Raw genomic sequence first — 113017 nt, 5'->3', positions numbered from 1 at the left:
TCTTTGTCATCTACCTCGTTGAAAAGTCGCCCTTTTGCCACCTTCAAGGTTGATTGCATCGAAAAATAATCAGCAGTGGAGGCAGTGAGGTTGACGCGCTCTTCTTTTTTCGGACCCTTCAAATCAATCGTACTGGAGTTGGAAGGCACGATGTATTCGATGGCAGGACTAATCCTGCCGAGCACCTCTGTATCTTCCACGGTCATATCTTCTGCGGCTATCTCTTCTTTTGTCTCCCAATTGATGAAGACGCTAAACGTGTTTTGCCCGAACTTTTCCATCTCTTCATTGATGGCTTTCTGTCCACCTTCACCGAGTGCCGTGACGACAATGACGGAGGTAATCCCGATGATGATCCCGAGCATGGTCAAGATCGAGCGCATTTTGTTCGCCCAAATACCCTCCACGGCGGTGTTAAAGCTTTCCATAAAATTCATGTGACAATCACCTCGTCAGACGGCTTGGAGAATATCCGCTCCGTAACCTTTTCATCGCGAATGATCACGCCATCCTTGAAAGTCACAATCCGCTCAGCGTGCTGGGCGATATCCAATTCGTGGGTAACGAGAATGATCGTAACGCCCTGCGCATGCAGCTCCTGAAACATGGCCATGATTTCGACCCCGGAGCGGCTGTCCAGATTTCCCGTTGGTTCGTCTGCCAGCAGGATCGCTGGTTTATTGACCAGTGCTCTGGCAATCGCCACACGCTGTTTTTGACCACCGGATAGTTGGGTTGGCTTATGATCCATACGTTCAGCCAGTCCCACTCGCTTGAGTGCTTCTGTAGCCCGTTTGCGCCGTTCTGAGCGACTGACATTGGCGTACATCATCGGCAGCTCTACATTGTGCAAGGAGGTAGAGCGGGCGAGCAGATTAAACGATTGGAATACAAAGCCGATCTTTTGGTTGCGAACAACGGCGAGCTCGGTATCTTTCAGGCTGCTGACCTCAATGCCATCTAACATGTACGAACCTGAATCTGGACGATCCAGACAGCCCAGCATGTTCATGAACGTCGATTTCCCTGATCCTGATGGCCCCATGATGGCAACGAATTCGCCTTGTTCCACCAGCAGGGAGACACCTTTTAAGATGGGCAGTACGGTATCACCCGTCTTGTATGCTTTCGTCAAGCCTTCTACATGAAGCATCGTCGGCTGACCTCCTTCTTTACGTGTTACATGCCCATTGATGCGCCGCCGCCACTCATCGGCATGACTGGTGCTCCTTCAGTCAGGGATTCGACAGGGCCTAGAATCACTTGCTCATCACCGTTCAGTCCGGACTTGACGTGAGTGAACAACTCATTTTCCATACCGGTTTCGACCTTCTGCTTTTTCGCAACACCATTAGCAGATACCCAGACAAAGGTGCTGCCGTCAGCATCTTGCTGTACAGCTTCGATTGGGACTTGCAAGGCATTATCGATTTTTTCGACGGAGATGTTGATGTCCACATGGAAGCCAGGTTTCAAAGTAGAGAGATCTCCAGATGGCTTGAGGGTGACTTTGACGCGTGTTTTTTCACCTTGCCCCGACTTGGTGGCAGTAGTGGTCGCGGTTGGAGAGATGCGAGTTACTTCCGCATTCAGCTTTTTCTTTCCGAGTGTCACGCCTTCAATCGTGGCAGATTGACCGATTTTGAGCTTGTTGACATCGGATTCGTTGATATCTGCTTCAATCAACAGATTGTTCAGATTGGCAAGGGTCAAGATTTCCGTTCCCTTGTTGACGTATTGACCGTTATCAGCTGCAACGCCAACGACGGTTCCATCCATAGGTGCTACAACGACGCTTTGGACACGTTCTTTATTCAGCTGTGCTTTTTCTACGTTCAGCTTGTTGATTTGGGCTTGCTGAGCGGCAATGTCTTCCTTGCGTGGTCCCTTTTGCTTGAGAGCGAGCTGTTGCTTGGCGACATTCAGCGTAGATAGAGCGCTATCCATTTGTGATTTCACCTTGTCCAGCTCTTGCTGGGTAGAAGCGCCAGAAGTGAATAATTGATTCATCCGATCATATTCTCGCTTTGCCGCGTCGTATTCGCGCTGGGCTTGGGAGACACGTTCTTGGTCTTGTGCGACTTCTTCCGGCTCGTTGCCGATTTGTGCCTTGGCGAGGTTGGCTTTGGCCAATTCCATTTGCGCTTCCAGCTCGAGAATTTTGCTATCGACATCGGATGTGTCGATTTTCGCAATCACTTGCCCCTTTTTCACCTTATCGCCTTCCTTGAGAACAAACTCCCGTAAGGTTCCGGTGACGTTGGCGTACTGTTTAAGCTTGTCTTCTACGGTGACGAGCCCTGATGTCAAAACCTTGTTTTCCAAAGCCGATTTCGTTGGTGCGCCGATGTTGACAGGCATTCCCATAGCTTGTTGCGATCCCATCATGGAAAAAGCAACGCCCCCGATGCCCAGGAGGACTACGACGGAACCGATGATCCACCATCGTTTTTTCATGTTCATTCTCCTTGCTTTGGTAAGAACCATATTATTTCATTGCTCGAAAGGGTTTTACGGTAGTGCTGGAAAAAGGTAACATGATATGCCGAATGTTCACATTTTGGACATAATTAAATGTATTTTGATCCGTTTTATCGGGAAGTTCTTTGCCGCCAATTGCCGTGATATCATAGATAAAGATGAGATGACGTTCCTCGGAGGGGAGCTATGAACAAACCGATTCGCTTTGATTACGCCAACGCTCGAGCCTTTGTCAAACAGCATGAGTGGGAGCAGCTTTCTCCAGCGATCGAGATTGCGCATCAAATGCTTCATTCAAGGACTGGACCCGGAAAGGATTATCTTGGTTGGGTCGATTGGCCGGAACAATACGACCGGGACGAGTATGAGCGAATTCGCCAAGCGTCAGCACGGATTCAGTCAGATTCAGATGTGCTTCTGGTGATTGGCATCGGAGGATCGTATCTAGGGGCAAAAGCGGTGCTTGACATTTTAGGCCACAGCTTCTACAATTTGCTGCCGAAGTCCAAGCGACGTTTTCCAGAGATTTATTTTGTGGGCAACAATATTAGTCCGATTTATATCTCTCATCTGATGGACGTAGTAGAAGGAAAAAATGTGTCCGTCAACGTCATCTCAAAATCGGGCACGACGACTGAGCCCGCTATCGCGTTTCGACTTTTTCGGGAATGGCTGGAAAAGAAATACGGACGTGAAGAGGCCAAAAAACGAATTTACATTACGACGGATAAACAGCGAGGAGCCCTGAAAAAGCTGGCGGATGATGAGGGATATGAGTGCTTTGTCATTCCAGATGATATTGGTGGGCGATATTCAGTCCTGACCGCGGTTGGATTGTTGCCGATCGCTGTAAGCGGGGCGAACATGGATGCGCTCATGCAAGGGGCCAAGGATGCACGCGAACGCTACATGGTCATGGATTTGCGTGACAATCCGTGTTATCAGTATGCGGCCATTCGTAATGCACTCTATCGAAAAGGCAAGACGGTGGAGCTGTTGGTCAGCTATGAACCGCAGTTTCGCTACTTTGCGGAGTGGTGGAAGCAGCTCTTCGGGGAATCGGAAGGCAAGGACGGCAAAGGAATTTTTCCGGCTTCAGCCGAGTTTTCAACGGACTTGCATTCGTTGGGTCAATACATACAGGACGGCATGAGGCATTTGTTTGAGACCGTTCTGTCTGTGACGAAGCCCGCTGTGGATTTGACTGTCCAGGAGGATCCCGCTGACGTCGATGGATTGAATTTTTTGACTGGCAAACGAATGGGGTATGTCAATAAAAAGGCTTTCGAGGGAACGGTGCTGGCCCATGTGGACGGCGGCGTACCGAATCTGCTTGTGGAAATACCGGAGGCGACAGCTTACTATCTTGGCGGACTGATTTACTTTTTTGAAAAGGCATGCGGAATCAGCGGCTATTTGCTAGGCGTCAATCCGTTTGATCAGCCAGGGGTGGAGGCGTACAAAACCAATATGTTTGCCTTGCTGGGTAAACCGGGCTACGAGCGGCAGAAAGCGGAACTGGAGGCTAGATTGCGCGAGAATAAGACGTATTTGACCGTTGAGGAGACCGCCGCCTATTTGGAGCTTCCCGAGACGTTTATTATGGAAAAAATTAAGCAGGGGCGCATCCGTGCAGTCCATGACGGCAATGAGTACATTATCAACAAAGAGCAATTCAATCATCATCTGGAGGAAATTCGCAAGCTCCGGGAATTCGAGGATGCCGCGCGTCATGAACCGATTCCGGAGAGCTACGATGTGAAGGATGAGGATTAACCAGCGGACGTGCTTGTCAGATGGTTGCAAACAGGACTATACTTACAAAGGAATATCATAATGAACAAGCAACTTGGGGAGTCCTTCATGCGGGGCTGAGAGGATGGGAGCAACCGACCATCGACCCATTGCACCTGATCCGGATCATGCCGGCGCAGGGATACGGTTGCCGGCAGACAGCGCTTTTCGCTTGATTGTTACCTATGCGTATGTAGCCCACCCTTTCCTGCTATTGGAATGGGTGGGCTTTTTGTTATGGCGCGGACATGTGGCTGTAGTGGAGAGAAGAATATTTCCAGTCTAGGCTCCAGGCTCCGTCCTGCTGGGGGCTGGGGCTGCCCGCTCCGAAGGGATTCGCGGGGAAACGCAAAAGTGGTAGCCGCTTCGTAGCCCGGGCACGTTGCGTTTCTGTTGCCCGCGAATCCCTTCTCCGCTCGGTAGGTCTCCACAAGTCGCTACGTCTGGAAATATTCTTCTCTGGCGTAACTGAGGGCATTCTTCGTAATTTTTAGAGCTTAATAATATCGGAAAACACGGAAAGTTCGTAGAGGAAACAGGAGAAATAAGCGAAGATCTTAGGGACACCGACCGAGATGGAATGCAAAAAGCGAAACACGCTCTTAAGCGTCCACCTCTGAAACACATCCTGAAGAGACCACTTTGGACGCGGTTTCGCTTTTTGCATGGAGTCGTGCAGAGGGTCCCGCAGGGGGTGGCCCTAGAAGCTGAGCGTTTTCTCCTGTTTCCTCCACGCCACAACAGCAACGTACAAGTCGTTTTTAGTCAACATGGTGAGGAGAGAGAAAAAGATGAGTGATTGTCTGGTAGTGGGTGGAGGAATTATCGGATTGAGCTTGGCATACGAGCTGTCGCGGCGTGGGGTGAGCGTTACCCTCGTCGAGCAGGGTGAATGGGGAGGGCAGGCGTCTTCGGCTGCTGCAGGAATGCTTGCTCCATTGAAAGAATTCACAGCACCTGGACCGATGCTTGATTTGGGCATGGAGTCACTCGCGCTATACCCGGAATGGGCAGCAGAGCTGGAAGAATTGACTGGCGGAGATGTACAGCTAAGCCTGGAGGGATTGCTGACCGTCGCGTTAAATGAGGAAGAAGTCCAACAGCTTGCAGACAAGTACCGTTGGCAAAAAGAAGCGGGCCATGCTGTACACTGGCTCTCGAATACAGCACAAGTGAAAGAGATAGAGCCGCTTCTGACCGATCAAGTGCAAGCGGCCATCTATTCGCCGTACGAAGGACACATCAACAATCGAATGCTTCTTCGCGCCTTGGCAACTGCTTGCCAATTGCAAGGAGTGAAGCTGCTATCTGGCTGCGTGGTGAGCGGCATTGCGGTAAAAGGCGGAAAAGTAATCGGGATCGAGACCTCTTCAGGGTCACTACGTGCCGCACAGACCGTGATTGCCTCGGGAGCGTGGGTTGGAATGATGCTGGAGATGCTTGGTATTTCCGTGCCGATTCGCCCTGTTCGTGGACAGATTGCGGCCGTTTCGTCCGTGGGCATTCCATTGCGAACGGTGATTTTCGGAACGACAGGCTACATCACCCCGAAAAAGGATGGAAAAATTGTCATTGGTGCGACTGAGGATGAGAGTGGCTTCCAGCGAGATGTTACAATGGCAGGTTTGGCGAGTATCCTGCAAGGGACCATGCCGTATGTTCCTGCGCTTCACTCCGCTTCCTTTCTGGAGGCTTGGGGTGGACTTCGACCTGCGACACAAGATGGCAAGCCGCTATTGGGCCCCGTTCCTGGCTGGGAAGGACTGTCGATAGCAGGTGGACATTTTCGCAATGGCATCTTGCTTTCTCCTGTCTCTGCAAAATCGATGGCGGACTTTGTGGAAAAAGGGGAGACGGAGCGCCTCTTGCCATTTTTACCTGCCCGCTTTCTGTAAATTGGGCTAGTCTGGCCTAGAATCCGGTAACCTCCCCATGGGCACTTGTATATGGTAATAAAGAAACACCAGAAGGGGAGGAGTTTCCATGCAGTCTGATTCTGAAAAAAACCTGTATCAGGCTGACATTCAATTTGTCAGCCTGTTAAAGGATATGCGAGAAAATGTGCACAGCATCTGCAAGGAGCACGTGGAGAAAAAAGTGCGCATCGAAGCGATTGACGGGCAAGTGTTTGAAGGCGTCATTGTCGATTATGATGATCAGAACGTATACGTAGAAGTTGTGGACCAGGATGCGGAGGAAGAAGAAGTTTTCGATGAGTATGATTATGAGAACTATGATGGCTACAATCCTTATCAAGTAATGGAAGTGGCCAATCGGCAGCCGTACGGAGGATGGGGGCAATATCCTGATTATTACTTTCAGTATGTGAGCTATAATCCGTATGCAGGTTATCCTCCCTATGGCGATCTCAGTCCTTATGGAGGCAATCCATACTATCCGCAGGTAAGTCCCTACGGTGATGGGTACAATCCATACGGTCAGGTCAGCCCTTTCGGCAGTTCCAACAACTCACGGGTTAGCCCGTATAGCAGCAGCAATCGTCCCGCCCCCCAAGTCAGCCCGTATAGCAGCAGTAATCGCCCCGCTCCCCAAGTCAGTCCGTATAGCGAGCAAAATCCGCAGGTAAGTCCTTACGGGCAAAATCTATCGCCATTTCCACCATTCCCGCCGTATCCGCCATTTTTTTGTCCGCCACCACCACCCCCACCGCCATATGTTTTGCCAAGAGTTCAAGGGAGAAGACGTAAAAGATGCCGGAACGGACGTAAAATCATTCCATTGGCGCTCTTTACACTCCTGACAATTGTCTTGATTTAATGGTGGGGAACTTACAAGCCTCTCAAGGCCATCACGGCTTAGGAGGCTTGCTGCTTTTTGTAGAAGTGAGAGTACAACTTCGCCTTTTGTCACACACTACGAACAAAACGGTGGACGTTTCTCACAAAATAAATAAAGGCAGGGATTCACGATGCAACACATAAACAGCAGTTTGCCAGGCACGCGGGCGACATTCGGTTATTTTCGTGAAGCGCTTCAACCGCATTTTACATTATCCAACTGGGATTATGAGCAAGGGTACTTCGACCGGGCGCTGGATGACAAAAACACGGTCTTTTTGCGCTTGCCTGTAAAAGTATTGCAAGGCGAGCTTGATAGCCCAGATGCATGGTTGGAAATCGGGCGGCCGTTTGTGATCCGACATGTGTACCAGACTGGGGTAGAGGAAGATATCGGCTACACGGAGGCGCTCGCTTCGGGTTTGATGAATCAGTTTCAAGAGCCGGTAGACAAGGACGCACAGATTGATTCGAGATGGATTCGAAAAGCAGAAGCGGTTGTCAAAGAGCTGGAGAATCGCCTCGCGTGAGACAGGCCGTTGATAGGCCTGTTTTTTTCTTGTTTATGGCAGGGAAAATATAGGTGGCTAAAGAATGGTAGCACATGGAAAAAGCGAGGTGGAAATATGGCCTGGTACCATACAGTGGCGAAATGGTATTGGAAAATCCGCAAGCCTCTCACCTTGGGTGTTCGTGTCATTGTAACGGATAAAGAAAAGGGAGTTTTGTTAATCCGGCATACTTATGTCCATGGCTGGTATTTGCCGGGAGGGGGAGTGGAGCGAGGAGAGTCGTTTGGGGATGCTGCTCGCAGAGAGCTGTGGGAGGAGTGCGGAATACGAGCGGACGGACTTACCCTCTGCCATCTTTTTTACAGTGAGCGGGAAGGGAAACGAGATCATATTGCCTTGTATCATGTCGACCTTACAACTGGCCAAGAATTGCATAAGGATGACAAAGAAGTAGCGGAAATGCGCTTTTTCGCTTGGGATGAGCTTCCTCGGGAAATATCACCAGCTACGAAGAGGCGTTTATCTCAATTTCGCAACCAGTCTTTTCAGAGTGACCGCTGGTGACAAGTGGGATTTTATGCAAGTCGATTTTTCCTATGGTATAGTGAAGACAAACAACAGAGCGTACATGACCGCTTGTAAGGATAAGTGAGGGCAGACCAGCATGAAGATTGCGACTGTACTGCGAAATGACGATTATACACGAGAAGTAGAACAAGCATTAAAAGAAAAGCTGCATGCAGCAAATAGCCCGTTTACTTTTGTGAAGGGACCCGGTGAGCAACCGGATATGGTGTTGTCCATCGGGGGAGACGGGACACTTTTGGAAGCCGTCCATCAATACGGGATCGAGCCGTCTTATGTGGGCATTCATACGGGACATCTCGGCTTCTATGCGGACTGGCGTCCCGAGGAGCTGGACGAATTCGTTGAGCGTTTGATACACGAAGAGCCTCTTATCGCGGAATACCCGACTGTCCAATGCAGGATCAGTACAAGAGATGGAAAGCAGTACGAAAAGTGGGCGTTGAATGAAATGGTTTTGCGTAACGCGAATTTGTCTACCTTGGTGACATGCGTCTATATAAATGGCGATGAGCTGGAGACGTTTCGCGGTGACGGCTTGATCGTTTCGTCACCATCAGGAAGTACAGCCTACAACAAGGCGGTGGATGGAGCGATTGTCCATCCGTCCATTGAGGCGATTCAGTTGTCCGAGATTGCTTCGATCAATAACCAAGCGTATCGGACGATCAACAGCTCGCTCGTATTGCCGAAGCATCATGAAGTAGAGCTGATCGTCATGAATCCCGAGATTATGATCGGCTTGGATCGCGAGCAGGCAGTGTGGAAAGATGTGTGTTCCATTCGTTGTAGAGTGGGACCCGACAAAGTGAAATTCGCTCGCTACAAGCGACTGACGTTTTGGGGGCGGGTTCGCAATTCGTTTATATCCGGATAGGAAAGCGTTGGGGAGGGGAACCGAATGAAAAAAGTAGGAACACTACAGACCATTTTCCGTCATCCTGTCAAAGGAATGCGAGGGGAAGAGCTTGCATTAAGTACAGTCGATGAATTTGGCTTGTATGGAGACCGTGCCTATTATTTTTGGGACAATACTCGTCAAGGCAAGTATCTCAGTGCGGATGTTGTGCCCGCTCTTATCGGATATCATGCCAGCATGAGCGAAGGGACAGGAAAAGAAGCGTACCCGCCGATTCGGATTGAAGCCCGGGATGGCAGTGTACATACGTGGGATGATGCTTTATTTGCCCATGTCGCGGAGACGGTGAAGCGCTCCATTACGCCTATGATTAGTAGTCCGCAAAAAGGTGGCGTGAACTGGGAAGACCACATTCTGCTGGTCACGGATGCATCTCTCAGAGAGATCGCGCGGCAGATTGGGGCAGAACAGGTAGATCCACGACGCTTTCGAGGGAATTTGGTCGTTGTCCTGGAGGATGATGAGCCGTTCGCGGAAGACAAATGGCTGGGCAAACAGATCAAAATCAATGATGTGACCTTGCAAGTCAACAAGCACTGCGAGCGCTGTGTATATGTCAATATCGATCCAGAAACCTTGGCGATGACTCCTGCCGTATTGAAGGCATGCGTCAAGCGTCACAATAATCACTTCGGCGTTTATGCTTCGGTTGTCAAGACAGGCAGTGTATCGCAAGGCGATGACGTTTTCTTAGTAGAGATGGAGAGTGACGGGGAATGATTGCTAGCCCTTTGGAAAAGGTTCGCAGCTACGTACAACGCTATGATTCGAGTATCGAGCCGATTTTGTTTGAACAGCCGTTGCCTACGTCCGAAGTGGCTGCACAGGCATTAGGTGTCGAGATCGGCCAAATTGCAAAGTCGATCTTGTTTCGGGTGGATGAGCAGTTCGCCTTGTTCGTGGCAGCAGGAGATGTACGCGTCCATCCCAAGCAAGTGAAGGCAGCGTTTGGACAAGGAAAGCCAAAGATGGCTACGCCGGAAGAAGTAGAAAAAATGACAGGTTTCCGTGTCGGAGCGGTTTGTCCATTTGCTTTGCAGGAAGAAGTGCCTGTCTATGTAGATCGGTCCTTGAAACGCTTTTCTGTGGTTTATACGGCGGCTGGTATCGCAGAATCACTTTTGCCAGTCTCTTATGAGGCTTTGTTGGAAATGACAGGGGCAAAGGAAATCGATGCGGCTTCTGCTGAAGGGAGCGCATCATGAAAAAAATTGCAGTCTCCATCGCAGCAGTAGCCATTGTCGTAGTCGCTGGTCTTGCCATCCTCGGAATGTCTAACCAAACGACTGCAATTGAAAACAGCATCTCCCATTCTGCTTCCTCGTTTAAAGAGATGTCAACAGACACGTACCTGAGTCATTACAACAAAATCAAAGAAGATTTAGCTGTGAAAGGAATTCATACCCTTCCTTTTCAGCTTGAGCGAGACCAGCAGACGACTTACTACCGCTTTTATTATCCAAAACAAGAAAACGCTGCAAGCGAAAAAGCGATATGGGTTAGCGTCATGCTGAGCGGTGATCAAAAAACAATAGACGGTATCATGTATGAAGGGGTTTTTGATGTTCATACAGTGAAGGCGATGATCCAAGCTACTGGACTTGCCTGGACTCCGGAGCTGGATCAGTTCATTGCGGTTACGAACATTGCAAAAACGCCAAAAGAAATGGTTGCTTCCGATGTGAAAGTAACGATTGAAGGAACGCCAGCACAGATAAAAGTAATGGTTGACCCCGTGAAGTTAGAAGCTCCCAAAAAATTATAATGCTGAAAAGGAAAAAGTGGTTGGCAGAGGTTATGGCTGCGCAACCACTTTTCGTTTTTTATTGTCGTTTAGCTGGAAGGAGAGGACTCTCGTTTCTGAACGATTTGGAATAGCTTTACGTAAAGAACGGCACTCAAAAGGGAGCAGAACAGGATAAACCCAAAAACGCCAATCGGTATGATCCACTCCGAAAGAATGACGGTCACGGGAGCGAGGAAGCGGCCAAGTGAGTACTGCAGGTTAGCCGCACCCATGTACTGTCCGCGTGCATGTTCTGGTGCGTATTTGCTGACGAAGCTCTGCTCAACCGGAGTTCTCATCACTTCCCCTACGGTAAAGACGACCACGCATCCGAACAACAGCCAGGCATTCGTCGTGAATCCCACCAAAAACATGCCCATGCCAAATAGCAGGGAGGACAAGAGGAAGACATTCCGGTCGCTCCAGTTCTCAAACCATTTGGTAACAGGCAAAGCGCACAGAACAAAAAGAAGGCCGCTTATTCCCAGCATCCATCCGAAAATCTCCGTACTGCTAAGCGAGAGTGACCAGGCATTCCACGAAAGCAGCGTCTGTGCTGGGACGAATTCTTTTACATAGACTGCCAAAAATAGATCGAGCTGCACGATTGCGATCGTAATCAGCATGCCTGCGAAAATATAGATCGCAAAAGCTTTGTCGCGTAATATGACTGTATAGCTCTGCCATTGCTCCTTCATAACGGAAGGGAAATGGATAGAGGCGACAGAGCTTTTAACGGACTGTGGCAGTGTCTCTCTCACATTGAACCAGATCGCAATCGAATACAAAAAAGTGACAAGCGCACAAGTCCACAGCAGCTCACTGCGGTATTGAAAGAAAAAGATAGCACCCAGAGCGGGTCCCAAAACAGCGCCAATGTTCATGGCTGTAACAAAGGTAGCGAAGACTCTCCGTCTGTTTTTTTCGGAGGTGAGATCAGCGACCATGGCAGAACTCGCCGGGCTGTATAGCGCTTTACCAAGCCCGATTCCTATAAACGCAAGATAATCGATCCAAGAAGAGAGGGAGAAGGCAAACAGGACAAACATGCCTGCCTGCAAAAACGCTCCTGACAGCATGACATATCGACGACCAAATCGATCAGCCAAATAGCCGCCAAAAAGATTGCCGATCATACTCATAATCGGTGGTACTGCCATGAGTAACCCGGCAACATTTTTGCCAAAGGTATCACTAAAGTGGAGGGTAAGGAAGGGAAAGTACATCCAAAATAATAAGTTGAAAAGGGTCTCGCCGATCAATCTGGTCTTTAGATTCAGATCCCATGACAGCCATTGCACAGCAGGGCTACCTCCTGTTTTTGATTCCCTGGCCAGGTATACCTACTTTAGTGCAAATTTTCAAAAAGATATAGACTTATAATCATCCGTCGGTTACACTAATATCATAAGGGCTAAGGGATTAGACCCTGGCTTAAGATGTGCCACTTTTAGGGATTCGCTTCTTACAAAAACAAATAAGCCGACACTTCCTTATGGAAAGGGGTGTCGGCTTTTCGTATGTTTTACTTGACCATCCATTGATAAAAATGAACATCGTGCCATTCTCCGAACTTGAATCCCACCTCTTGAAACTTCCCTGCCAATGTAAAACTGAATTTCTCGTGCAGCTTCACGCTGGCGTCATTGCCGCCTACGATTCCGCTCACGATCGTATGGTATTCGAGTTGTCTGGCGCGCTCCAGAATCGCACTCATCAAGGCAGTGCCGATACCTTTCCCGCTTTTATCGGGGGCGATATAAATAGACAGTTCCGTTGATTTTTGATAGGCGGGCTTCTCGCGGAAAACGGACAGACTGCAATATCCGATCACTTTCCCTTCGGATTCGGCGACGATGATCGGATGTCTGCCACCGTGTTTGTGAAACCACACTTCGCGCTGGGCCAAGGTCTGTGGCTCCAAGTCAAAGGTAGCAACCAGATTTTCCACCGCGTAGTTGTAAATAGCGAGCATAGCGGGCAGGTCACTCAGAACTGCGTCTCGGATCTGTAGCATGATATTCTCTCCTCAAGTTGGTTGGTAGGACTTGTTAAACGATTCGCATTAATTCTAGCGTACGGCTTCGTAAACCTGCCGCAGGTGTGTATAGCCTTGGGATTGTGCTTTAATCAAATACTTCGCCCAGAGTGTACCAGCGGCAACAGCGTCACAGTAAGCGTGATGCCTGCGTGAGATCGGGATGTCGTGGGCCGCACAGAGGGCGTCCAGCGAGCCGTTGCCAATCGGATTGCTCAACAATCGGATGAGCAGCATCGTATCCAGCATGCGATGGGTAAACGGACGCCGGCTCGTTTTCCAAAGCCCAGATCGCAAAAATTCACGCTCATGGCGAGAGTGATGGGCAACGAGCGGACGATCTCCAACGAATTGAAAAAAACGGGACAAAGCTTCTACTAGCTCGGGAGCATCGGCAACCATATCATCGGTAATCCCGGTGAGAGAGCGGATGTGTGGAGGAATCGCCCGTCCTGGATTGACCAACGTATAAAAAGAATCGCCGAGGAGGAGGTGCTCTCCTCTCATGGCGACGGCTCCCATCGATATAATCGCGTCTCCGTGGTCGGGATAAAAACCGGTCGTTTCCAGATCGACGACAACAACCTTCAGATCGTGTAGAGGAATATCGGCACTGGAATCGACTGGTTTATTCGCTTTGGAGATGGAGCGCAGATAGGCAATGTGTTGTTTGTCATCTGCAATACCCGGAACGTCGCGGTTCATATGCCAAATTCGACCGAATAAGTCCCATTTTGCCACGCAATCTCCTCCTATCCCCCGAAAACGGAGGGGAGCTTTTCGGTCATTTTTTGCAGGCGGATCGCCAGCTTCATCGACTGTCGCACCATCGCTTGGGTGTCAGGAGAAAGCTCCCCTAATTTGATATAGCTATTGCTTGTGTATTGCCCATCTTCCCAATGGAGGGGGGCGATCAGTCGCAAACCTTGAATTTGCCGGAAGTATGCGGCTACCTCGTCACAAAAGCTTTTGCTCCAGACGCCTTTTTCACCGAGTAGATCCAAGCGTTCCAAAGTAGAACTGGCAAAGATTCCATGCGCCAAGGCAAAATGCCGTACGCAATTCACCAGTGGCAAATAAATGCCATACTTCACATTGATGGCACCGCGGAATCGTCCATGGACCTCAGGTAAAACTCTGCCAAAGATTCCGAGCGGCACCCGATAATGCAACGTATTGCTCACTAGTCGATTCAGCAAGAAGACATTCCCTGCAAGCAATTGACGGAAACGATCATGGACGGGAGTAAAAATGGCCGATTCCCCCCATAAGACACGCACATCACTTGCGAGCAGTAAATAACGGGCGTTCTCCCATATGGGGTGAGAGACCCATCTGTCTATTTGGTCCAGCCATTGCTCGGTGCTACCTCGCCATTTTGGTGAGAGGCAAGTCACATTCCCTTGGCAGGGAGGATAACCAGCCACTTCCAAGCCTGCAACGATCGTCGCCCCCAGCAATTGAAAGTAGCCATGTATCTTCTCTTTTTCCTGTTCGCCCAGATGATTTGGCATTTGATAGACGAGACCGTTATCTTGATCGCTGATGAGTGCTTGCTCTGATCGACCGCCACTGCCGAATTGCAGAAAGGCAAAGGGAACTGGAGGGGTACCCAAGCCTCTTTTGGCAAGGTCGTTCACAGCGAGGAGCACCCCTTGTCGGATGAGATTGTCGTGAATCAGATTGACGACGATGGAAAAGGGGGCTAATTCCCCTGCGCGATTTAATGGACGCAACACAGAAGGGTCCAACAATTCTCGTCGCAATAAGGCAAGCTCGTCAAAGGAGTCAACATTCCGTATTTTTTCCACTTGTTCAGGTGAGAGAGTGAGAGGCGCTGCTTTGGGTAGCTGCAGCCGGTCGTACGCGTTCAGGCTGGAGCAGTTCGGGATAGCCGTATCCCCCGTGTTCGCTAAGGTCAAGACCAACCACCTCTTCCTCTTCAGTGACTCGCAGGCCAATGGTTACTTTTAATACATACAAAATGATGAAGGCTACCACGAAGACGTAGAGCGCGGAGCCAGCCAACCCCAACGCCTGAACCCCTAACTGATGCAGGCCACCGCCATAAAACAGCCCAGGACCGCCTACGCCGACCTTTTCAGCAAGCTCTGGGGTAGCGAATAAGCCAGTGGACAACGTTCCCCATATACCAGCCACCCCATGCACGGAAAAAGCGAAGACAGGATCATCAATCCCCATGCGGTCAAACCAAATGGATGTATAAAATGTGAGAATACCTGACACAGCACCAATCACGACAGCTGCCCACGGATCGACAAAGGCGCAAGATGCTGTAATCGCGACGAGAGCAGCGAGGACGCCGTTGAGCATGCTTGGAATATCTGCTTTTCCCATGACGATCCAGGAGATAGCAAGAGCGGCGACAGCACCCGCTGCGGTAGCGAGATTGGTAGTGACGGCAATATAGCCGAAAAATCCAGATGTGCTGCCTAATGTAGAGCCGGCGTTGAACCCGAACCAGCCGATCCAAAGAAACAGGACACCTAAGACAGAGTAGACTTGGTTGTGACCAGGAATCAGATTGGAACTGCCGTCGCGATTGTATTTTCCAATACGGGGCTTCAAAAGGATAGTGGCGACGAGTGCGACGATGGCCCCTTGGAGATGGACAACCGTAGAACCAGCGAAGTCTTGCATCCCGAGCTGCGCCAACCAACCGCCGCCCCATACCCAGTGACCGACGACAGGATAGATGAGGACAGTAAACAGTACGCTGAAAATAAAATAAATGGATAGCTTGGCGCGTTCAGCAAAACCGCCCCAGGCGATCGCGAGTGAAACGGCTGCAAAAGCGAGCTGAAAGAGGAAGAGGATCGAGATAGGGACAGTTGCAGCGGAAAAAGCGGAGAAAGCTTCTTTTTGCATGCCGTCAAAAAAGAATCCGGAAAGTCCGATGAAAGAGTTCCCGTCTCCAAACGTCAGACCAAAGCCAAAGGCCCAGAAGGCAATCGAGCAGATGCCGAAGGTTAGGACTGTTTTTCCTGCGACGTGACCAGCGTTTTTCATGCGAGTAGAACCAGCTTCCAGCAGGGCGAATCCAACCTGCATGAGAATGACCAGAATGGCCGAGACCATGACCCATGTGGCGTCAATGGCAGACGAGAGACTTGCGACAGTAGGTTCCATCCATCCACCTCTTTTCTGTGTCATATAACCTGACACTATTTTTATTTATGTCAGATTATATGACATGAAAAAATCGGTTGCAATTGTTTTTTTGCAAATAATGAGAAAACACCAATCCTTCCGTCTTAAACGGAGGAGGATTGGTGTTGTTCGGCTGGTGCTCGTTTTTCAATCAGGAGGCCTGTGAAGCTCATGGCAGCGAGGAATAGTCCACTGACGAGGAAAAGCTGCTCGACGGGCCATTTGCCCAGCCAGATGGCACCGAGGCTGCTGGACAATGTGCAAAAGAAGGTGAACATGAGCATGTTGATCGCAAAAATTTTGCCTGTGCTGCTGCTGGATGCTTTGATTTGAATAGCAGTCACGGTCGGGATACCAATGAGCGGTCCCCCGATCCCTGCCACGGCTGCTCCGAGGAAAGCAATCCAGTGAGCGGTGCCTCCTGTCGTTAGCAACAGGAATCCGACTGCCTGAAACACCCATCCAACCAAAATCACAAATAAATACCGGGTGTAGAACGAGCGAGCCATGTACAGGCTTCCCAGCAAGTTCCCGATGCCGTAGAAGCCCAACAAGACAGCTAATGTACTTCCGTTACCTTGCTGCATGCGTTCTGCCATAAACGGAAAGCCCACCGTGTAAGTAACCTGCCAGACGAGAAAGCCCATATTGCTAAAAAGAAGAATCAAGAACAAAGCGCGATTTTGTTTAAGCTCCCGTAAACCAGAGGCAATATCCCGGGCGTACTGACTGGGTGTCATTTTCGTAGTAGATCCTTGTTGTTGATCAGTCAACGAAATACGAATGGCATAAAGGAACAAGACGGAAATCAAATAGCTGCCTGCGTTCACAAAAAACAAAGTAGACAGCGGCATGATCGAAGCGACCAGTCCAATTGACATAGGCGCAATAATCCGAATCGTTCGGAAAGTCGTATCCAAGATGGCATTTGCTCGCCCTAGCTGCTCTTGGGGAACCGCTGATTTGAGGGCAACGGTTCGTGCTGGCTGAAACAGACTAGAGAACAACCCCAACAAGAATTGGGCTGCCAGAAAAAAAGCAAACTCTTCCACACCTATGTAGACCATGATGCCTACCGTGATCGCGACTAGAATTCGCGCAACATCTGCACCCACCATAAGCATGCGTGGGCTGTACCGGTCAGCCATGACCCCGCCGACGAGGTAAAACATGAGACCCGCCACCATTTCCGGGATTGCGAGCAGGCTCAACACCGTACCCGATTTGGTTGCTTGGAGCAAATACCAGAGTAAAGCGAAGCTGTAGCAATGATCTCCGATGCTTGCGGTCATTTGTGCAAGCCAGAGCTTGAGGAACGAACTATTTTTCCATAAAGATGGGGATGAATCCACGTTGACCCTCTCCGTCCTGCTGACTTCGATAAAATGAATTTGACCATAGCGTAGCAAGGCGAAGAGGGAATGTAAAGGACTCATGCTTGTGCGGTTACATTTAATTTACCAGTCCTCCAAACAAAGAGAAAATAAGCGATAAGAAACGTAAAGGAGGCGAAGGTGCTGACCCCCGCGAAACCAAAATTAGAATACAAACTGCCTGCGAAAGAAGAGGCAATGAATGTCCCTATGTACATGCAAGCGTTGGCCAAGCTCGATATGGTACCGCGCGAGGTGTCGGACAATGATTGCAAGTAACCCATCAGGACAGGCACGAGTACACCGCCAAAGCAGTACATGAAGAAGAGGACAACCTGCAAAAAGCCGACTCCCGGTATGTAAGGCAAAACAAGATAGAGCAGGGCGCTGCCCAGAAACCCAACGGTCAAAATCGTACTTCTCTTCCAACGCTCGAGTAACCAACCGCTGAGTAAGCTGCCAACGGTGTTGCCAAGCCCGATAACTAAAGTGATCAAGCCAATTTCGGTAACGGATTGCTGATATTGATCGGAAAGCCATACACCATAGAATGAAAAGACTGCATAGACACCCGTCATGAAAACGAAATAGCCGATAAAGCTGCGTGAAGCTTGTGGCAGTCGCAACAGATCCTTGTAACGTGCAAAAATAGCCACTCGGGCGTTGTTTGTTCCAAACCCGGCTATGGAGGTAGGTGGCAATAAATCAGGAAGTTTTCGGATAATGAGTACAAAAGCTCCGAGAGAAGTAATTCCTACAGCCAAAAAAGGAAACGACCAATGATAAGCTGACAGAAAACTGCCTATAGGGACACCGATCACTTGGGAAACGGAAAGACCAGCCATGACAACTCCCATTGCTTTTCCGATACGTGCAGGGGGAAACAAAACAGGAATGGCAGCCCACACTTGAGGTCCGATAAAGGCAGAACAGATCCCGGCAAGGAAGCGAAAGAAAAGCATCGCGGTGAAGCTAGGTGCAAAGGCACATGCAATTGTGGAAAGTGCAAATCCAAGCATACCGACTGCCATCACATGTTTCCTATTTCGATTATCAGATAGCGGACCAGCGACTAAAGCGGCCAAAGCAAATCCGAGAGCATAAGTTCCGATCAGCCAGGCTGCCTGGCTCGTGGATACGTGATATAACTCTCGCAAGGTTGGCAGCAGTGGGCTAATGATAAATGTGTTCGTGCCAATCAAAAACATGGTGAAGAAAAAGATCATCAAAAATAGGCGCTCCATTATGAAAACTCTCCTCTTTGTTTTATAGTCCTATAGTTAAATAACTTTTGAACTACTGAGCAAAAAAAGGATACCAATCACAAGGTATCTAAAAAGCCAGGCAGTATATGATCAAATGTCTCTTTATAGATGCGCATGTACCGTGTTTGCCCCTCCTTTCTGACTTTGATCAGTCCTGCCTCTCGAAGTGTCTTGAAATGATAGGAGGCATTGGACTTGGAAGTATCGCAGGTCAAGCCCACTTCTGTACAACTCAGCTCGTTGCCGGAATGATATAAGGCTTTTAAAATGGCTAGCCTTGTCTCATCTGCCAACGCTTTAAAAATTTTGATTCGCTTTTCGGTTAGTTCAAGTTGTTCAATATTCATAAAACTATCTTACTAAGGAAACTCTATTCAGGCAACCATTTCATTTTTTTATTTTTGATTCTTCCTATTTTCGTTGTTGTATTGATGCTGATGGGAAGATCCTTGGTTGTTTTCTGTATGCGTATCATCCGCAACCGTACTGCTGGTCAGCCCTGCTACAGCTAATCCTTTTTGATTCAGGTTTTTGGCGCTTTTGAATTTGGACATATTACTACCCCCTGTTTGTTAATGGATGCTTCCTTAAGATGCGTTGTTTCGAAGGGGAGTAGTCATCCTCATTTTCCTAGATGGCAGTTGAGGTATACTAAATAAAAATGGTGCGCCAGGGAGGATGGGAGCGGATGGCAGGGTGTGTCATGATCGTGGAGGGGAAGACAGACAAGGAACGCTTGCTTCGAGTGCTGGCTGAGCCTGTTACGATTCTTTGTACATACGGTTCCTACAGTTTGGAAAAAGGAGAGAAATTGCTTGCCCAAACGGAAGCAGCAGATGCAGATGAGGTATACCTATTTACGGATGAAGATGACAGTGGGAAAAAATTGCGAACGCATTTAGGTGAAGATTTTCCTGATGCGATCCATCTGCATACGCCGAAAATATACAGAGAGGTTGCCGACACGCCTCTTTCGGTACTGGCAGAAATTTTGGAGCGAGCAGGCTTTGCGGTTATTGTGCCTCATCCTGATCTTGGAGAGCAGTAAGGGGATAAAACACCGTTTCATCGGCTATAACAGTAGTAAATGGAATGGTGGAGGTGCGAGGCAATTGCGTAGTTTGATGACGTTTTTTAATCGAATGAACATTATGCTGTGGCTGGTAGGTATCTTTGCTGCTCATGCTGCGCTTTATCTGGTGCTGGGAACGGCAACGTGGCTGGCTACCTCACTTTTGGCAACAGCGTTCTACGGCGTAATTTTATTGGTAGGCAAATTAATTGCCAGCCGTTATCCAGACAAGGAAGAAAGCAGATGAAAGCCGGCGAGCAAGCAGCCGGCTTTTTTCACACTACCAGCCCAAGAGCTGCATGAGTAAAATGAACCCACCCAATACCCAGACGTAGATAGCGAAGCCCTTCATCGACCCTGTACTGATGATCGTAAGCATCCAGCGAATAGCTACATATCCAGCTAGTCCGGCAAACATGGTGCCCACGAGCATCGGGATCAATAAAGCTGTTTCAAGCGGTGTTTCTACGAGCTTGGCTGTTTGCAAGACACAAGCACCCAGAATCGCAGGCAAGGATATTAAAAACGAAAAACGTGCAGCGTCTGCACGGTCGATTCCTCGCAGGAGAGCACCGGCAATTGTCAGTCCTGAGCGGGAAATAGCAGGCAGGATGGCAGCACCTTGCAGTGTCCCGATGATGAGTGCGTCCGTGTAGTTGATTTCCTCGAATTTTCGATTGCCACGGCGCATGGACTCCACCGCCCAGAGGATGGCGCCTGTCGCAAGAAATTCCCACCCAATCGTAATGCCCGTCTGGGAGATTTCTTCAAAATAATCTTCAAAGGCGAGTCCGATCACAGCCGTAGGGATGGTGCCTACGACCAATAGCTTTGTCAGTTTGCTCATCGGATTCATCATAATATAACGAACCTGTGGCCAAAAGACGATAACAACAGCGATCAGCGTACCGAAATGGAGCATCGTGTCAAATACAAGTCCGACCTCCTGCATGCCAAACACTTTGCGAAACAGGACGAGATGACCCGTGCTGGATATCGGTAAAAATTCAGTCAAGCCTTGTACAATGCCGAGAAAAATATGTTCAAGCAACAACAGCATAGGCAAGAGTCACTCCAGTCTTGAAAAAGTAGGGCCAAGCCAGTCTTACTGTCATATGTATGTTCGTGAATGGAAGACTTGCCTATTTCGTTGGGCATCGTTATTTTGTTAGAAAAAAGTTGTGGTATTTTCTCGCGGGGGATGGGTATATTTAGTGTGCACAAAGGTAGAGAGCGAGGAAAAAATACATATGTACAAAAGACAACAGCGTGAAAAACGTGAAAAGCGTGAGCCCCAAATCATTCAGAACGGCAATTTGGCGGCAGGAATGACGCTTACCATGACGGTAGCGCGTAAAACGGAAATCGGCTATTTTTTAAGCGATGGCAATGATGAAGTGTTTCTCCATGCCAATGAAGCGCATGAGCGTTTACATATCGATGATGAGGTAGAAGTGTTTTTGTACCATGATCACGAAAACCGACTGGCTGCGACCATGGACATGCCTCATGTCGGCATGGGTGAATACGGCTGGCTGGAAGTAGTGGACATTTCTCCGCGCATGGGTGTATTTCTGGACAACGGCATTAACAAGGATCTGCTCTTGTTTATCGATGACCTGCCGAAGCATAGCGATGAATGGCCGCGCCCCAAGGATCAAATGCTGGTAGCGCTGAAGCAAGACAAGCTCGGCAGACTCTTGGCAAAGCCGGTCACTGAAAACGAAATCGTCAAGATCGCAGCAATGGCAGATGAGAGTATGAAAAACAAGTCTGTCGAAGGCACGGTCTACAAAGTGATTCAAGCAGGTGCATTCCTGTTGACGGAGGACGAGCATATCCTTTTCATTCATCGTGATGAAATGGTAGGGCGTCTGCGCCTCGGACAAACTGTGCGCTGCCGCGTCAGCTTTGTGCGTGAGGATGGCCGTCTGAACGGTTCTATGAAAGAGCGCAAGGAAGTACAGTATGGCGAAGATGCGGACAAGCTGCTGCGCTATATGATCAATCGTGACGGAGCGATGCCTTATACCGATTCGACAGACGCAGATGTCATCCGAGAAAAATTCCAAATGAGCAAATCCAGCTTCAAGCGGGCACTCGGCAAGCTGATGAAGGAACGCCGCGTGGAGCAAGTAGATGGCTGGACCAAAATCATTCGAAGCGAACAAGAAGAATAAATGAAGAAAACCCTCCTGGGCAAAAGCTTCCTGACAACAGGAAACGAACGCTTGGGAGGGTTTTTTGTTTGTTTCTTACAGTGTCGTTTGTACAGATTGCTTTTGCTTCCGGGCTTTGTAATACGACAGGGCAAATACGAGTGTGATCAAAATAAAGCCGGCGATATCTGTTTCAATTCCGGGGATGACCGCGAGCACGCCACCAGCAATGGCCAGGATTCGCTCCAATACGTTTAGCTTGGACATCCAGTATCCGATCAATCCTGCGCCTACTCCGATCATCCCAAGTATAGATGTCAGCATGACCCAGATTGATTCCAGCAAGGTGGTATTAATCAGCAGCAAGGCTGGCGAGATGACGAAAATATAGGGAGCCATAAAAGCGGCGATCGATAGCCGCGTTGATTCTACGCCTGTCTGGATTGGCTTTGACTTGGCAATGCCTGAAGCAGCGAAGGCAGCAAGCGCAACTGGTGGTGTGATGTCTGCGACAATTCCGAAGTAGAAGGTAAACATGTGAGCCGCGATAGCAGGAACGCCCAATTGAATGAGCGCTGGAGCCGCGATGGTCGAAGTGATAATATAGTTCGCCGTTGTTGGCGTTCCCATTCCCAAAATAAGCGATGCGATCATAGTAAAGAACAACGTAAGCAAAAGCTGGCCGCCAGCCAGATCAATCAGACCATTTGCCAGCTTCAACCCAATCCCTGTCAACGTAATCGTACCGACAATGATTCCGGCACACGCAGTTGCGGCCACGACGCCGAGAGCCATTCTGGCACCAGAGGCAAGCGCTGCAAAAATATCAGCAACAGACATGCGGGTTTCTTTTCGGAAGGCTCCTACGACAATCGTAGAGACGATACCGATAATCGCTGCCCGCTCGGCGGAGATGTTCATCATCAAGGCTGTAATAATGATCACGATGGGGAGGAGCAAGTACATTTTTTTCAACACTTCTTTTTTGTTCGGCAGTTCTTCCTTCGAGAGTCCGCGTAATCCGAGTCGCTTCGCTTCAAAATGCGTCATAATCCAGATCCCTACGAAAAATAAAATCGCAGGAAGAATCGCTGATTTGGCGATTTCCAAGTAAGGAACACCGATGAACTCCGCCATCAAAAAGGCAGCAGCTCCCATGACAGGCGGCATGATTTGTCCCCCGGTAGAGGACGAGGCTTCCACCGCAGCGGCAAATTCGGAGCGATAGCCGAGTCGTTTCATCATCGGGATGGTAAAGGCACCAGAGGTAACGACATTGGCAACAGAGCTGCCGCTAATCGTTCCTTGCAGGGCGCTGGAAAAAACGGCTACCTTCGCCGGACCGCCGATACGTCTACCTGCAATGACCAGCGACAAATCGTTAAAATACTCACCGACGCCTGTTTTTTCGAGAAACGCACCAAACAGTACAAACAAAAAGATAAAGGTAGAGGAAACGGCGAGTGGAGTACCAAGAATCCCCTCTAGTGTGTAGTAGCTGTGTCCGATAATCCGCTCGACATCATTGCCGCGATGCTCCAAAAAGCCGGGCATATAAGGTCCCAGGTAGGTGTATAAAAGAAAAATAGTGGCGATGAGAGCGATTGGAATTCCGACGACTCGTCGTGCGGCCTCAAGGACGAGCACGACAGCAATACCGCCGACCACCATATCCAATGTTGTATAGTTGCCTGTTCGGGTCACGAGTCCTTCGTAGTCAATGACCCAATACAATGATACGAAGACTCCAAGCAGGGCGAGAATCATGTTCACGATTCCGATTTTGTGCTTGTTCCCTTTGGATGTCCCCGCATATAACAGATAGACAAGTGCTAGCCCGAAAGCCAAGTGGATCGGGCGGTGAATCTGGGGAGGCAATGTAAAGAAAAGTGTGCTGGATAACTGGTACAGGGAGAAGAGGACAAGTAGACCAAAAGAGATCCACTTCATGGGACCCGCGAGCTGGCGTGTGGCTGATTCTTTGTCGTATTGCGCGATCAGCTTATCCATCTCTTGCTGGTTCATATTCGATGCTGTACTCATCTAGTAACCTCCTAACTCGCTCAAAATGGATCGCTTTTCTGCCTGAATCGTGATGGCTTCTCCCGGCTTGTCGATCAAACTCAACGGAATATCCTGTCCAGCGAAAAGCAACGTATGATTAGCCCGTACTTGCCCGATAAATAGCCGTAGGGCAGGAAAAGAACGCTGCATATTGCGAATGTGGAATCGTCCATCGGCCAGAACCAGCTTCTCGCCAGGAGCCAATTCATTTTCCATGCCGATACCGTAGTCGTGAAAGCTCATCTCTGACAAAATAATTTGATTGTCTACAATCCGGTATTGCTCCTCGATTGTGGAGCGATGGATGGAATGAGTCCAGCGGATGCCAAAGACTGCTTCATCCTGTATGTTGGCACTCCAAACTACTTGATTTGACTGTGTATCCCGAATAACCAAAGCGGGAAACAGCGGAGTGGAGATGCCTACATAAATGACAAGGACGAGAAGTAGGAAGGAGAAAAGGCGGAACAACGTCCGCCCTCTTCCCTTTGTTACTGCCTGGATAAAAACCATCTGGCTTTACTTCACGCCTTTTTCGTCGAAGTACTTTTGGGCACCCGGGTGAACAGGGATGCTGACGCCGTTCTTCACGTTCTCCAGCTTGATTTCCTTGGCTTTGGCGTGACCGAGCTTGTCGCTGTTCTCAAAGATTGCCTTTGTTACTTTGTACACGAGGTCGTTACTGAGATCGGAGCGAATCAAAAGCATCGATTTGACGGAGACAGTTGTCACTTCTTCTGGAACGGTTTGATACGTATTGGCAGGCACGGTTGTTTTCACGTAGTAAGGGTATTTGGCGATGATTGCATCGATTTTGTCCGCGTCTATTGGAATGATTTTAACACCAGTTGTCGCTGCCAGCTCCGTGATTGCTGCGGTAGGCGTACCAGCGGTTTGGAAGGCAGCATCTAATTGTCCGTCCTGAATGGCTTTGGCGGAGTCAGCAAAGGAGAGGCGCTGGAGCTTGGTATCTTCAAAGGTCATCCCGTATGCTTCCAAAATTTGCTGGGCGTTCACTTCCGTACCGCTTCCGGGAGCTCCAACAGATACGCGCTTATCTTTCAAATCGGCAACACTTTTAATATTGCTGTCAGCAGAGACCACGATTTGGATGGTCTCATCGTAGAGAGCGCCCAATGCCTGGAAGGAATCAATTTTACCGTCTTGCTGGAACATGTTCGTTCCTTTTGACGCATACTCGGCAATGTCGTTTTGTGTAAAGGCGATGTCCGCCTTTTTATCGCGAAGGAGGCGAATGTTTTCTGCTGAAGCGCCTGTGGCTTGTGCTGTAGCAGTAATCCCAGCGTTTTTCGTAATATGGTCAGCCATGCCGCCGCCGAGTGGGAAATAAGTGCCTCCTGTACCGCCTGTTGCAATAATTAATTGGGAGGGATCGGCGCTTCCTCCTGAGTTGGAGCTGCCCCCACCTGCACCTCCTTGTGCAGAGTTCCCGCCACCTCCACATGCTGTCATGAGCGACATGGACAGAAGCAGTGTGAGCGAGAGAAGAAAATGACGCTTCTTCAAGATAATTCCCCCTAGTCTAAATGTTCTGTTTATATGGCTTTCTACGGCATTGTAAGGGGAGGTCTATAAAAAACTACAAAAATCTATAGAAAAATATAGTAAACTAGGAAATAAACGTTGACGAATTTTTTGAACAACTTCTTATGAGGAAGTGCGGGCAACATTTTATGAGAGAAACCATTTCAATCCTGCTGCTTATGCTCATTGCTGTCCCGATTGCCGGAGAGCTCAAATTTCACCCGTTTCAAGATGATTTCCGCATCAGTTTTGGTACAACGGCTTTTTTCTTTTTTTTATTGTGGCTGCGTCCTTCTTTTTTAGCAGGGATAGTAACAGGGTTAATTGTTGTTCTATTTCGAATAGTCTTGGATTTTGTGTATGGAGATGTCTTTTCGTTTCTGTCTTCTCTTCAGATGCACTTCCCCGCATTTTGTTATTATGCTACCTTTGTTTGTCTATTCTCGCTCTTTCGCGTTAATATGCTACATCATCGACCGCTTTGGGTGGGACTGTTGGGGACAGTCGCAGAAATAGCAGCGAATCTGGTAGAGCTGTCCTTCCGTGCAGTGTCCTGGGAGGGAGTCTTTCAGTTGGAGGTCGTAGGACCGATTGCCGTCATTGCGTTGATACGCAGTTTTTTTGTACTTGGTTTTTTCAATATAATTCAGCTGCGTCAGGCGAAATGGATGGAAAAGCAACAGCGTAATCGAAATGAGCAGATGTTGATACTCATTTCCAATTTGTACGAGGAATCTGTTCTTCTAAAAAAGACATTGCATCAGGTTGAGGAAATCACGCGCAACTGCTATGAGCTGTATCGCGAAATGAACGAGATGGAACAAAAGAATGGGACGGGTAAACGATACGCAAAGCGGTTGCTGTCCCTTGCCGGACAAGTACATGAAGTAAAAAAGGACAATCAACGCATATATGCAGGCCTCTCCAAGCTGATTTCTGACGAGAATGATCGAGACTACATGCCACTTGGCGAATTGATAGGGATCATTGTTCAGGGCCAACGAAAGTACGCAAGAATGTTGGAGAAGGACATTCAGTTTGAAACAAATGTGGAGGTGCCGTATCTCGCTTGCCACATTTACACGACACTCTCACTTATCAACAATCTGGTCGGCAACAGTGTCGAAGCCATTCGTGACCGGGGGATGGTATCGATCGTGGCTACGATTGACGAGAGTCGGGAGTGGATTCATTTTCGTGTAACCGATGATGGGCCAGGCATTGTGGTGAAGGACAAGGAGCTCTTGTTCATGCCTGGATTCACGACCAAATATGACGTATCGGGCAGACCATCCACGGGGATCGGACTTTCATACGTAAAGGAAGTGACAGACAGCCTCCAGGGAATGATTGATTTATCCGAGGACTCATACGGACAAACGACACAATTTTGCATTCGCCTGCCAATCGCAAGTCTGATTCAGAAAGGGTGACCTCATGCGCTACTTCATCGTGGACGATGATCCTGGGATTCGATTCATGCTCGGTCAAATGATTGAGGATGCTGATTTGGGAGAGGTATGTGGGGAAGCTGAGGACGGCTCACAGATAGACCACGATTTTTTGAATTGGAAGCAAGTAGACATCTTGTTGATTGATCTTTTGATGCCGAATCGAGATGGCATTGAAACGGTGCGCCAACTGAGGCGTTTTACAGGCAAAATTGTCATGATCTCGCAAATCGAAACGAAGGAGATGATCGCTGAGGCGTATGCGGCAGGAGTCGAATACTACGTGACCAAACCGGTGAATCGCCTGGAGGTCATCAGTGTCCTGCAAAAGGTACGGGAACGCATATTGCTCCAACAATCCATCGAGGGTATTCAGCGGTCGCTTTCCGTTTTGTCCGGCAGCATGAATGTGACGGCAGCTCCCTCAAAAGAAGCATCGTTTCCGGAAAAAGGCATCTTGTCTTCCGCACGGTTTCTCTTGACTGAATTGGGAATGATTAGCGAAAAAGGCAGCAAAGATTTGCTCGACATGATGGAGTGGCTGTATCGCTGGGAGAAGGAAAGGGATGGAGAAGTAAATCTTCCTCCTTTACGCGATATTTTTTGGGCGATTGCAGCCCTCAAGCTGGGGAAGGGAGTGAATGTCCTGATCCAAAAGGAAACGAAGGCCGCTGAGCAGCGGGTTCGCAGAGCCATTTATCAGGCATTAACCCATCTGGCTTCCCTTGGGCTGACCGATTACAGCAATCCCAAATTTGAGAGCTACGCGACCACATTCTTTGATTTTACCGAGGTGCGAAAACGCATGCTGGAACTGGAGAAGCAGAAGGAAATGACGATCTCTTCTACTCGTATCAATACTAAAAAGTTTATTTTCGTACTCTATATGGAGTCAAAAAGGCGAATTGGTGTATTTCAGGGCTGACTTTTGGAGTGGGCATCCAAATGTGATAAGATATTTCTATTGGTCATGAGCGAAGGCTTCGATGTAAGCTGGTAAAAGCTTCGGAATGTCTTTCGTTTACCATTTGTTTTGGGAGGGAAATAAGTGAGCGAACTACGTAATCCATGGCAGCTACTATACCGAGTCTATCGTCATGTGCAACCTGTTCTGGAGCGGGAGTTTGCGGCCTGGTACAAAAGAGCACAGGCGATTCCCAATCCCGAGCTGAGAAAACAGGCACAAGACAGCATGAACTCCAAAAAGTTTCACTGCCAAGGGGGATGTGTTTATGCAGCACAGGTCATCCCGCATGTAGAGACAATTGTTCCGCTGATTGTCGCCTATCAAACAATCAGCGACTACTTGGATAATCTGTGTGATCGCAGCACGTCACTAGACCCGCAAGACTTCCGTCAGCTTCACGTGTCGATGCAGGATGCATTGACACCAGGCGCGCCCTTGCGAGACTATTATTTGTACCGCGAGGATAAGGATGACGGCGGCTTTTTGGCCGGGCTGGTTCAGACCTGTCAACAGCATGTTGCACAATTGCCAGCCTATGAAAAAGTCCAGGCGAAGATACTCGAGTTTTCTTGTTTGTATAGCGATTTGCAAGTATATAAGCACATTGCTCCCCATTTGCGCGAGGATCACTTGTTGACGTGGTGGGATCAGTATAAAGAACGCTATCACGATTTGCACTGGCAAGAATTTGCGGCTGTCACAGGCTCGACCATCGGGATATTCGCTCTTTTTTGCTTGGCGACTGATCCAGATGTAGGGGAAGAGCAAATACAAACGGTAAGTGAAGCTTACTTTCCGTGGCTGTGCGGGTTACATATTTTATTGGACTATTTAATTGACCTGGAAGAAGATAAAATGGGTGGAGATTTAAACTTCGTGAGCTATTACGATTCGGAACGGATAGCGACTGAACGCTTGAAGCTTTTCATAAAACAAGCAAAGGCAAGCGTTAAACGCTTGCCAAATCCTGCATTTCACCGTATGATCGTGGACGGGCTAGTCGCGTTTTATCTCGCAGATCGCAAGGTAAATCGGAGCCAGCCACACATTTATACTATCGCTAGACAACTACTGAAGCAGGCTAAGGGCTTGCCCTCTGTCCTGTTTTATGTGAACAGTTTGCTTGTACGGCGATAACGGAGAAGAGGTTAGCGCATATGCTTGCGCTTGTACGAAAAGCCAAATCCCATCAACGAGAAGGCAACAACGATACAGCCAAGGATACCGAGGGGGCTTTTTTCCCCAATGGCAATGCCAACTCCGATGAGACAGGCGGTTACCAAAAATGCCAAAGCCAGTGTTACCAATTGATAACGATTCATCGGTCTGTAACCTCCTATCTGTCAATGTTCCCATTATACCTTATTTTCCGCGAAAAGCATCCAGGTAAAGATTTCGGAAATCCCGGTAATATATTTGTGCGAAGTGGTGGAGAACGCAGATGGAAAGCATAATACAAATTAGAAAAGGGAATCGAGTGATAGAAGGTCATGTTACCTATGAAGAAGGGGACTTGATCGAAGCCGTATTTCCCGGCCCATTGGAAGTCACAGTAGGGGATCAGATCCCTTGTCTATTGACGGCTGACTATGAAACGATCAGTACGTTTGAAGCCGTGGTCGTGGCTAAAGACAAAAATCGCTTGTTTTTGTTCCACTCTCCAACAGCTGCTGAGTTTCGGGAACAGCGCAGGCGCTATCCCCGTTTCGACATGGAGGTTAAGGGCTGGATCCAGTATCCGACGCAGGAGCCAGACTCATTTTTTTCCGTCTATAGTCAAATGGTGTACTTGGTGAATTTGAGCCTGGGAGGCTTGGCATTCCGCTCAGACAAACAGATGCCTGCGGATCAGCAAATTGTCTTTTCTTTTGAATTGTATGGTCGCAATCGCCCGGATGGGGTAGTGAAAACTGACCTGGTTATCATACATGAACGAATAGAGGGTCCGAACTATTTTTATGGCTGTACGATCAAAGGAATCAATGCACGTCATTTTCACAATTTGCGCAAGTACATTTTACATCGACAAATCGAGGAACGAAGACGAGTGAATATTGAGTAGGTATTTTTGTGAATTGGTTCAATGGGGACCAATTTTTTTTTTGCCTTTTTTGGCTAGTGAGATTGGAGGGGCTGGAGGGGAGGGAAGAAGCGGCTTCAGTCAACCATTTGAAAAGGCATAAAAGAGGATGAAATGGCAAAAAAACTAAATAGACTTCATGACGAATGAAGCAAAAGCTCTAAAAGCTGGACATCCGCCTCAGCTTCGGCAACTGCTGGAGGGCATCCAAACCGATTTTTTACGCAGTGAAAAAGGAGCATAAGCGTGCACTAGCGAAACTTTTTCTAGCATGCTTCCTGATTCTTATTGGACAAATCGCGCAGGGAGGAAAACGTGAGATGTGGAAAAAATGGATGGTGTGTGTGCTTACCTTGATCTTGAGTATGCCGGTTGTGGCTTGCGAAGCGAATCCTGCAACAGAATCGCAGCCAGCTCAACAGACTCTTCCCTATCGGATGGAGGTATTGGCTGATCAATTGGATGTGCCTTGGGCCATAGACATAGCCTCGGATGGTCGAATCTTTTTTACAGAGCGACCAGGAAGAGTGCGAGTAATTCAATCAGGCAAGCTACTGCCAAAGCCACTCATCTCATTCCCTGCCCCGTTCATAAGCGAGGGAGAAGGTGGGCTGTTGGGCCTTGTGCTCGATCCCGATTTTGCGAATAATCACTACTTGTACGTTTACCATACATACAGAGAGGGAGACGCCACTTTCAATCGTGTTCTGCGACTGCGGGAAGCAAACAACGCAGCACAGATTGACAAGGTGCTTCTCGACAAAATCCCGGGAAGCTCGATCCACAACGGAGGTCGGATCAAAATCGGTCCGGATCAGCGTCTCTATATCACGACAGGCGATGCGCATGAGCCGATGGTTGCCCAAGATCGGGCAAGTCTCGCCGGAAAAATTTTGCGCGTCAATCTGGATGGAACCATTCCTGCCGACAATCCTTTTTCAGGCTCACCTGTTTACAGTTATGGACATCGCAATCCGCAAGGCATCGCATGGTATCCGGATACAGCGATACTCTATAGCTCGGAACACGGCCAGACTGCACACGATGAGATCAATCGGATCGAGCCGGGCGCCAATTACGGCTGGCCGGTCATTTCAGGTGAACAGCAAAAAGAGGGGATGAAATCCCCCCTCCTGCAAAGCGGTGATGCGACATGGGCTCCTTCTGGCATGACGTTTGTATCCAAAGGGCCGTGGAAAGGACAACTGCTCGTAGCGAACCTCAGGGGTAAGCAGCTTCAGAAAATTAGCTTAGACGTTACTCAACCAGATACGGTGTTGGAGGCTGTTACTCTGTTCCAAGATGAGTTTGGGCGACTGCGCGATGTGGTCGAAGGAAAAGACGGCACACTCTATTTGTTGACCAACAACCGCGATGGTCGTGGAAATCCGCGGGAAGGGGACGATAAAATTATCCGACTCGTTCCGATCCAATCATAGCGGTAGCAACAGCCACGTCTTTTGTTCGATTCCCCCAAATCCATCGTTGTAGGAGGACAGCGGCTCCGCCAATCAAAGCGATTAACATTCCGACCCATAGAAAAGCGGTATTTGGACCCCAAATGGTCATGATGACGCCACCGAGCAACGGAGCAATAATGAAAGTGGCACTCGTCATTGAATCGATAATTCCCCTTACGCGGCCCAGTGCTTGCGGAGGGCTTTCTTTTTGTACCAAATAATTGGCGCCGACCGAAGTCAGGCCTGTTCCGACTCCAGCCAATATAGCGGGAATCAGAAGCCAATACATGCCATCAGCCGGCTGGAAAAATCCAATCCATGAAAAGCTAATTCCGATGAGCAAAACGCCACCGCCCAGCACCCACCCGTAAGAACGAATCTCTTTTAAACGATGGAGCCAGGTGACGGTGACAAGTGCCCCTAATCCAATGACACTGACCGTAACCCCGAGCATTTCCGGATTGTCGGGCAGCTTTTCGCGGAAAATCACGGGAAGCTGTGTATCCGCCAACTGAATCGCCAACGAGGTAATGGTTGCGAAGATCGTGCTGAACAACAGGATACGGTTTTTCAAAAAGATGCGCCAGCCCTCTTGCCATGCTTGACGGTAAGGGATAGGTTGCTCTTCTGCGGATGTACGAGACAACGTATTCTCCACTTTGCGAATCGTGAACAGAAATCCAGTAGAGAGAAGGAAGGTCGAAGCATTAATCATCAGACAAATGGCGGGGGCAAAAATCGCCGCTACCAATCCTCCGGCAAGTGGACCGATTAATTTCCCCATCTGGAATACGGCTCCATTCAAAGCAGAGGCTTGTAACAATTGATTCTCGGGTACGATTTGACGTGTCAAGGTCTGTTGCGCCGGATCATTGAAGACAGAAGCACCTGAACGCAAGGCAATGACCACCAGGAACCAAAATGGATTCGGCATGGCAAGTAGGAGCAGAGTGAGAGCAGCCTGTATGATATTCATGGTCATGATCATTCGTACCTTGTTCACGCGGTCTGCAAGTACTCCGGCAAACTGCCCGAGCAAAATGCTTGGAGCTGCATAGGCAACGGGCAGGAGGGCCATCGTCATCGAATCAACCTTCCACACAAACCCCAAGAGGATGGATACCGCAATAAAATCAAACCAATCGCCAAGCGTAGATAGTCCGTACGAGATGAACAGGGTGCGAAACGTTCTATTTTCTTTTAACAAAAAAATCCCTCCATCGATCTGTTAACTCGATGATAAAAGGGATTTGTCAGAGGAATATCAGATAGTTAATGAGATGATGGCCCGAATCTTTTTCTGCAAGTAGTCAAACCGATACTCTTCGGATAATTCCATCCAGATTTTTTGGTATTTACGTTCCCATTCTGCGTCGTAGCCGAAGTCTTTCAAGAACAACAAGATCTTTTGTGCGCCATAAATGAGATGGGGGACGAACTTGGTGCTTCGTAAGACCTCCAGACCTTCATCGACCAAGCGGCGCGCCTTGGCAAGCTCCTGTCGATGGTACAGACAAAGACCGCGCGCAATGGTAAAGCTGCCGAGTTCACGCTGCATAGGGAGTTCTTGCAAGATCTTTTCAGAACGTTGAATAACTTTCTCAGCTTCGTCAACCTCTCCCATGAGCAGATACAAGAGGGTTTCTTCCGCTTGAAAAAAGAGTTGAAAGCCAGGTGAATTGACTCGCGCAACAACCTCCCTGGCAGGAAGCAGCTGTTTTTTGGCTCGCTCCCATTCTTTGGCCTGGGCGTAGACACTGATTGCGGTGATCTGCATCTCATCCTGATAATTTTCAGGCATACTTTTCGCGTTTTTCAGAGCCCATTGTAAAATTTCTACTGTTTTTTGCGAGTCAATTTCTGTCATATGGTATAGATGGAACAAATAAAACAGCTTTTTGGAAATGGGAGTGTTATCCTCGACGAACCAGCCGAAGTCACCGGCAACAAACCGCAAATAGGTAGCATAAAAAGAGTCCATCTGGAAGCCAAGCACTTGCTGATTCGCATAGAGCGTCTGCAAAGCGGCCCCCATACCCATGCCGTGGTAGGTGGTTAGCATCTTCTGGATGTTCTCGGAGAAATCACTGTGTAATGCGGATGGACTAGGCGATTGCTGCTCTTTTAGCGTAAGCCGGTAGCCGACTCCTCGGACCGTATCAATCTTGAGCAGATGAGACCACTTTTGCAGTTTTTTTCGCAAGCGATAAATGTGATCGTCGACAGTACGGTCAGTAGGCTCTTCCAACGGCCAAACGCGATCCAGCAAATCACTCCTTGAAAAGGCCCGGTTTTTCCATGTGTACAGAAATTGAAACAAGGCGTACTCCTTCGGCAAAAGGACAATCGTTTCCCCAGCATAATGGATTTGATACGTATGATCTGACCATGTTATCAATCCCATTTGAAAGACTCCTCGTTAATATTGAACTTCTTCATTTTATTGTAAAGGGTGCCACGAGATACGCCGAGCAGCTCAGCTGCTGCTTTTTTGTTCCCGTACGTACGCTCCAACGCTGCCAGAATGCGCTCTTTCTCGTTCGCAGGTGGAGGAGGGTTTGATGGAATTGATGAACGTATGATTGACGTCGGGGTCGGGGTCGGCTGTGCATACGTTCCCCCCATCGGAGTCAGCATAGAGACGTGTGCGGGTTCTGCGTGACTGCGAATGACAGACGGCAGATGCTCGGGCAAGATAACACCGTTTTCTTGCAGGATCGACAGACGTTCAATGACGTTGCGAAGCTGTCGGATGTTTCCCGGCCAACTGTACTCGAACAACGCCTGCATGACTTCGGGGGAGATGCGTGGTACAGAGTGGTCATGGGCCACCGAATACTCATGAATGAAAATTTGTACGAGCTCTGGCAAATCCTCACGTCGTTCGCGCAGTGGAGGGATCTCCAGAGAAAAGACGTTCAGCCGATAATACAAGTCCTCGCGAAAACGACCGTCTGCAACCATTTGCTCCAGCTGTCTGTTTGTCGCCGCTACGATCCGTGTATTGACGGTGATCGGCTCTGTTCCGCCTACACGGTAAAACTGTCGTTCCTGTAAGGCACGTAGCAGCTTGACCTGCAATTCTAGCGGCAGTTCTCCTATTTCATCGAGGAAAAGCGTACCGCCATGCGCCAGCTCCAGCTTGCCAGGCTTGCCCTTTTTCTCGGCTCCGGTAAAAGCACCACCCTGATAACCAAACAGCTCACTTTCGAACAGAGCAGCAGGAATGGCACCGCAGTTGATCGCAATAAAGGGCTTGTCATGTCGGCGACTTGCCTGATGAATCGCTTTGGCAAACAGCTCTTTTCCGACGCCGCTTTCTCCATAAATCAGCACAGTGGCATCTGTCTGCGCCACTTTTTTTGCGGAACCAATAGCGGATTGGATCGAGGCCGAATGCCCCTTGATCGCGTAAAAAGGATCGTCTGCTGCCTGAAACCGGCTCATCTCTTGCTGCAAATTGTGGAGATGGGCCGTCGTATGCGCTAATTCTTCATTGAGACGAACCAGCTCGGTAATATCCTGTTCGATGGAAATCGCGCCGATAATCTCGCCCTCACGGCGAATCGGTGCCGCATTAATGAGTACATGACTGTCTGGACGAGGAATGTGATAGACACGTTGAACAGATGTCCCTTGACGCAGTGCATCGAGCAGGCGGATCGATTCACTGGCGAAGTGCTCATCGAGCGAAGTTCCGACGACTTGTTCGCGATCGATTTCATAAATCGTTTCTGCTGCCCGATTCCAGTGTTGGACGACATTGCGGGAGTCCACGATGGTGACAGCCTCACTCATCGTATCCATCAAGGTACTGAGCAGGGCAGACTGGTTTTGGGTTAACACGACAAAGGCAGTCATGAGCTGGTATGGCTCGACCATTCCCGTCGGAGTCCCTTGTTCATCCACGATGACGAGTGTCGGCAGATCGGAAACGCCTGGGCCAACGAGAATGTAGCTGATGGATTGTTCGAGCGTGGTTGTAGGAGAGACGATAACGACTTTGCCTCTTCGTTCTTTATCTACCCATTCACCTACAGTTTCACCTGTGCGTATTTTGACAATATCAGGTGGAATCGGAATCGCAAAGGAAGAGAGCGTACTGTCCAGCGAAAATAACGGTTTCAAATCGTCACCTCTTATCCAAACTAACAGGAAAAGGGATCGTCCCTGTTGTACATCTAATCAAAAGTGTACAAGAATAAACACGTAATGTACATATGTGTTGAATGTGTCGGATAGACATCACGATAGCGCTTACGAGAATAAGTTGGCACGATTCATGCTAATAGAAGTGGACAGAGTACGTTGAGGAGGAGACAGTCAACGATGGAACAAGCTATGAAGGATTTCTTTCTATTTTTATCCAAAAACAAAACCTTAAACTCTGCCGCGAAAAAGTGGGGTCTGCGCTTTGGAGCGAGCCGCTTTGTATCTGGTCAAACCATTGCGGAGGCAATCAATGCTGTACGCAAGCTGAACCAGCAAGGTCTCGTGTGCACACTGGATCATCTGGGCGAATTCGTGTTTAGCGTGGAGGAAGCAAACGAGTCTGCTGACTATTGCATCAAAACGCTGGAAGCGATCCACCAATCCGGTGTCGATTGCAATCTTTCGTTGAAAATGACTTCTCTCGGTCTGGATATTAGCCGCGAGCTTTGCATGGACAACATGAGACGCATTTTGGATTCGGCCAAGAAAAACGGAAACATTTTCGTTCGTATCGACATGGAGGACTACGCACATAATCATGTGACCATGGAGATTCTGAATGAATTGCTGCAAGAGTACAACAACGTAGGAACCGTTATTCAGGCGTATCTCTACAAAGCATCGGATGATATCGATAGCCTGAAGGACAAAAAAGTGAATTTCCGCCTCGTAAAAGGAGCTTACAAGGAGTCTCCTGAAGTCGCTTACCCAAACAAGCCAGATGTAGATGAGAACTACAAAAAAATCATCAAGCAGCATCTGTTGAACGGCGGGTACGCTGCTGTGGCAACTCATGATGACAACATTATTGATTTTGTGAAAAAGCTGGAAAAGGAACACAATATCCCGCGTACACAGTTTGAATTCCAAATGTTGTATGGTATTCGCACGCAGTCCCAAATTGATTTGGCTCGTGAAGGCTATAAAATGCGTGTTTATGTACCTTATGGAAACGACTGGTACGGTTATTTCATGCGCCGTTTGGCAGAAAGTCCGGCAAACGTAAAATTTGTTCTCAAAGGGATGTTTACGAAATAAGTTTTGCGAAGTATACTTGACACCTTCGGAGATTCTCCGGAGGTTTTTATTTTATCTGGAAAGGTGAGAGTCTTGTGAATTGTTCGATTATTTCGCTTACTCCTCCATATTCTTTTGACCGGCTGCTTCGGCGTCTTGAGACACATCCAGATACGCAGTTACGTGTGAATAAAGAAAAAAATAGCCTACAGCGCGTCTATCGTATCGGCTTACGGCCTGTGCTAGTCAGTATGCAATTTATAGGCAGCTTGGAAGAGCCTGCACTACGCTACGAGACACAGGTGATTTTGCCCAAAACAGACCAGCAGCTGCTAGAAAAAATGATCCGCCGTACTTTTAGTGCCGATTTGGATCTATCTGTTATTTACGAGCAGATGAGGGAAGAAAAGGAGCTCGCCATCTTGACTGAACGGTTTCGCGGTCTTCGTCTTATGCTGGATGCCGATTTGTTTCAATGTATGGTCAAGACGATCATCGGGCAGCAGATCAATCTGACCTTTGCAGCCAATTTGAGCGAGAGGCTTGTTACACGAGCAGGCGACCCAGTAGAAAACTCAAACGGCGAAGGCATCATGGCTTTTCCGACGCCTGACGCGGTAGCGAGATTGACTGTGGAGGATTTGCGTTCTCTGCAATTTAGTCAGCGAAAAGCAGAGTATATCATCGATTTCGCCCGCGCCATTGTGAATGAAACGGTAGATTTGGAAAGACTATGGACAATGGAGGATGAGGAAATCATTACTTATCTCACTTCGCTGCGAGGAATTGGACGATGGACAGTAGAGTGCCTACTCATGTTTGGGATGGGGCGTCCAGACTTGTTGCCTGCTGCTGACATCGGTTTGCGAAATGGAATTGTTCACCTTTATGGGATGAAAACGAAGCCAAATGAAAACGACATTCGCAAGCTGGGGGAAAAGTGGGCTCCATGGCGCAGTATCTATTGTCTGTACGTATGGGAAGCAGTGGGGGCGATCAAGAGAAAAGAGGTATTTGACCTGTAAAAACTTTCATTTTTAACAAAAGTTCAATAATTTTAAAAAATTAAAGGTTGAATAGTAAGTTAATTTTAAGTTATACTGATGAAAATTTTATTTTATTAAATAATATTGAGAGGATTCATATGAAAGAACTTTCCACGAAAGAAACAATTACAATTGGTTTGATGCTGTTTGCCCTATTCTTTGGAGCAGGGAACATGATTTTTCCGCCAGCTCTAGGACAAGCTGCAGGAGATAATGTTTGGATCGCGATGGCTGGCTTTTTGATTACTGGTGTAGGTCTGCCTTTACTTGGAATCATTGCAGTAGGCTTGGCTGGCGGTAACTTGCAAACGATGGCGTCAAGAGTCCATCCGATGTTTGCAGTCGTGTTTACGTTTATTGTTTATCTGTCGATTGGTCCATTCATGGCCATTCCGCGGACAGGTACAGTAACCTTTGAAATGGGCGTATTGCCGTTTTTGCCTGAGTCTATGAAAGGCAGTTGGGTACCGCTTTTTGTGACCACAATCGTCTATTTTGCCATCACCTTCTGGTTGAGTCTGAACCCGAGCAAGCTTGTGGATCGAATCGGTAAAATCTTGACACCTGCACTTTTGATCATCATTGGCCTGATGTATGTCAAATCACTCATTTCTCCAATGGGTGAGGTGGCACAACCAATAGGCGCCTATCAGGATACAGCATTCTTCAAAGGCTTTATCGAGGGCTATCTGACGCTGGATGCATTAGCTGCAATGGTATTTGGTCTGGTAGTAACAACGGCTGTTCAAGAAAGAGGAATCATCGATCGCAAAAAAGTGATGTGGTCTACGATTAAAGCAGGAATTCTCGCAGCTACCGGACTTGGACTTGTCTATCTTGCCCTCAGCTATTTGGGAGCGACGAGTGTATCGTTTGCGAAATCGGAAAATGGTGGACAAATTTTGACAGGAGTCGTGCATCAATTGTTCGGTCCGTTAGGCTCGCTTTTGTTGGGAGCAGCTGTTACGCTTGCTTGCCTCACCACTTCTGTCGGGCTCGTCACAGCGTGCAGTCAATTTTTCTCGAGTCGTATTCCTGGCATCTCCTACAAGAAAATGGCTGTGATCCTGAGTGTGTTCAGCGCTGCGGTAGCAAACGTAGGTTTGACGCAGCTGATTACCTTCTCTGTGCCTGTCTTGATGGCGATTTATCCGCTGGCGATCGTGCTGATGCTGCTGACGTTTTGTGATCGGATGTTCAAAGGACATCGTGCTGTTTACGTCGGCGCGATCACGGCAACGGCCTTCATCAGTTTGCTGGATGGAGCTTCCCAGCTTGGATTGTCTATCGATTCGCTGACACCATTCTTGGAACAATTGCCTCTGTACAAAGTAGGAATTGGTTGGCTGGTGCCAGCTTTTGCGGGCGCACTGTTCGGGTTGTTGTGGGCTAGCCTCACACGCAGTGTTCCGGTTGTAAGAGAAACGAAGTAATGAATGAAGAGCGGGTGGGCTTTAGGTCCACTCGCTTTTTTTATTGTTGCAAACCATTTTGTCCTGCTTTTACCAGCTGGATAGGACTTCTATCCGTCCACAACACGGGTGATCTATGTTACCATGGAAAAACGTAAATTGTCTGAACGGCATGTTTCATTATATGTCGTTTTGAAAGAAGGGAGGTTATTGGCTATGTCCACGATGAAAGTCTTGGTTGCCGATGACGATCCAAACGTACGCGAAATTATTCGCCTTTATTTTGAAAAACAACAAATCGAGCTCATCGCAGCAACAGATGGACGAGAAGCTCTTGAGATGATGGAAAAGGAACAGCCGGATGTGGTCATTCTCGATGTCATGATGCCGCAGTTGGATGGCTTTGAAGCATGCCGGGAAATCCGCAAGAAGTGGGATACACCGATTATTATGCTGACGGCAAAGGATGAGGAGTTTGACCGTGTTCTCGGCTTGGAGCTCGGAGCGGATGATTACGTGACGAAGCCGTTTAGTCCACGTGAAATCGTTGCACGTATCCGCGCGATTATGCGCAGATTGCAGCCAAAGCCAAAAGTAGAAGATGAGGCAGTGGTTCGTACCTTTGTTTTTGAGCAATTGACGATTGATCTGGATAAACGGGAAGTGATCGTTGCCGGGGAAAAAGTGAGCTTTCGCCCGAAGGAATTTGATCTGCTTGTTCAACTCGTCAAGTCGCCGGGAAGTGTATGGTCGCGGGAGCAATTGCTGGAACAAGTGTGGGGCTTTGATTATTTTGGCGATGTTCGAACGATCGATGTTCATATTAAAAAGATCAGACAGCGTTTAGATAAGCTCCCGTACGAATGTATTCAAACGGTTTGGGGGATCGGCTACAAGTTTGGGGTGGATAACTGATGCTAGGCATGTCGAAAAGTATCTACCGCAGACTGCTGGTCAGCTTTTTGGCGACCGTTTTGGTAGGGTTGGGGATTACAGGGATCGTTCTCTCCTTTTTTACGAAAGAGTATATTTACAATGCTAAAGAAGAAGAGCTTTTGCGGATGGCGAAAAAAGTGAATGCCGCTATCCATAACAGCAATGAAGTCAACAAACGGCTCTTGGACAAGCTGGCAATGCTGGACGAGTCATTTGATACCCGCATCTGGTTATTTGATACAGAAGGAAAAATTGTCGCCACTTCGATGAAGGATGAGATGCTTACGGGCAAGTCCGTGGCAGTTTCTATCGCGGATAACGTACTGAAGGGAAAAAGCGCGGTAACCGAACTACAAATCGAAGGTCTGGATGACCCGATGTTATCGGTCTCTGTCCCGTGGGGCGAGGGCGAAAACGTCTATGGTGGAATTATTTTGCACGCGCCGATTGAAGGAATTGAGAAAACCTTTGGGCAAATGCGCGAGTCGATTTTGTGGGCGACCTTGTTTGGGGTGCTTCTATCTACGATCATGGTCTCGTATTTGTCATGGTCAATCTCCCGGCCATTGCGAACCATTGAGAGAACAGCGGCAGAAATTGGTCGTGGGAATTATGCAGAGCGCGTTCAGGTCGATACGTCCGACGAGATCAGCGATTTGGCGCAAACGATCAATACGATGGCACAAAAGCTGGAGAAGGTAGAGCAGGAGCGTCATCATCTGGAGCAAGTGCGCAATGACTTTTTGGCGAATGTCTCCCATGAATTGCGTACGCCTCTCACGGCGATCCAAGGTTTTCTCGAGGCGTTGCAGGATGGCTTGGTAGAAGAAGAAGAGGCCCGACAGAAGTATTACGCTGTGATGTACACCGAAACGATGCAAGTGAATCGCTTGGTGGATGACCTGATGGACTTGATGAAGCTGGAGAACAATGAAGTAAATCTGGTCAAGTTCCCTGTAGATGTGGCAGATGTCATGAATCGGGTTGCTTTTTCCTTTCATCAAGAAGCAGAGGAAAAAGGGCTTCGTTTGGGAGTAGAGGTAGAGAACGAGCTTCCGCGAATTTATGCCGATAAAGACAGGATCGCGCAAATTCTGAAAAATCTGGTGAAGAATGCACTCAAGTTTACGGCTACAGGTGAAATTTGCATGCGTGCTTCGTTGGAAGGAGAATACGTACAGATTCAAGTGATTGATACAGGGATGGGAATTGCAGCAGATGACCTGGACCGCATCTGGGAACGCTTTTTCAAAGTGGATCGGGGACGTTCCAAGAACAATAAGGGAACAGGACTTGGACTCGCGATTGTAAAAGAGCTGGTAGAGCTGCATGATGGCAAATGCAGAGTGGATAGTACGCCTGGTAAGGGCAGTACTTTTACGATATGGCTTCCAAGGATTAAGCCGGAGAACTAAAGTATGATCCGATCAAAATGAATCCGATCAAAATGGTCATGGTCATACTTTTTTCATATTTTGATCATCGTTTTTTCCTACTTTCCTTACAGAATGGTTATCTTTGCCCGTTACGATATAGGTGTGACAGCGAGAAGGTCACGAAGCCAAGGAATGAAAGGGGAATGAACATGAACAAAAAGTGGTTCTCCATTGCCACTGTCGCATTACTCCTGTCTGGCAGCTTGGTTGCCTGCTCTAACACAACAGGAACACCTGAACCGGCGACACAACCAGAGGGCACGACAAGCGAAACCGCTCCGGGCTCCTCCACTTCTGATAGCGGACAATCGACCGATAGCTCGGTTTCGCAAGATCAGTCCACTCCGGATGCTTCAGCGAACAGCTCTGATGCATCGACGGACACAGGTTCGTCTACGGAAGCGCCTGCGACAGATGCCAAATCTGATGCAAGTACCAGCACTGGATCGCCTAGTGCTGCGGGAACCGAAAGCAGCGGTTCCACTGGTCAGCCTACAACGACTGACGCCAGCAAGAAGTAATCATTCACGAACAGGAAACACGTTCGTTTGAACTCCTCTACTTCCCTCCCGTTTTATATACCTTGATGACGGCTATAGGCCGTCTTTTTTTTGTCCAAAAAACCAGAGGCGCTAGACTGGAAATGCACTTCTCCCTTCGCAGCTTTTAAAAACCAGGGTATGTGGTATGATTATCCAAAATCATACATAGCGAGCGGGAGGGAGAAGCATGATCACGTATCCATCGTTGAAAAAGGGCGCTACGATAGGGGTAACTGCACCATCATCAGGTGTACCAGAGTATTTGCATGAATTAATCAGGCTGGCATGCAGTCGTATGGAGAGCAGGGGGTATTCCATCGTTTGCAAAGATACAGTCTGGACACAGGAAAAAGCCAAGTCAGCACCTGCCATAAACCGCGCAGCCGAATTCAATTCCCTGATGAAAGATGAAGACGTCGATATCATCATTCCTCCCTGGGGTGGCGAGTTGCTGATTGAGATTTTAGACAAGCTTGATTTTGATGCCATGCAACCCAAATGGGTGTTAGGCTATTCGGATGTGAGTGTGCTGTTGCTTGCGATGACATTAAAAACGGGGATGGCTACGGCCCATGGGACGAATCTGGTAGATTTGCGCGGAGCAGCTATGGATGAGACGACGGCTATGTGGGAAACGGTTCTGTCAACGCAAAAGGGCGAGTCGGTCTTGCAGTATTCTTCTCCGAGGTATCAAAAGGAATGGCAGCATACGGATCCTTCGCCGCATATCTTTCACCTGACGGAACCGACTGTATGGAAAACTACAGAGACTACTCCCCACGTAAATATGCAGGGACGGTTACTTGGCGGCTGTATCGATATCATTCGTCATGTGATCGGAACACCGTATGGGGACGTGCAAAGGTTTCAAAAAGAACTGATCGGGAACGAAGCAATCATCTGGTATTTGGAAAACTGTGAGCTTTCTACAACTGATCTGCGCAGATCATTGGTACAAATGAAGCTGGCTGGATGGTTCGATCATTGTGCGGGGATCATGTTTGGGCGCAGTCCAGCGAATCAGGCGGTCGACGGCTATACCGTGGAAGATGTCTATCAGGATCTGGCTGCTGAGCTGCAAGTTCCTGTCCTCTACGATGTGGATTGTGGACATATGTCGCCGCAAATCACGTTTATTAATGGCGCATTTGCTGAAGTGGAGCTGTCTTTCGAGAAAGGGAGCGTCCGGCAATATTTTCGTCCATAAGCAAAAAAACGAGGGCTTCCCAACGAATGGGAAGTCCTCGTAGCATATAAGCATTTAGCCTTGCTTCTCGTTGTGATGGGAGAGAGGATGCCCCTCCATCGATTCACGTTTGTTTTTGGCCGATTCACGTGTACGCAGAGTGGACAAGGCTACACCGAGGAAAATAAATGCGCCGCCGGCGAAAAAGCCGACACCCAAATGTTCATGTAGTAACAGCCAGCCTAAAAATGCACCGACAATGGGCTGAACAAAAAAGAACCCGGCCCCACTTCCTGCGGGCATCAGCTCAAAGCCTTTGTTCCACAAATAAAAAGCACCTGCGGTAGAAATCATCCCGATATAGAGGACGCCTGCCCAGATGTCCCAGCCAAATTGCCAGAAGACAGGCGTGACAGACAGCTCCCAAAGCATGAGCGGACTCGTAAAGATGATGCCAAACAATGCAACGTAGGTAGTGACGAGCAGGGAAGAATAGCGCTGCGTTGCCTTTTTGCTGAGAACGGTATACAATCCCCAGCTAATTGCTGCTATGAACAAAATCAGGTTGCCTGCCAGGGAAGACTGGGCGTCAGCTTGATCTGGAACACCGATGACGATGATGACACCAATCGTCGCTAACAATATACCTATTGCCTGCTTCAGATGGATGCGCTCCTTTAATAGCCAAACCGCAAAAATGGCAATAAAGGCAGGCGATGCAGAGGTAATCAATGCACCCATGTGGGCAGTAGACAGCTTGGTGCCGAGAAATTGCGCGGCGATTGAGATCGTGACCCCGACGAAGGCGATGGCCATCAGCAGAGGGTAATCTTTTTTTGCGACAATCTCCTTGCGGGCAATGGTAAATGCCCCCAGCACGACGAAAGCAATGCAAAAACGCAAAATCAATAGCGTGAACGGTGGAATCACTTCCAACACGACCTTGCTGACGACATAAACACCGCCCCAGATCGCTGCAGCAAGAGATAGGCAAACAGCCCCTAAAAACATTTGCTTCCATTGTGATTGTGACATAGCAAGTCCCTCCCGGAATAATGAATCATTTGAGCGTTATTCCGTAGCCGGGAGGCAGTAAGAGAACCGCATCCTCACCGACTAGGAGAGGAGAGCGGGCACATCATTTTCAAAAAGGCGACGGTTCATGTATTTCACCTCCTTTACTTTGCGGGGGTTAGCCACTTGGCTACCAGGAGCACCGGTTGTGTCAGACGACCGACTGGTGCCTCCACCTGACGATACTGCTCATAGCCAAGCCGCCCCCAGAAAAGAAGGGCGGGTTCATTATACGCGATGACACCGTGATGAACATGCTGACTGCCATGTTGGAGACAGAAAGCTTCTATGAGCGTCACTGCTTCCTTTCCGAAGCCCTGCTGCTGATAATTGGCATGCAGAAGCAAGAGACTAATCCAGCTTTTTGGATCAGTTTCACCGGAGAGGACGATATGAATGACTCCAATGATCGTACCTTCACGAGTAATGGCGAGCCAATGCCCGGAAGGTATGCTTATGGTGGCGTCATATTCGGCTTCCAGTTCGGCAAGACTTACTGTGCTGGTGCCGTTTCGAAGCTGATTGTACTTTGGATTACTGTTGTAGGCTGCGAGTAAATCGGTCAAGTCCTCGCGCAGCAATTCGCGAATGATGAGTCGCTCACCTGTCAGAATGAGACTCATTGAGGTCCTCCGTACTTGCGGATAAGTCCAATCTGCCCGCCGTGGTAGCCCATATGATAGATCAGTCGACCAAGTGCCTGACGGGGAGTCAGTGTGGCGATTGGTGCTTCACAGGGGATGTCCCACGCGTCTTTTGGCAGAGCAGCGAGAGAATCCACCAAGTGGTGATAGGCAGCATCTTTGAAAGCAAGCAAGGCAGACAAGTCGGTAAAGCTTCCTTCATCCTTTACAGGTCCAATTGTAGTGAGGGTGATTTCGGGTGGGATTGCTTTTCCGAAAAACATCATACAGAATCGATATTCGACTTCCGCGATATGATGAATCAAAAATCCGATGGAATTGGAGCCCGGAGCCAGCTTCCAGCCTAGCTCGGCTTCATCCAAATGGACGAGTGCATCCTGATACCGGGATCGAGCTGTTTGCAAGGTCGGCAATAGTTCTTGTTCGAACATCCAATCTTCCTTTCTGGTGTTTATTTTTATTATAGGAAAAAGATCAGGAAAGAACAGCATGATCATTCGGAATATTTTGAATGAGTGTTCACTCAGCGACTTGAATTCGTTATACTGAAGAAAAACAAGGAGTGAGAACGATGGCTCATTGCTATCATCTAACAGTTCGTTCTACTGACATTGATGTAATCGGACATGTGAACAATGCCAAGTATTTAGAGTACATGGAGTGGGCGCGTTTTGAGTGGATATGGGAACAAGGATTTACGCTGGATGAATTGAGGCGACGGGCCATCATGCCGGTAGTGGCCAATATTAACATTAACTACCGCAAAGAATTGAAAATGCGTGAAGAGGTAACGGCGATTACTACGGTGGTCAAGGTGGGTGAAAAAAGCTTCGTCATCCGCCAGGAGCTGTACAACGCTGCAGATGTATTAGTGGCGGACGCCGATGTGACAATGGTCATGATCGATGCGAATACACGCCAATCCATTTCTTTGCCAGTTGAGTTGAAAGAGGCATTGCTTGTGGAATTGCCTAAAAGCTAAAGGCATCAGGATGATTTGCGAATGAAGTCGAGGCGGAAATTATTCCATTCGAGAGCACGCAGCGCCAATGTCTCCAAGATACGCTCATGGCGATCCTGACCTTCCTTTAACTCAGCAACATCCTGCTTCAGTTCGGCAACATCTGCTTTTAACTGGTGAACATCCATAGTCAAAGCTTCCATCTTGGCATCGAATTCGTCTTGCCGATCCATTAGAGCATGAGCAACCAAACGCAACTCATTCATACCCTCTACCAAAATATCGAGTTTTTCGTTAGACATGTTTCCACCTCCTTTTTCCGTTACAATGATCATAACAAAAGACAGAGTCATATGCACAATGAAAACAGCAAGAAAAAAGGAAGGGGAAGCAACTCAGCCATGTCCAAATTTACAACAATCTTATTTGATCTCGACGACACTCTCTTCGATTTTTCAGCTTGCTGGGAGAAAGGGATGCAGCAGACGATTGCGACCCATGCCCTTACAGCAGAACTCGACCAAGCGAAATTCCTTGAGGCTCTGAGGCGCCACGGAGATGATTTGTGGCTCGATGTTATTGCCAAGCGCTACGATTTTACACAATACAGAAGGTTGCGTTTTCAGCGAGCCATGGCTGATTGTGACCGACAGATTGAAGTGGAGCAAGTCGACGATTTTCAACGCTCCTATCAAGCGGCATGTTTGGATGCAATCCAGCCAGATGGCACTGTTCAGTCTACGATCGCGAGGTTGGCAGAAGAGCATACACTGGGGATTGTCACCAATGGTCCTGTCGATATGGCATTTACCAAGCTGGAGCGGCTGGAATTGTCTGCGTATTTTCCGCGGGAGCGTGTGTTTCTCTCCGAAATTATCGGACATCATAAGCCTGATCTACGAATATATGAACATGTTCGCGAAAAGCTCGGAGTCGAGAGCAAGCAGGTGTTATTTGTCGGAGATACGTGGGAGGCAGATGTAGCAGGCGCGATGGACGCAGGCTTCTCAGCTGTCTGGATCAATCCACGAGGGAAAAAGCCTACTTCCGAGCATCAGCCACTCGCTGTCATTGAACGACTCGATCAGCTTCTGGAAATCTTGTAGAAATAAGCAGCCTATTGCCCCATAGCCGCATATTTGCAGGCTGTTTTCGGTGGCAATCAAGCTGCTTCTTTTGTTCCTAGCGTTTTGCGTACTGCTTTCTCATAAAGAGGATGAGAGAAACGAAAATCATCCCAATTAAAATCCCGATAACTCCTGGTGTAAGACTATCTCCCCAAAAGATTCTATACAGCAAAACCCCTGTCAGGATAATGGCAAACTCCAGATACTTACTGGCCATGCGAATCTTCCCCCATTTATATGAGCCTGATTATCGCTCGTATCTACTAACCTGATCTTTCATTTTTTCATGCTGACTCTTCCTGTACTTTGTGATGAAAAAGATGAGATTGAGGACGATCAGGCCAATTGTGATTGACATACTTCCGATGGTCATGCTTTTTCCTATCGAGATGTTAAAAAGCAGCATCCCGGATAGGAGCAGGACAAAAACGAGATTAAGCATCATGAGACTCTTCCCCCATAAAAATTCGTTCGAGCGAAGGGACTTCAACGTTCACGCCATAAATATCTACGCGTGCCTGAACAAGAGCACGAACGAGGGTTGCCACTTTTTGATCGTCATCGACCTGGATCAAGAGACGACCGTCTTCCCAAATCGTATTGCGCCCGAGGGACTCGATAAAGTTGCGCAGGTTTCCAGAATCGTCCGTAGCAAAAGCCGAGTGACGTACGTTCACAGATCGCCATGCCTGATGGGCAGCTTGCAACTCATCGAGAGTACCGAGTGAACTGATTTTTCCGCTTTTCATGATGGCGATCCGGGTACAGATTTTCTCGACTTCATTCAAATTGTGCGAGGTCATGAAGATCGTTTTTCCTTGTTGATGGAGCTTGCGCAGCAAATTTTGAATATGCAGGGCTGATTCGACGTCTACGCCAGAAGTAGGTTCATCAAGGAAGATGAGCTCCGGGTCTCCGACTAATGCTTGGGCAATGCCCAGCTTCTTTTTCATCCCGAAGGAAAACGTTTTGGCTTTGCGGGATGCATGCTCCTCAAGCTCAACGGCTGTCAGGATGCGCCTGCAGTCTTCCTTTGTGAGTGTGACGCCTTTTACCCGAGCGAAATAGTGCAGGTGCTCCGCAGGAGATAAATGGTCGTAGAAGGTGGAGTAATCTGGCAGTACGCCAATTCGTTTTTTCCACCCTTCTGTATGGGCATCCTCTCCAAACATGCGAATGGTGCCCGCAGTCGGAATCAGAATGCCTGTCAGCATATTGATAAAGGTCGATTTTCCAGCGCCATTTCGACCGAGGAATCCGAAAATCTCCCCGCTGTGCACAGTAAGACTGACGTCATTCACGACCGTGCGATTGCCAAAGCGCTTGTTCAACTGTATGGTCTCGATCATTGCCATTAACAATCCCTCCGTCGGAATAAGTACATAGAAGCGATCAGGAATGCTGCCGCATAGAGCCAAATGAAGCCGGTCCAAGCGCCGCCTTTTTCCATAAATGAAAAGGGTGTCAAATATTTAATCCATGGTGCTGCCGAGTGACTGGAGAAGGTGCTCCACAGCCCGAGACCTGGCAAGATCAGTGCGATCACAATTCCCAAAAACATCGAGTAGCTGGGGCGAGGTATCACGAGCGAGAGCAGCAGTGCCAGCGAGATGCAATAGATAAGCAGGGATATGCAGAGGTAAAAGGTCTTCGCGTCAAACGTTTGCACAGTGGCGAAAACTACACCAAACGTAATAATCATGCAGGTTAGCCAGAAGAACGCGACTCCGAGAAATTTCCCCAAAATAATCTGATTGCGTGAAGTCCGGGTGACGAGAAAGCGAATCGTCCTGCCCGCTAGCTCACGATTTATGACATCATGAGACAGGCTGAATACAAATAAGGGCCCGAACAGCATGATGAGTACAAAGATACCAAGCGCATGTCCCTGCGCCAGCTCATTTTGTGGGAAAAAGCTTGCTGCCTGATTGACGAGGTCAGAAACCAAGTACGAGATGCCTACGATAAAGGCAACGGTAATTAACGATTTAATGCTTTTAAACAACCGAAAAAATTCGTGCTGGCAAATAGCCCACATAGGTGAATCCGCTCCTTTCTCCTTCATCATAATAGCCAGACCTTTCCCCTACTAAAACGCTACCTTATCATTTCCTTATCTTTTTTTGTTGGCGTCATTTCTCATGGTAGAATGAATGACAGCAAGGGAGGGAACGGACATGGAGAAAGAAGCAAGAATCTTGCTGGTAGATGATGAAGAAGCAATTTTGCAGATGCTCCAAACAGTGCTGAAAAAGGAAGGCTTTGTCCAGATCGATACATGTACGACAGCAAGAGAGGCGATTCGTCTCGTGGAGGAGAAGACATACGACTTGTTGATACTGGATGTCATGCTTCCCGATAAAAATGGATTTGAGCTGTGCGGAGCAGTGCGCCAGAGAACGAAGGCACCGATCTTTTTTCTGACAGCGAAGGGCACAGATTTTGATAAATTAAGCGGATTTGCTTATGGAGCGGATGATTACATAACGAAGCCATTTCATCCACTAGAGGTCGTTGCCCGGATGAAGGCTCATCTGCGCAGAACCTTGGGGGGATCTGCTCCATCGCTGGAAGAAAAGCGCTTTGATTTTGGACGTTTTCAAGTAAATGTGGAGGCAGCCGAGTTGTTCGTGAACGGAGAGCGAGTGGACTGCCCGGCGCAAGTATTTTCATTGCTCGTCTTTTTCTGCCAGAATCCGAACCGGGTATTTACGAAAGAACAAATTTACGATCATGTATGGAAAGACGAGTATGGGATGTTTGATGAAAATACAGTCATGGTGCACATTCACAAGCTGCGTCAGCGGATAGAAGAAAATCCGGGACAGCCAACGCTTCTGCTCACAGTAAGAGGGCTGGGTTACAAGCTGGTTAGTCCGGCAAGACAGTCATGAATTTGCGGAACAAGCTGATTTTTCAATATGTCCGACAACTGTTCGGGTTTCTCCTCGTCTTGCTGCTATTTCTGATTATCGCGATGTTGGGGTTAGGCTGGCGCATTATGAACGAGCAGTTGTCCACCGATTTGTCCAGGCTGAATGCATCTGATTTGACGTTGAAGATTGATTATGAGGCGGAGCGTATTCACGTCAATCCGGAAATCGAGAAAAGTGTGGCGAGACATCAAGGCTGGTTGCAGATCATCGACAAGCACGGCAAAATTCTGTACAACTATCGGACACCTGCTGACGTTCCCAGTCAATTTGGGCCAGGAGAGTGGATTAGTTATGTTGAAGACCGTGATGCTTCACGCTATCACGTAACGCACTGGGTTATAAACCAAGCTGACGAAAATATAATCATCCTCTATGGAACACCCGCTCCAGAAAAAGAAATGATGCAGCGCCTGATCGCAGCAAAAACGGGAACAAGCAAGGAGACATGGGACGAGTTGAACAAAAGCTTTTCCCAAGAAAAGGCATGGTACTTGGTGTACGATCGTAAGGGGAAACTCATCCATCAATGGAATCACCCGAACGCTTCTGCCCAGTTAGACATGACGGAAGCTCTTCAGAACGGCGAGACAGCAAATAATGTTCCTGTCCGTATCACGAGTCGATATGACACAAAGAGCGAATTGACGTACATAGTGGGCACTCCGAATCCAACCTATCAGTCTGGTGTCCAAGAAACATCTGAGGATGCCATGGTCAAGGAAACGTTCCTTCAGATCGGTATTCTTTTGATCCTGGTCGTTCTATTCGCAGGCAGCTGGTATGCGTGGCGGGTAGGCAAGCCGCTCTTGCACATGGTGAATTGGCTAGAAAGACTAGCACAGGGCCGTTATGAGGAGCCCATCGGAAAAAAGGGGAAACCAATCGGAAGGAATTGGCGAGGGAAGGAAAAAAAGTCATTTCGTGTTTTCAAGGATGTGTTTGACGCTCTCCGGCATCTGAGTGAAACCTTGCGCTCCAACGAAAAGCTTCAGCGAGAGATCGAGCAGACGCGAGAGGAATGGATTACCGGGCTCTCCCATGATCTCAAGACACCGCTGAGCTCGATTTACGGTTATGCTACCTTTTTGGAGTCGGAACAATATGAGTGGGATAGAAAGGAAGTCAGTGAATTTGGGAAAACGATTCGGGAAAAGTCTGACTACATGAACGGGCTGATTGAGGATTTGAATTTGACCTATCGACTCAAGAACCAAGCTTTGCCGATGGTCAAACAACCTGTCCCAATCGTGGAAACCATTCGCAGAATTGTGGTGGATATGGTGAACGATCCGAGCTCGTCTTTGCATGACATCGAATTTTCGGCGAATGTCCAATCGATAACGGCCGAGGTCGATCCAATCTGGTTTCGCCGCATCATCGTCAACATTTTGACAAACGCGATCAAGTATACGCCAGCAGGTACACACGTGCTCGTAGAGGTACAGTCGATTGCAGCGGATCAGTTTGTCGTCAAAATTGCGGACAATGGTCCAGGCATGGATGAGACGACACTGGCCAATCTGTTCGAAAGATACTACCGAGGCGGGCATACAGGGGAGGATACCAGTGGAACGGGGCTGGGTATGGCGATAGCCAAGCAGCTCATTTTGGCTCACGGGGGAGAGATTACCGTGGACAGCAAGCTAGGTGGCGGAACGGTTGTCGTGATGACCTTTCCTGCGGTTATCAGCTAGTTGGTTTTTAATAAAAGCCAAGGGATTTGCGCTGTCCCTTGGCTTTTTTCTGCTATGGTCTCGAAAGGAACGTTTGTATGACTTTGCCATCCGCTAGACGCTCTTGATAGTGATTGGCTGTGTAATCGCGGATGCTGGCACGCCAAAAGCCGATGGCAGGCACGTTGTTTTCCAATTGAAAGACTTCCCAGGCACCCGGGAACAATTTGAAGATTTGATGAGAGGCCGCTTTTCCGATCCCTAGCCGACGGTAGCGTTTCATGATGAAAAATTCTGCAATGGAGTGGATGGATGGCAAATCTGGATCAGAGCTTGTGAGCATGCGGACGAGGACAAACCCGGCCAGCTTACCATTAACCTTGATAAAAAAGGGATGGCGTTCTGGTTCGACCCAATACTTCTCAAAGTAGTCATAGCCAAACAAGCCGTCGTCATCTACTTCGAAAGGCTCAAACTCAGTGAAGTCGTACGTATACAGCTCCAACAGTTGCTTGAGAGCGTGCTTCTGTTCAAAAGGGACGCGCTCTATCGAGAATGCTTGATTCACTGAGAAAACCTCCTTTTTCCATGAGATATAGGAGTATCGTACTCTATTTTTTACATTGTGGAAACATATGGTAGACACTTCTTTACAGAAGCTCACACAAGCGTTCATTTTGCTCGAGATAGTTCCAGTCAGGCTATACTAGAGTCAAACGAAAGAAATCAATACGAAGCAAGATAGCAGCCATCCGGTGATCAGCCGGGTGGCTGTTTGCGTTTGGTGGTTGGTTTCATCGTTTAACAAAACCAAAAGAAAGGGGTACAGGAATCACATGAAAAGGAAGCATCTTATTTTTTTCTTGGTTTGTTGTCTCATGTTGCAACCCGCATCGATTATTGCAAAAGAAAGAGACAATCCTTCCAAAAAGGCTTTGCCAATGGAGGCGACAGATCGGTCTATCCAGCAAATAGATCGTGAGTGGGTCCATTATCAAAATGAATGGGAGCTGCTCATGAAGCTTTCCGTCAAAAACAAGGATCTCGAACTGGCAAAAAAATTGAATCGGGAAAGAAACGAACTTCTCGCAAAATGGAAAGACAAGAGAACAGGAGGTTCACTTGAGAAATACCAAGCTGGATTGAAAACGGCACGGATGCAATTAACGAGTCCGCCTGTGAGGTCTTTTGCTGCTGCGAAAGCAATTTCTGTAGCTTCTGTCGATCTATACGAGCCGAATGATGAGGTTTCACAGGCTTCTCCGGTCAGCATTGGGAATTCAATCGAAAGTTACCTGTCGTACTCAGGCGATCAGGACTTTTATTGGTTCGAGGCCAAGAAAAATGCTCCGATAACAGTCAGCCTGCAAGTTCCTTCTGCCATGGATTATGACGTCTATGTCCTTGATGAGCTTGGGGAGGTAGTAGCAAGCAGTGCCAATGGTACAGGTGAAGAAGAAATGGCTTCGTTCCAGGCAACGGCCGGAAGCAAGTATTATCCAGTGGTGTATGGGTTTGATTTTTCTACCGACGAACCGTATCAACTACGGCTGGCAGAAGATCAGTTATATGTCTTTCAGCCATACGATGTCAGTCTCCCTGAAGGAGTCGATCAGGTCTTTCAATTAACACCGACAACCGATGGAGTCTTTCGGATTTATACAGGACCATATGGTGACGTTGGCCCGGAAAATGACACGATGATTGAGCTGTATTCCAATTCGAGTCTGACAGATTTGCTCGCAGACAACGATGATGTTTCCGACCTAACACGCTTCTCAGAGGTAACGTCACATTTGGTTGGAGGTCAACCGTATTATGTCAAACTAAGTGCTCTCAGCGGAAATCTTCACACGCGAATTCGGGCTGAGCTCGAACCGCAATCATATCCAGAACTGAAGACGAACAATCCTCTGGACGTCACGCTGGAAGGCGTATCAAGAAATGTATACAAATTTACGCCTGATGCTTCGGGATATGTAAAATTTTCCACAAGTCCTTTTGGCGAAGGGGATATGGTTGTGGATACTGTACTCGAACTCTATTCTGACGAAAATCTGACGAATCAAATTGCCACGAACGATGACAATGGAGAATCGCTGTTTTCAGAGATTCAGATGTATGTAACATCCGGTGAGACTATCTATGTTGTGCTTTGGGCATATAGTGATGATTTCTCTTTTGTGAGGCTGAATACGAGTGCTGATCCTTCAGCGAGCCCTACGATTTCAGTAGGATCTCCGGTTATTCAGGAAAACTTGCTCAATGACGGAACCATTACGGCTACACAGGTTGTTACACTTGCCAATGGAACATTTGTTCATGACATGTCTTCCGGAGTCACTGTGAATAACTTACCCGCAGGCTTAGGTCTTCAGGTTACAAGGGTAAGTGACACACAAATATTTATTGCATTTACGGGCAAGGCAATGAATCATGCGAACGTAAATGACGTATCGAACGCAACTATATCTATTGATCCCGCAAAAGTAGTCGGTGCCTCTGCCAATCTTACGAGTAATCCGTTTCGTTTTGATTTCATCGACACTGTCAGCGGAGGTTCATTCCAATATGTTTACAATAACCGGAATCAATTGACTCAAATTTATGAGAACGGGACCCTAATTATCGAGATCACCTACGATGAAAACGGGAACGTGTTAACAAAAACAAGAGTGAATTAAAGGAGGGATAACCATCATGAACTTACAAAAATGGCTAACGTCATTTGTAACAGCCGCTTTGGTCACGACCGCGATTTTTCCAAGTATGGCCTATGCGACACCAACCAATAAGTCTGTAAAGAAGGATACGAAAGAATGGGTCATTGAGAAAATCAATAACGTCCCATCTAAAAGCCCTCAGGAAACAGACGCTGCTCAAGTGCCAGTGTTGACACAAGCGGAGCTGAAGGAGCTGTCATGGGACCCGCTCTCAGTTGAGACAGTGACCGAAATGACGAAAACATTTGATCGCAAATCGATGCAGATCGCCTCTTACTTCTATCCGAAGCTGCGAAAGCTGTTGAGCAGCAAGGAAAAGGTAGAGCAAAATACATGGAACGATAAAGTGGTCCAAGATTTGCTGAAAAGTGTAACGACTAGTCAACGGGAACAATTAATGACCCACGTTCCTGACATTTTTACGTTTGAGAAAAAACAGGAAGTAGCTGAATGGAGCAAGCAGACAATGGGGCTCGCACTTGCAGCTGAAGACGTCCAATACTCAGTAGGACAAATGGCGCAGTATTACACGAAAACGTACTCGGGCAAACCCGTAGACGAGTTTTATCGTGCTGCGAATCTGGTTGAGACAGACTTGGCTTTGTCAGGGAAGAACGGAATGGATCTGGTCATTCAACGGATGTACAACCAGTTGGATAGCAAAACGAGAGAACCTGTATTGAAATACGATAGTAGAAATGAAACGTGGGAAAATCGCAGGGAAACTAAGTTGTTTAAAAACGAGTTCATTCCCTTTGCAACAGGGTGGACCTTCAATATTCCGATGTTTGAATATTATGACGAGATTACAACAGAAGAAGTCAGTCTCTTTACGGAAAATGGGGAGGAGAAAACGCAATATCGTTTAGCTGTTCGGGAGGACGAAGCGGGCAGAAGCGTATCCCGCTATGTTTTTCATCTGGAAGACGGTACGACTCTCATCCGGGAAGGGAACAAGTGGGTGAATTATCCCTATGAAGGAATCTCCTTTACCGAACAAGCAGAGGGACGAGATGTTGAATTAATTGTCAATGGATTTCGTTATACGTTTGAGCGATCTGGCAGTGAGCTGTTGGTCACAAAACGCAACCCATTTGGCGATACGATCCGATATCGAATGGATGAACAAAATGACTCTGTCGTCGAAATCGAGGATACCTATGGACGCTTTGTGGTGATGGAACGTGATACGGCAGGCGGAATTAAAAACCTGAAGCTGTACAGAGATGAAACAGATAAAGATCAGGATGAGCCAATCAAAACGGTTGACTATGATGTCGTGTACAGCAACAATACGAATCCTGAACGCAGCACATCTGCTGAGTTGGTTTCCGTTGAACAAAACAATGAAGTCGTTGCTACCTATGAGTATGAAATGAGGGAGGCAGAATTTAACCTTATTAGCGATTATACCTTCAGTCGTGATGATTCCTTTGCTTTTGAGTCGGAGGATTACTTGGATCAGGATAACGAAAATCGCAACAAAAATTTGGATTACATGCTGTTGCGATCGGTTCATTATCCGATCAATGGGTTAACGATGACCTATTACTATTCCATCTATCAGGAAAATAAAGTGGCACAAAGCCGTGGAGTTGTTCGACTTTACCAGGACGACAATATTCTGTCCTATGTCAGCTATCATCCAGTAAGTATGGTTGATTTCAGTTACATTCCGTACGGAAAGACAGAAGAAGAAGTCATGTACAGCTTGGAATACAGCATAGGGAAAACGTGGGAAATCTGGAAGAAGCCAAGAACCTGGTCGTTCCATCGATTGATCGACGCAGATGAGCGTTTCGGCGATATTGTTTCTACGATTGAATACGATTCCTTTTTACATGGAGTTGAGAAGACCTTTGAGACAGATGACAGCGGGAACCATCTAGTAAAGCGGATTCGAACCAAAACGCTGCGGAACAATCCAGATTTGCAAATCAGCGACGGTAATACAACCTACAAATACAACCCCATCCAATATACAACCTATGCCTATCAGAATAAAAAGCCAATCTATCAATTCAGTTTTATGGACGGTGTCCCCAACGAAACGGTTCGTGAGTTCTTGATGGACCCGCAAGTAGATGCTGATGGATCTTTGCAAATTGATTCTGCGACCGAAGACATTTTACCCAATTATGCAAAGATCTCAAAGTTCCGCTATAACGACTTCGGAGATATCACTGAGCATGTTGACGCCAGTGGCATTGTGACGAAATGGAGCTATGAGTTTTTTACCGTATGGGGAGAAGATCGAGCATATCGCCCTGTTGAAAAGATTACCAAAAAATCAAGTGACAACACGTTAGTACAGACGAATACGTTCTCCTTTAATGCCGATAGGCTGATTGATCAGGAAACAGAAGAACGAACCTACCCAACCAGTACAGGTGAAAGAACAGATACAGTTATCCGTAATCTGGAGTACAACACTGACGAACAGGTTTCGAAAATAGAAGAGATCACTTCTACGACTGATCCTGCGATTTCTGATAGCTATTTGGTGACAACATTTGATCAGTACGACAATTATGGACACGTGATCGAAAAGGCTATCAAGGAAGTTGATTTGGGCAATCAGACTACCGATCTTGTTTTTCACTATGAATATGTGAATGGTCTGGATTTGTTAGAGACACAAACTTTCATTGATGGCAGTACAGTTCACTACTTCTATGACAATCTGGATCGTCTTAACGAAGAAGTATTTGATCACGACGGACAGAAAAAGACAGTTGCGTATACCTTCGACGATGCTTCGCGTAAAGTGACCAAAGAAGTATTTACGAATGGAGAAGCAGACCCTTATGCATTAAAACAGGTTACGTACTATACCGTTCATGGTGATGTGGAATTACAGGAAGAAGTGAGTGACAGCGGTGCAAGATCGCTGGTTGCCAACGAGTATAGCAGAAGCTTGTTTGACGGCAGACATGTTCGTTCCACTACCCCGAATGGAATGGAAGAACGTAAGCTGGAATATGACTACTATACGGATGGCAGCCTGAAGTCTGTTACGAATTCAAAGGGAGAAACAACGACTCATTCCTATGCGAACACAGCAGTAACTGAGGACAGCTATTTGCCACAAGGAGCCGCTGTTGCCCAGCACCCGAATGGCTTGCAAACTGTTCAGTTGTTTGACCAATTCGGTTATGTACAAGTGGAGCAGGCAAAGGACCTCAGTCAAACACGACGGATCGAATATGACTATGACGGATGGGGCAGGCTCTCGGCGAAAGAAGTCTATGGCTACGATGGAGGAGTCCGTCATTGGAACTATTTGTACGATGTTTCAGGAAACCTTGTATATGTAATTGATCCACTGAATCAAGAGTATCGTTATGATTATGATCCTCAAGGTAACCTCGTCAAGGTAACGGAAAATGGCACAGAGACTAGACAGTATGCCTATAATAATCTCTCCTGGAAATTGGGAGAATCCGATGGACAGGGAAATCAGAGTGAAAGCATACGCTATCAGTTGAACGGTGAAATTGATTCTGTCACCGATAAGGCAGGAAATGTTCATCAATACAGCTACACGCCGTTTTATGAAATAGCCGAGCTGCGTGTAAGCAAAACGGATGGCACCACTGTTTATACGAGTACAAATGAGTATGATGCCATTACTCGCCAGATCATCAGACAGTCAAACAGCGATGGGCAAGAAATCGCATACAGCTATGATGCATATGGCCGCTTGAAAAACCAGACAGCATTTAACCGCAACTACACGATTGGCTACGAAAACGACGATAGTGCCATGGATTACCTGACATATCCAGATGGTACGAGAGTCAACTATTCTTACGACTATGAAGGCAGAATCAAGAGCGTCGATAGTACACTTTCCGGGTTGATCACCTATCATTACACACGCAGCTCCTCTGGTGACACGGAGACGGTTCGCTATCCGAATGGCGTAGAGGCTCGGAAAGAATACAATTCCTTTGGGGAAGCCATCACAACAGGGCATACGCAAAATGGTGCTTCCGTGTGGTCGGAACAGTTACGCTATGATGCATTTGGCAACAAAACAGAGATTCAGCAAAACGGAAAGACCTATCGCTACGAGTACGATCAGATTGATCGAATCGCTACAGAGTCGAATCCGCAGGGGGAGCGCACCTATCGTTACGACACAAGAGGCAATCGGGAACATGTGGAAGGCACCGAGCCACATACAAGAGACAGCTATACATTTACCTATGATGGATTGAACCGCTTGAAAACCTATTCGAAACAGAATGGGGACAGCGGTTCTTTTGCGTACAATCCGGATGGATTACGTGCTGTGAAGGAATCCAATGGGGATGCTACGAAATATGTTTACGTAAATGGGTATGTGATAGAAGAATTAGATCAAAACGGAAATGTGAAAGCCCGAAACATCTGGGGCAACGGCATTTTATTCCGCAAGCTCCAAAGTGGCGGGCAGCAAGGTGGCTATTACCTCGGAGACAGTCTGGGCAATGTCAAAAAGATCGTAGACAGAAACGGACAAGTACTCAACACCTACGAATACGATATTTGGGGTAACGTTGTTGCGAAGTCGGAGTCTATGGAAAATCCGTTTATGTATACGGGCGAGATTTACGACTCGGAAACAGGGTTATATTATCTACGTGCTAGGTACTATGATCCGAGTGTTGGGCGGTTTATTTCGGAGGATGCGTATAAGGGTGCGGTGGATAATCCGCTGACGCTTAACAGGTATACGTATGTGGAGAATAATCCATTGAGATACACTGATCCAAGTGGACATAGAAAAAGAGGTATAGATTTTTCGTGGTCATTTTTTACGTATCAATATGGGATTCACGATGGCACGTACGTAGATGCTTGGTTCGACGGAGATATTACAGACTCAGAATTTCTGAAAGGTGTAGGTATTAAACATTATGGCTGGAGAAGCGGGGATGATAGAAGTCGAGGGGACATAATTGGAAGCCTAAATGACTTTGATAATGATGAGAAAAATGTAGTGGAGAACTTGTTGGAAATGGGGCATGATGTAAAGCCTATTCCAAGGATAAAAGGTCAAAAAACTTACGATTTTGATGTTGATGGTGTCCCTACAGAGTTAAAAACAGCAAACCCTCAAAATGGTCTACTGAACATTAATTCAGCAAGTGACAAGATACGTGAAGGTCTACTGAAACAACAAGCACATGTTGTAATTTATGATATGAGAAAGTTGAAAAGTGATCCATCAGTCTTCAATATTTATGAGGTTATTTATGACACAGCTAGAAAAATGAAAGATCAAGTATGGGGAAAGGAAGTCCATATTTGGACTAAAGACGGGATTTACAAATTTAATTATGGTTATCCTGAAAATATGACATAGGAGATGAAAAATAAATGGCTGGAATGCAATGTAAATGTGGAAAGATACTTTCGAACACCAGTTCTCCTAATGAAGTTCAACTAAGGGTGTATTCTGATCTAGAGTATGAAGAAATTCTTGGGTTATCATCAATCAGAGATATATTTCCACCAAAAAATGATGTCTGGCGATGCAACAATTGTGAAAGAATATACGTATTTGACGAAGAAGATAATCTTGTAAAAACCTATGTATTAGAGAAAGACTAATGTTATAAACCCCAGACGAGCATATGCTTGTCTGGGGTTCTTTGTGATATTTTGCTCTTGAGGAAGAGAGAAATAGCTCCGACCCAAATGAACCGTTTTATCCCTAATAGGCAACATCACCCTTTTTGAGATTTTCTTATTAGAATCGGATTCATGCGAACCGGTCTAGGTGAAAAATGCGGAGCTAAGCGAAGGAGTGAAGGTTTCTTTTTTTGCTTGAATTATTATTCTTATTTCAATAACAGTCTATTGAACATGTAAGACCGGGAGACAACTGACAAATCACTCACAAAAACATCACAGAATAGGATGATGATGTAAAGTGGAGGTACTTGGTCAATTCTTTTCTGATGATGATATAGAGGAAATATCCGTTTTAAAAGATCTATGTAATGGAATTAGTGTAAATGGTAGTCCTTTTGTATGCTTTGAGGTACTAGATGATATTTTTCAGGAACGATATAAGCTTAGTCAACTATCAAGAGAAAAATTATTAATAATTGTAGAGCAATTACAGGGATATAATGATTTCTGGACGGATATAGAATGGTACGATAATCAGAAAATGCACGAGTTATTACCTAAGTTTTAAAAAATTATTATGCAAGAAATAGCCAGTAGATATGAACAGAATTGTTTAGAAAGAAATGATGTCAACGAGCCTGATTAATGAGTATAGGGAAATACCCAATGCGTTAAATTTAGTGACAGGTGAAATTAACTTAGAACAACAAATGATCAGGGTATCAGTAGTATAACTTGAGGTGAAAAATCCATGAGTAAATTTCAAATGCTAGCCGATGAGCGCTCTGAGGAATTTTTAGAGTTGACTGCTAATGATATGGTCGAGCTATTTCATATTATGTTAGAAGAGGCAATAGGTAGAATGAACCAGGAGTGGAGAGTCCTTTGGGGTTTTATTCATGTAAAAAGCATTCTTACAAAGAAAATTTGTACTCGTAATTACAAAAAATACCCTATAGACAGACGTTCCCCAACGCCCACTCTATAGGGTACACTTTTTTCCTTTTAATGAATCGCGTTCTTCTTAAACTGCCCACCGCGCACATCGTGAATATTGCCCACAGCCAGGAAGGCATTCGGGTCCACTTCTTCCACGATCAGCTTCAGCTTGGCTTCTTCCAAACGCGTAATAATGCAGAAAATCACTTTCTTGTCGTCTCCGGTATAGCCGCCTTCCCCATTCAAATAGGTAACGCCACGACCCAGACGAGCAACAATCGCATCTCCCAAATCCTTGTGATTGTCGCTAATAATCCATACCGCTTTCGACTCCTGGAAGCCTTCGATGGTCAGATCGATCATTTTGAATGCAATGTAATAGGCGATCAGCGAGTACATCGCGCGATCCCAACCGAATACAAATCCGGCACTGCTCAAAATGAATAAGTTCATAAACATTACGATCTCACCAACGGAGAACGGAGATTTCTTGTTAAGCAGTACAGCGACGATCTCTGTACCGTCCAGAGAGCCTCCATAGCGGAGAACGAGTCCTACGCCAATCCCTAGAAGTATGCCGCCAAAAACAGCTGCAAGCAGGGGATCATCCGTTAGCCCTTTGACAGGGTGAAGGAGTGTCGTTCCAATTGACATGATCGTAACCCCAAAGAGGGTTGAGAGTGCAAACGTTTTTCCGATTTGCTTATACCCTATAATTAAGAAGGGCAAGTTAAGCACGAAAAGGAAAACGCCAAGAGGCAACCCAGACAGATGCGAGGTAATAATCGAGATACCTACGATTCCACCGTCAATAATATTGTTCGGTACGAGAAAAATCTCGAGCGCTACCGAAAACAGGGAAGCACCAATCAGGATACCGAAGATCCTCTTGAGCAATTTTCCAATGGGTAATTTCTGATGAGCCGATTTAGCAAGTGGTTGTTCCATCGTTCCTCTCCCCATTGTGAAATTTTTTACTTACTTAGCTATTATAGCATTCATTCTTATGCGATTACTGCACAATTACACTTTTTAGTAAAAAATATTCCATTCAGACTTGTTCAGACTCATTTTTACACTTGAAATCTCGCTCGGGCGTGAAGTTGGAAGTAGCGAGTGTTCTGTATTGACTGGCTATACAGAAATTGCTATTTTCAAACTGTTAGGAAAATAGTTGGGGGGAAGCATGATGGGTTTCTTGAAAGCGGAGATAGAAGTATCATCATCTATAGAGTTGGTTTGGTGGGCATGGACACGAAAGGAACGGCTTGTGCAGTGGTTTGCTCCTGATGCAACGATTGAGCCGTACCTGGGTGGAGCGTATGAATTGTACTTCCATCCAGCCAATCGCGACCAGATGGGGACGAAAGGTTGCATCATTACCCATTTAGAACCGAAGGAGCGCCTTGGCTTTACATGGAAGGGACCGGATGAATTCGCAGATACCATGAATCACGAGGATGCTTTGACTTATGTGCTTGTCACCTTGTCTGAAGCAGAGGGGAAGACACAAGTATTGGTCGAGCATTTCGGTTGGAAAGAGGGAGAGGAGTGGGAAAAGGCTCGGAGCTGGCACGAAATGGCTTGGTCCCATGTTCTGGGGAGCTTGAAATCTGCACTTGAATCGGACAAAGGAGATCTGTGCTGTTCTCCACAGGCTGCCCATCAAGGATAGATTTTGGGGATTCGTCCGTCATGGCGTGCCAATAGACGTGATCTTTGCGCTTACCCGTTTTGATAGGAAAAGAGGAGACATGAATGACAGCATCGATACTATTGTTTATTTTGGCGGGATTGGCGGAAATCGGCGGGGGGTATTTGGTATGGCTGTGGCTAAAAGAGTCCAAGCCATACTGGTACGGTATTGTCGGGGCGCTGATTCTGGTGTTGTACGGAATTATTCCCACGCTTCAAAGCTTCCCTTCCTTCGGGCGGGTATATGCCGCCTATGGAGGGGTTTTTATCATTCTTGCGGTTTTTTGGGGATGGTTGGTGGATAAAAAGACACCCGATTTGTATGATTGGGTGGGGGCCATCATCTGCTTGGTCGGAGTAAGTGTCATCTTATGGGCGCCGCGCCAATAGCTTGAGAGTGGAGGTTGAAATGAAGAGCTTCGAGGATTTGTACTGCGAAAAGGATTCAGCGATGGAAGAAATAAAAAAATGGCAATCAGCATCAGAGCGGAAAATTACCCTTCTTCCATCTGAACAGGAGAAAGGGAAAAAACAGCTTGTTGATTTACAAGTGACGACGAGGTCAACGCTAGGTGCTGTTGCTTTTGAAACAGGTGGGATTCTGATTCACCAAGGCTGGCTAAGGATTCTAGGGTCTGGCCATCCTCATTTACCTCGTTCCATCACTTCTTGGAATCAGCAATGTGCCTTGAATCAGATGTTGCTGGTAGCAGACGATGTCATTGGGGGATTCTTTGCGATCAATGGTGGAATGTTTCCGGATTCGGTAGGCGGTATATGGTATTTCGCTCCGGACAGTCTTGCGTGGGAGGATCTTGAAATTGGCTATACCGACTTTTTGCACTGGGCAATGACCGGGGATATCCATACGTTTTATGAGACATTTTTCTGGAAGGATTGGGAGAAGGACGTTTCCAAGCTAAAAGGCGATGAAATGTTTGCAATCTATCCTTTTTTGTGGTCAAAGGAAGCTCGTGAATTAACGATGGAGGGGTGCTCCAAAAAGCCGGTACCTGCATTGGAAATTTGGGAGATGAGCAAGAAAGTTGAGTAAAGGAAAGAGCGGCCCACGAAGGACCGCTCTTTTGCTTTTAGTGTTTGGTTGCTGCAACTTCTGCCTGAGCGCTGTGATGATCCAAGTACTCATCTGGACCGATAATTCCCGCAGCACGATCTTGTTTTTCCAGTTCAAGGGCTTTCGGTACGGAGAGCCAGTAAGCAAAAGCAATCCCGATAATACCTGCGCCCAATTTACCAAGCATGACCGGCAAGATAATGTTTGGTTGGAAGTTTGCCGAGAAGGACAAGTGATCACCCAACAAGAAAGCGGAACAAACCCCGAAGGAAATGTTGATCACCTTGTCTTTTGGCGGCATGGAACGAATGAGACGGAACATCGCCAGGATGTTCGCGCTCGTTGCGAGCAAGCCTGCACTACCAGAAGGGCTCATGCCTAGCTTATTACCCAATACTTCGAGTGGCTTCGCTGCATATTTACGCAGCATGTAAACCATTGGGAACGCACCTGCGAGCATGATACCGATGTAACCAGCGGTCTCCAACGCACGGTATTGGTCGGTTGGATCGGCGATGATCGGATCGAAGCCCCATGCTCCGAAAATCTTTGTAAAGATGCCAGTAAAGTGTTGCACGATCGAGAATACGAGTACGAGCTTGATAGCTGCATCCATTGTCTTTCCGAAAATCATGAAGCCTTTAATCATCAAGTCTGGCAGGAAGCGCAGACCAGCAGCAATTGCTAATACGAAGAACAAAATTGGTGAAAGGTTCAGAAGTACCTGTCCGAAGCCAATGGCAAAAGCATAAGTGGATTCAGCATTCGTCGAGATTTCATTGCGAACCTCTGCATTTGTCAAAACCAGAATGGCACTGGAGATAAAAGCACCGATCGGAACTGTCAAAATTCCGGACATTACGCCAAGCGCCATGTATTTATGGTCGCGCTTGTCCAACATAGCAAGTCCCATTGGGATGGAGAACACGATCGTAGCACCGGCCATCAGACCGACGATCATCGCCATAATCCAACCTTCCGTGGAGGTCTTCAGGAGGTTTGCCAACTGATAGCCACCCATGTCAGATGCGAGAATCGCAGTTGCCGCAATCGCAGGATCTGCTCCAATTTTGTTGAAGATGGGTGATACCGCTTTTTCAACGAACCAAGAGATGTACGGGAGGGATGCCATAATACCGGCAGCAGGAACGAAGATGTAACCTGTTGAGTGAATCCCTTCCATGAACTCCTTACCGAGACCCTCATCGCTGTTGCGGATCGCGGCAATGGCACCAATTACTGCACATAACATGATGATGTAAATAATAACGCTTCCAATGTGCTCCATGGATATCCCACCTTTTTGCGGATGTAAACAATAAAAGCACTTAGGATCTCATTAAATAAATGAGATATACCCTAAGCGCCTTTGCTTACTTGTATGAACTTGTTTACAGGTAATGGTAATAACAGCCAACTGGAACCGCTTTCATAGCTCGCTAAAAATAAACGGAAAATACATGTCGCGTTTATTCCATATGTGTACATTCTGAATATTTTATGCTAGAAAGCGCCGTTGCTTTACTCTGCATTATAAAGAGATTATATGGGGAGGCATGGCTAATGTCAACTGCCCTTTAGGAACAAAGAACGAATTATGTGAGGAAAAAGTGCTGGAAAAAAAAGCCGCCCTTGTTATTCGCAAGGGCAGCTTTATGTGTAATTTACAGTTTTACTACGTTCTCAGCTTGTGGACCACGGTTGCCTTCAACCACGTTGAATTCTACGCGTTGGCCTTCTTCGAGGGTTTTGAAACCGTCGCCTTGGATTGCGCTGAAGTGAACGAATACATCGTTTCCGCCTTCAACTGCGATGAAGCCATAACCTTTTTCTGCGTTGAACCATTTAACTGTACCTGTTTGCATGGGTGTTACCTCCAACAAAATAAAATGAATATGTAACTTTTATTTATATAAAATAAAATTCACACATTGTAAAAGGTTCAAACATAAGTGTAAACCCTTTACAATATGTGAACGCTTTAAATAAGAATCTTTTGTTTAAGCTAATACTATCACAGACGACAGAGGAAAGCAATCGCTCAATACACGAAAGGACGGCCCGAATAGGAAATTCTGAGCCGTCCATTACAAACATGGAGCAAAATGTTACTTAGGAAAAGAACTTCACTCTCTCATCCAACGATTGGAATTGTTTTTCAGCTGGTTGAGCGGTTGGCTTGCCAAAAGGCATCTGTGCTCTCAGCTTCCATTCGCTAGGGAGCTTCCACGTTTGTTGGACTTCTTCATCGATGAGTGGATTGTAATGCTGCAAGGAAGCACCGAAGCCCTCGGTTTCCAAAGCAGTCCATACAACATACTGAAGCATTCCGGAAGATTGCTCGGACCAAATCGGGAAATTATCTTTGTACGCTTCGAATTGCTGCATGAGGTTTTGGACGACGTTTTGGTCTTCAAAGAAAAGAACAGTGCCGTAGCCGCTACCGAAGGAGTTCATTTTTTCTTCTGTGGCTCCGAAATTTTCAGCGGGAACGATTTTACGCAGCGTTTCTTTGGTAATGTTCCACAGCTTATCGTGCTCCGTACCCAAGAGGACGACAACGCGAGCGCTTTGGGAGTTGAATGCGGATGGTGTGTATTTTACTGCTTCCTGTACGATTTCTTTAATGCGTTCATCAGAGACAACATTTTCCTTGCTGATCCCATAGTACGTTCTTCTGTCTTTTACGGCTGCAATAAAATCCTTACCCACTTTGCATTCCTCCTGCAACTTGTTTTTACACTAACATGATGCATTATTAGGGAGAAGCTTATTCAATGTTTTGTTTCTTACATTTCGTAATTAAACATAAATTTCTGTGCAACTATTGTAAACATCTGGGTTTGCTAATAGCGATAAGTAAACTTTTTTTCGGTTAAAATGGGATGAGAAGGTTCGAATTAGTAAGGAGGATATTATGATTACCAAAATGGCAACGGTAGCTGTTTACGTAGAAGATCAACAACGGGCAAAGGTGTTCTGGACAGAGAAGGTTGGATTTGAAGTCAAGCAAGAGCACCCGATGGGACCAAACAGCAGTTGGCTGGAGGTAGGACCAGCAGGTGCCCAGACTGCTTTGGTACTCTATCCGAAAAGTATGATGAGCAACTGGCAGGAACAAAAAGCCTCGATCGTTTTTGAATGTACAGAAATTGAAAAGACGTACGAGACTATGCGGGCGAACGGTGTTGTTTTTCAAGGAGAACTGAACAAGATGCAGTGGGGGACCTATGCGACTTTTCAGGATGAAGACGGCAACAGCTATTTGCTAAAAGGATAAGCGAAGTGACGACCTCGGGCCAAATGCGGCTGGAGGTTTTTTTACAGGACAAATCAAACAATCGCGCGTACGAGGTAATACATATGCGTAGTAGGCAGACCGTCAGAAGTCGCATAGCGGTCAAAAATCGGCATAACACTCTCCATGTGTTGTTCGATGGCGGACGTGAGAATAGTGGGACTTTGCCCAAAGCAACGCATGCGAATGACATCGAGCGGGGCCTGAAGATACTCGGTGGCAATCACGGTCTGAATATCCACTCGCTGAAAAGCGGCTTGTCTCAGTCTCTCCTGCAGATTTTTCAAGATCAAGGTGTCTGCTGTACGTGAACCAAATAAATGAGGAAACCATTCGAATAATTCGGCGGACAACTGATCGCCCGGATGTAATCCAATGAATGAGCCTCCTCTTTTGACGACGCGTGCTATATCTGGATAGGCGGAGGTAGGTCCCTTGCGATTGTAGGCGCAATCGAACGTATCGTCATGGAAGGGGAGGGTATATTTCGTATTGGTGACAACGAAGGAGACATTTTCGGGTGTTTGCGTACGGGTCTTTTGCACAAAGTTTTCTGTCACATCCAAGCCGACGATCTCTTTGGCGGAACGGCTCCAGTGCAGTGTGAATGCGCCATGCCCGCAGCCGATGTCAAGAACGGATTGATTCGGAACGATACGACTAATTTCTTCCATAAAAAGCGACTCGCCATTCGGTTCTGTAATGGTAGAGCGCCACGGGTATACGTATTCACCCGTCATTTTGCCCAACTGTGTGTACCAGGACAAAGAGTGGGGAGCTAGCCAGTCGGGATGGGTGTTCGGATTCGGTGGATGAAGCATGATCGGTCACCTCTCATCTAACGGAAATGGACAACAGGATTCATTGTAAGTATTTCCCTGTCTTTTGACAAACTTTTTAAACGGCTTTACATAGACGAAAAGTAGCGATAACGTGGAAGGTGGAAAGCGGTTGAAAGGAGCCAGGGCAAATGATTTTGTCACAACAATATAGAAGCATTTTGGTCGTGACCTCCGTTGACGCAGAACGGGATGCAGTGATGCGCGGCCTTCAAGGAGATGAGCGATTCACTGTTATCGCTGGGGGAGTAGGGCCGGCAGCAGCCGCAGCGAGTACAGCCAGAGCACTTGCATGCGCGGACTATGATCTCGTCATTTGTGCTGGTATATGCGGTGGATTCGTGGGACAAGCAGAGATCGGGTCGCTGGTTGTCGCAACTGAGATTATTTGTGCCGATTTGGGTGCAGAAACGCCTGAGGGCTTTTGCAGTGTGGACGAGCTCGGATTTGGATCAGCTCGGGTGAGAGTTGATCAGGAGTTGGTCGAACGGCTGGCCAATTCCATGAAAGAGGCAGGCTTGGTCGCCAAAAAAGGCATCATCCTCACACTATCCACCGTGACGGGAACAGCGGAAACAGCGACGGCTTTGGCACAGCGGATGCCAGAAGCACTAGCTGAAGCGATGGAGGGGTACGGCGTTGCGACTGCTGCCGAGTCTGCTGGACGACCTGTTCTGGAAATTCGCACGGTATCGAATGCAATTGGACCGCGGGATAAATACGCTTGGCGGATAAAAGATGCGTTGGAATCTTTGGAAAAGGGAAGCTCTGTACTACGGGAGGTACTATCATGAAAATTGCATTTTCTCCATGTCCGAATGACACTTTTGTTTTTCATGCCTGGGCACATGATTTGATTCCGGGAGCGCCAAAGCTCGATATTATGTATGCAGATATCGATATTACGAATACGCTTGCTGCACAGGGAGAAGGCCCGGAAGTAATGAAAATCTCCTATGCGGCATTGCCATGGGTGATGGACAACTACTCGTTGCTCCCTTGCGGCGGTGCACTGGGCAGAGGATGCGGGCCACTCGTTTTGACGCAAGGAAATTCTGGCGAGAGCGCGAATGATCCAGCACGCCTGTCCAACAAACGGGTAGCGGTTCCGAGTGAGCGCTCCACAGCTTATCTACTGTTCCGGCTCTGGGCTGCACAAAATGTCCCGGGTGGTGTAGGGGAGATCGTCGTCATGCCGTTTCATGAGATTATGCCTGCTGTACGTGACGGCAAGATCGATGCAGGACTCGTAATCCACGAGGCTCGTTTTACGTATCAAAAATACGGGCTGTCTCTCATGACTGACTTGGGCAACTGGTGGGAGTCTGATACCAATCTGCCGATTCCACTGGGTGCCATTATTGCGAAAAAATCAATGGACATCGAGGCTCTGACCAATTGGACGCGCTCCTCTGTGGAATATGCGTGGGCGAATCCGACTGCGTCACAAGAATATGTCATGTCCCATGCCCAGGAGTTATCTTTGGAGGTAGCGCAAGCGCATATTAACTTGTACGTGAATGAATTTACGAGAAATTTGGGTAACGATGGTTATGCAGCTGTCGAGGCGTTGCTCGGTCGTGCAGCCGAGGAAGGGCTTGTACCGGCATTTGATTTGTCGACATTACGGCGCTAGCTAATTCAATAGTACGAGGGGGCAGCTAACCATGGTTGCCCCCTTTTCCTGTTCGAGGGAAGCGTTATCCAGCGTAGATCAATCCACATGCCAGCCGTTTTCCGCTATTTCCTGCCGGCTGTGAATGGAAGTCATCCGGACTTTGATGGATGATCAAGCTTCTGCCGACGACATCTGCTGCACTGATTTTGTTTGTGAAAAAAGTCATTCGTGCATAGCCGTCATTGGAAAACAGCACGGGAAAGTCGCCGACGTGGTTGCCATGTGGTTGTTGTGTAGGGTTCCAATGACTGCCTGCTGCGGTAAAAGGATCTTCCGGATTTCCTACCGTGCAGACGCCATGCTCATGCAAATGAAAACCAAATGGCCCGATTTGCTGCTGATTGCCAGTGGCTGGCTGGAAAGCGGGGAGGCCGCTGACTTCGACGAACACTTCGGTGCCGTAGGGGACATCGGTAAAAACAACGTAGCCGTGCAGGTTCGGTGCCAGTGGGCCACCCTGAATTTCGGCAAAAGATTGTCCTGTTCTCCGTCCATGTTGGGAGGACACGGCTCGCAAGTCATGTTCATATGGGTATTCATAAGGCTGATATCCATACATGTTATACACCACCTTACTTCATGAACCAGTTTGACATATTTTATGTAAGTGATGGGCGTATGGTTACTGGGCTGGGTAGGAGAACATTGACGTTGATAATTATTTTCATCTACAATCAGGTGGAATTCCCCGGCATGGGCAAAAGGGTGGGCAAAACGTGAAAAGAGTGTTGCTGATAGAAGATGAGATCAATATGGCCCGATTTATTGAACTGGAGCTGCGCTACGAATCGTTTGCGATTACAGTCGCGCATGATGGACATAAAGGACTAGAGCTCGCTTTGCAGGAAGAATGGGATGTCATATTATTGGACGTCATGCTTCCGGGGCTTGATGGTATTGCGGTTTGTCAAAAAATACGCAGCGTGAAAAAAACGCCGATAATTATGCTGACAGCCAGAGACAGTATTACGGACCGCGTCTCAGGCTTGGACAGTGGGGCCGATGATTATATTCCGAAGCCATTCGCGATTGAGGAGCTGTTGGCTCGCATACGCGTCGTGTTCCGCCGTCAGGAAGAACAGGAGAATGTCCCTCGAACCATGCTCGCGCATCGAGGGTTGGTGGTCCATATGGAGGGACGTATCGTCACCAAAAATAATCAACCTGTCGAGCTGACCAAAAGGGAGTACGATTTGCTCGTGACGTTTATGAAAAACATCAATCGAGTCCTGCCTCGCGAGGTGCTGCTCGATACTGTATGGGGTTTCGAGGCGGCTGTCGAGACCAATGTTGTCGATGTATATGTTCGGTATTTGCGCAATAAAATCGATTCCCCCAATGAGGACAGCTATATCTCGACTGTACGCGGGATTGGCTACGTGATGCGAAAATGAGAGGACCATCGAGATTTTTAAAGCTCCCGATCAAATGGAAGCTGACACTCTGGTCGTCGCTTCTGCTTTTTCTTGTATTCATTGGCTATAATAGCTTCCAATACTTTTTTGTAGAGAAGTGGATGTTTAATCAGGAAGAGCAGGTTGTGCAGCAGACAATGCGAGAATTTCTTAACTACGTATTGGAAAAAGAGCAATCTTTTGAGGGCGAGGACCTCACAGAGCTGCGCAGCTTCCTGGAGAAAATCAATCAACGAAACCAGATGATTCGTATTCTGGACGAAGAGGGTAATCCGATTGTTGTCGTATCGGAAAATTTTCAAGATATCACACTGCCACCGCTTCCGCCTGTTCAGTCGATTCGCACCCAGACCCAAGAAGTGCGTGGTGACCTGTTGATCATGAGCAGTCCGCTTACGATCTTTCAATTTAACGGGACAGTGATGATTCTGAAGAATATGAAAGAGTTTGAGCAGTTGAGTGGTGCGCTCTTTCAGGTCATGGCTATTGGATGCTTCACTGCTGTGATTATAAGCGGTCTGGGTGGCAGATTGCTCGCGAGGCAGTTGCTTCGACCCCTGCAATCGATGAATGAAACGATGAGCAACGTCCGGCAAAAAGGATTCCATGAACGTGTGCAGTTTCACGATAATCAGGATGAGATTGCGACCTTGATGAAAATGTTCAATAAAATGATGGATCAGGTGGAGCGTTCCTTTTTGCAGCAGAGACAATTCGTCGAAGATGCCTCACATGAGCTGCGGACGCCGATTGCGATTATCGAAGGGCATCTGGGAATGCTCCGGCGCTGGGGCAAAAATGATCGGGCTGTTTTGGAGGAATCCTTGCAGACATCGGTTCAAGAGCTCGCCAGATTAAAAGGACTGGTGCAGGAGCTGCTCGCTTTGACGAGAGCGGAGCATGTGGAGGTAGAAGAGGATGTCGCGCTCCATGAGCCGGATCGAGCTGTCTATCACATCGTCAAGAAATTCGCCATGATTCAGCCGACATTTACGATTGAGCAAGAACTTGCGCCTTTGGCTGGAGAAATTCTGGCCATATCGGAAGAACACTTGGAGCAAGTGCTACTGATCCTTTTGGATAATGCGGTCAAGTATTCCGGGGAGAGCAGGAGAGTCTGCGTGAGGGCCAAGGTGGAAGAAACGGTAGCCTGTATGGAAATCATCGATGAAGGAATCGGCATACCCGAGCAGGATTTGCCGTATGTCTTGGACCGGTTGTATCGGGTAGACAAAGCAAGAAGCAGCGGGGAGAGCGGGTATGGACTCGGACTTGCCATCGCCAAACGATTGCTCACGCGTTACAACGGTATCATAACGATTCAGAGTGTGGAGCAGAAAGGGACGACTGTGTCTATTTTTGTGCCGCTTCGTTCAGCGAATTTCAACCGATCCGCATCTCAAATAAAAAATTGAGGATGTTTTTTTATTTTCACAGCATTTTCTCATTTTTGTTCGATACAATAAGCCTTGTCAATTGGCAATGATATTCATTATCAATAATCAGTGCGATAGAGAGGGAGAATCAAAATGAGAAAAAAATCGATGCTGGCGGTCATGCTGAGTACGATGCTGACGATGCCTTTACTTGCTGCATGCGGAAACGGCGCGAATACTGCCCAGCCGCAAACAGAAGCGCCAAAGGCACAGGAGCCGGCTGCCACAGAGCAAGTCGTGAACGTATTTACTGCGCGTCATTATGATATTGATAGCAAATTGTTCGCTGAATTTACCAAGCAAACAGGCATCAAGGTAAATGAAGTGAAGGGCACAGCAGAAGAGCTGGTTGAGCGCTTGAAGCGTGAAGGGGAGAGCTCCGAAGCGGATTTGTTCATCACGGTTGACGGTGGAGTTCTGAACTACGCGAAGCAAAATGGCGTTCTGCAACCGATTCAATCTGCTGAAGTAGAGAAAAACGTACCGAAAGAGCTGCGTGATCCTGACAACCAATGGATCGGTATGGCTACCCGTGCGCGAGTAATCGTCTATGCGAAAGATCGCGTGAAGCCAGAGCAGCTGTCTACGTATGAAGATTTGGCTACAGATAAATGGAAAGGCAAAGTATTGGTACGCTCTTCTTCCAACCTGTACAACCAGTCACTCGTTGCTTCTTTTATAGAGCTGAATGGCGAGCAGGCTGCTTTGGATTGGGCAAAAGGTCTTGTAAACAATTTCGCGCGCAAGCCTGAAGGTGGAGATCGCGATCAGGCAAAGGCTGTCGTTGCCAAAGTCGGTGACGTTGCGATCATGAACACCTACTATGTTGGACAAATGCTGAACTCCAAAGATGCAGAGGAAGTAAAAGTCGCGCAAAACATCGGCGTTTTCTTCCCGAACCAAGAAACGACAGGCACACACTTGAACATCAGCGGTATTGGTTTGACCAAGCACGCGAAAAACAAGGACAATGCCGTGAAGTTGATTGAGTTCGTCACAGGGAAAGAGGCTCAAACGATGCTGACAAACGGAAGCTACGAGTTCCCTGTCAATGCAGAGGCTGACAAGCCTGCTCTTTTGAAAGAGTGGGGAGAATTCAAAACGCAAAAGCTCGACTTTGCCAAACTCGGTGAGTATAACAAAAAAGCGGTAGAACTGCTGAATCAAGCAGGTTGGAAATAAGCATGACGGGGACACTTTTGCGTAGAAGCCTGAGACGAAAACTGAACGGGTGGGTAACGCTGAGCGTGATAGGGGCCTTTTTGGCCCTTCTCCCGTCTCTTTATATTTTTTTTGGACTCTTTCAAAAACAGAATGAAAACTGGCAGCATATCCAAGAGTACATGCTGCTGGATTACGCGCTGCAATCGTTATGGCTCGTGCTCGGTACCGGAGCCTGTACGATCATCGTAGGTGTGACCTTGGCCTGGCTGGTCGCTACTTACGATTTTCCATTGCGTCGCTTTTTTTCATTTGCTTTCGTGCTGCCGCTGGCGATTCCTCCGTACATCGCAGCATACACGTACGGCTCCATGCTCAGCTATACGGGGAGTATCCAGACGTTTTTGCGCGATGCATTCGGATTGACGCTCGATCAACGCTACTTTGACATCATGTCGATGAAGGGCGCTATTTTTATTTTTACGTTGTTTTTGTTCCCGTACGTCTATTTGATTACGAAAACCTTTCTTGAAAAACAGAGTGCTGTGTTCATTGAAAATGCCAGATTGCTCGGAAAAAACCAAACGCATATCTTTTTTCGCATCGTCCTGCCTATGTCGCAGGCAGCCATCGTCGGTGGTGCCAGTCTTGTGGCATTTGAAGTGCTCAATGATTTTGGAGTGACGAAGCATTTTGGGATTCAGTCTTTTACAGCGGCGATTTTCAAGACGTGGTTTGGCATGTATGACGTAGAATCGGCCATTCGTTTGTCCGCCTGGCTCATGACCTTGATTATCGGGATCTTTATCGTTGAGCGACTCGTGCGTAAGCGGAAAAAATACAGTTCGCCTACGAACAGGAGCACGCCGCTTACACGCAGAAAACTGCGCGGAATCCCGATGTACGCTGCTGTAATCTTCGGATTGGTTATTGTTTCATTTTCGTTTGTGATCCCTGTTGGGCAGTTGATTGTCTGGGCGACGTGGACGTATGGGGAAGTGTTGAACGAGACCTTCTGGAAGCTCTTGAGCAATACGCTGTTCATCTCTTGTATCTCGATCACCATCTTGATGCTGCTCGCGGTAATCGTTGCGAATGTCATCCGATTCTCCCGAGGCTCGATATTTGCTGTGGCACTGACGCGCTTGATTTCCATGGGCTATTCTATTCCGGGCGCAGTCTTGTCTATTGGAGTAATGGCGGTGATGATGTCCGTAGATAAAGAACTGAGTTCCTTCTATAGCTGGCTGGGCTTGGGCGCAAACAAGCTGGTACTCAGCATGTCTTTGTTCATGCTGACGTTTGCCTACATCATCCGCTTCCTTGCAGTTGGATTCAATGCAGTCGAAGCGGGGTTTGAAAAGACGGGAAACCGCTATTCAGAAGCGGCACGTATGCTCGGGATGAGCATGACACGGACATTTTTAAAAGTGGATTTGCCTTTAATCAAAGGGGCTGTACTCACCGGTTTTATCTTGGTGTTCATGGAAATCGTGAAGGAATTGCCGCTTACCTTGCTTCTTCGTCCCTATAACTTCGAGACGCTGGCAACAAAGGCGTATCAATATGCGAGCGACGAACAAATTCACCAGGCCGCGATTCCTTCGCTCTGTATCATTGCGGTGGGAATCGTCTCCGTTATTTTCTATCACTGGTTAGGAGAGAGACAGGCAAAATGACTTTTTTTGAAGTGAAAAACCTGACGTTTGGTTATGCAAGCGGGAATGGCAGCGTCATCCGGGATTTTTGCTTGCAGATGGAGCAAGGGGAAGTTGTTGGGCTACTCGGAAATAGCGGTTGTGGAAAAAGTACATTGCTTCGCTTGATAGCCGGACTGGAGTCCCCGAAGAGCGGGCGCATCCAGATCGATGGAAAAGTGTTGGTCGATCAGGGGCAGTTTGTGGAGCCAGAGCAACGCGGGATCGGCATGATTTTTCAAGACTATGCGCTGTTTCCGCATTTGACTGTCGAGCAAAACATCTTGTTTGGTCTGCATCGATTGTCCAAAGCAGAACGTCTGGTTCGTTTGAAAGAGATGCTGGCACTCGTGCAGCTCGAAGGCTACGGCAAGCGATATCCACATGAGCTGAGCGGGGGACAGCAGCAGCGTGTCGCATTTGCGCGTGCACTGGCGCCTAGGCCGGCGATCTTGCTGATGGATGAGCCATTCAGTAATCTGGATGCCGAGCTGAAAACGAAAATACGCGATGACTTGAAGCGAATGCTGCGGGCTGCCAAGATGACGTCGATCCTGGTCACACATGACAAAGCAGATGCGGAAACGATTTGTGATCGCATCATTCGCATGACTCGCTAAGGGCAAAGTGCAGCTTTCAGCCTCTAAAGTGCATAGTCGTACCGTGTGTTGTTGTATAATGTGCGTACGACGAAATTTGCAGTGTGCGGTTTGCTGTCTTTTGGTCAGCTCCGTTCAAATAGAGGAGGATGTAACATGAAAATTGAAATTTGGTCTGATTTTGCCTGCCCGTTTTGCTATATCGGAAAGCGCCGTCTGGAAGGAGCGCTGTCTCAATTTCCGCATAAGGATCAAGTAGAGGTCGTATATCGCAGCTTCCAGCTCGACCCGCAGATGGAACGCGATACCGATATGGACATGCATGAAGTACTGGCAGCCAAGTATAGCATTCCACTCGCACAGGCGAAGGGGATGAATGACCAGGTTACCCAAATGGCAAAAGGTGTGGGTCTTGATTATCATTTTGACACGATGATCCCGACCAATACATTTGATGCGCACCGCTTGACGCACTTTGCCCACGCTCATGGAAAAATGAAGGAAATGAAGGAGCGACTGCTCAAGGCATACTTTACCGAATCACTGCATCTCGGTGACCACGAGGTGCTGGCACAGCTTGCTTCTGAGGTGGGCTTGGACAAGGAAGCGACGCTCGCCATGCTGGCAGGAGACGAATACAGAGAGCAAGTACAAGAGGACAAACAAAGAGGCAACGATTTGGGTGTCACGGGCGTACCGTTCTTTGTCATCAATAACAAATATGCAGTCTCTGGCGCGCAGCCAGGTGAAGTCTTTTTGGGAGCATTGAACCAGGTATGGGAAGAAGAAAGCGCAGCTCCTGCTCTGAAATTCGTGCAGAACGACGAGAAAAAAGATGAGCAATCCGGCGACAATTGCGCAGATGGCTCCTGCAAAATATAAGCGACGCAAAACGAATAACTCAATGCTAGACCCTTAATGCTGTAAATTGGTTATGTTGTTGGTGATACTCTTACAGCAAAATCTCAAAAGCCGATCCTCCTTAAATGAAGGGGAATCGGCTTTTCTCATCGCTTGAAATCACTGAATAACGAGATTATTTCCTAATACTGTGAACTGTTTACCAATATTAGAAGCAAATAGGGATGAAGCAGCGCTAACGCTTCCAATTTGCTTGCCAGAGCTGAAGTCATGACTTCCTTGTAGAGTAATATTCTCGAGACCAAAAAAGAAAAGTGTCAATGTGAGCATTGCCGTATTCTGCGCTTCAGTTCCCTGATGCACGGTGCGCTTCGTACTCGCGTAATTGGCTACATGGTTATTTCCCTCAAACACTTTACCACCTTCATATTGCCACCCACCAGCAGAGTCATCCACATTCGTCAGACTGAGTCGATTTAATGTCAGGTTCATATTAGTTACCTCCCGTAGTTGCCTTGTGCCTTGTTTCTACTGGTCATCATATGCCCTGGGTGCCCAAAGTTGTCGGTATAACATGCCTATTTCCATATGACTCATGATTTGTTATTAAATGGATAATTTTAATCCGCTTTCAGGTCTCACTATCTGCTCCGTTTCTTTGGTGGGCCCTAACAACTCGTTACAGTCTATTTTTGTTGGGAAAATTTTCTTTCCCCCTGAAACAAAAAGGGAACTCATTCGAATAATGGACAGAGCGAAAAATAGCTGGGGCCCCAGCATCACTATCCAAAAAGAGTGAGGAATGAACGAACCATGAATAAATGGACGAAAAGCGTATTGGCAATCATGACAGCGAGTCTGGCTGTTACGACACCCATCAGTTCTATGGCGGCAAAAGAATCGAGCGTAACGGTGCAGGGAGCGAGCAAAGGTGATGGCGCAATCGATGAGAAGCTGATCAGGAAGATCGAAAAGTCTGTTGAGAGACTCGTTCAAGTTGTGCCTTATCTAAGGAACTACCCGATCACCGAATTTGAGATGAACGCAGAAACATCCCGGATTGAAGTGAAAAAGTATCAAACGAAGGAAAAGAAAGCTCCCTTTGTGAGCATGCATGTCGATCAAAATTCAGGTGAAGTAAAATTTTTCAGCCACATCACAGGCAAAGGAGGTTTCTCTTCCACCTATCCCCTAGTGGATGCGAAGAAAAAGGCAACGGAGTTCATGCAGCAATGGTATGGCGAGGATATGGCGGACTATCAGTTGGACGAGGAAGCCTCTAATCGTAATTCTTCGATATTGTTTCGCAAAATGGTAAATGGGATTCCGTTCCGCAATGACACACTGAATTTCGCCATCAATAGCGAAGGGCAAATTCAGCATCTGGCCAAAGGCGACGGGGATGCAGATCCAGAGGAAATGGAACAGGATATCAGCAAAATTCAATTCGCTGATCCCAATAAGGTGCATCCAAAAGAAAAGGCAGAAGCGATGTTTGCATCTGCTATGAAGCCTTACTACGGACAAAGTGCAGATGGGCAAAGCTACAGGTTCTTATACACCCCTTCTTTCGAGGAAATCAATGCGAGCACCGGAGCTGAACGGTCAGCCAAACCAAATGAAAAAATCATTCAGTTCCAACCAAAAGCAAAGCAAACGATCATCAAATCAAAAGAAGAGGCAGCAGCTTTCTTGACAGCTAAGACAGGATACAATCCTACAAAAGGGCGTGCAACTTTTCAGGAAGAGAGCAATCCGAAAACCGGGGTCACCAACTATTTGTGGATGACGGAGGAGGAGGTCATCGCCAATATTTTCTTCGAAACCAAGACAGGAAAGGTCACGAATTATCAAGTATTGGATACAAAACGGAAAAGTGAAGCAGACAAAAAGCTGAACGAAGAGCAGGCGCTAAAAGCTGCCGTGGAAGCCATGTCTGAGTTCCTTCCTCTTACCGATAAAGAAATGGCCGTCACTGCGAATCGATATGAACCCGATCAAAATTTGTACAACTTTGACTTTACCGTGCTTCATCAGGGGTATCCGGTAGATGGTATGCTTCGACAGGCGCACGTAGATGCAGCTACGGGAAAAGCAACTTTACTAGATTGGAGAGTCTCTCAAACGATCAAGCTCCCGGATATCAAGAACGCTATGACAAAAGAGGAAGCAGCCAAGAAGTTTCTTAAAAAATATCCGCTGAAGCTGTATTACTCCTTAAATGAGGAAAATAAAAACATGGCCGAGCTCGTTTATATTTCTCCACTCGTTTCTAACGAAGAAATCGATGCGCTAACTGGCGAATTCTACACCTATGGAGAAGAGATAGAAACCGAGTAAGAAAGGGGGAAGCCTGTTGTCTGGGGAGTTGGCGGAACGAATTGGGGTTATTTACGAGGCTCACTATGATGACATCTACTATTTTTTGCTCTACTTTACGGGCAGACAAGAAGATGCAGAAGACATGGTGCAGGAAGTATTTTCACGACTGTTAAAAATTTTGCCGAGGTACGATGGTCGGGTCGCCATGAAGACATGGCTTTTTTCCATCGCCAAGCATGTCGCGATTGATCATTACCGCAAACAAAAGTGGCAGCGTTTGTTCTCAGACAACTGGTTGGCCCTCATGAAGTCTACGGAGGGCCTTCCAGAAGAGGAGCTTGCGACAAAAGAAGAGATGCATAGTATTCAACGGGCATTGCAACAGTTGAAGCCTGATCAGCGCATCATAGTAATTTTTCGCTATATAAAGGAGTACAGTGTCAAGGAAACAGCCGAGATTTTGGCGATTCCAGAGACAAAAGTGAGAGTGGACTGTCACAGGGGACTAAAAGCGTTGCAGAAAATACTCGGCAACGGTTGCGAGGAGAGGATTGCCAATGAGTTTGCCAGATGAAAACCACATAGTTGAATTACTGAATCACGTCAGGCAGGAGAGCAACCCACCTCGTCAAGTGTGGAAGCAGATGGGCAAGGAGAGACTCATTCGTGAGGCGTATCGAATGGAGCAAGCAGCGAAGATCAAGCGAGTTGTCGCGGGAGCAGGTTCCCTTGCAGCAGCCGTATTCATGGGTGTTTGGCTGAGCTATGATTCACCGCAGAAGCCATCTGTTGATAGGCAAACAACCATCTCACCTCCAGCCGTCATAACAGCTACGCCACCGCTTGCTACGCCTTCTCCGCCGGTGGAAAGCAAGGCTAAGCCACAGCAGGATCAGGAAGCTACCCCAAAAGCAGGCAACAAAATCGTTCAAAACCGAGCGACTACACGTGATGCTCTACAGCCGCAGTCCATAGCCGAGGAGCCTGCATCGAACCCAACAGATAGGAGTCAACCCATATCAACACGTGAGAAATCACCAATGGAAGATCAGGCAGAGGCCTATTTGCAAAAGAAGCTGGGAGCGCAGAGCAAACAGTTTGAAGTGGATTATTTTCACTCGAATTTGGCCCAGGGAGAAGTGGCTTTTCGCAAAATCATCAATGGCATCCCTCTTCAGGAGAATAGTGCGACGGTCCGTATCTCCCCAAAAACCGGGGAAATGACCTTGCTTCTTTACCCTGATCTCGAAGATAGTGGCGTAGCATCACAGCCTGCCATTCGTGAAGGGACGATCGACAAGAAGAAGGCTGCCCAACAGCTGGGGAGTACGCTTCGACTCGTTTATGCAGGAAAGAAACTACCAGAGCTTCAATATGTAGTAGCATCAGATGTTTTTGTGCAAGCGAAAACAGGCAAACTGATCAGCCAAGCGGGAGCAGAGAAAAAGTCCGTTGCTGTTTCGGGACAAGGAAAACCACTCGTGCTGAAAACTTCTGGTGAGGTGGCAAAGCTGCTTGAGCGCAAGTTGGGCATAAAGGTGGAACAAAAAGCATTCATCGGTGTAAATCCGCATGGTATTTCATATTCCTGGAACGATGGGCAGGGCAACGGCGTTTCTGTTGAGACGACAGATGACGGAGCATTTCTCGGGTATTCACGGATGGCTACAGATGAACGTAAGTACCAACGAGAAACGACCTACGAACAGGCACAAACAATGGCGATAGCCCACCTGGAGAAATTCCTCCCCGCGGATGTTCGTGAGCTGTCACTGGAAGCGTCGCAAGAGTCACCTAGCACCATTCAGTTTACCTTTGCACCGAAGGTCAACGGGATTCCCGTCATCGATCATCCTTATAAAGTGTCGGTCGAGCTGGCTAGCGGGCTTGTTACCGAGCTTACGGGCAATTTTTCGGACTTATCATGGATACAGACCGATCAGACAGCAAAAACGCTCTCCAAGGAAGAGGCACTTGATCAATTTGTGCAATATGCTCCATTGGAACTCGTGTACTTGCCCGCGGAAAAGGGGGCAGAGCCAGTACTTGCTTACCAAATCCGCCGGGATTCAGAACAGCCATGGGCAATAGAAGCCACGACAGGCAAGGTCATCAACTAAAAAGCAAGCAACTTACTTCCATGAAAAGACGCTTCATGGAGGTAAGTTGCTTTACTGATTCGAGAACGGTCGATGCGAAGCCTTTAGCTGGAAAGCAGGGGATAACTCGCGTGTACATGCTGTTTGAAGCTCTCATAGTCCGAGGCATGTATATGAGAGTCGTGGTCGCTTATACATACATGCTTCATGCAAAGGCGCTGAGCGAACCGATGGCCTGCTTCTGTGATATTGTCCATGATGATCGATTGGATGCGGCAGCCACTCTGCTCGACATGGGTCAGTACATCGAGATAATGATGCAGCATCATGCGCAAGGCAGGGCTTTTCCGATAAGAGTGATCGACAATGACACAGGACAGAAAATAATAAACTTGCTCGGGAGAAGTCGTTAAATCCTCGATATCCGCGGTTGTCATCAGGCTGTCGTTAAACGTCCCTTGCGCAATTTGCAGGTAAATATGCGGCTTGACGGGAAGCAGGTTCATAAAAGCAATGATGCGCCCATTCTCTTCGATCGCAACGACCGAATCGGGACGAAACAAATACCAATTGTAGCTCTCTTGGTACGGTGTAATAAATTCAGCATCGTAGTATTGAAGCTCGAGTTGTTCCATTTGTTTAAAATGCTCAAGCTGCAAATGCTCCATGATCTTCATAAGCCAATCCCCTTCTTTATTCCGTATGACTAGGCGACAATTCGCAGATATAGCGAATAAATCTCTGGGTTTCCTTTGCCCGCTTGAATCTGTTCGAAAATAAAGATGGTTCATTTGGTTGGTAGCGTATTCGCAAGGATTCTTTCAGCAAGGGATGCCATTCACTGGGAAGCTCATGCAGAGCCAGTTCTACAGCTTTTCTTTTCGGAATAATGCTCTCATGGATGAGCGCGTAATAGATTCGGCATAAGGTGAAAACGGCGAATTCTACCCACTCATTAAGCATGAATTTCACCATACTTTTTCCTTTCGGCGCCCAATAATCATGGACATTGTATTTCATCGTTTCCCCGACATCCAACCATTGGGTAGGGATGTGTAATGCTTCAACACTTTTCCCCATAACGGTAATGCCCTGTTGCTTGAGAATCCACCACGTCACATGATTGACATCATAGTGGCCGGATGATTTGAATGTCCCATTGTCAACGTAAGGATAAGGCTCCAGGGATGGATTGGTTTTTCCGACGTCATCCAGCTGGATATACATGCCGTCCATTCTATTAGCGAATGGGTTGGTGTTTTGCAGAGCCTGATGAATGTTCTTGAGCGTTTCTATTTCTGCATTCGTTAAGCCTCTATGCAAAAGTGTTACAAAATCAATATCGCTTCTATCTTCCTCGAAGCCAGATAGAGCAATAGAACCATACAAATACACACCGTAGATGACAGTAGGCAGTTCAGCCATAAGTCGTTGTGTATAGTCGTGTACGAAAGGTCTAATGCTTTCCGGGATTCTCGTGTCCATAAGCAAGCTCCTTTTTGAAGATCAAGATTAGCTGAACTCGCTAGGTATTTCCATCGTTTTCATACCCCAGTATAATCCATATGACAACAACTGTTAAAGAAGGCGTTTATTGTGATGGAGCAAATGCTAACAAAGGGCAAGATTTTGAAAGGGGTATAAAGGTGAGGCAATTTTCAACTGACGTTATTATTCGGAATTTTCAAAAGGAAGACTTCCCGTTACTTGGCGAACTATATCAAGCTGTTACTGCAAAAGAAAACGCGACGTTTTGGTGGGTCGGAGAAGAAGCAAATTGGTGTAATGTCTATTGTGCATTTGAAAGTGGAAAAATGATCGCGAAGGGGCAAGTCAGTATCATAAATACGATCCCTCCCGGACGTTCAGAAGAAAACAAGCATTCAATCTACGTGAATCTAAAAACGCTCCCGGAGCGAGAAGATGACGCCGAATTGCTAGAAAAGGTGTACCAGCATCTTCTTCAAAGAGCTCTGCAATTAAAAGAAACGTTGCCAGCTACGTACCAAACGATGCTATGTGTCGGCAACGATTCATCTGAAACAGAGAACAACCGATTTTTCACTCAAATGGGCTACAAGCATTTGAATAGCTTGTATCAGATGAAACGCGATTTACTGGAGCCTATTCCTGTGTTAACGCTGGACGAAGACTTTGATTTTTCATATTGGAAAATGGAGAGCTCAGGGGAAGAAAAAGATTACTTGAATGTGGAAGCCACGATCTGGCCGGATGCTCCGTTAGGACATGAACGATTGTCTGAATACAAGAGTAAAGCGCTCTGGACATCAATGGTGATTCGTTATAACAATACGATAGCTGCGGGCTTGATGGCATGGCGAGAGGAAGAAGATGGAGTAATCGAGGATGTTTTCGTACAAGAACCTTGGCGGAAGCGTGGATTTGCGAAGTTTTTACTGGCACAAGCATTGGAGTATCTAAAATCGCATGAGCTGAAATCCGCGTATCTCATGGTTGAAACGACGAATATATCAGCCTTGTCTCTATACAAATCGGTTGGATTCAAGGTAGATAAAGAAGAGATCAGGTATTATACAGAATGGAAATAAGAAAGACGAAAAAGAGGGAGCGCTAGCGAGGCTTCCCTCTTTTTTATGCAAGTTGATTCGGAATTCTCTTGCAAGAAATACATAGATAAGGTAAAACATGGGTGTATCTTAAGCCGATACAATAGAGAGGACCAAGCGTCTGAATGATAAGAAGGTGAGGATCTGCGATGAACTTTTTCAAGAAGCTATTCGGCGGTACAAACAACGGAGAAAAGTCAAAAGACGGCACTACGATTTACACATATAACGAACAAGCTGATTATGAACCCCCAGCTCCCATGGAATATGTAGAAGAAATCGTTGCCCACTTTGAAAAGGTATTTGCCGGAAGAGAAAGCAATGTTTTTCACGAAATTATTTCCGATACGATCCATATTGATGTGAATGTGATGAGCCCTACAGAAGAAGAGCCATTTTGGGTTCTGTATACGAATGGGATGAGTGATCTGCCGATGACGATCCCGGATGAAATACAGGAGCAGATGGAAGAGAATATTGAGCGAGCAGAACTGATGATATTTTTGCCGGCTTCCTGGGAACTGACACAAGAGTCGCTAGAGGATGAAAATAACTACTGGCCAATTAGACTGATGAAAATGCTGGCACGGTTTCCTCACCAGTACAATACATGGTTGGGGTACGGACATACGATACCGAATTATCAGGAATATGAACCGTATGCGGATGGCACGGGTTTAAATGGAGTCGTTCTGTTCCAGCTATCAGAAGAAATCAGTGTCATTCCCACCAAGGACGGAAACAAGATTCATGCCTATTTCTTAATTCCTCTGTATAAAGAAGAGATGGAATATAAATTGGAGCATGGTATGGATGCGCTATTGGATAAATTGTTTGAGCTGGAAGATGATGCGCTGATTTTGAATCCGAATAGAAGAAATACGTGCAAGTAAAAATATACGAATTCCCGCCCCCTTTTTACTAAAGGGGTTTTTTGTAAGATGTTAGAATAATCACACAAAAATCAGTTGGAGGCAAACGATGATTCATTTTCGAGTCGCAACAGCAAAAGACCTGAATAGAATTGTTCAAATGCTTGCGGATGATGAATTAGGCAAGACGAGAGAGCGTTACGAAACTCCACTACCAGAAAGCTACATAAAAGCGTTTGAATCCATTGACGCAGATCCCAATAACGAATTGATTGTGGCGTGCCGGGATGAGGAAATTATTGGTGTCCTACAGATTACGTTTACTCCTTATCTGACACATCAAGGTAGCTGGAGAGCGACGATTGAGGGGGTTCGGATAGCATCTACGGAAAGGGGTCAAGGAGTTGGGAGCGAGTTAATTGAATGGGCGATTGAACGGGCGAAAGAGAGGGGCTGCCATCTGTGTCAACTAACGACAGATAAACAACGAGAAGATGCGTTGCGCTTTTATGAACGCTTAGGATTTAAAGCGACGCATGAGGGGCTGAAAATGAAGCTGTCCATCGACTAACAAAAGTAGGATGGAAAAGGAAAACGGGTTCCATATACGTAATATAGAACCCGTTTTCCTCTGCTATGACCGAGCCAAGTCGCCTATTCGATTTCAATTCGATTAATATCACCAACATCCAAATTTCCAAGCTGTATGGAGAAACTTGGTTTCCCCGGACTTCTCAAAATATAGCCGCCCCAGTCCCGACCGCCGTAAGCCGTATATCCAGAGATATCTATGCCAAAAATGTCCTGAATAAGTGGCTTGGTTACAGGGATGACTTCATTTAGTGCTTTGATTTTATAGTTTTCTGCTCCATGGCTCACTTCATACACTTGACCTGTTTTTGCCCCGATCATTACTTCATATTTCTTTTGTTTATTCATGAGCAACCATTTCTCTTCACGTTCATCTGAACGTTTTTGGGCCTGGGTAAAGGAAAGATTTTTTTCATTGGATAAACGGGTCAAAGCTGTTTGCGCCATGGAGATGATCTTTTGATCGACGTCTTCTAGGTTGTAATATAATATGAAATCAGACACTTTATTTGTTGGGAGATCGACTATGACATATTGTTTGTCATCTGTCCAAAAGGAAAAATATGCTTCCTTCTCACTTTTGAAAAAACCGGTATCTTGAAAGGTAACCTGTTGCTTCGTATCCTTAAATGCTTCTTGTGCAGTCTCTACATATGTATGATAGGACTTCGGTAATTCGTTGATCGCAAACCTCGCAAAGACGGTAAGAACCTCAGTGGTACCAGGCTTAAAAGTGACGATGGCTTCTCGGGTTTCTTGATTCTTTGCCTGTACCCTATAGGAGTCTGCGTCTTTCTCAATCTCTCCAAATGAGAAGGTCTTTTGAATGCCACTCGCATCTTGTACAGCTTTTTGAGCAGCTGCAAAATACGTTTGTTCTTCAGGATTCAAGGCTGCACTGCTCGTTGATTCTGCTGGTGCAGAAAATGGTTTCATCCAGAAAAAACCGAGTAACAGGCCGCAGGTGATCAGCCCTTTTGCCATCCATCCATAATACATTTTTCGTTTGTTCACTTTTTGAAGTTTACCTCCTTCTTCTCGCACACCTTCTAATATTGCTTGGCTTCGTTCTCGGGAAAGGATTTGCTCCGGGAATTGATTCAATTCTTCCAGAATGATCTGCTCCTCACATGATCGCATCGTTCATCACCTCCGCAATCGAAACATTTCGTTTGTTTTGAATCGACTTTATCGCTCTATGCATCGTGAGATTGACCTTGGATTCGCTCCAGCCCAACACCTCTGCAGTCTCCTTGCTCGATAGTCCTTTGATCCCTCTTAGTATCAACACATCCCGATAAGAAGACTTTAATTGATTGATCATTTCGTAGAGCAAACGCTTATTTTCACTTAACATCAGCGACTCTTCCGGAGTTTTGTCGTGCGAAACGAGATGCTGCAAGAAGATTTCCGGCAACCATCTTAGTAGCTTTGTTTTGCGTCTTTCATCAATGGCTACGTTTCGTGCTATGGCAAACAGCCACGTTTTGGGATTCTCAACCTCTGTTGCCTGCATAGCTTTGAGGGCACGAATAAAGGTCTCTTGCACCAGATCGTCGATGTCTGTTCGTCCTGTATAATAGACGAGGAAACGATAAACATCTTGGCTGTATGAGTGAAACCATTGCTCAATTCGTGCGCCAGTATGATCCTCCACTGGTGTTCCACCTCCTTGTTACTGTATAGACGGAAAAGCTGCTGACAATCTTTCACTTTTATGAAAAAAATGAGACACTCTGGATAATCAGTCAGGTGTCCTTTCTCGTGTGACGATAGTAAGGATACAACTTATTACACTCCTAATTCGTTTTACCGCTCAGACAGTCGTCGGGAAGAGTATGCACATTGGATTCATGCTTTTGCCCTGGAATAAAACTCCCTGTAAACGCTCCTGGGTGATACCGCCTGAAAAGCCTATTATACCAATGGATACACGATTTACTTGAATACGTAAAAAAGATTCCTTTTTCAAGTAAACTGTCACGGTCGCTGGTTCTACCACTATGGAATTATATATACTAGTAAATATTTTAAAATTATGAAGAAGAGCGTCCCCCACGCCTTGGATAGCTGGGGAACGCTCTTTTGTTTTTATAGTTTTTATAGACGCTTTATGCGGGTAATACAATTCTAGGGATATACTAAACTCCCCAAAATGAGGAGCTTGGTCTTCTTATTTTACTTTGAACGAATCGTAAAGAGAAAATCCTGAATAGGTAAAACCAATTGGATATATAATTCCATAAGTGCTGTCTGTGAGGTTTTTATTCATGACATCTTTACCAGCACCATAATAGAAAGCTTGCCAAATGAATTTTGAGCAGTAATTCGGATTCATCACACTTAAACGATCTAGAGAAATGTAATAGTTATATACTTTACTGTAATTTTGTTTAGCCCACATTGCTGCATTTGCTGCTCCGGCATATCGATATTTATAGATTTCGATTGTTTCGCCTGATCCGTGTCTACTCATATAGGAATCGATACTGTCTGCTACTCCACCATCTGTTGCTGGAGTAACATGATATACTCTGAAATCGGAGCCTACGATTCCAACATGTCCTACAATTTTAGACGAGCTTCCTAGTGTTTTTGTTGAGTATAGTACATCTCCAACTTTCATCTCTATGTTAGTGCCTGGATACGTAGGGTTAGGTACAGCTGTAGGGGGAGTAGATGACGCACTTGCACTAAGTGGTACAACAAGAAGAATAAGAAACAAGGTAGTGAAAAAAGCGTTCTTTAGAAATTTCATCGATATAGCACCTCTAAATAGAATTTTATTGATAGAACATTCGGTGAAATGTACAATTGAGTAAATTTATGTTAGTCATGGGGTGGTTTTCTGATGAAAAAATTGTTCTATTCCATAGTTGTTCTGGGTTTGATCGTTGGTGGAGTGTATACGTACATTCAAATAAAATTAAATGATCTTGAAGCGAAAATGCACCAATATCTTGTGGTAACAAACGATTATAAAGAGTCTGATATACTCAGAGTTGAGGCTGTCTTTTCTAAAATGCCTACATATTCAGTAAATGTAGTGTTTAAAGATGAGCCTGATGTGACTTATAACTATACTTTCAGAAATGAGCTTGAGTGGATTCAACTTGGACCAAGTGATGGAGAAATTGAAGAAAACCAAGGCAAGTATAAGCACATTGACAAGAAGCGGTTAAATTGAATGGTTATGTTATTTTGGATTAAACAGTGTAAATGTACTTGTCTAATTGCTGGTTAATTTCTACAAGGAGTACCGCCAACCAAATGCTAAAATTGTACGGTAAGACCTTAGCGGTCATGAAATTAGCTATGGTGCCGCCAGCAAAACGTGGATTTACCACGTTAAAAATACCAGCGTAACTGTCACAGCCCGCAAAGTAGAGTCTGCTTTGTATGGTTATGTTCATTGTGGGTAGACTCTGACGAAACAACGAGAAAACTAGTGAAATCTAGGTCTGAATATATTCAAACAGGGCTGTTCTATCAATTCTTAGCGTACAGAAAATACGTGTTTTTCAAGGCTTTCGATACTTAGCGTACAAAATCCGCATTATGTTGGAGGACACCCTACAACTGCTTCATGCGTAAAACTTCCTTTTTCCTGCGAAAGTAACACCATTTTTCACAAATCCCCCCTCCCAAAACGATATAGTTTACCATTCAATTAGACTCGTTTACCAGACTCGTTATACTGTTTTTACCAAAAACAGAGTTTATTCCCTTTTGTTTTTTATCCTACCATATATTATGAAAAATAGCTTATTTAACTTTTTTGATAAAAAATTCATTACTCTTATTTCATTGAGGTAGTCTTAACCTTCAGCCTATAAGGGTCCGGAAATAAAAAACTGCCATCAGGAGCTGATGACAGTGAAAACATTACTTAAACAAACAAGAGTATGACAGATTTAGTAGAATAAGAGCAACTAAAAATGAACGGAATAGTAAAAGCCAACAGTTTTCATCGGTTCCCCAACTTTTGCAGTCTGTCCGAACCGTAATTCACAAGGTGAACAGGTAAATGCTCCGTTGACTCTAGGTAAAGCTTTCTGCTACTTGTTATAGCCCCATTCCAGCAGCTCCAGCATCTCAAAGGGTTTTACCAAATAATCATCTGCGTCGAGCGTCAGGCCCTTTACCTTGTCTGTCAGGCTGCCTTTCGCTGTCAAAAAAATAGTGGGCGTCCCACGAATTTGGCGGAAAACCTCATATCCATCAACCTCCGGCAGCATAATGTCCAGCACAACGAGATCCATCTCATCCAGTGCCGCTTTTCCGTCCATCACCGAAATACATCTATGTCCCACTGCTTGCAGGCTTCTTTTGATGAGCTCATTGATTGGAATCTCATCCTCGACAATTAGGATGGTAGCCACTTGGCTCACCTCTCGTAAAGCATAGCATGGGGATGTAATAGAGTTGTAAAAAATAGATAGGTCAAAAACAGCCGCAATAAAAAAGAGGGACGCAGATTAGTCGCGTCCCACTCTAGTAGCGGTCTCTAGCCCATAAAAGTGATTTGAATTTTCGTGTTAAACCGATCGGTAACGACCCAGCCTGCTGGAATCTGTTGATTATACCTAATCCATAGCTTCGCTCCCTTTGGCGCTCTTTGAATACTCGTAATTTCAAATTTATCCGTCGTACTATCTGTAATGACCCATCCTTGCGGCACGATTTGATTGTTCCGCATCCACAGTTTATCACCGTAACCTGCGCCTTGTGTATAAATCATTTGAAGAGAAGTACCACTGCTATCTATAACAGCCCATCCATCAGGAATCCGTTGGTTGTACTTGATCCAGAGTGTCGCTCGGTACGTAGCCCCAATCACGCATGTAATTTCGAATTGGGTACTAGTACTGTCGGTAATTACCCAGCCTTGTGGGACCAGTTGATTGTTCTTGATCCACATTTTCGCTCCATAAGAAGAGCTCGCTGATAAGGATTGCTTTAGTGATGCATGGGATGAAATATTTTGTTCGGACGATTTCAAAAGCGTTGGTTCGGCAGCCTGAGTAGGAAGTGTGAAAGACATCACAACGAATAAAAGACCGAGACTTGAAGCCATACTTTTTTTAAGCATAAACAAACCACCTCTCTTTTCTGTTATCCATTATTTGTAAGTTAAATCTATTTTTAAGGATCGTAAAAGGATAGCTTTGTTACTTAATCTATTTTCAAGACACTGTCACAAGCTGATGTTCTCTGCTTAACTCAGATATACCTGGTTCATTTTTCTACAGAAAAAGTATTTATCTTGTTTCCATTCCTATCCTTAGAACCAATAAGGTAAATTACTATTCCTAAACTTAAATAAACTAGTGAATCAGTTATAACTTTTAGAAAAGGAGTATTCCATTTTATAGGGGAAAATGGAACTACTATTATGGTCATTATTGATAAAAAAAGAGTTGCTACCCTTAAATATGATAATGTGTTACTTAATGCTTTTTTATCTGACTTTTCAACAAAATGACTAATAAAGTCGAACAGTACAAAGAAAAAGCCAGCTAATGAGAGGCTAAAAATATTTTTGAACTCTATGGTTATTAACCCTCCAATTTTTAAAAATCCTAAAATGATAAAACCTATACCAAAGAATTTAATGATTAATGAAAAAATATTCATATGATGCTCCTTTCTTCTTAAAATACTAAAGTTAAATAGGCATCTCATTGATTTTTTAAAAATGATTAAAGAATTCTATAATCTCTCAAAACTTATTTATAGAACACCACCTTATTAAATTTATTGCTAACTGATTTTGGTACTCCGCAAATATAACATATATTCCAATAAATTACATTTGTATTTAAACCACAAGAGGGCACTAGTCCCTCTTGCGAATAACTATCTAGTATATGTTCTTCGTGATCAACAACGGAAATGTTCTACATGTACTGATGCTGAAAGTGGACCTATACGTTAAAAAATTCTTTCGCAGTCTTGGTAGTAGCGCTGGCCACTTCTTCAGGGCTCAATCCCATGCATTGTGCGACCGCGTGCAATATATGTCTCAAATACATTGGCTCATTCCGACCATCCACAGGCTTTTCTTTCAAATCACGAGGGGTTAAAAATGGCGCGTCTGTTTCAATCATCAAACGATTCAAGGGAATTTTTCTGACAAGCTCTCGAAGATGCTTCCCGCGTCGTTCATCACAAATCCATCCCGTAATCCCGATATGGAAGTCCATCTCTAAATAGGTTTCCAATTCCTTGGAGGTTCCGGTAAAGCAGTGTACAACCCCACGATTGATATTTTGACGATGCTCTTTGAGGATCGAGACAAAATCAAGGTGAGCATCGCGTTCATGTAAAAACAACGGCAGTTGAAGTTCTGTGGCCAGGGAGATTTGTTCGATGAACCACTTTCTTTGGATATCACGCGGGGAGAAGTCGCGGTTATAATCCAGCCCGCACTCTCCAATGGCTACCACATGGGGAAGAGTTGCCAGTTCTCTCAATTTTTTGATCGTGGATTCATCACAGCTTTTTGCATCGTGAGGATGAATACCTGCCGTAGTGTACAGCTTTCCTTTGGAGCGACTCGCATATCGTGAGGCATCTATACTGTTTCTCAAGCTTGTCCCTGTCAAAATTAACGGGTATATTCCTTGTTTCTCTGCTCTCGCAACGACCTCATCGCGGTCTTGGTGAAAGGAGCGATGCATCAGGTTTACGCCTATATCGATGATCTGTGTATCCAAGAGAATCCATCCTTCCTAGTAGGAGGTTTGAGTGAGTACTGATTTTTCACTAAAATCCCTATTTTTGGTTGTTTTTCATTATAGCTGATGGAGCAGTTAGGTTCTATAGACGAAAAATCCTCCCTGCGGTGACAGAGAGGACTCGTTTCTTTCTATTCTCATGAAGGAATGGCATCCAATGCTCGCCTTACTTTTCTTGCGAAAGCCAGAGGTCTATCGACTGCTTCTATATTTACATACATCAAGCGGGGACGATCGAATAACCATTCATTATGGATGGACGAGACTTTTATGCCTTGCTTCCGAATGGTTGTAATGAACGGATTGACTTCTTTCTGCAAGAAGGCAGCTCTCCCTAAGCAAAGCGCTTTGCCCGTTTTTGGATTCAAGGATTCAAATGAAAAAGAAGAAGTTACGCGAAATCTTTTCCCCAAAATAGTCGCTTTTATTTGATTGCGATTGATGGTTGAGACACATTTTCCGCCGGCAAAACCGGATTGCCCCCTAATAATTCTGGAGAACTGCTCACAAAGCGAGACTTTTTTGGGCATTCCTCATTTCCTCCCTGTTTTTGTTTATCGTATGAAGACAGGTCCAGGATGGAAACGGATGACGGCCTATTACCCAAAGTATAAGATTTTATAGCTCAACCAAAAATCTGCTTATAAATCAAATCAGCATTCTCTTTCTTTACAAACTTTCGAACCTTGCCTTCTTTATCGATAAATGCCCAACGATAGCCCCATTGTGCATCTTCCTCTGGCGTTGGTTTGTATGCAAACACTCCTTTGTTTGAGCCTTTCCAATCAGATTCCGGTCCATATTGATTGTATTGCATCAATGCATGTTCTTTATAAACGTACTTTCTAAGAGTCTGTTCTTTATCCAAAAAGGCCCAGCGGTAACCCCATTGCGCTTCTTCCTCTGGTGTCGGTGTGTAAGAAAATACTCCTGGTGGATAAAGATTTAAATGACTTGTAGATTCACTTATCTTTGCTGCTGCTGTAGGTACTGTATAACTTACGACTCCTGTTGCTACCATTGTAGCTAGGAACATTGCGCTCATGGCTTTTTTGTTAATCATAGAAATCCTCCTTTGATAGTAAATGTAAAATATTGGACATACGTATAATATAATAGAAATAAAAGGGAATTAAAACAGATGAATCCATATTTTCGAATAAATCACACAGCTTATCCTTTAACATAGATCAGACATAAGACAGGCGTGTAAAGCAGTCGGTCAATAGCTTTAGTCCACTCCCTTTAATGATTCAATCATATTGATGTTGGATACTTTTCTTTGAAGTAGCAAGTTGGACAGAATCGTAAGCAAGTAGGCAAGAACAACAGAAACCAACAGGCTAGGAATCGTTAATTGATCCAGGATTTGTTGATGGGTACTGGACAGCGCCTTGACGATCATGGAATAAACATAACCACTTATCGGTAAAGCAACAAGAATCGCAAATGTAGTGAGTATCAGGTTTTCAAAAAAGATGAGTCGGTTTATTTTATGTTTTTGATAGCCTAATACCTTAAGGGTTGCAAGCTCGCGACTCCTTTCATAAATGTTGATGGAAGAGATCGAGTATATCGCGCCAAAAGAGAGGATGACGGCACAAACAATAAACATGATAAATACAAAATTGTTTTGTTTCAAAATATATTCAGCGGTTTTCTTTAGATCATCGCTATCTGAAATGGTTTCAACATGAGAATCTTGCTCAAAGAAGTTACGAACACTTATAAGATCTGCAGAGCTATTTGCTTCAACGAAAAGTGAGGTTGGACTGTAGTCAATGCCAAAGCTCTTTAAATAGTCTGGTGTGATATAAAACGAAGGGTTCGAATACTGCGTAGAGATATGGAAAACCTTCATGTCTACAGTTTTATTTTTATGCTCGGGTGTATCGAACGTTATTTGGATGGTATCTCCTGCAGCAATGTGATATTTGTCTGCGTAGGATTTTGGTACGAGCACACCGTTGTTTTCCAAAGTGATCCGATTATCATTTTCGTCAAAGTAATGAATGAGCGTGTTTTCTTTTTCGGTAACAACGAGAGTGGCATTATTTTTTTCATCATCTTTTATGAATTCAACAGGAAAGGTGGATAAATAATAATGATTTTTCATGCCAGAGGGGAGTTTTATCATATCCATAGATGTTCCCAGCGTATAATCGACTCGTAAATCATACCTATAGACATCTTCAATTTGGCTAGCTACTTTTTGCAACGCGGATTGAGTGCCAAAAGCGGTGATCAATAGGACCGTGCTTACAACGACACCAGTGGAGCTCGCTAAAGCTTTTTGTTTATTGAGGAAAATATTTCTCAAAATAAGTTTGTAGCTATAGGAGATATGACTCCAAATACCCGGAAATCTTTCTATCAGTAGCGTTTTCATCTTCTTTGGCGGTTTAGGACGCATAGCCTGAGCCGCACGTTCTTTTAATATGGTTCTACCACTTACGTAACACGCTAGGATTCCAAATGCACTCGAGAAAATAATGGGAGGAATAAAAGAATAGAATGAAAGGGAGTAAGTAATGCCAGGCAGAGAGTAGGCTCTTGCACTCGATGCCGTTACGAATGGGACAAATACAAGAGCGGCAATTGCACAACCGATGATGGAGCCTATGAGACCTGCCAGCACAGGGTATCCCATGTAATGAAGCATGATGTAACTGTTTTTGATACCTAAAGCCTTCATAATCCCTACTTGAGTTCTTTGAGAATCAATCATTCTCGACATGGTAAGAAACAGGATAATTGCGACAATCAAAAAGAGAACGAAAGGGATGACCATACTCATCAATTTATTATTCTGGATCGTTTCATTTATTTTCGAATAGCTGAGAGTCCGTTCTTTGCTTACTTGATTTACATAAGGAAGGTGTTTGGATTGTGCTTCAATGGATTGACCTAATTTGTCAATATCGTAGCCTTCTGTAGCATCGATCATGATTTCATTATAGGAAAGGTCACCGAAGATTTCAGAAATGGTCTCTTCGGCAATATAAGCGACTCCGAAGGTTTTATGGTCTTGTATTTCGTTCTTTTTGGCATGTTCGACATTCTCACCCAAGCCGCTAATGGTAAATGTAAAATTTTTTTCATTCGCACGAATACTGATTTCATCACCAACTTGAAAAAGATGTTCTTTCGCATAACGAGAATCCAATAATATCTCATTCTTTTTGGTCGGGATTTTGCCCTCAATCATAGCAATCGTGTTAATTTCGTTTTTGAAAGGGATGGAATGAATTTTCAAAAAAGCTTTATCACCTTCAAAGGTTTGCGTGGCATCAAAAGTATAGCGTCCTTCAATTTTATTAATGCCTTCTATTTTACTTAAAACAGCGATATCATTTTGGGAAATTTGATCGTAATATACATACAGGTCGCTTATGTTATGTTCTTGAAAATAACCTTCTGTATAAGCACTAAGATTATTGCTATAAGTTACGAGCCCCCCATAGAAAAAGGCTCCTACTGCGATAACCAAAACAAAGGCGATGAATTGCCCGATCGATTGTTTGATATCCCTTATTACTTTTAAAAATAATTTCATCATCACCACTCAATCCCTTCCACGCTTTGCTTTTCACGATTTATGGTAACGCTTTCAATCATTCCGCTTTTCACCTTAATAATTTTGTCAGCCATAGGAGCAATGGCGGAATTATGTGTGACCAATACGACGCACTTTTTTGTCTCTTTGTTCAAGTCCTGGAGAAGCTTTAAGACGGATTTACCTGTCACATAATCCAAAGCTCCGGTTGGTTCATCACAAAGTAAAAGCAAAGGATTTTTGGCAACAGCTCTTGCGATGGCAACTCTTTGTTGTTCGCCGCCAGAGAGCTGGGAAGGGAAGTTTCTCATGCGATTTTGTAATCCAACTTTATGTAAAATCTCTTTCGCATCCAGATGGTTTTTGCATACTTCCGTGGCAAATTCAACATTTTCGAGAGCGTTTAAATTCGGAATTAAGTTATAGAATTGAAAGACAAAACCGACTTTCTCACCGCGGTATTGTGTTAATTTTTTTTCGTTGAATCGGGTGATTTCTTGATCGCCAACAAATACTTGGCCTGAGGTAGCCGTATCCATACCGCCTAGCACATTCAAAATCGTACTTTTACCAGCGCCACTCGCCCCCAAAATAACGACGAACTCTCCCTCCGCTATGGAAAAATCAACACCATTGAGCGCTTTGATTGGCACTTCTCCGATTTTGTATTCTTTCGTTACTTTTTTGAATTCGATTAACGTCTTCACATACTACATCTCCTCGTATCTTATTTTCGAAAGCTTAGATACCATAATATACCAACAGGGAGTAGTTACATCCCGCAGTCGATGTATTTTGACCTCGGTCTTCAGAAGGAGTTTGTTCGCGCTTGTCAGAAAAATCGCTACACGTCCAGTATCGCCTGTAAATTCGTCTACTATTACCAATAGGAGGAATTCGACTTGCTCGCAAAAAAACGGAGCAACCTCTAAAAAGGATACTCCGTTTGAACATGACGGGGTTAACACCTCACATGTTTCCGTTTGAAACCAAGCTGCCCTTTACTTACTGCTTTTTGAATATTATCGAGAGCGTTTAGGAACTTGCTTTTTGCTTTGTCTTTTTGGACTTCTACAGGTCCTACTTCCTTTGCAATTTCGACCGCCTTATCGTGGAGTGGCAAATAGGAGGTTGCCACGGTGTAAATAAATTGGTTCATAGCGTATTTCGTTCGCTCGGGAGAATCGTGAATCGCATTTTTTACAGTTTCAAGCATACTGGCAATTTTGCTTTCGGAAAATTCACGATCGGGGCGATTCCCCAAAAGCCAGCAGTAACAACTCCAGCCAGCAGACATTCTGAGCTCTTCGCCGCTTGTGATCCATTGATCGGCAACTTCTTGGGCAATATCTGCTTCAGATAAGGTGACTGCCACCACATAATCGGACAGCATATAAAAATAAGCGGAATCCATCCAGCGATCAAAATCCGCCTTGGTCATTGCTTTTGGGTTTGCGATCACACCGGCAAAGTACATGGCGTCGTAGTTCCCGGTCGCGTAAAGCTGCTCCGCCAAGGGCTGATTGATCTTGATTTTTCTCGCCATGGGCTTCATAGCGCCTGTAGCCACGCCAAAAAGTGGTTCGTGAGCGCCATTGGATAGATAAATTTTCTTGGTTCGTTCCTTGCCGAGAGCTTCAAGCTCTTGCATGACCATCTCTAAATCCATCGTATATCCCTTCTTTCGTTGTTTTCTCGGCCAACAAACGCAAAGTATCATTAAAATGATTGACGATATGATTAGTGATTATTATAATAACCACCATAGAACTTAGAGGTTATAACAATAATCACTAAAAAGGTGCTGGTTTTCTTTGGATGAAATCTATAAAGAACTTCAGAAATTGGGATTTTCACAATATGAATGCAAAGCTTATATCGGACTCTTGAAGCAGTCTCCTATAACTGGATATGAGATTAGTAAAAGATCGGGTGTACCGCGTTCCATGATTTATGAAGTATTGGGCAAATTGTTAGATAAAGGAGCAGTTTATACGGTACCATCTGAACCTCTGACCTACTCTCCTTTGCCCGCTAAAGAATTAATCACGCGATTGCGAAATTCCTTCGAGCAATCATTTGATTATCTTGAAAAAAATCTATCTGCCTTAGAAAGTGAACAGCAAGTAGACGTGGTTCGACGCATTAGTACTGATGAACTGGTTATCACAGAAATGGTCGATATGATAAACAAAGCCCGAGAAGAACTATGGTTATCGATTTGGCAACCACAGATTTCTTTTATTAAACAGGACGTTGATAAGCGGATAAAAGAAGGTGTTCCTGTATTTTCTATGTTGTTTGGAGCACCCGATACCGAGTTAGGGGCAACCACTCATCATGATTACATGTCTCCGAAAGTAGCAGAGGAACGTATGAGTGGTCGTTTAACCATTGTCTCCAGGGACAATGAAGAAGTATTAATAGCAAATTTCGCTCCAAATACCGCTGCATGGGCTATAAAAACACAAGACCCAGCACTTGTATTAGTAGCAGTGGAGTACATCAGGCACGACATTATGTTTGCGCAATTAGTTAAGGAAGTTGGCCCCGAGAAAGCCGAAGCTGTCTGGATTAACCATCCTGACCTGTTCCACGTGGTTACAGGAAAACGGTTCAAGTAATTTGAACCGTATTTTCTTTCACTTTTTCATAGTAGTTATTACAATAACTCCCTGAATGTAAATAAGACTAAGGAGAGATAAAATGGGACTGGCAAATGACAAAATCGAAACGGTGGCAGATTCAAGAGATAACGATACTTTTCGCCAAGGTGTAAAGGATTGTGTCCCTACGCTACTCGGTTATTTAAGTATTGGATTCGCTGCTGGTGTGATCGAAAGGACAGCGGGTCTGAGTATAACTGAAATAGCCTTGATGTGTTTAATTCTTTATGCTGGCTCAGCCCAATTTATCGCTGCCGGAATGATGGCAGCAAGCAGTTCGATTACCACCATTATTATTACCATTTTCTTTGTTAATCTTCGGCATCTTTTACTTAGTGCAGCCCTGGCACCATATTTTCGGCATCTTTCTCCGCTTAGAAACATGCTAGTAGGGTCTCTACTTACCGACGAGTCGTTTGGAGTTGCGATCAACGAAGCTGCAAAAAAGAATTACATTAGCGAAAAATGGATGCACGGTCTAAATGTAACTGCTTATCTAAACTGGTGCGTAGCCAATATAGCGGGAGCATTCTTGGGACAATGGATTTCAAATCCCGAAACATTAGGTTTGGATTTTGCTTTGACAGCGATGTTTATTGGACTTCTGGTACTTTCGATGTTAAGTCGAAAGAAAATCAGACGTGATGTGGTTGTCGCGATAATCGCAGTTGTTATTGCTGTGGGAGCCAGTTCGGTATTGTCTAGCAGTATGGGAGTTATTGTTGCTACAATTTTTGCTTCAACGATAGGGATGGTGATGGAAAAATGGAAGTAAGATTGGATGTTTTTTTGATGATTGTAGGAACAGCAATTGTTACATTCATCCCAAGAGTCCTTCCTCTTATGGTACTGAGTCGTTTTCAATTGCCAGATTGGGCAACACGGTGGTTAAGCTATGTCCCCATATCTGTTATGGCTGCTCTAGTAGCGCAAGAGGTATTTAAACATGGTGAAAATATTTCTTTTTCTACAATCAATGTCGAACTTCTAGCAGCCATACCAACCTTTTACATTGCGATAAAAACACGTAGTTTATTGGTAACTGTACTCGCAGGCATTATTGCCGTGATGGCTTTACGTTTTTTGTTTCCAGCTTGATCGCTTCAAGATGTTCAAGTGATTTCCGTTTTCTTTCCTGACCATAACTGTCAGTGAAGTTGTTTTACAATTCATTTGTACATGAAGTTACAGGGAGGGAATCACTTTGAAGGAAGTGCTCATTTTTATTACGGATGGTTTTGCTGATTGGGAGGCAAGTTACGTCAGTTCAGAGTTGAACAAGCCAGGAACAGGATATCGTGTAAAGACAATCGCCATTGATCAGGAACCTAAAGTTTCGATGGGTGGTTTAACGGTCCTTCCAGATTATAGCGTAAACGAATTTAACCCGACTGAGGACATCGCCATGTTAATCATACCTGGCGGAACGGGATGGAGAGAAGAAAAGAATCAGATAGCAAAAGTAGTGGTTGAATATTGTGTGAGCAAGAATATTCCTGTCGCAGCCATCTGTGATGCTACGACTTTTTTGGGGAATCACGGATTTTTGGACAATCATAAACATACAGGCAATACGTTACCTTATTTGAAGGAAGGAGCTCCCAACTACAGAGGAGATCAACATTATGTAGAGGGTCAGTCAATCCGGGACGAGAATCTCATCACTGCGAATGGAAGCGGTGCATTGGAGTTTTCAAGGCATATTTTGGAGAGATTGGGTGTTTTGGAAGGCGAGGAATTGAATCAATGGTACGAAATATTTAAAAAGGGCTACTTTCCCTCCTAGCGGTTTGGTAGACACGATATGCCCCCATCAAATGAAAAGCCGAAGACCTGAATCGAAAAGGGTCTTCGGTTTAATAATGACAACTAATTTCCTGACATATTTATTTTTCATAATGTACTAAGCCGTAATTCATAGAAATACTGCACAATTGGATGCTTTAACTTCATCTTCTCAGCCATATTCAAAATCCTCTTTTTCCCAACTCTTCTGTCCACCAAGGCTAGAATATTCAATAGGATATCATTGCTCTCTATGCTTTCCTCTATAGAAATAGATAAAAACTGATTAGCCACAACGATAAAATTTGATTTACTTAATGTTGCCTGTGCTGACAAAAGCTCCTTTGCATATTCGGATATTTTTCTATTTCTTGCAATGACTTTTAGACGATCCTCCGGAACGTTCCCCTTGGTTTCATTTCTGACTGCTTCCATTTCTTCATTGGTGATAGGAATTTGGATTTCAGAATCATTCTTAATTTCCTGCTCCGTCTGATACCATCGGATTGAGCTAGTTATATCACTCATAGTAAGTACGTTCTTTTTATCTACGGCAATATAACAAATTCCGGATTTATCAGGTAAATAACGGTAACCCGTTGCACGGTATTCGACCCTTCCATTTAGCGCAGGACAGAGAAAGCTCTCCAGTTGTTTCTTCACTTTGCTCCAGGACATGTATCCTCCTATGTTCTCAAGGTCTTCTGTTACTCTTTTACTAACAATTATGCGTAACTTCTAGCTTATTATTGGCATAGATTGTTCCGTAAGTAGCACAAAGTAACATACCACCACAAACCTCGCTGCTCACTTGAAAGTTTATGTTGTCTTCCTATGTGTCTATGCTATCAGCTCTAATTGTATCGACAAGCTTTTTGAAATGAAAATACTTTGCTATCATATCATAACTTGATGAATTATCTTTATTTGTGCAAGGATTATATGCTTGGATGTCTTTAAAAATCGGACTTGGACTATATGGATCATGTTTCAAAGGGGGAGAACGATGTACATATATTTAGAGTTTGAAAACAAAATGGTTGATGAATTAGTAGAATTTTTAACATCAGAAACATGGAGTTTTCATGGACAGGAGAATCCTACTGAGGAGTCTATAAGAGAAAAGGTAGCCAACGGAAATTATAACGAAAACGGAAACCAAACATTTTGGATCATGGATAATCATACAAAAATTGGTTTAATAAGAGTGTTTGATTTAGAGGATCCCATATGTTTATTCGATTTGCGATTGAAAGAAAAGTTTAGAGGCAAAGGAATAGCAAAGGATGTCCTTAATTGGTTAAGTACATATGTATTCAATAAGTACACTCATATTATTAGAATCGAAGGTCATACCAGATATGATAATTTTGCGATGAGAAAAACGTTCTTTAATAGCGGATTTGTAAAAGAATCTTATAACCGTAGATCATGGAGACAAGGCGGACAATTATTTGATTCTGTTGGGTATGCAATGATACGAGAAGACTGGGAGAACAATACCAAAACAATAATAGAAGATACCTTTCCATACTAACTTAAAGGAAGCATAGGTGAAGAAGGATTCTGAAATGTAATATATGATCTTCAGTTTCCAAAACATCTAAGAAATGGTGGATGATAGAAAAATACCTTCCTGTCAAAATAAAGGAAAGGGTTTAACGAATGAAGGCGATATTAAGTCGTGTATTAGGGCGGCGTTTTCGTGGAAGTTTCAGGGAATGAATGATACAATATGAGCCAGTAATATTGCAACGGGAACGAAAAAACACGGTTCGGTTGGTAGTCCGAACGCATGGTCATAATTTTGTCCATGTCAGTAACCTTCCCCCCTCGGGATGTCCATCGTTACCCGTAATACTTTTTGAGGGGGAATATTTATGAAGCTGACTGTCTACTATGATGGTCAATTTTGGGTAGGTGTTGTAGAGGAAAATGATTTCGGTAAGTTAAAAGCAGGCAAATATTTATTTGGTTCTGAACCAAAGGATAATGAAATTCTGGAGTTCATCCAGAAAAATATTCATGAAGTCACAAACAAATTATCGCAAGAGGTGGATATTAATACCTCTTGTGACCGAAGGGTTAATCCAAAGCGTTTAGCCAGACAAGTGGCTCGCGAGCTAAGCATGAAAGGAATCTCTTCTTATGCTCAAGAGGCTTTGAAATTGGAGTATGAGAAGAGAAAAATAGAGAAAAAAGTATGCACTCGTCAGCAAAGAGACGAAATGAAGGAGCGAAAAAGAGAATTAAGACTTCAAAAAGCTAAAGCTAAGCATCGTGGTAAATAATTTGGATAGTTTTTTATGCAAGTACGTGGGCTATCACCATCTTTTTTTAGTGGTGTAGCCCCACTTCTTTTTTATATAAAAAACCCTGTTTATAAAGCTTGTTAGATGGGAGAATTTTGACATGCAGGGGCAAACGATTCCTGTAATTGTCCTTGCCTTGTTCTTCTGTAGACTGTCTCAAAGTAGGGGGTTCATCTCCTATGACTTAACTTGTGATGTAATGAAAAGATAATTTTAAGGAGGAAGAAAATGGTGAATAATCAATGTAATTTAAAATGGGCTGATTTAAGCGATCCAGTTAAAACGATAATAGAACACATTGATACTAATTGTTGTGATGAAGATTTTCAAGTTGGAACGAAGCTAAATATACCGTATTTTAAGGGGAGATTCACTCAAGAAATGGCAGATGCAATTCTCGAATATCAATATTCGACTGAAAATTTAAACGAAAATTGTTATTCTGCCGAACTGCAAGATGGTGTATTGATGATAAAGTTCGTTAAGAGTTCAGAGAGATAGTTCGTTATGTCTAATTTTATAACCAGGAGCGCCCTCATCAATCTCTAAATTTAAGTTTCCCTGCTTGAATAAAGCTATTATTTCAATTAAGTCTTGACGATCTAGCAACTTAACGTGATTTATTCCTGCCAAAGTCTCACAAGACGTAGTGAAGCTTGAAGTCCCTATTACGATAGACTTCTTAGCTTTGTAAAATCTCATGGAGGAATAAACTTCTTGAATGGCACTAATCCCAATTGGATTATTTTCAAAATAACGTTTAGCTTGGATGACGTTCCTTGTTCCAGAACGATCATTAAAAACTAGATCGGCACCGAAATCTCTACTCCCAACTGTTTTATCTAACCAGCCTAGTTGGGAAAGGATTGGATTTATACGCAACTTTGACACTTTAAGAATCTGACTCAATACAGTTGCATTTCAATATTTAGTATCGGTAGTTTTTGAGCTAATCATCGATTCAAGTTCTTGAATTATAGTCTCAGGCCATACAACCCAAGTTCCCCGTAATGAATCTGATTTATATTGTCCACCTTTATTCGTACCGGTATTTGTTAGTGTCCAAGCATTTTTAACTCTTTCCCATCCAATTTCTTGTAAGTATGAAAAAAGATCACTCGTAGAAACATGCAACAATTTTGAGAGTGCAGTTGTAGAGATGTATTTCTGATTACCCATTTTTACCTCTGAAAAACGAAACTATTTTGTAGCTAAGTAGTTCAAAATACCTTATTTCGCCAAATTATTTCCAAAACCTCCGAAAAGCGACAAAAAAGAAACCTACTATTTCAAATGAGAAAGGCTAAACTCCCATTGCATCAAGGGAATTTAGCCTTTTCTTTAACACCTATTTCAACGTCAAGAGCGTCACTGACTCCACATGCGCCGTTTCTGGATGCTTTTTACTAGTGATAATTATGAACGTCTAATCTGTATTTAGGTGCTGTTTTGAGCCTTTTGAAGTTATTTAATATTACTTTTAGGCATCTCATGCTACTCGACTGTGTGGTCAAAAATGTGGTCAAATATATTCGTTACACATGAGAAAAGAGATACCTTACTGCTAGTAAAAAACCAATACACATTGCGATTACCCACATGAATGAAAACAAAAATTTTTTCAAAAGGAGACACCTACTGACTATGTTTTATCTTTTCAATTTTTCCTTCCGCCAACGGGTAATCATGTCGTGTACTTGAGCCCCGTTTATTAACTTGATATTGAGTGGTTCAGCTATTTGTATAGCTGCCTTTGTAAAATGGCTAGTAGTTACGATCCAGGCATCATAACACCCGTAAACCTGTTTGCCGGCCTTTAAGCGAAGGACTATGTCGTTTCCTACGTTTTTTTTCCAACGTTTACACTGAACAGCTATCTTATAACCTTTCTTGTCTTGGAGAATTAAATCTACCTCGTGGTCTCCTGATCCACCGACTCTTTCAACCTGATATCCTTTGTCGCGGTAATAACTTTCCATTAAGCGTTCAAAATCAGTACCAGAAAGCGTATCAATATCGGAGGTTAGAAGTGCATCATCCGAAACGGATTCATTAAGTTTTCCAATTTTCCCGTTGTTTTGTTTTTTCTTTGGTGGCTTCGATTTTTTTGTCTTGTCCCCTAGGAAATTTCCGATGATAGTCGATATAAGGACACTTCCAAACAGGGTGCCGAAAAAGTAATACATCCCCAGATTAAAGTAAAAACCTATACTAACCGAACCAATTATCAGAATTGCATTAATCAAGGATACAAGATTGTTTACGTCTTTCTTTGACCATTTTGCCATGTTTTCTACAGACCTTTCGGTTGATGCAATAGCTGTTTAAGGTGTCACCTTGCTACGCGATCTTTTAGGATGAATTTGCATTTTGGATAGTTGGAACAGCCTGTGAACTTGCCATGTTTTCCACTTCGTTCAACCAACTTTCCATTGCAAGAAGGACACACGTTATTGCGTATTTTTTGATTTCGATTATGGTTTTCATTTTGCAGTGTCTTTACATGTTCTTTTCTCGTTGCTTTGTCCTGTAGATTGTTATTAGAAAGCTTTTTGATAATGCTGATTACGTCTGATTGTGTAAGAACAGGTTGTTTGTACTTTCTAATAGTCTTGTTAAGATTACTTAGATAAATTACCTCAGAGGAAACGGTAACTTTAAGTGTAGCCCTTCCGGTAAATGCCACGATGGGAATATAACGGGCGTTTTCAAATTCGAGTAGAAGGGCTTTAAGAGCATTTACATGACCTTTATTTTGCCAAAGAGGATTATATAGCTTCTCTTTTCGCTTATAGATTGTTTGTGTCCAATACTGGCTATTTTCAGTGCCTGTAATCCAGCCCGTATAGTTTTTTGTTTCAATGACAAAAATTCCATATTTCGATACAACAACGTGGTCAATTTGTGTAGTTTTTCCGTTGGAGTCAGGTACGAGTAAATCGTTTAGAGTATGATACTCTTCTCGATTTAGTTTATTTAGAATCATTTGGGCGGCTTTTTCACCAATAAAACCTTTTACAGTTGGTAGCTTTAATATAATGGCCAAAATAATGAGACATGCAAAGAGAATGTATATCACTTTTAGTTCCTCCTGAATAGGGGTAAGGCTGGATGATGATCCAAATTTAAATAATCAAGAAGTAATATCATCTTAGGATTTTGCTCCAGTTCTAATAAGACTGAATTCCAAATTTCAGTAACTTTTTCGGGAAAACATCATCTAAGTTTTGAATGTCAGTATCCGTTAGCTCAATTAAATTAAATCCATACTTCCGGTATATTTCCAATTTCGATTTTTTTCTCTCAGTATACTTAGGATCATTTTCAAGGCCCCAGTACTCAATGTAGACCTTTCCTACAGGGAGATAAAAATCACAGTATACATCTTCTTCAATAGGGAGTTTTCTCTCGTAGGCATGGACAATTTCCGACATGTAGAGCCAATTATCAATAAGCATCTCAGCTTTTGATCTGACAAAATGTCCATCAGCAGCTCTATGCTTAGCCTGAAATTTATCCCGAAAACTTGTAACAATTTCATTAATCGATTCTTCCTTCTCCTCAATGAATTCTCCATTGATTTGCTTAAACGTCTCGATTAGGCTTTTATTGCTTAGAATACTTTCAGGCCAGGTTACATAAGGAATGCCGGTTTTTTCATACTCTAATTGTTTTCCACCGATACTTTCACCTAATTTAGTCAATATCCACCCTTTTCTATCCCTCTCTAACCAGCCTAGTTCGGAAAGAATTGGATTAATACGCAACTTGGATACCTTAAGAATTTGACTCAATACAGTTGCGTTTACATATTTGGTTTCAGTCGTCTTACCGCCTTTCATAGACTCAAGCTCTGGAATCAGAGTGTCAGGCCAAACGACCCAAGTTCCTCTCAACGAATCTGATCTAAATTGCCCGCCTTTGTCTTTACCCGTATTTGTCAGTGTCCAAGCATTATTAACTCTTTCCATCCATCCAATATCGGTTAGATATGTAAAAAGTTCACTTGTTGAAACATTCATAAGCTTAGAGAGTGCTGTTGTAGAGATGTATTTCTGATTTCCCATCTTTACCTCCTGATTATGAGTCTATTTTAGTGTTCTTGAAATGTTGTTTGATAGAAAACGGTTCAAATTACCTTATTTCATCAAAAAACTACCAAAACCTCCATAAACGGACAAAAAAAGAAACCCGACTAGGTCAGATTTCCTCAAAATACTATCTAGTTAATATCTCTAAGTAATCTAGGGGCTAAGGAATCGATAATTCTTTTATGAGATAATTCCATAGAGACATTATGTATGTTACTAATATAGCTGTTTATTAATAATTTAAAATACTCTAAGTTCCCTTCGGATATTTCGCGCCAGAGGTTAGGTTTATATCTGACTATTATGCTTATAGAGTACAGAGTTAAAAAATGCAGGACAAAAGGATCGAAAAAACCAGGGAATAATTCACTAACTAATGTATTTTTGTAAATGGGAATAACTTGAGTAAGTCTTGAGTCTATCTTTGTTTCATAGTGTTCAAAATGACTATTGTAACGCCACTCTGTAATATAAGGCATCTTCCTAATAGTTTCCTCTGAAATAACAGATATTGAATTACCATGTAAGTGAACAGGAATACCATGAGGAAGGACATCGAATATTTGATGAAAAAGAACAGACATTTCTGTGAAATCAGGAAGTTCACAGACTCTCTCTAATAAGGTGTAAAAAGATATGGACTTTTCTTCAACATCTTTAGTAACATCTTCTGGAACTTTTTTAACTCCTTTATCTACCACATATTTTGAGATATTAACCCCTTCATACTTTTTAAATGCGTTAATAAATCCCCCGTTAGTAAGGTATATCTTTAGAGAATGAGGAAAATCTTCATTGGCATATTCATAACTTTTGGCTCCATGACCTAAAGATGTATCTTTTTCTAAAGAGGATAACGTCGCATTATTCGTTAGATCAGCCATACAAATTGCACTTAGTAATGAAAAATACCCATAATATGTTGATAATGCTCTAGAAGAAAGGCTGCCACTCTGAGCGAAATAATCAAATGCATTTCTTAAGCAAAAAGAAAGTCCTCTAGCTTTTTGCTCAATCAGTTCTTCACATACATTTAAGCTATTGAATTCAGCTTTTTTTAATAGCATTTTTTTTGCCATAAACTCACTTCTTAAATTTTTCAACATAATAGTGCCCATTTTCCTCTCCTCGTTATTTGTCATCAAGTATGCACTTGTCGTTAAGTATTAATTGGTTACATTGATTGTGACAGACTTGACTTTAGCTATAATTTCAAAATTGGAATCATGAAGTTCAATTGGTTCAAATGATGGATTATCGCTTAAAAAGATAACTCCGGAGCTAATTTTAATATACCTTCTTACTAAAAATGATGTATTAGATTCTCTAATTAGTACGATATCGCCGTTTTTTAATTCATCAGGATTTACCAAATTTAATACTGAACCAATAGGGATTCTAGGCTCCATAGAATCATCATTCATTTTTGCCCCAAAAAGAGGAGTTAATTTTAACTCCTGTTCATGTTTCGAAACATTATAATAGTCTGCATCCATATTTGGTACTTTATCTAAAGCTGCACTAATTTTATTGACCAATTCAATATCTGGAGTGTTATTTAATCCGGTTGTCACTCTCTCTAAATCTTCTCCTGTAATTAGAGTCTCGAGATTTGATATAACCTGTCGTTTTAAAGTTGAAGTTAAATCTCCTATGAAATCTTTAATAAAGGGTGGAGCTTTCTCAATATATCCTTCATATCTAAACCGTTCTACATCTCCTCCGCAAACTTTTGCGATAGCTACATTTACCTCATCAGACGCGGGTGCCTGCTTTTTAGTTTGTAGCTTACTTATATATGATCGGTTAATTTTTACTCCATAAATTGATTCACACTTATCTGCTATTTCTTGAAGTGTTAATCCTGATTTTCCGATCATTTCAATAAGAGTCTCGTAATAACCCATAAATTCAACTCCATATAATGAATAGTGTGTTTATTTTTTTATCACAATTGTTGACAAGAACATAAACAAAGTATACCATGATTTCAGAGTTACTTTTTTGTAACATTTGATTACTTATTAATCAACGGGAGGAGGGGAGTTTTTTGCGAATCCATGAGATAGATTCTTGCTTTGTTGAAATAGAAAAATACATTCAATTATTAGCGAAATCAAGAGCTATTCAAATTGGTCTTGAGAAAAAACTTTTAGAAAAAATTGCGATAGCCCGGCAAGCAACGAAGTAGCGCAGCCGATACCAGTATGCAGCGAAGCGGAGTACTGGCTTGGCCTTGATATGGAGAGGCGAGATGTGCCAGGCTGGTTTAGCGGACAAGCCCGCACTTGGCTTGACCGCTAAGCCTTGTCCTGCACACTCGCAGAGGCTCCATGTCAGGGCTGAGGCGTAGTAGCCTCTCGCCAAAGGGGCAACCCATATAACATGCCCCTCTCTAATTACAACCCAAAGGTGGTAGAAGTCTTGATACTAAAGGGTTTTGACACACTTGAATTTGGTATAAAAGTTGAAAACTATGAATCTAGCCTAAGACCTGTTTTAGATGTTTTTCAAAAATTAAAGCTGGAGGCACAAGAAACAGGGGTTGAACAGACTTTGATGCTAAACAATGTAACATTGACAGTTCACCGCACTGGAAAACGCTTCTACCCTTATAGGGTATCTTGTGATGACTTTATTGTTTTCTTTGCTGACAAGGAATTAAGTATGAATCCCCCCATTTTTGTTCATTTTTTATCGGGCTACATTTGGTCATTTGGTTTGGCAGGGGCATATAAACATTTCACTGATTGGCTTGGATTTTTAACTGATTCGGACTGCAGGAATCAAATATCACGTGTAGATGTATGCGTCGATAGTGATTCAGTTACTTTTAAGCAAATTGACAGCAAAGGGGTAATAACCAGGGCAAGAAAAAAAGAAGATTGCTTTGTTAGTGGAGAGTACACTAACGGTCGAAAGTTCAGTGGCTTCCGGGTTGGGATTGGCGGTCCATTGCTAGCGCGAATCTACAATAAAACGATGGAGATTCAAAAGTCTGGAAAGGACTGGTTCAAACAAATCTGGCTTGATCATGGATGGAATGATGACAAAGATGTCTGGCGTGTAGAATTTCAGCTGCGAAGAGAAGTGTTAAAAGAGTTCTCAATTCACACCATTGAGGAGTTGCTGGAAAAGGAGAATAATTTGTGGGCTTATCTAACCCATGAATGGTTAACGATTAGACAGCCATCATCAAATAACGTTTCTCGTTGGAAAATCAAACGGAAATGGTTAGTCATTCAAAAAGCGGACATGAAGTATGAAGCATCACCATTAACTAGAGAACTAGTTAAACAAGGTAGTTTAGAACAGCTATTTAAACCAAGGAAGAGGAATATTACTTTCAGTGGCCGCCATCGGTAATCACAATTCGATTGAGGACACAACAAAGTTATTTCAATCTTGGACTGAGATTGGTTTAGACAAAAAAAATACGTCTTTCCATGAAGAGAAAGAACGTAGAAGAAAAAAATACTTATTCAATGATTAGCTTATACAGATTTGGAGGAAAAATCAATGAGTAATAAGACTACGAACGTTGAAGAGTACCCTTTGGTATTAAATGCGACTCATATCGCTGAGATCATCGGTGTTTCCAAAAGAATTGCTTATGAAATTATGGAAAAGTCGGGTTTCCCGTTAATTCGTATAGGACGATGCAAGCGTGTTACAAGAGAAGCGTTGTTCAAGTGGTTAAATGAGCAGTACATCTAGAGGGAGTAGAACATGAAGGGATACTTTCGTAAGCGCGGCAGTCTTTGGTCTTTTACAGTGGACATTGGAAGAAAGGCAGATGGCTCTAGAAATCAGAAGACAAAAGGTGGTTTCAAAACCAAAAGAGAAGCTGAACAGGCGTGCGCTGAATTGATCACGCAATTAACTAAAGGGGATTATCTAGAACCAAGTAAAAAGACGGTACAGGAGGCTATGGAGGCATGGCTGAACACTATATTACAATCAACCTTGCGTATTTCAACTTATGATAACTACTCCAAGGCGATCGTCAAAAGAATTATTCCAGCATTGGGCAAATTGAAACTAAAAGACGTTCAAGCAGATCATATTCAATCGTTCTATCTGACTTTGATAAAAGACGGATTGTCACCCGAGTATATTCGGTATCTACATTCCATTTTAAAAAGCTTTTTTACATATCAAGTCAGATTACAGAACATTACAAAAAATGTTGTTAAACTTGCTATTCCACCGAGAATCGGACGTAAAGAACAAAAGACATGGTCAATTGAAGAAGCAGTTTGTTTTTTAGAAGTGGCAAAAGAAGATAACCAATCCTACTACATTGTCTATTTGCTTGCTTTGTATACCGGTCTAAGGAGAGGTGAGATATTATCTCTTCGATGGAGGGATTGTGATCTGGATCAGGGGAAAATTAGTGTCTGCCAAACGCTTTACTATTCCAATCAACAATTTCATTTTTTAGAGCCTAAGACAAGTCGTTCAAATCGATTGGTTTCCATTCCAGATACGGTCGTGGAGATACTAAAAGCTCATCGGCTGGAACAAGAGAAACACAAAAGAGACATGGAATGTATCTACGAAGATTACGACTTAATAGTAGCAAACGAGATTGGGAAGCCAATTAATCCTAGAAGCCTCACGGGACATTTCCGACGCACTATCCAGAAGGCTAGAGTGCCAAAGATTCGTTTTCATGATCAACGTCACACCCACGCCACGATACTTTTAAAACTGGGGGAACATGTAAAAATTGTTTCAGAACGACTTGGTCATTCAAATGCAGCCATGACGATGAATGTGTACAGTCATGTAACCAGTGATATGCAGAAAGAAGCAGCAAAGAAGTTCGATATGGCATTGATGCAGAAGAGTTCAGAAGAGGAGATGGGGAATTAAAATGAAAGAGATGTTGTTTGAGACAAGGGAAGGACATAGGCTTATCGGAATATCTGTTGAACCAACAAATGAACAAAAGGCACTAGTTATAGGAACACAAAGGCAACTTGGGATGGGGGCATTTGATGCTGTATTCATCCATAGAACAAGGTTGAACAGGGTTATAGTTTTGGGTAAAGAAGAAATTCTTCGTATTCGGCCAGTAACTGTATTTGATACAGAGTACGATCCACATTTAGGGATTGGGGAGTAACCTTAATGTGCTTTTCGTCTTCACCGAATGTGTCCTTACGTATAATCGCCATCCAGAATGAGAGTGCTGCTTGCGTATACAACTAAAGAAGGCTTCTTTATCGGGTTCCCTGCCAGGGCTATAGGCGCTGGCAGGGACGCAATAGAGTTAGGGCTATTCCGGGGAAGTGTCAGTTGAAAATACTATGTTAATAAACATTGGAGTGATAAAATTGCCGATCGACAGAAAAGAACTTTATCAAAAAAGAATACAAGATTCCGTTATTAAATTAGCTGATTATATGATGGATAATTCCACAAACGGTATTGTGGCAATGAAAGCAATAGAGTTAAGAAAAAATTGCAGATTAACGCCTCATTTATTTACTGAAGCCTCTGGAAGATTAAGAGCTATTGGGTTTCATAGTGGTGCCAAAAGTTTCACTAAAAGAGAGCTTATAGAGCGTCAAGGGGATTGTTCGTCTTATTATAAGATAAATCCCGAATGCCATCCTCTTAAGCTACGTCAAGAGGTAATAGATGCAGCACTTAAGCGTAGAGAGCGAAATAATAGAATTCGGCATTACGGAATTGAATTCGCTAATACGGAATTTAGAAAAAATTGAGATAATGTGTTTATATTGCAGCCCATGATTAATCGAAAGGATGATTGATGTTAATGACAAGAGAACAAGCAATCTTCTTCGAAACAATGGAAGATCTAGATTGTGACGGCTCATTTGAACCACTATTTTTTGCCTATCACGATTTTATTGTAGGGGTTGATCTAACTAGAGCTACTGATTTAGAAGTACATCGTCGTGCTAAAGAGTGTCTTCTACGATATAAACCGTTGTTAAATTCACCCATATGTTTTTATGACAAAAGAAGGGACATTATCGACCAATTAGATTTGGATAGTGCTGAGTGGGAGTATTTAGATTACATACGTGATGGGATGGAGATACCAGTATGAATAATAGAGAGAAGTTTATTTCGACAATATCTGAATATGGTTTTGATATTAATAAGCCTTTTGGTATTTCGTGTTCAGGAGATGAGGACGGAGTTAATTTATCTGTAATAATACAAGGTGATGACAAAAAATTCTGGAATTCAGATGCTAGGTTAGCTGCAATTACTCATTTAATAGGTGCACTCGATTATAAGCATGATTTGGACGCTGATTATGATGTTTTTCAGAAATATATGTTGGCCATTTTAGACTCCATCGGAAAGGCTATTAACTGGGCAGCACCTTATGATGAGGATCGAAATATTGAAGTAGTAAAGAAATTTATTGAGCATGCTTTGGGGTCAAATATAGTTGTTGACGCTGAACAGGAAGGACTAATCGATCAAAAAGAAGAAGATGATATTGATTTTGGAATCTAAGGAGTCTGTAAAATATTCTGTGTAAACTCTCAACCTCTAAACTACAATTAGTCTTAGAAAGGTTGGGAGATTTTTATGATGTCAAAAGAGCAGATCAAGCAGTGGATCAAAGAGAAAAACATGAAGTC

General features: G+C 45.1%; 124 protein-coding genes, 3 pseudogenes and 1 riboswitch (1 of these 128 cut by a window edge). Of the genes and pseudogenes, 68 read left to right on the top strand and 59 right to left on the bottom strand.

Annotated features, from left to right (window positions below):
- The 3 genes in view from M3630_RS23200 to M3630_RS23190 are tightly spaced (at most 26 nt apart) and all read right to left on the bottom strand, a layout consistent with a single transcriptional unit that may run on beyond the window.
- Positions 1 to 437, bottom strand: the 5' end (the start) of a protein-coding gene (locus tag M3630_RS23200) for an ABC transporter permease (RefSeq protein WP_173611269.1). The gene continues 751 nt to the left of window position 1, outside the view; 437 of the gene's 1188 nt are visible here — the first part of the coding sequence; the start codon lies at positions 435 to 437; its stop codon lies beyond the left edge, outside the window.
- The gene (locus M3630_RS23195) at positions 434 to 1153 is read right to left on the bottom strand and encodes an ABC transporter ATP-binding protein (RefSeq protein WP_047073491.1); all 720 of its coding nucleotides are present in this window, start codon (positions 1151 to 1153) and stop codon (positions 434 to 436) included. The genes M3630_RS23200 and M3630_RS23195 overlap by 4 nt, the downstream gene beginning before the upstream one ends.
- 26 nt (positions 1154 to 1179) lie before the next feature.
- Positions 1180 to 2457 carry an efflux RND transporter periplasmic adaptor subunit gene (locus M3630_RS23190; RefSeq protein ID WP_251253691.1) on the bottom strand — a complete coding sequence of 426 codons (1278 nt, stop codon included), beginning with the start codon at positions 2455 to 2457 and terminating at the stop codon, positions 1180 to 1182.
- 210 nt (positions 2458 to 2667) lie between these two features.
- Between M3630_RS23190 and M3630_RS23185 the strand changes: the two are divergent.
- The 10 genes and pseudogenes from M3630_RS23185 to M3630_RS23145 all read left to right on the top strand — a co-directional run.
- Positions 2668 to 4017, top strand: a pseudogene (locus M3630_RS23185) (glucose-6-phosphate isomerase); the annotation flags it as partial.
- Complete coding sequence (locus M3630_RS31230) at positions 4012 to 4257, top strand: excisionase family DNA-binding protein (protein WP_308460958.1); 246 nt, start codon at positions 4012 to 4014, stop codon at positions 4255 to 4257. The pseudogene M3630_RS23185 and the gene M3630_RS31230, both read left to right, overlap by 6 nt.
- Positions 4258 to 4321: 64 nt before the next feature.
- Positions 4322 to 4438, top strand: a riboswitch (TPP riboswitch).
- 628 nt (positions 4439 to 5066) lie between these two features.
- Positions 5067 to 6170 carry a glycine oxidase ThiO gene (gene thiO / locus M3630_RS23180; RefSeq protein WP_251253689.1) on the top strand — a complete coding sequence of 368 codons (1104 nt, stop codon included), beginning with the start codon at positions 5067 to 5069 and terminating at the stop codon, positions 6168 to 6170.
- An 88-nt stretch (positions 6171 to 6258) separates the two neighbouring features.
- Positions 6259 to 7053 carry an LSm family protein gene (locus M3630_RS23175; protein ID WP_251253688.1) on the top strand — a complete coding sequence of 265 codons (795 nt, stop codon included), beginning with the start codon at positions 6259 to 6261 and terminating at the stop codon, positions 7051 to 7053.
- 151 nt (positions 7054 to 7204) lie between these two features.
- The gene (locus M3630_RS23170; protein ID WP_232774422.1) at positions 7205 to 7603 is read left to right on the top strand and encodes a YugN-like family protein; all 399 of its coding nucleotides are present in this window, start codon (positions 7205 to 7207) and stop codon (positions 7601 to 7603) included.
- A 96-nt stretch (positions 7604 to 7699) separates the two neighbouring features.
- Positions 7700 to 8149 (top strand): NUDIX domain-containing protein, encoded by a 450-nt coding sequence (locus tag M3630_RS23165; RefSeq protein ID WP_173611275.1) that lies wholly within the window; start codon positions 7700 to 7702, stop codon positions 8147 to 8149.
- A gap of 100 nt (positions 8150 to 8249) precedes the next feature.
- On the top strand, positions 8250 to 9047 hold the full coding sequence (locus M3630_RS23160; protein WP_173611276.1) for an NAD kinase: 798 nt from the start codon (positions 8250 to 8252) through the stop codon (positions 9045 to 9047).
- A 24-nt stretch (positions 9048 to 9071) separates the two neighbouring features.
- Positions 9072 to 9809, top strand: coding sequence for an MOSC domain-containing protein (locus M3630_RS23155; protein WP_251253687.1), 738 nt, complete (start codon positions 9072 to 9074; stop codon positions 9807 to 9809).
- Entirely contained in the window at positions 9806 to 10294 is a 489-nt protein-coding gene (locus M3630_RS23150; protein ID WP_056490471.1) for a YbaK/EbsC family protein, read from the top strand. Before M3630_RS23155 ends, M3630_RS23150 begins: the two co-directional genes overlap by 4 nt.
- Positions 10291 to 10854, top strand: coding sequence for a hypothetical protein (locus M3630_RS23145; RefSeq protein ID WP_251253686.1), 564 nt, complete (start codon positions 10291 to 10293; stop codon positions 10852 to 10854). The genes M3630_RS23150 and M3630_RS23145 overlap by 4 nt, the downstream gene beginning before the upstream one ends.
- A gap of 68 nt (positions 10855 to 10922) precedes the next feature.
- On the opposite strand, the gene M3630_RS23140 is transcribed toward M3630_RS23145, so the two are convergent.
- The 9 genes from M3630_RS23140 to M3630_RS23100 all read right to left on the bottom strand — a co-directional run bounded on the left by M3630_RS23140 (position 10923) and on the right by M3630_RS23100 (position 19276).
- Positions 10923 to 12176, bottom strand: coding sequence for an MDR family MFS transporter (locus M3630_RS23140; RefSeq protein WP_251253685.1), 1254 nt, complete (start codon positions 12174 to 12176; stop codon positions 10923 to 10925).
- Between the two features lie 224 nt (positions 12177 to 12400).
- Complete coding sequence (locus M3630_RS23135) at positions 12401 to 12892, bottom strand: GNAT family N-acetyltransferase (protein WP_251253684.1); 492 nt, start codon at positions 12890 to 12892, stop codon at positions 12401 to 12403.
- 54 nt (positions 12893 to 12946) lie between these two features.
- Positions 12947 to 13654, bottom strand: a complete 708-nt coding sequence (locus M3630_RS23130) for a 3'-5' exonuclease (protein WP_251253683.1) — start codon at positions 13652 to 13654, stop codon at positions 12947 to 12949.
- Between the two features lie 11 nt (positions 13655 to 13665).
- Positions 13666 to 14679 (bottom strand): DUF294 nucleotidyltransferase-like domain-containing protein, encoded by a 1014-nt coding sequence (locus M3630_RS23125; RefSeq protein WP_353057257.1) that lies wholly within the window; start codon positions 14677 to 14679, stop codon positions 13666 to 13668.
- Between the two features lie 49 nt (positions 14680 to 14728).
- Entirely contained in the window at positions 14729 to 16063 is a 1335-nt protein-coding gene (locus tag M3630_RS23120; RefSeq protein WP_251253681.1) for an ammonium transporter, read from the bottom strand.
- 125 nt (positions 16064 to 16188) lie between these two features.
- On the bottom strand, positions 16189 to 17436 hold the full coding sequence (locus M3630_RS23115; RefSeq protein WP_251253680.1) for an MFS transporter: 1248 nt from the start codon (positions 17434 to 17436) through the stop codon (positions 16189 to 16191).
- Positions 17437 to 17516: 80 nt separating this feature from the next.
- Positions 17517 to 18701 (bottom strand): MFS transporter, encoded by a 1185-nt coding sequence (locus tag M3630_RS23110; RefSeq protein WP_251253679.1) that lies wholly within the window; start codon positions 18699 to 18701, stop codon positions 17517 to 17519.
- 77 nt (positions 18702 to 18778) lie between these two features.
- Positions 18779 to 19069: an ArsR/SmtB family transcription factor gene (locus M3630_RS23105; protein WP_173611286.1), complete on the bottom strand. Its 291-nt coding sequence runs from the start codon at positions 19067 to 19069 to the stop codon at positions 18779 to 18781.
- Positions 19070 to 19117: 48 nt separating this feature from the next.
- The gene (locus tag M3630_RS23100; RefSeq protein WP_173611287.1) at positions 19118 to 19276 is read right to left on the bottom strand and encodes a hypothetical protein; all 159 of its coding nucleotides are present in this window, start codon (positions 19274 to 19276) and stop codon (positions 19118 to 19120) included.
- Positions 19277 to 19410: 134 nt separating this feature from the next.
- Between M3630_RS23100 and M3630_RS23095 the strand changes: the two genes are divergently transcribed.
- Complete coding sequence (locus M3630_RS23095) at positions 19411 to 19770, top strand: toprim domain-containing protein (protein WP_251253678.1); 360 nt, start codon at positions 19411 to 19413, stop codon at positions 19768 to 19770.
- Between the two features lie 64 nt (positions 19771 to 19834).
- Positions 19835 to 20041 carry a hypothetical protein gene (locus tag M3630_RS23090; protein WP_173611289.1) on the top strand — a complete coding sequence of 69 codons (207 nt, stop codon included), beginning with the start codon at positions 19835 to 19837 and terminating at the stop codon, positions 20039 to 20041.
- 33 nt (positions 20042 to 20074) lie between these two features.
- Here the strand turns inward: M3630_RS23090 and M3630_RS23085 are convergent, their stop codons facing one another.
- On the bottom strand, positions 20075 to 20854 hold the full coding sequence (locus M3630_RS23085; protein WP_251253677.1) for an undecaprenyl-diphosphate phosphatase: 780 nt from the start codon (positions 20852 to 20854) through the stop codon (positions 20075 to 20077).
- Positions 20855 to 21044: 190 nt separating this feature from the next.
- Here M3630_RS23085 and M3630_RS23080 point away from each other — a divergent pair, with 190 nt between their 5' ends.
- Positions 21045 to 21974, top strand: coding sequence for a CvfB family protein (locus tag M3630_RS23080; protein WP_173611291.1), 930 nt, complete (start codon positions 21045 to 21047; stop codon positions 21972 to 21974).
- A gap of 75 nt (positions 21975 to 22049) precedes the next feature.
- Here the strand turns inward: M3630_RS23080 and M3630_RS23075 are convergent, their stop codons facing one another.
- Genes M3630_RS23075 through M3630_RS23065 form a run of 3 tightly spaced genes read right to left on the bottom strand, consistent with a single transcriptional unit; the run spans position 22050 to position 25544 of the window.
- Entirely contained in the window at positions 22050 to 23996 is a 1947-nt protein-coding gene (locus tag M3630_RS23075) for a TRAP transporter permease (protein ID WP_251253676.1), read from the bottom strand.
- Positions 23997 to 24530, bottom strand: a complete 534-nt coding sequence (locus M3630_RS23070) for a DUF1850 domain-containing protein (RefSeq protein WP_251253675.1) — start codon at positions 24528 to 24530, stop codon at positions 23997 to 23999.
- 6 nt (positions 24531 to 24536) lie between these two features.
- Positions 24537 to 25544: a TAXI family TRAP transporter solute-binding subunit gene (locus tag M3630_RS23065; RefSeq protein ID WP_232774412.1), complete on the bottom strand. Its 1008-nt coding sequence runs from the start codon at positions 25542 to 25544 to the stop codon at positions 24537 to 24539.
- A gap of 512 nt (positions 25545 to 26056) precedes the next feature.
- On the opposite strand from M3630_RS23065, the gene M3630_RS23060 reads away from it, so the two are divergent.
- From M3630_RS23060 to M3630_RS23050, 3 genes are all read left to right on the top strand, one after another.
- Positions 26057 to 26995, top strand: coding sequence for a sensor histidine kinase (locus tag M3630_RS23060; protein WP_251253674.1), 939 nt, complete (start codon positions 26057 to 26059; stop codon positions 26993 to 26995).
- Between the two features lie 4 nt (positions 26996 to 26999).
- Entirely contained in the window at positions 27000 to 27938 is a 939-nt protein-coding gene (locus M3630_RS23055; protein WP_251253673.1) for a response regulator, read from the top strand.
- Between the two features lie 123 nt (positions 27939 to 28061).
- Entirely contained in the window at positions 28062 to 29117 is a 1056-nt protein-coding gene (locus M3630_RS23050) for a tetraprenyl-beta-curcumene synthase family protein (protein WP_251253672.1), read from the top strand.
- A gap of 11 nt (positions 29118 to 29128) precedes the next feature.
- Here the strand turns inward: M3630_RS23050 and M3630_RS23045 are convergent, their stop codons facing one another.
- On the bottom strand, positions 29129 to 29302 hold the full coding sequence (locus tag M3630_RS23045) for a YlaF family protein (protein WP_007722723.1): 174 nt from the start codon (positions 29300 to 29302) through the stop codon (positions 29129 to 29131).
- 119 nt (positions 29303 to 29421) lie between these two features.
- On the opposite strand from M3630_RS23045, the gene M3630_RS23040 reads away from it, so the two are divergent.
- Positions 29422 to 30042 (top strand): PilZ domain-containing protein, encoded by a 621-nt coding sequence (locus M3630_RS23040; protein WP_173611298.1) that lies wholly within the window; start codon positions 29422 to 29424, stop codon positions 30040 to 30042.
- Between the two features lie 338 nt (positions 30043 to 30380).
- The gene (locus M3630_RS23035) at positions 30381 to 31499 is read left to right on the top strand and encodes a PQQ-dependent sugar dehydrogenase (RefSeq protein WP_251253671.1); all 1119 of its coding nucleotides are present in this window, start codon (positions 30381 to 30383) and stop codon (positions 31497 to 31499) included.
- On the opposite strand, the gene M3630_RS23030 is transcribed toward M3630_RS23035, so the two are convergent.
- From M3630_RS23030 to M3630_RS23020, 3 genes are read right to left on the bottom strand one after another with little or no spacing between them, the layout of a single operon-like run.
- On the bottom strand, positions 31471 to 32727 hold the full coding sequence (locus M3630_RS23030) for an MFS transporter (protein ID WP_251253670.1): 1257 nt from the start codon (positions 32725 to 32727) through the stop codon (positions 31471 to 31473). The two genes, M3630_RS23035 and M3630_RS23030, sit on opposite strands and share 29 nt — an antisense overlap.
- 57 nt (positions 32728 to 32784) lie before the next feature.
- Complete coding sequence (locus M3630_RS23025; protein ID WP_251253669.1) at positions 32785 to 33924, bottom strand: winged helix-turn-helix domain-containing protein; 1140 nt, start codon at positions 33922 to 33924, stop codon at positions 32785 to 32787.
- The gene (locus M3630_RS23020) at positions 33915 to 35648 is read right to left on the bottom strand and encodes a sigma-54 interaction domain-containing protein (protein ID WP_251253668.1); all 1734 of its coding nucleotides are present in this window, start codon (positions 35646 to 35648) and stop codon (positions 33915 to 33917) included. Before M3630_RS23020 ends, M3630_RS23025 begins: the two co-directional genes overlap by 10 nt.
- Before the next feature lie 201 nt (positions 35649 to 35849).
- Between M3630_RS23020 and M3630_RS23015 the strand changes: the two genes are divergently transcribed.
- From M3630_RS23015 to M3630_RS22985, 7 genes are all read left to right on the top strand, one after another.
- Positions 35850 to 36770 carry a proline dehydrogenase family protein gene (locus tag M3630_RS23015; protein WP_173611303.1) on the top strand — a complete coding sequence of 307 codons (921 nt, stop codon included), beginning with the start codon at positions 35850 to 35852 and terminating at the stop codon, positions 36768 to 36770.
- Positions 36771 to 36844: 74 nt separating this feature from the next.
- Entirely contained in the window at positions 36845 to 37774 is a 930-nt protein-coding gene (locus M3630_RS23010; RefSeq protein ID WP_251253667.1) for a DNA-3-methyladenine glycosylase family protein, read from the top strand.
- A gap of 119 nt (positions 37775 to 37893) precedes the next feature.
- Entirely contained in the window at positions 37894 to 39228 is a 1335-nt protein-coding gene (gene brnQ, locus M3630_RS23005; RefSeq protein WP_251253666.1) for a branched-chain amino acid transport system II carrier protein, read from the top strand.
- A 195-nt stretch (positions 39229 to 39423) separates the two neighbouring features.
- A complete protein-coding gene (locus M3630_RS23000) occupies positions 39424 to 40122 on the top strand; it encodes a response regulator transcription factor (protein ID WP_047073551.1) in 699 nt (232 codons plus the stop codon).
- A complete protein-coding gene (locus M3630_RS22995) occupies positions 40122 to 41558 on the top strand; it encodes a sensor histidine kinase (RefSeq protein WP_251253665.1) in 1437 nt (478 codons plus the stop codon). Before M3630_RS23000 ends, M3630_RS22995 begins: the two co-directional genes overlap by 1 nt.
- A gap of 170 nt (positions 41559 to 41728) precedes the next feature.
- Positions 41729 to 42100 carry a hypothetical protein gene (locus M3630_RS22990; protein ID WP_251253664.1) on the top strand — a complete coding sequence of 124 codons (372 nt, stop codon included), beginning with the start codon at positions 41729 to 41731 and terminating at the stop codon, positions 42098 to 42100.
- A gap of 208 nt (positions 42101 to 42308) precedes the next feature.
- Positions 42309 to 43328 (top strand): S66 family peptidase, encoded by a 1020-nt coding sequence (locus tag M3630_RS22985; protein ID WP_251253663.1) that lies wholly within the window; start codon positions 42309 to 42311, stop codon positions 43326 to 43328.
- 54 nt (positions 43329 to 43382) lie between these two features.
- Here the strand turns inward: M3630_RS22985 and M3630_RS22980 are convergent, their stop codons facing one another.
- From M3630_RS22980 to M3630_RS22970, 3 genes are all read right to left on the bottom strand, one after another.
- On the bottom strand, positions 43383 to 44342 hold the full coding sequence (locus M3630_RS22980) for a DMT family transporter (protein ID WP_251253662.1): 960 nt from the start codon (positions 44340 to 44342) through the stop codon (positions 43383 to 43385).
- Positions 44343 to 44485: 143 nt separating this feature from the next.
- The gene (locus M3630_RS22975) at positions 44486 to 45004 is read right to left on the bottom strand and encodes a GNAT family N-acetyltransferase (RefSeq protein ID WP_251253661.1); all 519 of its coding nucleotides are present in this window, start codon (positions 45002 to 45004) and stop codon (positions 44486 to 44488) included.
- The gene (locus M3630_RS22970) at positions 45001 to 45456 is read right to left on the bottom strand and encodes a DinB family protein (RefSeq protein WP_251253660.1); all 456 of its coding nucleotides are present in this window, start codon (positions 45454 to 45456) and stop codon (positions 45001 to 45003) included. The genes M3630_RS22975 and M3630_RS22970 overlap by 4 nt, the downstream gene beginning before the upstream one ends.
- A 140-nt stretch (positions 45457 to 45596) precedes the next feature.
- Between M3630_RS22970 and M3630_RS22965 the strand changes: the two genes are divergently transcribed.
- Positions 45597 to 46007, top strand: a complete 411-nt coding sequence (locus M3630_RS22965) for an acyl-CoA thioesterase (protein ID WP_251253659.1) — start codon at positions 45597 to 45599, stop codon at positions 46005 to 46007.
- A gap of 5 nt (positions 46008 to 46012) precedes the next feature.
- Here the strand turns inward: M3630_RS22965 and M3630_RS22960 are convergent, their stop codons facing one another.
- The gene (locus M3630_RS22960) at positions 46013 to 46288 is read right to left on the bottom strand and encodes a hypothetical protein (protein ID WP_221868785.1); all 276 of its coding nucleotides are present in this window, start codon (positions 46286 to 46288) and stop codon (positions 46013 to 46015) included.
- A 99-nt stretch (positions 46289 to 46387) separates the two neighbouring features.
- Here M3630_RS22960 and M3630_RS22955 point away from each other — a divergent pair, with 99 nt between their 5' ends.
- Entirely contained in the window at positions 46388 to 47092 is a 705-nt protein-coding gene (locus M3630_RS22955) for an HAD family hydrolase (RefSeq protein WP_251253658.1), read from the top strand.
- Between the two features lie 76 nt (positions 47093 to 47168).
- Here M3630_RS22955 and M3630_RS22950 read toward each other — a convergent pair whose 3' ends face one another.
- Genes M3630_RS22950 through M3630_RS22935 form a run of 4 tightly spaced genes read right to left on the bottom strand, consistent with a single transcriptional unit; the run spans position 47169 to position 49181 of the window.
- Complete coding sequence (locus M3630_RS22950) at positions 47169 to 47330, bottom strand: hypothetical protein (RefSeq protein WP_251253657.1); 162 nt, start codon at positions 47328 to 47330, stop codon at positions 47169 to 47171.
- A gap of 30 nt (positions 47331 to 47360) precedes the next feature.
- Positions 47361 to 47558, bottom strand: a complete 198-nt coding sequence (locus M3630_RS22945; protein WP_232774401.1) for a hypothetical protein — start codon at positions 47556 to 47558, stop codon at positions 47361 to 47363.
- Positions 47548 to 48468, bottom strand: coding sequence for an ABC transporter ATP-binding protein (locus M3630_RS22940; protein WP_221868784.1), 921 nt, complete (start codon positions 48466 to 48468; stop codon positions 47548 to 47550). The genes M3630_RS22945 and M3630_RS22940 overlap by 11 nt, the downstream gene beginning before the upstream one ends.
- A complete protein-coding gene (locus tag M3630_RS22935) occupies positions 48468 to 49181 on the bottom strand; it encodes an ABC transporter permease (protein ID WP_173611317.1) in 714 nt (237 codons plus the stop codon). The genes M3630_RS22940 and M3630_RS22935 overlap by 1 nt, the downstream gene beginning before the upstream one ends.
- Before the next feature lie 109 nt (positions 49182 to 49290).
- Between M3630_RS22935 and M3630_RS22930 the strand changes: the two genes are divergently transcribed.
- Both M3630_RS22930 and M3630_RS22925 read left to right on the top strand, forming a co-directional pair.
- Entirely contained in the window at positions 49291 to 50007 is a 717-nt protein-coding gene (locus tag M3630_RS22930; protein ID WP_251253656.1) for a response regulator transcription factor, read from the top strand.
- Positions 50004 to 51743 (top strand): sensor histidine kinase, encoded by a 1740-nt coding sequence (locus M3630_RS22925; RefSeq protein ID WP_251253655.1) that lies wholly within the window; start codon positions 50004 to 50006, stop codon positions 51741 to 51743. The genes M3630_RS22930 and M3630_RS22925 overlap by 4 nt, the downstream gene beginning before the upstream one ends.
- Before the next feature lie 52 nt (positions 51744 to 51795).
- On the opposite strand, the gene M3630_RS22920 is transcribed toward M3630_RS22925, so the two are convergent.
- The gene (locus tag M3630_RS22920; RefSeq protein ID WP_251253654.1) at positions 51796 to 52290 is read right to left on the bottom strand and encodes a GNAT family N-acetyltransferase; all 495 of its coding nucleotides are present in this window, start codon (positions 52288 to 52290) and stop codon (positions 51796 to 51798) included.
- 310 nt (positions 52291 to 52600) lie between these two features.
- Between M3630_RS22920 and M3630_RS22915 the strand changes: the two genes are divergently transcribed.
- The 5 genes from M3630_RS22915 (at position 52601) to M3630_RS22895 (ending at position 61058) form a co-directional block, all read left to right on the top strand.
- Positions 52601 to 54406 carry a hypothetical protein gene (locus M3630_RS22915; protein ID WP_251253653.1) on the top strand — a complete coding sequence of 602 codons (1806 nt, stop codon included), beginning with the start codon at positions 52601 to 52603 and terminating at the stop codon, positions 54404 to 54406.
- A gap of 16 nt (positions 54407 to 54422) precedes the next feature.
- A complete protein-coding gene (locus M3630_RS22910; protein ID WP_251253652.1) occupies positions 54423 to 59798 on the top strand; it encodes an RHS repeat domain-containing protein in 5376 nt (1791 codons plus the stop codon).
- A 14-nt stretch (positions 59799 to 59812) separates the two neighbouring features.
- Positions 59813 to 60046, top strand: a complete 234-nt coding sequence (locus tag M3630_RS22905; RefSeq protein ID WP_173611323.1) for a hypothetical protein — start codon at positions 59813 to 59815, stop codon at positions 60044 to 60046.
- Between the two features lie 322 nt (positions 60047 to 60368).
- Complete coding sequence (locus M3630_RS22900; RefSeq protein ID WP_251253651.1) at positions 60369 to 60638, top strand: hypothetical protein; 270 nt, start codon at positions 60369 to 60371, stop codon at positions 60636 to 60638.
- 183 nt (positions 60639 to 60821) lie between these two features.
- Positions 60822 to 61058, top strand: a complete 237-nt coding sequence (locus tag M3630_RS22895) for a hypothetical protein (protein WP_251253650.1) — start codon at positions 60822 to 60824, stop codon at positions 61056 to 61058.
- Between the two features lie 17 nt (positions 61059 to 61075).
- On the opposite strand, the gene M3630_RS22890 is transcribed toward M3630_RS22895, so the two are convergent.
- A complete protein-coding gene (locus tag M3630_RS22890) occupies positions 61076 to 61957 on the bottom strand; it encodes a YitT family protein (RefSeq protein WP_173611324.1) in 882 nt (293 codons plus the stop codon).
- Between the two features lie 241 nt (positions 61958 to 62198).
- Between M3630_RS22890 and M3630_RS22885 the strand changes: the two genes are divergently transcribed.
- From M3630_RS22885 to M3630_RS22875, 3 genes are all read left to right on the top strand, one after another.
- A complete protein-coding gene (locus M3630_RS22885; protein WP_251253724.1) occupies positions 62199 to 62684 on the top strand; it encodes an SRPBCC family protein in 486 nt (161 codons plus the stop codon).
- Between the two features lie 83 nt (positions 62685 to 62767).
- Entirely contained in the window at positions 62768 to 63094 is a 327-nt protein-coding gene (locus tag M3630_RS22880) for a YnfA family protein (protein ID WP_047073594.1), read from the top strand.
- Between the two features lie 19 nt (positions 63095 to 63113).
- Positions 63114 to 63758: a DUF2625 domain-containing protein gene (locus tag M3630_RS22875; RefSeq protein WP_251253649.1), complete on the top strand. Its 645-nt coding sequence runs from the start codon at positions 63114 to 63116 to the stop codon at positions 63756 to 63758.
- 37 nt (positions 63759 to 63795) lie between these two features.
- On the opposite strand, the gene eutH is transcribed toward M3630_RS22875, so the two are convergent.
- The 3 genes from eutH to M3630_RS22860 form a co-directional block, all read right to left on the bottom strand.
- The gene (gene eutH / locus M3630_RS22870) at positions 63796 to 65067 is read right to left on the bottom strand and encodes an ethanolamine utilization protein EutH (protein WP_251253648.1); all 1272 of its coding nucleotides are present in this window, start codon (positions 65065 to 65067) and stop codon (positions 63796 to 63798) included.
- 376 nt (positions 65068 to 65443) lie between these two features.
- The gene (locus tag M3630_RS22865) at positions 65444 to 65644 is read right to left on the bottom strand and encodes a cold-shock protein (protein ID WP_048031362.1); all 201 of its coding nucleotides are present in this window, start codon (positions 65642 to 65644) and stop codon (positions 65444 to 65446) included.
- Between the two features lie 247 nt (positions 65645 to 65891).
- Positions 65892 to 66491 (bottom strand): nitroreductase family protein, encoded by a 600-nt coding sequence (locus tag M3630_RS22860; RefSeq protein ID WP_251253647.1) that lies wholly within the window; start codon positions 66489 to 66491, stop codon positions 65892 to 65894.
- 205 nt (positions 66492 to 66696) lie between these two features.
- Here M3630_RS22860 and M3630_RS22855 point away from each other — a divergent pair, with 205 nt between their 5' ends.
- Entirely contained in the window at positions 66697 to 67059 is a 363-nt protein-coding gene (locus tag M3630_RS22855) for a VOC family protein (protein WP_088910840.1), read from the top strand.
- Positions 67060 to 67112: 53 nt separating this feature from the next.
- On the opposite strand, the gene M3630_RS22850 is transcribed toward M3630_RS22855, so the two are convergent.
- Positions 67113 to 67898 carry a class I SAM-dependent methyltransferase gene (locus M3630_RS22850; RefSeq protein WP_251253646.1) on the bottom strand — a complete coding sequence of 262 codons (786 nt, stop codon included), beginning with the start codon at positions 67896 to 67898 and terminating at the stop codon, positions 67113 to 67115.
- A 149-nt stretch (positions 67899 to 68047) separates the two neighbouring features.
- Here M3630_RS22850 and M3630_RS22845 point away from each other — a divergent pair, with 149 nt between their 5' ends.
- Together M3630_RS22845 and M3630_RS22840 are read left to right on the top strand one after the other, a co-directional pair.
- Complete coding sequence (locus tag M3630_RS22845) at positions 68048 to 68710, top strand: futalosine hydrolase (protein ID WP_251253645.1); 663 nt, start codon at positions 68048 to 68050, stop codon at positions 68708 to 68710.
- A complete protein-coding gene (locus M3630_RS22840) occupies positions 68707 to 69552 on the top strand; it encodes a 1,4-dihydroxy-6-naphtoate synthase (RefSeq protein WP_251253644.1) in 846 nt (281 codons plus the stop codon). The genes M3630_RS22845 and M3630_RS22840 overlap by 4 nt, the downstream gene beginning before the upstream one ends.
- Positions 69553 to 69616: 64 nt before the next feature.
- On the opposite strand, the gene M3630_RS22835 is transcribed toward M3630_RS22840, so the two are convergent.
- Entirely contained in the window at positions 69617 to 70153 is a 537-nt protein-coding gene (locus tag M3630_RS22835; RefSeq protein ID WP_251253643.1) for a superoxide dismutase family protein, read from the bottom strand.
- A gap of 157 nt (positions 70154 to 70310) precedes the next feature.
- Between M3630_RS22835 and M3630_RS22830 the strand changes: the two genes are divergently transcribed.
- The 6 genes from M3630_RS22830 to M3630_RS22805 all read left to right on the top strand — a co-directional run bounded on the left by M3630_RS22830 (position 70311) and on the right by M3630_RS22805 (position 76784).
- The gene (locus M3630_RS22830; RefSeq protein ID WP_173611334.1) at positions 70311 to 70988 is read left to right on the top strand and encodes a response regulator transcription factor; all 678 of its coding nucleotides are present in this window, start codon (positions 70311 to 70313) and stop codon (positions 70986 to 70988) included.
- Positions 70985 to 72424 (top strand): sensor histidine kinase, encoded by a 1440-nt coding sequence (locus M3630_RS22825; RefSeq protein WP_251253642.1) that lies wholly within the window; start codon positions 70985 to 70987, stop codon positions 72422 to 72424. The genes M3630_RS22830 and M3630_RS22825 overlap by 4 nt, the downstream gene beginning before the upstream one ends.
- 114 nt (positions 72425 to 72538) lie before the next feature.
- Positions 72539 to 73627: a Fe(3+) ABC transporter substrate-binding protein gene (locus M3630_RS22820; protein ID WP_173611336.1), complete on the top strand. Its 1089-nt coding sequence runs from the start codon at positions 72539 to 72541 to the stop codon at positions 73625 to 73627.
- Positions 73628 to 73629: 2 nt separating this feature from the next.
- Positions 73630 to 75285 carry an ABC transporter permease gene (locus M3630_RS22815; protein WP_251253641.1) on the top strand — a complete coding sequence of 552 codons (1656 nt, stop codon included), beginning with the start codon at positions 73630 to 73632 and terminating at the stop codon, positions 75283 to 75285.
- The gene (locus M3630_RS22810; RefSeq protein WP_173611338.1) at positions 75282 to 75923 is read left to right on the top strand and encodes an ABC transporter ATP-binding protein; all 642 of its coding nucleotides are present in this window, start codon (positions 75282 to 75284) and stop codon (positions 75921 to 75923) included. The genes M3630_RS22815 and M3630_RS22810 overlap by 4 nt, the downstream gene beginning before the upstream one ends.
- Positions 75924 to 76058: 135 nt before the next feature.
- On the top strand, positions 76059 to 76784 hold the full coding sequence (locus M3630_RS22805; protein WP_221868775.1) for a DsbA family oxidoreductase: 726 nt from the start codon (positions 76059 to 76061) through the stop codon (positions 76782 to 76784).
- A 138-nt stretch (positions 76785 to 76922) separates the two neighbouring features.
- Here the strand turns inward: M3630_RS22805 and M3630_RS22800 are convergent, their stop codons facing one another.
- Positions 76923 to 77255 carry a hypothetical protein gene (locus M3630_RS22800; RefSeq protein WP_064203004.1) on the bottom strand — a complete coding sequence of 111 codons (333 nt, stop codon included), beginning with the start codon at positions 77253 to 77255 and terminating at the stop codon, positions 76923 to 76925.
- Between the two features lie 321 nt (positions 77256 to 77576).
- Here M3630_RS22800 and M3630_RS22795 point away from each other — a divergent pair, with 321 nt between their 5' ends.
- The 3 genes from M3630_RS22795 to M3630_RS22785 are packed head-to-tail and all read left to right on the top strand — an operon-like array spanning position 77577 to position 81205.
- Entirely contained in the window at positions 77577 to 79103 is a 1527-nt protein-coding gene (locus M3630_RS22795; RefSeq protein ID WP_251253640.1) for a YcdB/YcdC domain-containing protein, read from the top strand.
- A gap of 16 nt (positions 79104 to 79119) precedes the next feature.
- Positions 79120 to 79659, top strand: a complete 540-nt coding sequence (locus tag M3630_RS22790; RefSeq protein WP_251253639.1) for an RNA polymerase sigma factor — start codon at positions 79120 to 79122, stop codon at positions 79657 to 79659.
- Entirely contained in the window at positions 79643 to 81205 is a 1563-nt protein-coding gene (locus M3630_RS22785; RefSeq protein WP_251253638.1) for a YcdB/YcdC domain-containing protein, read from the top strand. Before M3630_RS22790 ends, M3630_RS22785 begins: the two co-directional genes overlap by 17 nt.
- 83 nt (positions 81206 to 81288) lie before the next feature.
- Here M3630_RS22785 and M3630_RS22780 read toward each other — a convergent pair whose 3' ends face one another.
- Positions 81289 to 81861: a hypothetical protein gene (locus tag M3630_RS22780; RefSeq protein WP_251253637.1), complete on the bottom strand. Its 573-nt coding sequence runs from the start codon at positions 81859 to 81861 to the stop codon at positions 81289 to 81291.
- Positions 81862 to 81877: 16 nt separating this feature from the next.
- On the bottom strand, positions 81878 to 82669 hold the full coding sequence (locus M3630_RS22775; protein ID WP_251253636.1) for an aminoglycoside adenylyltransferase domain-containing protein: 792 nt from the start codon (positions 82667 to 82669) through the stop codon (positions 81878 to 81880).
- A gap of 161 nt (positions 82670 to 82830) precedes the next feature.
- Here M3630_RS22775 and M3630_RS22770 point away from each other — a divergent pair, with 161 nt between their 5' ends.
- From M3630_RS22770 to M3630_RS22760, 3 genes are all read left to right on the top strand, one after another.
- On the top strand, positions 82831 to 83754 hold the full coding sequence (locus M3630_RS22770; protein ID WP_251253635.1) for a GNAT family N-acetyltransferase: 924 nt from the start codon (positions 82831 to 82833) through the stop codon (positions 83752 to 83754).
- 167 nt (positions 83755 to 83921) lie between these two features.
- On the top strand, positions 83922 to 84665 hold the full coding sequence (locus M3630_RS22765; protein WP_251253634.1) for a suppressor of fused domain protein: 744 nt from the start codon (positions 83922 to 83924) through the stop codon (positions 84663 to 84665).
- 88 nt (positions 84666 to 84753) lie between these two features.
- Complete coding sequence (locus M3630_RS22760) at positions 84754 to 85215, top strand: GNAT family N-acetyltransferase (RefSeq protein WP_251253633.1); 462 nt, start codon at positions 84754 to 84756, stop codon at positions 85213 to 85215.
- An 83-nt stretch (positions 85216 to 85298) separates the two neighbouring features.
- Here M3630_RS22760 and M3630_RS22755 read toward each other — a convergent pair whose 3' ends face one another.
- The 3 genes from M3630_RS22755 to M3630_RS22745 all read right to left on the bottom strand — a co-directional run bounded on the left by M3630_RS22755 (position 85299) and on the right by M3630_RS22745 (position 87993).
- Positions 85299 to 86249, bottom strand: a complete 951-nt coding sequence (locus tag M3630_RS22755; RefSeq protein ID WP_251253632.1) for a hypothetical protein — start codon at positions 86247 to 86249, stop codon at positions 85299 to 85301.
- 112 nt (positions 86250 to 86361) lie between these two features.
- Entirely contained in the window at positions 86362 to 86892 is a 531-nt protein-coding gene (locus tag M3630_RS22750) for an RNA polymerase sigma factor (protein ID WP_173611349.1), read from the bottom strand.
- A gap of 516 nt (positions 86893 to 87408) precedes the next feature.
- The gene (locus M3630_RS22745; RefSeq protein ID WP_251253631.1) at positions 87409 to 87993 is read right to left on the bottom strand and encodes a hypothetical protein; all 585 of its coding nucleotides are present in this window, start codon (positions 87991 to 87993) and stop codon (positions 87409 to 87411) included.
- Positions 87994 to 88086: 93 nt separating this feature from the next.
- On the opposite strand from M3630_RS22745, the gene M3630_RS22740 reads away from it, so the two are divergent.
- Positions 88087 to 88422 carry a DUF3139 domain-containing protein gene (locus tag M3630_RS22740; protein WP_251253630.1) on the top strand — a complete coding sequence of 112 codons (336 nt, stop codon included), beginning with the start codon at positions 88087 to 88089 and terminating at the stop codon, positions 88420 to 88422.
- An 871-nt stretch (positions 88423 to 89293) separates the two neighbouring features.
- Here the strand turns inward: M3630_RS22740 and M3630_RS22735 are convergent.
- The 9 genes from M3630_RS22735 to M3630_RS22695 all read right to left on the bottom strand — a co-directional run bounded on the left by M3630_RS22735 (position 89294) and on the right by M3630_RS22695 (position 97200).
- The gene (locus M3630_RS22735) at positions 89294 to 89617 is read right to left on the bottom strand and encodes a response regulator transcription factor (RefSeq protein ID WP_251253629.1); all 324 of its coding nucleotides are present in this window, start codon (positions 89615 to 89617) and stop codon (positions 89294 to 89296) included.
- A gap of 125 nt (positions 89618 to 89742) precedes the next feature.
- A complete protein-coding gene (locus tag M3630_RS22730; protein WP_251253628.1) occupies positions 89743 to 90327 on the bottom strand; it encodes a hypothetical protein in 585 nt (194 codons plus the stop codon).
- A 146-nt stretch (positions 90328 to 90473) separates the two neighbouring features.
- Positions 90474 to 90872, bottom strand: a complete 399-nt coding sequence (locus M3630_RS22725; RefSeq protein ID WP_251253627.1) for a hypothetical protein — start codon at positions 90870 to 90872, stop codon at positions 90474 to 90476.
- A gap of 290 nt (positions 90873 to 91162) precedes the next feature.
- Positions 91163 to 91954, bottom strand: a complete 792-nt coding sequence (locus M3630_RS22720) for a TatD family hydrolase (protein WP_251253626.1) — start codon at positions 91952 to 91954, stop codon at positions 91163 to 91165.
- A 158-nt stretch (positions 91955 to 92112) separates the two neighbouring features.
- Positions 92113 to 92505 (bottom strand): DUF1259 domain-containing protein, encoded by a 393-nt coding sequence (locus M3630_RS22715; RefSeq protein WP_251253625.1) that lies wholly within the window; start codon positions 92503 to 92505, stop codon positions 92113 to 92115.
- 95 nt (positions 92506 to 92600) lie between these two features.
- Positions 92601 to 93038 carry a hypothetical protein gene (locus M3630_RS22710; protein WP_173611353.1) on the bottom strand — a complete coding sequence of 146 codons (438 nt, stop codon included), beginning with the start codon at positions 93036 to 93038 and terminating at the stop codon, positions 92601 to 92603.
- A 168-nt stretch (positions 93039 to 93206) separates the two neighbouring features.
- Entirely contained in the window at positions 93207 to 95531 is a 2325-nt protein-coding gene (locus tag M3630_RS22705; RefSeq protein ID WP_251253723.1) for an ABC transporter permease, read from the bottom strand.
- Between the two features lie 2 nt (positions 95532 to 95533).
- The gene (locus M3630_RS22700) at positions 95534 to 96238 is read right to left on the bottom strand and encodes an ABC transporter ATP-binding protein (RefSeq protein ID WP_251253624.1); all 705 of its coding nucleotides are present in this window, start codon (positions 96236 to 96238) and stop codon (positions 95534 to 95536) included.
- Between the two features lie 254 nt (positions 96239 to 96492).
- Entirely contained in the window at positions 96493 to 97200 is a 708-nt protein-coding gene (locus tag M3630_RS22695) for a DNA alkylation repair protein (RefSeq protein ID WP_251253623.1), read from the bottom strand.
- A 145-nt stretch (positions 97201 to 97345) separates the two neighbouring features.
- Between M3630_RS22695 and M3630_RS22690 the strand changes: the two genes are divergently transcribed.
- The 4 genes from M3630_RS22690 to M3630_RS22675 all read left to right on the top strand — a co-directional run bounded on the left by M3630_RS22690 (position 97346) and on the right by M3630_RS22675 (position 99983).
- Positions 97346 to 98155: a TrmB family transcriptional regulator gene (locus M3630_RS22690; RefSeq protein WP_251253622.1), complete on the top strand. Its 810-nt coding sequence runs from the start codon at positions 97346 to 97348 to the stop codon at positions 98153 to 98155.
- Positions 98156 to 98237: 82 nt separating this feature from the next.
- Complete coding sequence (locus M3630_RS22685) at positions 98238 to 98972, top strand: AzlC family ABC transporter permease (protein ID WP_251253621.1); 735 nt, start codon at positions 98238 to 98240, stop codon at positions 98970 to 98972.
- Positions 98963 to 99295, top strand: a complete 333-nt coding sequence (locus tag M3630_RS22680) for an AzlD domain-containing protein (protein WP_251253620.1) — start codon at positions 98963 to 98965, stop codon at positions 99293 to 99295. Before M3630_RS22685 ends, M3630_RS22680 begins: the two co-directional genes overlap by 10 nt.
- A 106-nt stretch (positions 99296 to 99401) precedes the next feature.
- Positions 99402 to 99983: a type 1 glutamine amidotransferase family protein gene (locus M3630_RS22675; RefSeq protein WP_251253619.1), complete on the top strand. Its 582-nt coding sequence runs from the start codon at positions 99402 to 99404 to the stop codon at positions 99981 to 99983.
- 107 nt (positions 99984 to 100090) lie between these two features.
- Here M3630_RS22675 and M3630_RS22670 read toward each other — a convergent pair whose 3' ends face one another.
- On the bottom strand, positions 100091 to 100660 hold the full coding sequence (locus M3630_RS22670; RefSeq protein WP_251253618.1) for an SF0329 family protein: 570 nt from the start codon (positions 100658 to 100660) through the stop codon (positions 100091 to 100093).
- Between the two features lie 40 nt (positions 100661 to 100700).
- Positions 100701 to 100976: pseudogene (locus tag M3630_RS22665) on the bottom strand (hypothetical protein); the annotation flags it as partial.
- Positions 100977 to 100988: 12 nt separating this feature from the next.
- Here M3630_RS22665 and M3630_RS22660 point away from each other — a divergent pair.
- From M3630_RS22660 to M3630_RS22650, 3 genes are all read left to right on the top strand, one after another.
- Positions 100989 to 101519, top strand: coding sequence for a GNAT family N-acetyltransferase (locus tag M3630_RS22660; RefSeq protein ID WP_251253617.1), 531 nt, complete (start codon positions 100989 to 100991; stop codon positions 101517 to 101519).
- Between the two features lie 343 nt (positions 101520 to 101862).
- On the top strand, positions 101863 to 102273 hold the full coding sequence (locus tag M3630_RS22655) for a YjdF family protein (RefSeq protein WP_251253616.1): 411 nt from the start codon (positions 101863 to 101865) through the stop codon (positions 102271 to 102273).
- A 249-nt stretch (positions 102274 to 102522) separates the two neighbouring features.
- Positions 102523 to 102795: a hypothetical protein gene (locus tag M3630_RS22650; protein ID WP_232774389.1), complete on the top strand. Its 273-nt coding sequence runs from the start codon at positions 102523 to 102525 to the stop codon at positions 102793 to 102795.
- Here M3630_RS22650 and M3630_RS22645 read toward each other — a convergent pair.
- From M3630_RS22645 to M3630_RS22615, 7 genes and pseudogenes are all read right to left on the bottom strand, one after another.
- Positions 102784 to 103149: pseudogene (locus M3630_RS22645) on the bottom strand (restriction endonuclease); the annotation flags it as partial. The gene M3630_RS22650 and the pseudogene M3630_RS22645 sit on opposite strands and share 12 nt — an antisense overlap.
- A gap of 66 nt (positions 103150 to 103215) precedes the next feature.
- Complete coding sequence (locus M3630_RS22640; RefSeq protein ID WP_251253615.1) at positions 103216 to 103473, bottom strand: hypothetical protein; 258 nt, start codon at positions 103471 to 103473, stop codon at positions 103216 to 103218.
- Positions 103474 to 103943: 470 nt separating this feature from the next.
- A complete protein-coding gene (locus M3630_RS22635; RefSeq protein WP_251253614.1) occupies positions 103944 to 104582 on the bottom strand; it encodes a restriction endonuclease in 639 nt (212 codons plus the stop codon).
- Between the two features lie 44 nt (positions 104583 to 104626).
- Complete coding sequence (locus M3630_RS22630) at positions 104627 to 105373, bottom strand: NERD domain-containing protein (protein WP_251253613.1); 747 nt, start codon at positions 105371 to 105373, stop codon at positions 104627 to 104629.
- A 91-nt stretch (positions 105374 to 105464) separates the two neighbouring features.
- The gene (locus M3630_RS22625) at positions 105465 to 106361 is read right to left on the bottom strand and encodes a glycerol kinase (RefSeq protein ID WP_251253612.1); all 897 of its coding nucleotides are present in this window, start codon (positions 106359 to 106361) and stop codon (positions 105465 to 105467) included.
- Between the two features lie 155 nt (positions 106362 to 106516).
- Positions 106517 to 107503: a YaaC family protein gene (locus tag M3630_RS22620; protein WP_251253611.1), complete on the bottom strand. Its 987-nt coding sequence runs from the start codon at positions 107501 to 107503 to the stop codon at positions 106517 to 106519.
- Positions 107504 to 107551: 48 nt separating this feature from the next.
- Entirely contained in the window at positions 107552 to 108292 is a 741-nt protein-coding gene (locus M3630_RS22615; protein ID WP_251253610.1) for a LexA family transcriptional regulator, read from the bottom strand.
- 143 nt (positions 108293 to 108435) lie between these two features.
- Between M3630_RS22615 and M3630_RS22610 the strand changes: the two genes are divergently transcribed.
- The 8 genes from M3630_RS22610 (at position 108436) to M3630_RS22575 (ending at position 112889) form a co-directional block, all read left to right on the top strand.
- On the top strand, positions 108436 to 108576 hold the full coding sequence (locus M3630_RS22610; protein WP_251253609.1) for a hypothetical protein: 141 nt from the start codon (positions 108436 to 108438) through the stop codon (positions 108574 to 108576).
- 233 nt (positions 108577 to 108809) lie between these two features.
- Positions 108810 to 109751, top strand: a complete 942-nt coding sequence (locus tag M3630_RS22605; RefSeq protein WP_251253608.1) for a replication initiation factor — start codon at positions 108810 to 108812, stop codon at positions 109749 to 109751.
- A gap of 153 nt (positions 109752 to 109904) precedes the next feature.
- Positions 109905 to 110102, top strand: coding sequence for a helix-turn-helix domain-containing protein (locus M3630_RS22600; RefSeq protein ID WP_251253607.1), 198 nt, complete (start codon positions 109905 to 109907; stop codon positions 110100 to 110102).
- A 12-nt stretch (positions 110103 to 110114) separates the two neighbouring features.
- Complete coding sequence (locus M3630_RS22595) at positions 110115 to 111263, top strand: site-specific integrase (protein ID WP_251253606.1); 1149 nt, start codon at positions 110115 to 110117, stop codon at positions 111261 to 111263.
- A gap of 1 nt (position 111264) precedes the next feature.
- A complete protein-coding gene (locus M3630_RS22590; protein WP_251253605.1) occupies positions 111265 to 111516 on the top strand; it encodes a hypothetical protein in 252 nt (83 codons plus the stop codon).
- A 211-nt stretch (positions 111517 to 111727) separates the two neighbouring features.
- Positions 111728 to 112120: a hypothetical protein gene (locus M3630_RS22585; RefSeq protein WP_251253604.1), complete on the top strand. Its 393-nt coding sequence runs from the start codon at positions 111728 to 111730 to the stop codon at positions 112118 to 112120.
- Positions 112121 to 112173: 53 nt separating this feature from the next.
- Positions 112174 to 112470, top strand: coding sequence for a hypothetical protein (locus M3630_RS22580; protein WP_251253603.1), 297 nt, complete (start codon positions 112174 to 112176; stop codon positions 112468 to 112470).
- Positions 112467 to 112889, top strand: a complete 423-nt coding sequence (locus tag M3630_RS22575) for a hypothetical protein (RefSeq protein WP_251253602.1) — start codon at positions 112467 to 112469, stop codon at positions 112887 to 112889. Before M3630_RS22580 ends, M3630_RS22575 begins: the two co-directional genes overlap by 4 nt.
- Positions 112890 to 113017: the final 128 nt, after the last annotated feature.

Origin of the sequence: Brevibacillus sp. MER 51 (assembly GCF_023714195.1) — a bacterium.
Taxonomy (GTDB): domain Bacteria; phylum Bacillota; class Bacilli; order Brevibacillales; family Brevibacillaceae; genus Brevibacillus.
The sequence above is the reverse complement of the archived record's forward strand: the minus strand, read 5'-3'. Positions and strand labels throughout refer to the sequence as shown.

Excerpts from the sequence above, each read along its gene's own strand:
- M3630_RS22620 (WP_251253611.1), bottom strand. The coding sequence starts at position 107,503 with ATGGGCACTATTATGTTGAAAAATTTAAGAAGTGAGTTTATGGCAAAA.
- M3630_RS22600 (WP_251253607.1), top strand. The coding sequence starts at position 109,905 with ATGAGTAATAAGACTACGAACGTTGAAGAGTACCCTTTGGTATTAAAT.
- M3630_RS23195 (WP_047073491.1), bottom strand. The coding sequence starts at position 1,153 with ATGCTTCATGTAGAAGGCTTGACGAAAGCATACAAGACGGGTGATACC.
- M3630_RS23045 (WP_007722723.1), bottom strand. The coding sequence starts at position 29,302 with ATGAATCGTTATCAATTGGTAACACTGGCTTTGGCATTTTTGGTAACC.
- M3630_RS23165 (WP_173611275.1), top strand. The coding sequence starts at position 7,700 with ATGGCCTGGTACCATACAGTGGCGAAATGGTATTGGAAAATCCGCAAG.
- M3630_RS22905 (WP_173611323.1), top strand. The coding sequence starts at position 59,813 with ATGGCTGGAATGCAATGTAAATGTGGAAAGATACTTTCGAACACCAGT.
- M3630_RS22885 (WP_251253724.1), top strand. The coding sequence starts at position 62,199 with ATGGGTTTCTTGAAAGCGGAGATAGAAGTATCATCATCTATAGAGTTG.
- M3630_RS22685 (WP_251253621.1), top strand. The coding sequence starts at position 98,238 with ATGGGACTGGCAAATGACAAAATCGAAACGGTGGCAGATTCAAGAGAT.
- M3630_RS22875 (WP_251253649.1), top strand. The coding sequence starts at position 63,114 with ATGAAGAGCTTCGAGGATTTGTACTGCGAAAAGGATTCAGCGATGGAA.
- M3630_RS22970 (WP_251253660.1), bottom strand. The coding sequence starts at position 45,456 with ATGTTCGAACAAGAACTATTGCCGACCTTGCAAACAGCTCGATCCCGG.
- M3630_RS22740 (WP_251253630.1), top strand. The coding sequence starts at position 88,087 with ATGAAAAAATTGTTCTATTCCATAGTTGTTCTGGGTTTGATCGTTGGT.
- M3630_RS23120 (WP_251253681.1), bottom strand. The coding sequence starts at position 16,063 with ATGGAACCTACTGTCGCAAGTCTCTCGTCTGCCATTGACGCCACATGG.
- M3630_RS23070 (WP_251253675.1), bottom strand. The coding sequence starts at position 24,530 with ATGGTTTTTATCCAGGCAGTAACAAAGGGAAGAGGGCGGACGTTGTTC.
- M3630_RS23095 (WP_251253678.1), top strand. The coding sequence starts at position 19,411 with ATGGCAGGGTGTGTCATGATCGTGGAGGGGAAGACAGACAAGGAACGC.
- M3630_RS23175 (WP_251253688.1), top strand. The coding sequence starts at position 6,259 with ATGCAGTCTGATTCTGAAAAAAACCTGTATCAGGCTGACATTCAATTT.
- M3630_RS23135 (WP_251253684.1), bottom strand. The coding sequence starts at position 12,892 with ATGCTACAGATCCGAGACGCAGTTCTGAGTGACCTGCCCGCTATGCTC.
- M3630_RS23080 (WP_173611291.1), top strand. The coding sequence starts at position 21,045 with ATGTACAAAAGACAACAGCGTGAAAAACGTGAAAAGCGTGAGCCCCAA.
- M3630_RS22725 (WP_251253627.1), bottom strand. The coding sequence starts at position 90,872 with ATGAATATTTTTTCATTAATCATTAAATTCTTTGGTATAGGTTTTATC.
- M3630_RS22590 (WP_251253605.1), top strand. The coding sequence starts at position 111,265 with ATGAAAGAGATGTTGTTTGAGACAAGGGAAGGACATAGGCTTATCGGA.
- M3630_RS22910 (WP_251253652.1), top strand. The coding sequence starts at position 54,423 with ATGAACTTACAAAAATGGCTAACGTCATTTGTAACAGCCGCTTTGGTC.
- M3630_RS22945 (WP_232774401.1), bottom strand. The coding sequence starts at position 47,558 with ATGATGCTTAATCTCGTTTTTGTCCTGCTCCTATCCGGGATGCTGCTT.
- M3630_RS22835 (WP_251253643.1), bottom strand. The coding sequence starts at position 70,153 with ATGTATGGATATCAGCCTTATGAATACCCATATGAACATGACTTGCGA.
- M3630_RS22775 (WP_251253636.1), bottom strand. The coding sequence starts at position 82,669 with ATGGACACGAGAATCCCGGAAAGCATTAGACCTTTCGTACACGACTAT.
- M3630_RS22960 (WP_221868785.1), bottom strand. The coding sequence starts at position 46,288 with ATGTCTAACGAAAAACTCGATATTTTGGTAGAGGGTATGAATGAGTTG.
- M3630_RS23025 (WP_251253669.1), bottom strand. The coding sequence starts at position 33,924 with ATGGGATTGATAACATGGTCAGATCATACGTATCAAATCCATTATGCT.
- M3630_RS22705 (WP_251253723.1), bottom strand. The coding sequence starts at position 95,531 with ATGAAATTATTTTTAAAAGTAATAAGGGATATCAAACAATCGATCGGG.
- M3630_RS22975 (WP_251253661.1), bottom strand. The coding sequence starts at position 45,004 with ATGAGTCTCATTCTGACAGGTGAGCGACTCATCATTCGCGAATTGCTG.
- M3630_RS23085 (WP_251253677.1), bottom strand. The coding sequence starts at position 20,854 with ATGCTGTTGTTGCTTGAACATATTTTTCTCGGCATTGTACAAGGCTTG.
- M3630_RS23055 (WP_251253673.1), top strand. The coding sequence starts at position 27,000 with ATGCGCTACTTCATCGTGGACGATGATCCTGGGATTCGATTCATGCTC.
- M3630_RS22880 (WP_047073594.1), top strand. The coding sequence starts at position 62,768 with ATGACAGCATCGATACTATTGTTTATTTTGGCGGGATTGGCGGAAATC.
- M3630_RS22670 (WP_251253618.1), bottom strand. The coding sequence starts at position 100,660 with ATGTCCTGGAGCAAAGTGAAGAAACAACTGGAGAGCTTTCTCTGTCCT.
- M3630_RS23035 (WP_251253671.1), top strand. The coding sequence starts at position 30,381 with ATGTGGAAAAAATGGATGGTGTGTGTGCTTACCTTGATCTTGAGTATG.
- M3630_RS23155 (WP_251253687.1), top strand. The coding sequence starts at position 9,072 with ATGAAAAAAGTAGGAACACTACAGACCATTTTCCGTCATCCTGTCAAA.
- M3630_RS22825 (WP_251253642.1), top strand. The coding sequence starts at position 70,985 with ATGAGAGGACCATCGAGATTTTTAAAGCTCCCGATCAAATGGAAGCTG.
- eutH (WP_251253648.1), bottom strand. The coding sequence starts at position 65,067 with ATGGAGCACATTGGAAGCGTTATTATTTACATCATCATGTTATGTGCA.
- M3630_RS23105 (WP_173611286.1), bottom strand. The coding sequence starts at position 19,069 with ATGAATATTGAACAACTTGAACTAACCGAAAAGCGAATCAAAATTTTT.
- M3630_RS22715 (WP_251253625.1), bottom strand. The coding sequence starts at position 92,505 with ATGCCCAAAAAAGTCTCGCTTTGTGAGCAGTTCTCCAGAATTATTAGG.
- M3630_RS22795 (WP_251253640.1), top strand. The coding sequence starts at position 77,577 with ATGAATAAATGGACGAAAAGCGTATTGGCAATCATGACAGCGAGTCTG.
- M3630_RS23160 (WP_173611276.1), top strand. The coding sequence starts at position 8,250 with ATGAAGATTGCGACTGTACTGCGAAATGACGATTATACACGAGAAGTA.
- M3630_RS22935 (WP_173611317.1), bottom strand. The coding sequence starts at position 49,181 with ATGATGAAGGAGAAAGGAGCGGATTCACCTATGTGGGCTATTTGCCAG.
- M3630_RS22915 (WP_251253653.1), top strand. The coding sequence starts at position 52,601 with ATGTTGCAACCCGCATCGATTATTGCAAAAGAAAGAGACAATCCTTCC.
- M3630_RS23110 (WP_251253679.1), bottom strand. The coding sequence starts at position 18,701 with ATGGAGCGCCTATTTTTGATGATCTTTTTCTTCACCATGTTTTTGATT.
- M3630_RS22990 (WP_251253664.1), top strand. The coding sequence starts at position 41,729 with ATGAACAAAAAGTGGTTCTCCATTGCCACTGTCGCATTACTCCTGTCT.
- M3630_RS22955 (WP_251253658.1), top strand. The coding sequence starts at position 46,388 with ATGTCCAAATTTACAACAATCTTATTTGATCTCGACGACACTCTCTTC.
- M3630_RS22635 (WP_251253614.1), bottom strand. The coding sequence starts at position 104,582 with ATGGCAAAATGGTCAAAGAAAGACGTAAACAATCTTGTATCCTTGATT.
- M3630_RS22965 (WP_251253659.1), top strand. The coding sequence starts at position 45,597 with ATGGCTCATTGCTATCATCTAACAGTTCGTTCTACTGACATTGATGTA.
- M3630_RS22845 (WP_251253645.1), top strand. The coding sequence starts at position 68,048 with ATGATTTTGTCACAACAATATAGAAGCATTTTGGTCGTGACCTCCGTT.
- M3630_RS22650 (WP_232774389.1), top strand. The coding sequence starts at position 102,523 with ATGGTGAATAATCAATGTAATTTAAAATGGGCTGATTTAAGCGATCCA.
- brnQ (WP_251253666.1), top strand. The coding sequence starts at position 37,894 with ATGAAAGAACTTTCCACGAAAGAAACAATTACAATTGGTTTGATGCTG.
- M3630_RS22985 (WP_251253663.1), top strand. The coding sequence starts at position 42,309 with ATGATCACGTATCCATCGTTGAAAAAGGGCGCTACGATAGGGGTAACT.
- M3630_RS22800 (WP_064203004.1), bottom strand. The coding sequence starts at position 77,255 with ATGAACCTGACATTAAATCGACTCAGTCTGACGAATGTGGATGACTCT.
- M3630_RS23015 (WP_173611303.1), top strand. The coding sequence starts at position 35,850 with ATGGAACAAGCTATGAAGGATTTCTTTCTATTTTTATCCAAAAACAAA.
- M3630_RS23100 (WP_173611287.1), bottom strand. The coding sequence starts at position 19,276 with ATGTCCAAATTCAAAAGCGCCAAAAACCTGAATCAAAAAGGATTAGCT.
- M3630_RS22895 (WP_251253650.1), top strand. The coding sequence starts at position 60,822 with ATGAGTAAATTTCAAATGCTAGCCGATGAGCGCTCTGAGGAATTTTTA.
- M3630_RS22855 (WP_088910840.1), top strand. The coding sequence starts at position 66,697 with ATGATTACCAAAATGGCAACGGTAGCTGTTTACGTAGAAGATCAACAA.
- M3630_RS22730 (WP_251253628.1), bottom strand. The coding sequence starts at position 90,327 with ATGCTTAAAAAAAGTATGGCTTCAAGTCTCGGTCTTTTATTCGTTGTG.
- M3630_RS22780 (WP_251253637.1), bottom strand. The coding sequence starts at position 81,861 with ATGAAGATCATGGAGCATTTGCAGCTTGAGCATTTTAAACAAATGGAA.
- M3630_RS22655 (WP_251253616.1), top strand. The coding sequence starts at position 101,863 with ATGAAGCTGACTGTCTACTATGATGGTCAATTTTGGGTAGGTGTTGTA.
- M3630_RS22695 (WP_251253623.1), bottom strand. The coding sequence starts at position 97,200 with ATGGATTTAGAGATGGTCATGCAAGAGCTTGAAGCTCTCGGCAAGGAA.
- M3630_RS22625 (WP_251253612.1), bottom strand. The coding sequence starts at position 106,361 with ATGGGAAATCAGAAATACATCTCTACAACAGCACTCTCTAAGCTTATG.
- M3630_RS23170 (WP_232774422.1), top strand. The coding sequence starts at position 7,205 with ATGCAACACATAAACAGCAGTTTGCCAGGCACGCGGGCGACATTCGGT.
- M3630_RS22680 (WP_251253620.1), top strand. The coding sequence starts at position 98,963 with ATGGAAGTAAGATTGGATGTTTTTTTGATGATTGTAGGAACAGCAATT.
- M3630_RS22980 (WP_251253662.1), bottom strand. The coding sequence starts at position 44,342 with ATGTCACAATCACAATGGAAGCAAATGTTTTTAGGGGCTGTTTGCCTA.
- M3630_RS22820 (WP_173611336.1), top strand. The coding sequence starts at position 72,539 with ATGAGAAAAAAATCGATGCTGGCGGTCATGCTGAGTACGATGCTGACG.
- M3630_RS22785 (WP_251253638.1), top strand. The coding sequence starts at position 79,643 with ATGAGTTTGCCAGATGAAAACCACATAGTTGAATTACTGAATCACGTC.
- M3630_RS22745 (WP_251253631.1), bottom strand. The coding sequence starts at position 87,993 with ATGAAATTTCTAAAGAACGCTTTTTTCACTACCTTGTTTCTTATTCTT.
- M3630_RS22640 (WP_251253615.1), bottom strand. The coding sequence starts at position 103,473 with ATGGGTAATCAGAAATACATCTCTACAACTGCACTCTCAAAATTGTTG.
- M3630_RS22940 (WP_221868784.1), bottom strand. The coding sequence starts at position 48,468 with ATGGCAATGATCGAGACCATACAGTTGAACAAGCGCTTTGGCAATCGC.
- M3630_RS22765 (WP_251253634.1), top strand. The coding sequence starts at position 83,922 with ATGAACTTTTTCAAGAAGCTATTCGGCGGTACAAACAACGGAGAAAAG.
- M3630_RS22810 (WP_173611338.1), top strand. The coding sequence starts at position 75,282 with ATGACTTTTTTTGAAGTGAAAAACCTGACGTTTGGTTATGCAAGCGGG.
- M3630_RS22865 (WP_048031362.1), bottom strand. The coding sequence starts at position 65,644 with ATGCAAACAGGTACAGTTAAATGGTTCAACGCAGAAAAAGGTTATGGC.
- M3630_RS22575 (WP_251253602.1), top strand. The coding sequence starts at position 112,467 with ATGAATAATAGAGAGAAGTTTATTTCGACAATATCTGAATATGGTTTT.
- M3630_RS22805 (WP_221868775.1), top strand. The coding sequence starts at position 76,059 with ATGAAAATTGAAATTTGGTCTGATTTTGCCTGCCCGTTTTGCTATATC.
- M3630_RS23150 (WP_056490471.1), top strand. The coding sequence starts at position 9,806 with ATGATTGCTAGCCCTTTGGAAAAGGTTCGCAGCTACGTACAACGCTAT.
- M3630_RS22760 (WP_251253633.1), top strand. The coding sequence starts at position 84,754 with ATGATTCATTTTCGAGTCGCAACAGCAAAAGACCTGAATAGAATTGTT.
- M3630_RS22815 (WP_251253641.1), top strand. The coding sequence starts at position 73,630 with ATGACGGGGACACTTTTGCGTAGAAGCCTGAGACGAAAACTGAACGGG.
- M3630_RS22615 (WP_251253610.1), bottom strand. The coding sequence starts at position 108,292 with ATGGGTTATTACGAGACTCTTATTGAAATGATCGGAAAATCAGGATTA.
- M3630_RS22890 (WP_173611324.1), bottom strand. The coding sequence starts at position 61,957 with ATGGAACAACCACTTGCTAAATCGGCTCATCAGAAATTACCCATTGGA.
- M3630_RS22595 (WP_251253606.1), top strand. The coding sequence starts at position 110,115 with ATGAAGGGATACTTTCGTAAGCGCGGCAGTCTTTGGTCTTTTACAGTG.
- M3630_RS22710 (WP_173611353.1), bottom strand. The coding sequence starts at position 93,038 with ATGATTAACAAAAAAGCCATGAGCGCAATGTTCCTAGCTACAATGGTA.
- M3630_RS22950 (WP_251253657.1), bottom strand. The coding sequence starts at position 47,330 with ATGGCCAGTAAGTATCTGGAGTTTGCCATTATCCTGACAGGGGTTTTG.
- M3630_RS22580 (WP_251253603.1), top strand. The coding sequence starts at position 112,174 with ATGACAAGAGAACAAGCAATCTTCTTCGAAACAATGGAAGATCTAGAT.
- M3630_RS23075 (WP_251253676.1), bottom strand. The coding sequence starts at position 23,996 with ATGAGTACAGCATCGAATATGAACCAGCAAGAGATGGATAAGCTGATC.
- M3630_RS22930 (WP_251253656.1), top strand. The coding sequence starts at position 49,291 with ATGGAGAAAGAAGCAAGAATCTTGCTGGTAGATGATGAAGAAGCAATT.
- M3630_RS22850 (WP_251253646.1), bottom strand. The coding sequence starts at position 67,898 with ATGCTTCATCCACCGAATCCGAACACCCATCCCGACTGGCTAGCTCCC.
- M3630_RS23000 (WP_047073551.1), top strand. The coding sequence starts at position 39,424 with ATGTCCACGATGAAAGTCTTGGTTGCCGATGACGATCCAAACGTACGC.
- M3630_RS22925 (WP_251253655.1), top strand. The coding sequence starts at position 50,004 with ATGAATTTGCGGAACAAGCTGATTTTTCAATATGTCCGACAACTGTTC.
- M3630_RS22995 (WP_251253665.1), top strand. The coding sequence starts at position 40,122 with ATGCTAGGCATGTCGAAAAGTATCTACCGCAGACTGCTGGTCAGCTTT.
- thiO (WP_251253689.1), top strand. The coding sequence starts at position 5,067 with ATGAGTGATTGTCTGGTAGTGGGTGGAGGAATTATCGGATTGAGCTTG.
- M3630_RS22840 (WP_251253644.1), top strand. The coding sequence starts at position 68,707 with ATGAAAATTGCATTTTCTCCATGTCCGAATGACACTTTTGTTTTTCAT.
- M3630_RS23145 (WP_251253686.1), top strand. The coding sequence starts at position 10,291 with ATGAAAAAAATTGCAGTCTCCATCGCAGCAGTAGCCATTGTCGTAGTC.
- M3630_RS23040 (WP_173611298.1), top strand. The coding sequence starts at position 29,422 with ATGGAAAGCATAATACAAATTAGAAAAGGGAATCGAGTGATAGAAGGT.
- M3630_RS23190 (WP_251253691.1), bottom strand. The coding sequence starts at position 2,457 with ATGAAAAAACGATGGTGGATCATCGGTTCCGTCGTAGTCCTCCTGGGC.
- M3630_RS22660 (WP_251253617.1), top strand. The coding sequence starts at position 100,989 with ATGTACATATATTTAGAGTTTGAAAACAAAATGGTTGATGAATTAGTA.